This window comes from Salinicola sp. V024 (genome assembly GCF_052645315.1).
Genome location: NZ_JBQXYB010000003.1, coordinates 171,905 through 284,721, shown reverse-complemented (window position 1 = coordinate 284,721; position 112,817 = coordinate 171,905). Strand labels below are relative to the sequence as shown.

Below are 112,817 nucleotides of genomic sequence, written 5' to 3'. Positions count from 1 at the left end.
GCCGATAGAAGCCAACGGTTTCTATCTGATCGACCGACGGTCGCAACAGCCCGTCGATCCGATTGTCTACGACCGCCTCCAGCAGCGGCCGTTGGCGCCAGGGGACGTGCGTATGGCGCCGGGACCCGACGCGACACCGGCGGTTCACGCGCGAGTCGAGCGCATGCGCGAAGCGTTCGAGCGCAGGACTTCTTCCGACTCGACGGTGGAGGCGGCGTCCGACTGGTGCCAGACTCGCACTGCGAGTGATTCGATCAATGACTGAAAGGACATCGTCATGCGACGTATCGTAGTGACAGGTATGGGAATCCTCTCGCCGCTGGGATGCGGTATCGAGACGGTATGGCAGCGTCTGCTGTCTGGCGCCTCCGGGCTACGCCAATTGCCGGCCGAGACCGTCGAAGGCCTGGCCGTCGGCGTGGGTGGCCCGGTGCCGGCCATCGCGGACGACAGCGCCGGTTTCGATCCCGACGCGACTATGGATCCCAAGGAGCGGCGCAAGATGGACCGCTTCATCCAGATGGCGGTGGCGGCGGCGGAAGAAGCGCTGGCCCAGGCCAACTGGTTCCCGCAGACCGAAGCCGAGAAGGAGCGCACGGCGACCCTGATCGGCTCGGGCATCGGCGGCTTCCCCGCCATTGCCGATGCGGTGCGCACGGTCGATAGCCGCGGGCCGCGCCGGCTGTCGCCGTTCACCATTCCCTCGTTTTTGGCCAATCTCGCCTGTGGCCAGGTGTCGATCCGCCATGGCTTCAAGGGCCCGCTCGGCGCGCCGGTCACCGCGTGTGCCGCCGGCCTGCAGGCGATCGGCGACGCCGCGCGCATGATTCACGCCGGTGAAGCCGACGTGGCACTCTGCGGTGGCAGCGAAGCCTGTATCGATCGCGTCAGCCTGGGAGGCTTCGCGGCCGCCAAGGCGCTCTCCAGTCACTTCAACGACACCCCGGAACAGGCCTCGCGACCGTTCGATCAGGGTCGAGATGGCTTCGTGATGGGCGAGGGCGCCGGGCTGATCGTGATCGAGACGCTCGAACACGCCCTGGCACGCGGCGCGACGCCGATCGCCGAGCTGGTCGGCTACGGTACGACTTCAGACGCCTATCACATGACAGCAGGCCCCGAGGATGGCTCCGGCGCGGCGCGCGCGATGGAGATTGCGCTGCGTCAGGCCGGGCTGGACGCGGGCGAGATTCAGCATCTCAATGCGCACGCGACCTCGACGCCGGTCGGCGACCGGGGCGAACTCGCCGCCATTCATCGGCTGTTCGGCGACCATTCGCCGGCAATCAGTGCGACCAAGGCCACCACCGGTCACCTGCTGGGTGCCGCAGGCGGCGTCGAGGCGATCTTCACGTTGATGGCGCTGCGCGATCAGATCGCGCCGCTCACCCGCAACTACACCGACCCCGACCCGCTGGCAGCGGACCTGGACGTGGTCCACGGCGAGTCGCGCAAGATGCCGATGGAGCACGCCATCTGCAATGCCTTCGGGTTTGGCGGTGTGAATGCCAGCGCGATCTTCAAGCGCTACGAGGGCTGAAACGGGCTGCGCTCGGCAATACGACACGAGCTACGACTGCGCCGGCTTCGGGGCGCTAAACAGCAGCTACGAGCTACGAGCTACGAGCTACGAGCTACGAGCTACGAGCTACGAGCTACGAGCTACGAGCTACGAGCTACGAGCTACGAGCTACGAGCTACGAGCTACGAGCTACGAGCTACGAGCTACGAAAAGGGCCAGCGACTGACGTCGCTGGCCCTTTTCTCGCAATAAGCCCGTGTTGGCTTTCGCGGCTCGCGATTTCAGGCCATCGTGTCGACGATCCCACCTTCGACCCGCATCGCCGCGCCGGTGGTGGCGCTGGCCTGGGGTGAAGCCAAGTAGACGCTGAGGTTGGCGACTTCCTCGACCTCGGCGACTCGCTGGATGATCGACGACGGCCGGTTCTCCTTGACGAAGTTGGCTTCCGCCTCGGCCTCGCTGATGCCTTGCTGCTGGGCGATGTCGGCAATCATCTTGCCCACGCCTTCGGACTTGGTCGGCCCGGGAAGCACAGCGTTGACCGTGACCTGGGTGCCTGCCAGAACCTTGGCCAGTCCGCGCGAGATCGACTGCACGGCGCTCTTGGTCATGCCGTAGTGAACCATCTCCGCCGGAATGTTGAGCGCGGACTCGCTCGACAGAAACTGGATTCGACCCCAGTCGCGCTGCTTCATTCCCTGGGCATAGTGGCGCGACAGCCGCACCGCGCTCATCACGTTGACGTCGAAGAACTGCTGCCACTCTTCATCGGGAATCTCGAAGAAGTCCTTGGGCCCGAAGATTCCGACGTTGTTGATCAGAATATCGCAGTCCGGCTTCTGCTCGATCAACGCCTGGCAACCCTCGGCCGTGCCCAGATCGGCGGCCACGCCGTCGAGGGTGGCGGCCGGGAGCGCCTGCTTGAGGGTGGCGATGGCGTCGTCGACGCGCGCCTGGGTCCGGCCGGTGACGGTCACGGCGGCACCGGCGCCGGCCAGGCCCTTGGCGATGGCCAGCCCGATGCCGGCGGTGGACCCGGTGACGATGGCGGTCTTGCCTGTCAGATCGATTTTCATCAGATGTCTTCCTTAGCGGTTTGGGCTTAGCAGTTTTAACTTAGCTGTTGCGGCTTTGCTGTTTTGCCTGCGCCTCGCCGGCCGTGGGTCTGCGGCGATGGTTATCGGCGAGGGGATGGCTCCCACGAAAGTGGCAGAGGTACACTCCGACATCGGGGCAGTCGTCGCGAACACAACCCGTGCGATGACGCTCGACGACTTTTCAGACAAACCCAAAAGCTTTTATCGGGTAGCCGGTCAGTGGCAGCCAGTCAGTGGCAGCTAGTCAGTGGCGGCACTTCAACGACAGGCGCCAATGACGGCCCTCGTGGCAACGGGGCGCTTTTCGCAATTCGCCGTCCCATCGCTGAAAGCCGCGAGGCCGTCGCCTCCTTATACTCATTCGACATACTTATTCGACACCCCCTAACCTCCAGGGAGAAAGACATGGCCGCGAGCCCGACACGTGACGATTTCGACAGCTACATGACCCCCAACTATTCGCCGCAGCAGGCGATTCCGGTGCGCGGCGAAGGCAGCCGACTGTGGGATCAGGCGGAGAAGGAGTACATCGATTTCGCCGGTGGCATCGCGGTCAATGCGCTGGGGCACTGCCATCCGGCCTTGGTCAATGCGCTGACCACCCAGGCCAACAAGCTGTGGCATCTCTCCAACGTCTATACCAACGAGCCGGCGCTGGCGCTGGCCAAGCAGATGGTCGAGCGGACCTTCGCCGACAAGGCGTACTTCTGCTCTTCCGGCGGCGAAGCCAACGAAGCGGCCTTCAAGCTGGCGCGTCGCTGGGCGTTCGACAACTTCGGCGAGAAGAAGCACAAGATCATCTCGTTCAAGCAGGCGTTTCACGGCCGCACCCTGTTCACCGTCAGCGTCGGCGGTCAGCCGAAGTATTCCGAAGGTTTCGGCCCGATCCCGGGCGGCATCGTCCACGCCGAGTTCAACGATCTCGACAGCGTGCGCGCGCTGATCGACGACGAGACCTGCGCCATCGTGGTCGAGCCGATCCAGGGCGAAGGCGGCGTGACACCGGCAACGCCGGAATTCATGCAGGGCCTGCGCGAGCTGTGCGATCAGCATCAGGCGCTGCTGGTAGTCGACGAAGTGCAATCCGGCGTCGGCCGTACCGGTAAGCTCTATGCCTACATGCACTATGACGTGACGCCGGACATCCTGACCACGGCCAAGGCCCTGGGCGGCGGCTTCCCGATCGGCGCGATGCTGACCACCGATCGGGTCGCGCCGTCGCTGGCGGTGGGGACGCACGGTTCCACCTACGGCGGCAACGCGCTGGCCTGTGCCGTGGGTCTGGCGGCGCTGACCACCATCGACACGCCTGAGGTTCTGGAAGGCGTCGAACGTCGTCACGCGCTGTTCCGCGAGCATCTCGAGGTGATCAATCGCAAGTACGGCGTGTTCAAGGAGATCCGCGGCATGGGCCTGCTGATCGGCGCCGAGATGAGCGACGACTTCCACGGCAAGGCACGGGATATTCTGCCGCTGGCCCTCGAACAGGGGCTGATGATTCTGGTCGCCGGTCCCAACGTGCTGCGTATGGCGCCGTCGCTGGTGATTCCGGAAGCGGATCTTCAGGAGGGCATGGCGCGGCTCGAGATCGCCATCGGGCAGCTCGTCAACCCATCATGATCGCCTCCGATATCGTCTCTAGTGGCATGGATGATCCCGCGGCGCGAAGCGTGGGCAACCTGCTGGTTCGCCCGGCGCAGTCGGGCGATCTGGCCGCAATCGAGCGGCTTGCCGGTGGCGCCACGCCCCGGCTGACCAATCTTCCCGCGCATCGTGACCGGCTCGAGGAGCGGATTGCCCGCTCCGCGCGTGCGCTGGCCCACAACGTCGACTTCCCTGGCGACGAACTCTACACCTTCGTGCTCGAGGATCGGGACCTGGGCGAGATCGTCGGCACCGCCAGCATCCGGGCGCAGGCGGGGGCGCAGGACGCCTACTACACCTATCGTCAGGAAACCCTGATCCACGCCTCGCAGCAGCTCAATCTGCGCCACGAGGTGCAGACGCTGTCGCTCTCCCACGAGATGTCGGAAGTCTCGCTGCTGTGCGCGCTGTCGCTGGATTCGCGCTATCGCGGCACCAGCGCGGCCACGTTGCTGCGCCGCGCCCGGCTGATGTTCATCGCCCAGTATCCCGAGCGCTTCGCGCAGACGCTGGGCGTCGCCTTTCCGGGCTATCTCGACGAGGAGGGCAGGTCGGCTTTCTGGGACAGTGTCGGCCATCACTTCTTCGAGCAGGGCTATCACGAGATCAACCTGCTAGCGGGTGTACGCTCGAAGAGCTTCATCGCCGAGGTGATGCCGCAGTTTCCGCTCTATCTGCCGCTGCTGACGCCCCAGGCCCGCGCGGCGATCGGACGTGAACATCCGGATCATGAACAGGCGCTGCAGGAAATGCTCGCCGAGGGTTTCGTGCGCTCGCGCCACGTCGATATCTTCGACGCCGGACCGGTGGTGAGAGGCGAGCGACAACGCCTGCGCACGTTGACCCACTGCGGCTGGCATCCGGTACGGATTCGCCCGGCGGCCTCGTTGCCGGATGCCGAACCGGCGATGGTCGCCAATCAGCAACTGGCCGATTTCCGCTGCACCGTCGCGCGCTATGCGCTTACGCCGACCGGTCAACTGATGCTGTCGGAAGAGCAGGCGGCGCTACTCGGCGTCGAAGAGGGTCGTGCCGTACTGGTCGCGCCGCTGGCGCTACCCAATGTCGAAGACGCGTTGGACGAGGGAGAACTGTAATGCGCCTGCGACCCATTGGGCATCACGATATCGACGAACTGCAGGCGTTGGCGCAGGAGACCGGTGTCGGTTTCACCTCGCTTCCCAACAGCCGCGAATTTCTGAGCGCCAAGATCGACAACGCGGTGGCGGCCTTCGAAGGCCGCGTCCCCGAGCAGGAGCGGCTCTATTTCTTCGTGCTCGAGGACGAGCAGAGCGGTGAACTGGCGGGCTGCTGCGCAATCGAGGCCGAGGTCGGCCGCGAGACGCCGTTCTACCACTACCGCGTCGGCAAACTGGCTCACTCGTCGGTCCAGCTCGATCTGCACCGCACCATCGATACGCTGTTTCTGAGCTCGGATCATACCGGCGATGCCGAAGTCGCCTCGCTGTTTCTGCGTCCGGCCTACCGCCGCGATCGCAACGGCACGCTGCTCTCCAAGGCGCGCTGGCTGTTCATGGCGGAGTTCCGCGACTGTTTTCCGGCCAAGGTGCTGGCGGAGATGCGCGGCGTGTTCAGCCCCGACGGCGTCAGCCCGTTCTGGGACAGTCTCGGCAGCCACTTCTTTCCGATGGAATTCAAGCAGGCCGACCAGCTCACAGGGCTGGGTCAGAAGAGTTTCATCGGCGAGCTGATGCCGAAATACCCGATCTATACGCCGTTTCTGCCGCAGGCGGCGCGGGAGTGTATCGGCCAGGTCCACGAGCACACCCGGCCCGCGCTGGAGATGCTGAAGAAGGAAGGGCTGCGCTGGGAAGGCTATATCGACATCTTCGATGGCGGGCCCACGGTCGAGGCCTATATCGACGACGTTCGCGCGATCCGCCACTCATCCTGCGTCACGGTCGAAGTCAGTAGCGAGCGGCTGGAACAGTCCGAACGCCCCGGCTGGATGGCCGCGACCACCGGAATGAGTGATTTCCGCTGTAGCTGGATCGGCCGCGGCCCCAGCGAGGGCGGTGTGATCACGCTGACCACGGCGGAAGCCGAGCGGTTGAACGTGAACAGTGGCGATGCCTTGCGGGTGCTCGAGTCCTGAGTGCCGACGAACGGCCGACGCAATTTCCAGAACAACCAGGAGTGATGTATGCACGCCAAGCAACAACTGCTGATCGACGGTCATTGGATCGATGGCGCCGCTGCGCGGTTCGACAAGCGCGACCCCATCACGGGCGACACGTTATGGCAGGCCGCAGCGGCCTCCCCCGAGCAGGTCGACGAAGCGATCGCAGCGGCACGGCGTGCGTTCCCTGGCTGGGGGCGGCGGCCGTTCGCCGAGCGTCAGGCCGTGGCCGAGCGTTTCCGCGACGAGCTGGAAGCCAATCGCGAACCGCTCGCTCTTAGTATCGCCCATGAGACCGGCAAACCGATCTGGGAAGCGCGCACGGAAGTGGGCGCGATGATCGCCAAGGTGGCGATCTCGCTCACCGCCTATCACGAGCGTACCGGCGAGCGCGCTCGCGATGCCGGCGGCACACGAGCGGTATTACGACACCGCCCGCATGGCGTGCTGGCGGTTTTCGGCCCCTACAACTTCCCGGGGCATCTGCCCAACGGCCATATCGTGCCGTCGCTGCTGGCGGGAAACTGCGTGGTGTTCAAGCCCAGCGAGCAGACCCCGATGACCGCTGACCTGACCCTGCAGTGCTGGGAGCGGGCGGGCCTGCCTGCCGGTGTGATCAACCTGGTTCAGGGCGCGGCGGAAGTGGGGCAGGCTTTGGCCGGCAACGCCGATATCGACGGCCTGCTGTTCACCGGCAGCGCCAAGGTCGGCGGGCTGCTGCATCGTCAGTTCGGCGGGCAGGTCGGCAAGATCCTGGCGCTGGAACTGGGCGGCAACAACCCGCTGGTGGTCAAGGACGTGCGCGATCTCGATGCCGCGGTGCTGACCATCATCCAGTCGGCGTTTCTTTCCGGCGGTCAGCGCTGTACCTGTGCACGTCGTCTGATCGTGCCGCAGGGAGAATCCGGCGATCAGCTGATCGAGAAGCTGGCGCGGACACTGGCCGAACTGCATGTGGCCGAGCCCTTCAGCGAACCGGCGCCGTTCTATGCCGGACTGGTCAGCCCGCAGGCGGCGGAAGGTCTGCTCGAGGCCCAGCGCGACCTCGAAGCCCGCGGTGGCAGGGTGCTGGTGCGGATGCAGTCGCTACAGGCCGGCACGAGTCTGCTGTCGCCGGGGCTGGTCGATGTCACCGGCTGCGACGTGCCCGATGAAGAGCACTTCGGCCCGCTGCTCAAGGTCGATCGTTACCGGAGCTGGGACGAGGCGATCGAGCTGGCCAACGCTACCCGCTACGGGCTCTCCGCCGGTTTGATCGGCGGGGACCAGCCGGATTGGGACGACTTCCTGCTGCGGATTCGGGCCGGCATCGTCAACTGGAATCGTCAGACCACCGGTGCCTCCAGCGATGCGCCGTTTGGCGGGATCGGCGACAGCGGCAACCATCGCCCGAGCGCCTATTATGCGGCGGACTACTGCGCCTATCCGGTCGCCTCGATGGAGGCCGATACGCTGACCCTGCCCGCGGAGCTGCCGCCCGGCATTCGGCTATGAGCGATTCCGTCAGCCATGCCGCCATTAGCCAAGACATCAGCTACGCCACCAGTCAGGCCACAAGTGGAGTCACGCGATGAGCGACACGACGAACGCTTCCGCGCCGGACGTGCGTGAAGTCAATTTCGACGGCCTGGTCGGCCCGACGCACAATTACGCCGGGCTGGCCCACGGCAACGTGGCCTCGATGCGCCACGGCGGATTGGCCTCCAACCCGCGCGAGGCGGCGCTGCAGGGCCTGGCCAAGATGAAGTCGCTGATGGACTCAGGCTACGCCCAGGGCGTATTGCCGCCGCAACAGCGCCCGGATCTGGGTGCGCTGCGTGCCCTGGGGTTTGGCGGCAGCAACACCGAGATACTCGCGCGAGCCGCGCAGGAAGCGCCGCAGCTTCTGCGCGCGGTGTGTTCGGCCTCCTCGATGTGGACCGCCAACGCGGCCACCATCACGCCGGGTTTTGATGCTCCGGACGGTCGCGTGCACTTCACGCCGGCCAATCTGCAGTCGAGTTTCCATCGCTATCTCGAACCGGAAACCACCGGCCGCGTGCTGGCGTCGATTTTCCGTGACGAGCGCCACTTCGCCCACCACAGCGTGCTGCCGGCGACGCCGGCGTTTTCCGACGAGGGTGCGGCCAATCACACCCGCCTGTGTGGCGAGTACGACGAGGCCGGCGTGCATCTGTTCGTCTACGGTCGACAGGCCTTCGGCGGTGAGCGCGCCCCCCAGCGCTATCCGGCGCGACAGACGCTGGAAGCGAGCCAGGCGATCGCGCGTCAGCACGGGCTCGACGATTCACAGGTCGTCTTTGCCCAGCAGCATCCGGATGCCATCGACGCGGGCGTCTTCCACAACGACGTGATCGCGGTGGGCAACGGGCCGGTGCTGCTCTATCACGAGATGGCGTTTCTCGACGAGGAGAAGACGCTGGAGGCGCTGCGCGCCCGAATGACTTCGCCGCTGATCCCGGTACGGGTGCCCAGCGAGGCGATCAGCCTCGAGGACGCGGTCTCGACCTACCTGTTCAACTCGCAGCTGTTGTCGAATCCGGATGGCAGCATGACGCTGGTGGTGCCGGGAGAGTGTCAGGAGAACGAGGCTGTTTGGCGAACGATTCAGGATCTGCTGCTGGCGGGCTACAACCCGATCAGCGAAGTGACGGTCAAGGACGTCAAGCAGAGCATGCGCAACGGCGGCGGTCCGGCTTGCCTGCGTCTGCGGGTGGTGCTCTCGGCGGCCGAGCGCCAGGCGCTGAGCGGACGGGTGCTGCTGAACGATGCGCTATATGCCGACCTGGTGGGCTGGGTCGAGCGTCACTACCGTGACAGCCTGACCCCGGACGAGCTGGCCGACCCCCGGCTCGCCGACGAGACGCTAACCGCGCTCGACGAACTGACCCGGCTGCTGGGCATCGGCAACGTCTATCCGTTTCAGATGGGGTCGTAGACCGGCCGGTCAGCCCTGGCCGGCGGCGCCGCCGACCATGCCGCTGCGCAGGTCGGCGCCACTCTGGCGGTTTTTGACATGCTGGCCCACGACATCTTCCGGTGAACCGGCCATTTCCCGGAACATCCCCATGCTGCCCAACAGGGCGGAAGACTCGTAAGGCACGAACACGCGCTCGCCATCCTTAGCCATGGTCGGTAGCGCCTTGATGTAGCTCTGGCCCAGCAGATAACCCACCACGGTTCGCTTGTTCTCTTCCGTCTCGCCGATGGCATTGAGCACCAGCTTGATCGATTCCTGCTCGCCCTGGGCGCGTAGGATGGCGGACTGCTTGTCGCCTTCGGCATTGAGAATCGACGATTCGCGCTGACCCTGCGCCATGGCGATGGCAGCGGATTTCTCGCCCTCGGCTTCGGTCACCGTCGCGCGGCGTTTACGCTCGGCGGCCATCTGCAGGCGCATGGCGCTCTCGACCTCTTCCGGCATGGCGATGTCCTGCACCTCGACCCGTGAGATCTTCACGCCCCACTTGGACGCCGGCTCTTCCATGGCGGACTGGATCGCGTTGTTGACCTCGGCGCGGGATTCGAACAGCTTGTCGAGCTCCATCTTGCCCACCACCGAACGCAGCGTGGTCTTGGCCAGCACCTCGACGGCCTGACTCATGTTGGCGACCTCATAGACCGCCCGCTTGGGATCGATGATCTGGTAATAAAGCGCGCCGTTGATGGTGACCGTCACGTTGTCGGTGGTGACCACCGGCTGTCCGGGGAAATCCATGACCGTCTCGCGGCGGTCGATACGGATCTCGTCGGTGGCGATCGGGTAGTACTCTTCGCCCTGCTTGCGATAGCGAATCATGCTGATGGCGCGGGGCTGTTCGATGAACGGGATGATGAAGTTGATCCCGCTTTCGAGCAGCCGGTTGAAAGAGCCCAGACGCTCCACGACCATCACCTCCGACTGGCGAACGATCACCAGCCCCTTGACGATGAGCAGCACGCCGATAGCGACGATGATCAGGCTGAGAATCAGCCCCGGGCTGGCGAAAAGATCCATATGCATTACTCCGGTGGGCGTTTCAGCGTCACGATGGCTTCGGTGCCATCGAAGCGCTGAAAGATGACCGCGCTGCCCACGGGCAGTTCGGTCGTGTCGGTGTCGGCGACTCTCAGTCGATAGAAATCGCCGTTGATCTTGAGGCCGGTGGCGCCGTCGAAGTCGCGCTCGAGCGTGCGGTACTCATGGCCTTCCTCGACGCCGGTGCCCGTCGTGCCGTAATCGACGCCCGGTGGTGAAAACCACGGCCGGATCACCTTGATGACCACGGGCAGGAGCACGCCGGCGACGATCCCCAGACCCAGCAGTTGCCAGGTCATCGACGCCCCCAGCCAGGCCAGCAGCGCCGCCACGGCGGCCGCGATCGCCAGCGCCAGCAGCACCAGCGCGCCGGAGGCCAGCTCCGCCAGGCCCAGCAGCAGCGCAACACCCAGCCACACATAAGCCACGTTCCAGTCCATATCGGTCCTCGGTGATCGATTCAGGGCGAAAGTCTCTCGAGGTCAGCGCTCGACGCCGGCCGGCACCCGTCAGCCTCGCTGCAAAGCGGTCCAGAAGGTTGCCCGCGTCGGACAGAACAGCGTATCAGAGATCGTTACGACAAAGAGGATAGCGATCACCGTCGATGCGCATGCGAGAAGTGATGTGACGACCATGACGTGACTGGCTGGGCGGGTCAGTCGTCGCCCAGCTTGACCATTCTGGGCCGGCCGAACAGTGCCAGACCTACCAGCGAACAGAGCCCGACGATCAGCAGACTGTGATGGGTCAGCCGCGACGCCAGGCGGGCGACGATGTAGCTGCCCGGAATGCTGGTGAGGTTGATCAGCGACAGCATGATCCCGGCGGTCGCCACCGGAACACCGGCCTGGATCGCCACCGCCGGCACCCATGTCTGCAGCGTATAGAAGCTCAGTGACTGAGCGCCCATGAACAGGGTGAGCGTCCATGCCACTGGACTTCGGAACAGTCGCGACATCGGCGGTCGATGCGTAGCGGCCGCTTCGGCGGGGGCCAGAGAGAGCGCCACGCGCCACCACACGATGGCGGAGCCGATGCCGAAGGCGGCCCACAGCCAGATCGGCGTGGACCAGCTCCCCGACAGGTTCATCAGCGGAATCGCGCTACCGGCACTGATCGTGGCGCCAACGCCCATCATCACCGTGTACAGGCCCATGGTGCGGCCCAGGCGGTCACCGCGGTCGCGTTTGACCAGGCTCGGCATGAACACGTTGCCGAAGGCGATGCCCATCCCCGCACACAGGGTGCCGAGCAGCATGACCGTCAGACTCTCGATACCGCGCAGCACGCCGCCGATGGCGATCAGCGTGATCGCGCAGGCGATGGCCCGGTCGAGGCCGACCCGGTCGGCGAAACCCGGCGCCAGCGGCGAGAGCAATCCGAAACAGAGAATCATACCGGTGGTGAAGAGGCTTGCCGTTCCCGCGCCGATGGAGAGCGTCGACATGATCGGATCGAGCACCGGCCCGATGACCACGATCGGCGCCCGCAGATTGATCGCCGCCAGGCCGAAAGCGACGAGCCACAGCCAGGCCGGTAGCGGGGGACGAGAGAGCGAGGCTGAAGGCACGAGCAATCACCGAGGAATGAGCGGGCCGGCATTCTAGCATTCGGAAGGCGAGAGACAGACTCGACCATTGATCGAAGGGCCAGGACGCCCGACGGCCTGACCTCTCGTTGGGAAATTCTTGGGATTAGATCAGCGATGTAAAGTGATCGTTTTACATGCGCGTTATTACGGTCTAGTCTTGAAACAGACAAGCGAGACAGGGGATGGATATGAACACCGGCATCGACATTCGCACACGGCTTCTCGAGACCGCCGAGCAGCTCTTTGACCGGCATGGCTTCACCGCCACCGGCATGGATCGGCTCACGAGCGGTGCCGGCATCTCCAGTCGTACGCTTTACAAGCACATCGGTAGCAAGAATCGGCTGGCGGCGGCGGTGTTGAACGAACGTGATCGTCGTTTCATGCGTTCGCTGCACGTCGATAGCGTCGACGCGCTGTTCGACGCGCTGGAACGCTGGTTTGCCACGGAAGGGGCGCGGGGGTGTCTTTTCCTGCGCACCTGGGGCGAGACCGGTGGTGACGTGGCCGAAGTCGCCGAGGCCATGGCGCGACATAAGCAGCGCCTCTCGTCGCGGATCGACGAGATCGTTGTGGCGGAAATCGGTCGACGTGACGATGAACTCGCCGAGCAGATCCTGATTCTGTTCGAGGGCGCGACCCATGCCACGGCGTATCGCGGCGAAACGGCGATTCCCGCAGCCCGGCGTGCCGCAAGGCTATTGATCGCTGGCGCACGCGCCTAGCGGGCGCCGTTCAGACGCGGCGAACCAGCGGTCTGACGCCTGACAATCTGACAGCGACAGAGCTCTGTTCTCTAGTTCCGTTCTCTGGCTCTGTTCTCCGATTCAAGGCCGGCGAATTTGTCATGGTTGTAGGGAAAACGATCACTTTACATCAAGGCCATGAGATGCGGCGTTTGCCGCGCCAGGCCGAGGAGGCATCATATGATCCGCAAAGAACTTCGACTCATCGTCGCCGGCACCCTGCTGATCGGCGTGAGCTACGGTCTGGCCCGCTTCGCCTACGGTCTGTTTCTGCCCAGCATGCGCGAGGATGTCGGACTGAGTTCGGCCATGGCCGGGGCGATCGGCAGTGGCGCCTATGTCGGCTACTGCCTCGCGATCGTGGCCAGTGCAATGCTGGTGGAGCGTTTCGGCGCTCGGCTGATGGCCGTCGCCGCCGCCCTGATTGCGGCAGCCGGCATGGCGGTCGTTTCGATCAGCGAGAGCCCGCTGTTGCTGGCCGGCGCCATTCTGCTGGCGGGAACGAGTACCGGATTGGCTTCGCCACCGATGGCCCAGGCCGTCTCGCGCGCGATCCCGGAAGCCCGTCAGAGCCGGGCCAACACCATCATCAACGCCGGGACCAGTCTCGGCGTCGCGGTCTCCGGCCCGGTGGCATTTCTCGCCACCGGTCAATGGCGAGTCGCCTACGCCGCGTTCGCGATCACCGCATTGGTGAACGCCGTGCTATTGCTCCTAAGCGTACCGCGACCCCCGGCCACCGAGACGCGTGTCAACGCCGCGCCCAAGGCAGGCAAGGATTCTTCCCAGCAAGAAGGTCGTCAGAATCGAGGCGGTTTATGGCGGGCGCCGGCGTGGCGAGTGATGTTGGCCGCGGCGGGCACGGGAATCGCCAGTGCCGCCTACTGGACGTTCTCGAGCGAAGCGGTCGTCACGCAGGGGAATTTCGATCAGACGGTGGCCAATATCGTCTGGATTCTGATCGGTGTTGCAGGTCTGGTCGGAGGGCTGGCGGGGGATCTCGTCAAACGTTTCGGCCTCGACGCCGCTAATCGCGGGTCGCTCGGCGCACTGGCGCTCTCGCTCTGCCTGCTGGCACTGATGCCTGCTAGCCTCCCAGCGGTGCTCGTTTCGGCGGCGCTTTTCGGCGGCGCTTACATCATGCTCACTGGCGTCTATCTGGTCTGGGGGATCCGGCTCTACGCGGACCGGCCCGCCATTGGTCTTGGCCTGCCGTTTCTGATGATCGCCGTGGGCCAGATCGTCGGCTCGCCGCTGGCCGGCTATCTGATCGGCAGCCGGGGATACGCCTTCTGCTTTATCGTCTTTGCGCTGATTGCCGTGGCGACGATGCTGGTTGGATACCGGGCGGACGGACCGCGGAGCGACGCGGCAACGGATCGAGGCGATTGTGCTCGGCGAAAGGAGCCACGAGCCCAGCAGCCTTCGATCCCTCGCTTTTACATGCCGGCCATGCCGCCGCTGGGGTTGATCGAAAAGATCGGTCGGAGGTTCAGCGGCGGGCTCGGCTCCGGTACCGACAGACCTTGAAGCCGTCGAGGGGCGGCTCTGAGCGGATCAGTCTCCCAACATCGCTTCCACGACACTCGCGTGTTGCAACAGCGCGGCATCGTCGCCCTGGGGGCGCGACAGCATCAGGCCGATCGGCAGGTCGGCACCGGCCGGGAAGTAGGGCAACGAGATCGAAGCCGCGTCGAGATAGTTGAAGACGCTGGTATTACGCAGCGCCAGCCGGTTCGCCCTCTGGAACGCGGTGGCATCGTTTTCGAGCTCGGCTCGCTTTGGCGGCAACGTCGCTACCGTCGGCAGCAGCACGGCGTCGAAGCCGCTCATCTCGGCCGCAAAGCGCCGCTGCCAGCCGGCTCTCGGCCATAGACGCTGGAGGTAATCCGCGGCGCTGATATCCCGACCGCCGTTCAGACGCTCGGCGATCAGCGGATCGTAGTCCGCCTCGGCTTGCGCGAGCTGATCACGATGCAGTGCCGCCGCTTCGGGCACCACCAGGCCGCCTTGCTGATTGATCGCCAGCGCGCCGTCGACGGCCTCGAAGCTCAGGCGTTCGATGTCACATCCCTTGGCTTGGAGCGCGGCCACGGCCGCTTCGAAGCCGTCGCGGACGGCGTCGTCCAGTTCGCTCAGCAGCCCGCCATCGGCGATCGCCAGGCGTAGCGGCCGCGGGGCGGAATTCAGCGCCGGCATCGGCCGATCGGCCAGCACCGACCACAGCCGCGCGCAGCAGTCGACACTGGGCGCAATCGGGCCGACGCAGTCCAGGCTTGGCGCGAGCGGGTAGGCACCTTCGCCGGGCACGGTTTGCTGGCTGGGCTTGAAGCCGGTCAGCCCGCAGAACGCGGCCGGTATCCGCAGCGAGCCGCCGGTGTCGCTACCCAGCGTCGCCGCCGCCAGGCCAAAGGCGACCGAAGCCGCGCCGCCGGAGGTCGAGCCGCCGGTGATACGCTCGGCGTCGAACGGGTTGGGCGGGGTGCCGAAATTTTGATTGAGCCCGAGCCCAGAAAACGCGAACTCGCTCATGGAGGTGCGTCCGGTCAACAGCGCGCCGGCGCGCCGGAGGCGGGCTACCGAGGGCGCATCCGCCGCGGCGGGTGCGCTATTACCCAGCACCCGGGAAGCCGCCTGGGTCACCTCGCCGTGGACATCGAACAGATCCTTGATGCTGATCGGAATGCCGCCCAACGACTCGTTCGGATCGATCCGCGTTAGCCGGTCACGCAGCTTGTCGGCATCGAATTCGATGAAGGCCGTGGCAATGACGTCGGGCATCGTCTTCGCCCGTTCGATCAACGCCTCGAGTGCGTCTGCCGGCGTGAAGTCGCCGGCGTCTAACGCTGCCTGCCAGTCCGCCAGCCGCCGTCGACGCGGCGGCCGAGCCCAGAACGCTGTCGCGGCATCCTGCGGCGTCTCTGATGAGCTCATTGCGCCACCTCGAGTTCGATGACGGTATAGACATGACTGAGGCGGCGATCCAGCACCGGGTCGTTGAGCGTCATCGAGAAGCAGGCGCTGGGGCGGATGCCGCCGATCGCCGGCACCGTTCCGCACAGCAGCAGCGTGTTGGGCGCGAGGAATTCGCCCTGCTTGAGGGCGGTGGGCAGTTTGGCCAGCAGCGTATCGACGTCGAGCAGCTCGGCGAGCGTGCCTTGTTGATAGGTGGCGGTGTGACCGTTCTCCTCGATCTCGCTCGAAAGCTCCAGCGAGTCCCAGTGCTCGCGGATCTCTTCCAGCGCCCACGCCTGCGTGGCGACCGGCTTGGCACAGAGCTGCTTGGACTCGGCCACGCCCACGGCTTCCAGCTTGCGGTCGGTGTGATCGGAGGCCAGCGTCACCCACAGCCGACCTTCGCTATCGCTGACCAGACAGACCTCGGCTTCGCCGGAGCCTTCGCCGCCGAGCATCTCGACGTCCGGCGCCTGGGTCAGCAGCTGGGCGCTGGCACGATAGAACAGCGGCACGCTAGACGGCGGCTTGACGCCGAGCTCGGCCAGCTCCTCGATATGGTGCTGCACGCCGGCCTGATCGCGGCCGGCCCAGCCGGCGATGGCCAGGCGCTGAGGTGAGAGAGTGAAAGTGCCCTGCGGGGTTTCGAAAGTCAGCATGAGATCGTTTTCCTGTTCAAGGGTGCGTCATTGAGCGCGTCAGTCAGGGCGTCAATGAATGAGAGTCACAGCGAGTCGGGTAGCCACAGCGCGATGCTCGGGAATATCACCAGCAGCGCGGCCATCAATAGCATGGCGACGATGAACGGCAGGGTGCCGACGATCACGTCCGAGAATGGCTTGCCGCGCCGGGCGGCCTGCACGATGTAGAGATTGAGGCCCACCGGCGGGGTGATCAGTGCCATTTCGACGAACAGGATCATGATGATGCCGAACCACACCTTGTCGAAGCCGGCGGCCGCGATCAGCGGCGTGACGATGGGAATGGTGATCACCATCAGCGACAGCGTCTCGATGAAGAAACCCAGCACGATGAACAGCGCGATGACCGCCAGCAGCAGGCCGTAGGGCGAGAGATCGTAGGTGTTCAGCAGCGTGGTCAGTTTCTGGACCAGCCCTGACGAGGTCAGCGCGAAGTTCAGAAACGAGGCGGCCAGAATGATGAACAGCAGCATCGAGGTCGTCTTGACCGTACCGTCTAGCGCGGCCATCAGCATCGGGCGATCCAGGCGCCGATTGGCGGCGGCCAGCCCCAACGAGACGATGACGCCGACGGCGGCCGCTTCGGTGGGAGTCGCCCAGCCGAGATAGATCGAGCCGACGATTACCGCGAACAGGATCAGCAGCGGCGCGAGAAACGCCAGGCTCCGGAAACGCGCGTTCCAGCTGGCGACGTTACGCGGGCCGCCGAGGCTCGGCTTCCACCAGCACAGTACCAGCGCCACGGCCATGAACAGCAGCGACAGGCCCAGGCCGGGGATAAGCCCCGCCATGAACAGCTTGGGAATCGACGTTTCGGTCAGGAAGCCGTAGACGATCAGGTTGATCGATGGCGGAATCAGAATCCCCAGCGTACCGCCGGCCGCGATGCTGCCGCAGAACAGGCGAGGATCGTAGTTGAGCCTGTCGCCCTGAGGCAGCGCCACGGTGGAGATCGTCGCGGCGGTGGCGACCGACGAGCCCGAGGTCGCCGAGAACAGCGCCGCGGTGGTGATGTTGGCGTGAATCAGGCCGCCCGGCAGCCATGAGAGCCAGTGATCCATGGCGCGGTAGGCCTTCTCGGCGATACCGGCGCGCACGATGATCTCGCCCATCAGCACGAACAGCGGAATCGCGATCAGCAGGAACGAGTCCGCCGCCGACCACAGGTTCTGCCCCAGCGCCTTGGTCAGCGGAAAGAACGAGAAGAACTGGTCGATGCCGAAAGCGAGCAGAAACAGCGTGACCGCCACCGGGATGCCGGCCAGCAGTAACACCATGATGCCGACAGAGAGAAATCCGAGCATCAGCGTGACTCCTTCGTCAGCGGCGCTTCGGCCAGTTCGCCGTTATCCATGCCGATCAGCGCATCGAGAGTGGGCGCGTCCCGCTGGCACAGCGCGGCCAGCACCCTCAAGCCGATGACGCTGGTGGTGAAGGCGAACCAGCAGTAGCCGGCGGCCCACAGCAGTTGGGGAATCCACAGCGGCGTGGCCAGCGGTGTGTTGGCGGTCGAGCCGTTGGCGAGCGATTTGGCCAGTACCGGATAGGCGTTCAGCGCGATCGTCCACGCCACCAGATTGAGCGCCAGCAGCGACACGATATTCAGCGCGTGCTGCGACAGTGGCGGCAGGCGGCCATGGACGACGTCGATACGGATATGCGCCCGTTCGAGCAGGGTGTGGGAAATCCCCCAGGCCGATAGCACGGCGAGCACGTAGCCCGAGTATTCGTGGACACCGGAAAGCGAGTGACCGGCCAGCTTGCGCAGCAGGATCTCGACGCCAATGAAGATGACGACGGCCAGCAGGGCGAGTCCGATCACGCGCGCGGCGAGCCGGGACAGGCCGCGGGTGAAGCGCACCAGCCCGTCCAGGCTCTGGATCAATGGTGACATGAGAGGGTCCTGTCCATCGGTGATGGGAACCGCGCGTGCCGGCCGTGGCCGACACGCGCGCGCTAACGGTGGTCAGGGCGCCTTGGCCTGCAGGTCGACGATCTTGCCGACGCCGGCGTTCCACTGCTCGAGGGTGTCGGCATCGACGCGGCCGGCCCAGGCGGGCAGCACCACGTCTTCGAGGGCCTTGTGAGCGCGATCGACATCGGCCTGGGTCGGCTTGACCAGCGTCATGCCGGCCGGCTTGCCGGCCGGGCAATCACCCTTGCCCGTCAGGCAGGCGATGCCGCGCTGGGTTTCGGTCTTGGCGTTCGTCCACACCGGTGCGGTGAACTGCTTGTCGACCTGTGCCTGAATCAGTTGCTGCTCGTTGGCGCTCAGGCTGCTCCACTTATCTTGGTTGATGGCTGTAATCACGTAGTCCCAACCGCCGATGGGCAGCGGCAGCATGTGGCTCGATACGTCGTACCAGCCGGCGCTGTAACCGGACATCGATCCCGTGACGGCGCAGTCGATCACGCCGCGCTCGAGGGATCCAGGGACCTCGTTGAAGGCGATGTTGAGACTCTGGGCGCCGAGGGCCTCGAGGAACTCGCCGGTCGAGCGGCCGCTGCCACGAACCTTCTTGCCCTCGAGATCGGCAAGACCCGAGATTGGCGTGTTGCAGAACAGCACCTGGGCGGGGTAGGGAACGATCGCCAGCACATGGCTGTTGAAGCGCTCATTCATGGCTTTTTCGGCGATCGGGCGGAAGGCGTCCGCCACCGCGCGGGCCTTGTCGGTATCGGTCGTCATCATCGGCAGATCGAGACCTTCGAGCTCCGGGGCATCGCTGACGGTGTAGTCGCCCACCGTCATGCCGACGTCGAACAGACCGTCGCCGAGATAGCGAAAGACGTCGCCGCTGGCGATCCCCATCTGATCGAAGCTGGTGACCTGGGTAGTGATATCGCCATCGCTGGCTTTCGGTAATGTCTCGCCCCAGAACGGCTGCTCGAATTTCTGGTGCAGTTCGAGACTGCCCCAGCTGCCGACGACGTTGAGGGATGTCTCGGCCGATGCCGTGGTCGTGACGCCGGCACCGAGTGCGGTGGCGATCAGCGCTGCCGCGATACGGGTTTGACGGGTGGATTTTGCGTGTTTGCAGATCATGGTGGTAAGCCTCGTTGTTGGCGTTCGTTATTGATGTTGTGTCGCGCTATCGATGTCGAGTCGCTCTCACGGCGTTGCGTCGAGGATCGCCCGCTTGGCTCGGGCTATAGCCGTGCTTCTGGTTCCAGCCAATACTTCTGGTTCCAGCCAGTACTTCCAGTTCTAGCCGAACTTCAGTCGATGATTGGAAATATCGGTGATGAGCATGTGCCCCGGACTGTGAGTGATCGCCAAGGGCAGGCCTGCGGCTTCCAGGGCGGCCTGGGGTGTCACGCCGCAGGCCCAGAAAACTGCCAGCTCGTCGTCGTGGATGACCGGCGCGTCGCCGAAATCCGGCCGGGCCAGATCGGCGATCCCCAGCGATGCCGGCAGACCGATATGCACCGGCGCGCCGTGAACCCGGGGCATGTCGGTGGTGATCTGGATGGCGCGAATGGCGTCGGCCGGCTTGAACGGGCGCATCGAGACGACCAGGTTGCCGCCGAACGGGCCGCTGGGTTCGAGCGGAACCCGAGTGCGGTACATCGGCACGTTGCGACCGAGCTGGATGTGACGGACTTCGAGGCCGTCGGCGATCAGGGCGTCCTCGAACGAGAACGAGCAGCCGATCGAGAAGGTGACGAAATCGTCCTGCCACAGCTCGGCGATATCCGTGGGCTCCGCGCTCGAGATGCCGTTCCGGTAGACAAGGTATCGCGGCACGTCATGGCGCAGATCGATATCGGTACCCAGCGAGCGCGGATGCGGATCGCCGGGATCGGTCACGTCCAGCAACGGGCAGGCGCGGGGATTGCGCTGACAGAAACGCAGGAAGTCTTCGGCGTAGCGGGCGGGGAGAATGACCAGGTTAGCCTGAGCAAAGCCCGGCGCGAGTCCGCTGGTGTGTCGCTGCCATTGGCCATGACGGATGGCCTGCCGGGCGGCGAGCGGTCGTGAGAGATCGGTCAGGGCGTCGGCGGTCATGTCGATGACTCGGTTGTGATTATCCTTCGACAATAAAAAGCCGCTGCTGATAAGGCAAATCGATTTTTTTGATCTTGATCGATCGGAATAATCTTTCAGTCGCTGTAGGCTGCTCCTTCCACAGCCGGCGTGTTGTGCTGCTGATCGAGTCGGGCGATCTCGATCGCCAGCTCGGTGACGCCCTCGGCCAGCGACTTGTCCAGATGCTGAGGCCAGGAAGCGGTGAACTCGAGCTCGGGCAGTTCGATGGGCAATGCGATCAGCTTGCCCTCGGCCAGCTCGTCCTGCACCAGGCGTGGAGGAATGGCGCCGAGCCCCAGGCCATCCAGCGTCATCCGCACGATCGTCCACAGCGAACTGGAGCAGTGCAGCTTGAGGTGTTCGAGTTTGTGCTGATGAAGCAGCGAGCCGAGCTCGCGGTAGGGGCGGCTGTCCCGGGCAAAAGTGATCAGTGGCAGACCGCGCAGCCGGTGCAGCGAGAAATGCGCCGGGTCGAGCCCGAGTCGGGGGCTTGCGATCAGCCCCATGGTGTAGTGGCAGAGAAATCGATTGAACACTTCCTGAACGTTGACCGGCCCCATCAGAAACGCCATGTCGATATCGTGGTTGTGCAATTTGGTGGCCAGGCCGGGTGAGCTATCCACCTCGAGTTCCAGCGTCATTTCCGGAAAGCGGCGCGACAGCTCGGCCAGGAACTGGGGCAGCCAGCTATGGGCGATCGACTCGACGACGCCCAGACGCAACGTGCCCTGGAAGGGCGTTGCCAGCTCCAGCATGGCCATGGCTTCCTCGCGGGCCTCCATCAGCCGCAGTGCGTGACGGTAGAACTGACGGCCTTTCGGGGTCGGCTTGATCGGCCGCTGAGTCCGTTCCAGCAAGGATTCGCCGACGATCGATTCGAGCCTGGCGATACGGTCGGACACCGACGGCTGCGTCAGGTGCAGATGGCGCGCAGCAAGGCGGAACGATCCCAGCCGCACGATCCAGACGAAGGCTTCGATTTCCTTGAAGTCGAACATGGCAGGCTCGCTCGGGTCGCGGTGGGAGTGAAGGCTAGGCCGGATCAGGCGCCCGCCAGTATTGCATATTCGGGTTGGCTGACGGCGAGGCGCGTTTTCCGCCATGGTCGGATGTCCGCACGCGCTCCGGGCGGCTACAATGGGCCACCCTTTTTCTGCGCGGGGCGTGGTTGAGCCACCTCGAAAGAGTCGCTTTACGCTTCACAAGAGCCCTTACGACCGTGCATTGTCATCTGACCGTGGCACCCATGATGCATGCCGACCGTCATCTTTTGCCGCATCACCCAGCCGGCATGTATCGCTCAAATTTTGCCCGTTGAGGCAGCCAGTTGCCCGCGAGGCGAACAGACGAAAAACAGGAGCGCTCGATGAGCCAGGATTTTCCGGACGACAATTTTCCTGCCAATACGGATCACCGCCGTCGCCATTCCGCCAAGGTGGTCGATGGTCCCGGCAAGGCCGCCAGTCGCGCGATGTTGCGCGCCGTCGGCTTCACCGACGGGGATTTCAAGAAGCCGCAGGTGGGCATCGCTTCGACCTGGAGTCGGGTGACACCCTGCAATAGCCATATCAACGTGCTGGCGGAAGCGGCCAGTGAGGGCGCCGACGCCGCTGGTGGCAAGGGCGTGATCTTCAACACCATCACCATCTCCGACGGGATCGCCAACGGCACCGAGGGCATGAAGTATTCGATGGCCTCGCGCGAGATCATCGCCGACTCCATCGAGGCCGTCTCCGGCTGCGAGGGCTTCGACGGCGTGGTCGCCATCGGCGGCTGCGACAAGAACATGCCGGGCTGCATGATCGGCCTGGCGCGCCTCGATCGTCCCAGCATCTTCGTCTACGGCGGCACCATCCAGCCCGGCGCCGGCCATACCGATATCGTTTCGGTGTTCGAGGCGATGGGGGCTTATTCCCAGGGCAACAAGTCGCTGATCGAGGTCAAGCAGATCGAGGAAACCGCGATTCCCGGGCCGGGTTCCTGCGGCGGCATGTACACCGCCAACACCATGGCCTCGGCGATCGAGGCCATGGGCATGAGTCTGCCCAACTCCTCGGCCCAGGAAGCGGTCTCGCAGACCAAGAACGACGACAGCCGCGCCGCCGGCGAAGCCGTACTCAAACTGCTGGAGCTGGACCTCAAGCCCTCCGACATCATGACCCGCAAGGCGTTCGAGAACGCCATCACCGTGGTCATCGCCCTCGGCGGCTCCACCAACGCGGTGCTGCATCTGCTGGCCATCGCCAACACCATCGGCGTGGACTTGACGCTCGACGATTTCACCGAGATCGGCAAGCGCGTGCCGGTACTGGCGGACGTGCGTCCCAGCGGCCACTACATGATGAGCGAGCTGGTCGCGATCGGCGGTATCCAGCCGATGATGAAGATCCTGCTCGACGCAGGCCTGCTCCACGGCGATTGCATCACCGTGACCGGCAAGACGCTGGCCGAGAATCTGGCTGGCGTGAAGCCGTACCCGATGGATCAGGCGATCATCAAGCCGCTGGACAATCCGATCAAGACGAGCAGCCACCTGCGTATTCTCTACGGCAACCTGGCACCGGAAGGCGCGGTGGCCAAGATCACCGGCAAGGAAGGTACGCGCTTTACCGGTCGCGCCCGGGTGTTCAACTCCGAGGAAGAAGCGCAGGCGCGGATCAATAATCTCACCGTGGTCGCCGGCGACGTCGTCGTCATCCGCTACGAAGGGCCCAAGGGCGGCCCCGGCATGCGCGAGATGCTGACGCCGACCTCCGCGATTACCGGACGCGGCCTGGGCGACAAGGTGGCGCTGATCACCGACGGGCGCTTCTCAGGCGGTAGCCACGGCTTCGTGGTCGGCCACATCACGCCGGAAGCCTTCGTCGGCGGCCCTATCGGTCTGATCGAGGATGGTGACGAGATCACCATCGACGCCGAGAACGACGTGATGACGCTGCATATCGACGACGCGGAAATGGATCGTCGCCGTGCGGCCTGGAAGCGCCCGGCGCCGCGCTATACCCGCGGTACCCTGGCCAAGTACGCCAAGACGGTCAGCTCCGCTTCTCTGGGCGCGGTTACCGACCTGCCCGAAGCGCTGGAAGACTGATTCGACGATCGAGGAGTGATCGACTGGTGATCGACGCCGAATGATCGAATCGTCGGTCGCTGTCAGTTACGGCGATTGAGCCCAGCGAACGCCTCGAGGCCAACACCTCGGGGCGTTTTTTATGGCATGCAGATCTCCTTCGCGGCAAACCTGAGCTCGATTCATGATCAAGCTGCATAACTTTCATGGGCTATCGGCGCCGGAGGGGGAATGCCTTGGGTATCCTTGGCGGCATCGTTTTCCGCTGCTTCGCTGAAGCCGGATCGGACCATTGCGCCGGCAAACGCGCTGGCGAACGCACCAATCACCGCCCATTTGATTACCGAGGGAACACCATGAAGACCAGTCGCGATCGCATCATCACCACCCACACCGGCAGCCTGCCGCGAACCCTCGAGCTGTCGAAAATGCTGGTCATGCGTGAGCAGGGCAAGACGGTCGACACCGCGGTATTCGATCGCGAGGTCGCCGACTGTCTGAATGGCGTCATCGCCGCGCAGCTGGATGCCGGGCTCGACAGCATCAACAACGGCGAAGCGCCGCGGGTGGGGTTCTCGACCTACGTCACCGAGCGCATGACCGGCTTCGGTGGCGAAGGACGGCGCAAGCCGACGCTGGATATTCAGCGTTTTCCCGGCTATGCCGCACACATGGCGCGCCAGATCGGTGTTTCCGAGGATCTGGCCAAGGTCTGGAACACGCCGCTGGCCCAGCGTGCGCTGCAGTACGATCCGACGCTTTCAGGGGTGAAGGCCGAGCTCGCATCCTTTTCCACGGCGCTCGCCCAGGGACGGGCACCGCTTGAGACCTTCATGACGGCGGCTTCTCCCGGCGTCGTGACCACCACCATGCTGCGTGCCGAGAACAATCCCGATTACCCGACCGACCGCGACTACGTGCTGGCCGTGGCGCGGGAGATGAAGCAGGAGTACGAAGCGATCGTGGCGGCCGGGCATATCCTCCAGCTCGACGCGCCGGATCTGGCCATGGAGCGGGTCATCATGTTCGGCGACGCCGACCTTGGCACGTTTCTCGAACGGGTCGAGCTGCATGTCGAGGCGATCAATCTGGCACTCGAGAACATTCCCGCCGAAAAGGTGCGTCTGCACGTCTGCTGGGGCAACTGGCAGGGCCCGCATCAGGACGACGTGCCCGTGGCCGATCTGCTGCCGATCCTCTACCGCGCCAAGGTCGGTGCGTTGAGCATTCCTCTGGGCAATCCGCGTCACGAGCACGAGACCGTCTCATTCAAGACGCATCCGTTGCCGGATAACATGCTGCTGATACCCGGCGTGATCGACGTCACCACCAACTATCTGGAACACCCCGAAGTCGTCGCCAACCGAATCTGCGCCTCGGTCGATGCCATCGGCGATCGCGAGCGTGTCATCGCGGGCACCGACTGTGGCTTCGGCACCTTCGCCAGCTACGAGTTCGTCGCCCAGGACGTCGCCTGGGCCAAGCTCAAGGCGCTGAGTGATGGTGCGGCCATTGCCAGCCGTCGGCTGTGGGGCTGAGCGTTACGCCAAAGCGATTTTCGTGCAGCGATCCAGCCCTCTCCTATACTGCGAGGGCAAATGGCACAACAGGGAGAGGTGCAAATGTCGTCTAAATGGATAATGAATGCCGGTATGGGCTTGGCACTGAGCGTGATGCTGGCCTCAGGCGGAGCGATGGCTCAGGACAAGACGAGTGATGAACCGACCTTGGACAAGCAGTCGGGCGATCAGACCAACGCGCAGGAAAATGCCCACGAGACAGACGTTCAGTCGAAGGGCGCTCCCAAACTGGCCAGAGAGTGCCGGGATCTCGCTGTGCAGAAGGATGACGACGGCAAGGAGTTCGACGGCAATTCCATCTATGACTCCAACGCCAAGGATTACAAGGCCAGCGAATTGGAGAAGGGCGATACCTTCGAGTTGCTGGTCGATCTGCTCGGCGAGGGTAACGCCAAGTACAATCTGACCTGCCACGTCGATGCTCAGGGCAACTTGAGCTACGAGAGCATGGAAAAAACCTCCAAGGTCAAATCCAACCCGGGCGGCGCCTGAAGCCGAGTCTTGCATAAAGAAGACGCCCCTGTGAAAACGGCCCCAGTGGGGCCGTTTTCCGTTGGGTTCGCGCCATCGACAGCCGGAAACGGTTCGGGAGCGTGCATGACATGACGGCACTTACGGAAACGTTCGAGATCGACGCCCCCGTCGGCGTCATCTCGGACACTCACGGCCTGCTGCGCGACGAGGCACTGACGCTGCTGACGGGCTGCCCTCTGCTGATTCATCTCGGCGACGTCGGCGATCCCGCTATTCTCGAGCGTCTTTCTGAACTCGCTCCGGTGCTCGCCGTCAGAGGCAACATCGATCGCGAGGGCGAATGCGCGGCCTTGCCTTCGCATCGCCGGCTCGTGATCAATGGCAGAGCGTTGCAGCTGGTACACGATGTCTCGGATATCGATGCCGGGATGAACTGTGAGGCCATTCTCCATGGGCATTCACACAAGCCGCGCAACGAGTGGCGCGAAACCGATGCCGGTCGGCAGCTGTGGTTCAATCCTGGCGCGGCGGGCAAGCGGCGCTTTCGCTTGCCGATCACGCTGGGCAAGCTATGGATCGATGCCGACGGTATCCAGAGCGCCGTCATTCATCTGCCGCTTTGAGCCGGGATCCTTCGCTTCACCTCACTCGTTCTCGGGTGTGATCCGGATCAGCGCACCGTCACGGGAATCGGTCAGCACCCACAGCGCGCCGTCGGCACTCTCCGCCACGTCGCGGACCCGACCGAGAGACGATGCCAGGCGCTGCTCGCCGGTCACCCGTTCACCGTCGAGCGTCAGCCGGACCAGACCGCCGGGAGATAGCGAGGCGATGATCAGATTGCCTTGCCAGTCGGGAAAGCGCTCTCCCCGATAAAAGGTCATGTCGCCCGGGGCGATGACCGGATCCCAGTAGTAGATCGGTTGCTCCATCCCTTCCTTGGCGGTCAGCCCATCGCCGATCGGTGCGCCGCTGTAATCCTCGCCGTAGGTAATCACCGGCCAGCCGTAGTTCTTGCCGGCCTGAGGGACGTTGAGTTCGTCGCCTCCCTTGGGGCCATGTTCGATCGTCCACAGTTTGCCGCTGTTCGATTCCCACGCCGCCCCCTGAACGTTGCGATGACCGTAGGACCAGATCTCGGCCAGCCCGTCTCTTTCGGCACCTGCATCGTGGCCACCGGCAAACGGGTTGTCATCGGGCGTTGAACCGTCCGCATCGATCCGCACCACCTTGCCCAGATGCGTATTCAGATCCTGGGCCAGTTGACGCGGTTCCGGCAAAGAGCGTTCTCCCAGCGTCACGTAGAGCCGGCCTTGGTCGTCCCATGCCAGGGCAGAGCCAAAATGCTTGGTGGAGTCCCACGCCGGGGTCTGACGAAAGATCACTTCGACATCGGTCAGCCGGCTGTGGTCCTGGCTGAGGACGCCGCGAGCGACGCTGGTGCCATTTTCGCCGTCGCCTCTGGGTTCGGCGTAGCTGAAGTAGATTCGACGGTTGCTGGCAAAGTCGGGGTCGAGGCTCACGTCGAACAGACCGCCCTGTCCGCGGGTGTCGATCTTCGGCAGGCCCTCGATGGGCGGAGAAAGCGTACCGGCCTGCAGGTCGACGGCGCGCAGGCGCCCGGCTCGTTCGGTCACCAGCGCCATGTCATTGTCGACAAAGGCCAGCCCCCAAGGATGTTCGAGGCCCCTGGCGATCGTCTTCATCGACAGGTCGATATCGTCCTCGAGTGCGGGAGCGCGAGTCTGTCCGTCGAACGCCGGAGTTTGATCCGGTGCATTGGGCAGGCCGCTCTGGACCGGCGCCTGGGCGAACGATTCGCCACTCAGCGATAACAGCAAGGCAGCACTGGATGAGGTCAGGAGGTTACGTAGCATGTCGGTCTCCACGGGGTGGGGATGGCATCGCGTTGCTCTCTGACTGTAGCAGCCTTCCACGGTAGCGACGTAAAGGGGGGCTGATCTTCGACGAGCCGGTATCGATAGCCCAATAATGGATGCAAGGATTGTCGACAAACGCTGCCCGAAATCGTTCGAACTTGATACCATTAGCCTTTTACCGGAGTTCGACCTTGCCCGCTGATTCTCCCGCGCCTCGCTCGCATCCACCTCGCCTGTCTCCTCCGACGTGGGTCCGTTGGCTATTGCTCGTCGTCGGGTGTGTCATCGCCAACCGCCTGCTCAACGCGGTACACATGCCGGCTGGCGGATTCATCGGCCCCATGGCGGTGTCGATCACCTATGGCGTAATGATCGGCGGCCTGAAACTGCCGCGCATTGGCTTCAAGCTCAGCCAGGGCGTGATCGGCGTATTGATCGCGCAGACGCTGACGATGTCGGTGCTGTTCAAGATTCTCGATTCATGGCCGGTGATGCTGATCGCGACCGCCATCACGCTGCTGCTGAGCCTGATCGTGGGTATCGGACTGGTGCGCTACGGTGGGCTGCCGGGCTCGACCGCTGCCTGGGGCACGACGCCTGGCGCGGCTGCCGCAATGGTGGCGATGGCGGAAGAGAGCGATGCGGATCCGCGGATCGTGGCGGCGATGCAGTACGTGCGGGTGGTCTGCGTCGTGCTGGTGGGAGCGCTGGTCAGCCACTATCTCGGGGTGACGGATAACAGTGGTGGCGGCCATGCGGCCAATCTGCCGGCCAGCCTGGGGGCGCTGGGAAGCTTTGCGGCGACGCTCGGGGTCGTTGTCATCGGCGTGTGGATCTTCGACCGGCGACTGCCGGCCGGTGCGTTGCTGGGCCCCGTCGTGTTGGGGAGCGTCCTCCACCTGACCGGTGTGATCACCATCGTACTGCCGCAGCCGCTACTCGAGGTGGCGTATGGCATCATCGGCACCTACGTCGGCTTGCGCTTCGATCGGGAGACCGTACACAACATCGCGCGCGCCCTCGGCAAGATGATCTTCGCCTCGCTGGTGCTGATCGCGCTGTGCGCGCTGTCAGCCTGGCTGATGACGCTATTGATGCACACCCAGTTCATTACCGCCTACCTGGGTACCAGCCCCGGCGGTCTCGACTCGATGACGATCATTGCCATCGATACCCATGCCGACGTGGGCTTGGTGGTGGCGTTGCAGACCCTAAGGTTATTTACCGTCGTTCTGGTGGGACCGGCCATGGCCAGGCTGGTGGCCCGTTTTGCGCGGCCATCACCGGCTTAGATCTGACGCCAGACTCGTTTCGATGACAGGCGCCGACGTTGGCTCGAAGTCATCTCTTGAACGGTGGCTTCCGTTAAGGCTCTTCGATTCCGGCCGCGGACCGATGGTGCTGCAGGTGCCACTTCGCGGTGCCGCAGCTGCCACTGCCAGCGCTTCTGGGCAGGGGGTGTCGGGGCATGGCTGCGGACTCGGCTGACCCAGGCCCGTCGGGCTTCCCAGCGGATCAGATAGACGGTCTCGCCGTCGCGCAGGGGAGGGTTGGCCGGATCGATCAAGACGGCTTCGAACCAGCGCGAAAGATGGAATATCTGAAGTTTGCCACTGACCGGATGCGCGGCTACCTGAACGGCAACCTCCGCGCCGCGGCCGCCGGGCGGCATCGAGGTGGCGAGCCAGGCCGGCAGACGCTGCTCGAGCACCATGGTAAAGACGGCCAATAGCGTGGCGAGCGTGACCACCAGAGCAATGACCGCCGTGGTGACACCCGTCGCGGTAGACGGCCACTCGATCCACTGCGTCGACCAGATGATGAGGGTAGCGAGCACTATGGTGCGGGAAAGATACCGATAGACCATGGCGAGCGAACACAGGCCCAGGCCCAGCGCTATCGCTTCCGGTGTTGGATTGAGCCACTGTTCCATGAGTCCCCCTGCGACGTGACGCGATAGCCTCTACGGGCAATTCGTCTTTTTATACGATGCCTTGAAAAGAGCCTTCTATTGCCGACCGGCTGAGCGTTGCCTGCAGAATACGGATCGCCAGATCGGCTCTCCACCTCAGAACGGTAAACAATTGCTGTCTTACGTAGCGGTCGACAGAGACGGGTAGTGCGAATTCTCGGCTCGTTCTGCGGTGTCTTAATCGCCGCCGTTCACGTCGCGCTGTTCTTCGCTCTCGGGCCCGTCGGCATCAGGAAATGCTCGCGAGCCGCGCGGTTGGTGCCGACATCGCCCTCTTCGAGGACGCGTTTGCCACAACGTCGAAGACCTGTAGCGGCCCTGAAACGCAAAACCCCGATACGGGGATCGGGGTTTCGAGACTTCAGAATCGTCAAATATCGGAGCTGTAAAACTTTGAAACTCCGAAGCCTCCAGGGCGAATGAAAGCGAACCCTGGAGGCGGTTACTGCCGGGTCTTGAAGCGCTTGCTCTCAAACCGGCAGCATTTACTGCTGGGTCTTGAAGTACTTGTCGTAGATCTTGTCGTAGGTGCCGTTGTCCTTCAGCGTAGCCAGAGCATCGTCGAAACGCTGGGCGAGCTCCTTGTCGCGCGGACGGAAAGCCATCCCGAAACCTTCGCCGAAATATTTCTCCGGCTCGCTGATCATGTCGCCGACGCTTACGTAGTCGCCGTCCTTGCTGTCCAGCAGCGTGGATTTGCCGACCGGGAAGTCGAGGAAGGCGATATCGACGCGTCCGGCGTCCATGTCCAGCACCAGGTCATCGGCAGTGGTGTAGCGACTGATGTTGGCATCGTCGCCGTACATGTCGGTCACGTAGTTGTCCTGCAGCGTGCCGCGCTGGACGCCGATGGTCTTGCCTTTCAACGTTTCGGGGTAGACCGAATCGATACCGCTGTCGGCGGCGGCGAACCATGCGGAGGGCGGCTTGATGTACGGATCGGAGAACAGCACCGTCTGGCGACGCTCGTCGTTGATCGTCATCGAGGACATGATGGCGTCGTACTTGCGCGCCAGCAGCCCCGGGATGATGCCGTCCCACGCCTGCACGACCCACTCGCAATCGGCCTTGATCTGTTTGCACATGGCGTTGCCGAGTTCGATATCGAAACCGGTCAGCTCGCCATCCGGGGTGCGATATTCCATCGGCTCGTAGGGGACATCGACACCGATACGCAGCTGTTCGGTATCCTGAGCCTGGGCGACACCCGCGATCAACGCGGCGCCGAGCAGGCTGGTAGTCAGCAGTTTTTTCATGGATCGCTTCTCTGTTGGGATGCGTGTGTTGTTGTGGATTGCGACTTGGCCCCCGGTTCGTTCGCGGCTATCCCGATGGAGGAAGGCCCGCGATATCCAGTGGACGACAACCGCAGCATAACGAAAGCTTACACGGTTGAATATCATACCAGTCAACGTCTGATTCACGGCGCCAGCAGGTAGCCGCTGCGGTGACTCTGATGGCCGGCGATATCGGCGACGATCATCCCGGCGGTGGCCATGCGACGCTGGCTGCGCGCGTAGAACATGCCGGCCTGCGGCGCGTGGACCGGCTCGACGTGATCGCTGATCGGATCGATGATCTCGGCGATCAGCTGCCCGGCCTCGACGGCGGCGCCCGGCTTGGCATGAAACACCAGCAGGCCACCGATCGGGGCGTGCAGGAAATCCATCGCCGCCAGTTCGGTGGCGGGATAGGCCAGTTCGGGCAACGCCGGTGCCTCGCCGGCCACCAGGCCCAGATGTCGCAGCCAATCGATGATTGCCTGGGCATCGTGATCGGCAAGCTGATGATCGACGTCGCGCTGGCCGCGCAGTTCCAGCGTCACCGACTGGCAGCCGTAATCGATCGGGAAACGCTCGCCGAAGGTCTGCTGCAACTGTTCCCATACCAGCGTGAAGCACTCGTCGAACGACTGTCCGCCGGAATCGGTGGCGAGCATGCTGGCCTTGGAGCCGAAGTAGCGTGCCAGCGGTTCGAACACCGGCCACGCTGCCGGGGTGGTGTAAAGATGCTCCACGGCGTCGAAATCGCAGTGCAGATCGAGCACGAAATCGGCGCGACAGGCCAGGCGCTGCAGAGTCAGTCGCATCGACTCCAGCGTGGTGAGCGATCCGGTTTCGGTGAGCGCCGCGCCCAGTGCGGCGTCGAAGCGGTCACGAATCACGTCACGATTGTGGGCGATGTCGCCGTTCAGCGCCGCGTCCAGCCCCTCGGCGATCTCGGCGGCGACGTTGACGTAGCGGCGATTGAAGTTGGTGAGACTCTCGAAATCGTAGCGGCCGAGCGGTGTATCCATCAGCTGCTGATCCAGCCCCACCGGATTGGCGACCGGCACGATGGTCACGCGGCAGGCCAGTTGGCCCAGGGTTTCGAGTTCGGCCAGACGCTGCTTCAGGTTCCAGGCGACCAGCATGCCGGGCAGTTCGTCGGCATGCAGCGCGCCCTGCACATAGATGTGCCGTTCGGCATCCGCAGGGCCGAAATGAAAGCTGTCGATATGGCGCTCGGTGCCGGGCACCGGGCTGATCAAGGCATGCTTCTGATGTTCCACGACGCTTCCTCGGCTCGAAGATCGAAAGCCCGGCCGCTGGCATGACGGCCTGCGTGCCGGGCGGATGATGACGATTTACTTGGCGCAGTCCTTCTCGCTCGGACGCACCGACAGGTCGTAGTCGAAGTACTGTTCCATCAGCTTGTCGAAAGTGCCGTCGGCATAGACTTCGCAGATCGCCTTGTCGAACTTCGCCGCGAGATCCTTATCGCGCTGGCGAAACGCCATGGCGGCGCCTTTGCCGAAGATCGACGTCGGCGTCTTGATGCTGTCGCCGAGCTGCTTGTAGGGGCTGTCGTCTTTACGGAAATCGATGGCGTCGTTGGCGATCGGGAAGTCTTCGAAGGTCAGATCGAGGCGGCCGGACTTGAGGTCGTTGACCACGTCCTGCGAGGAGCCATAACGGTGGATGTCGAGCACGTCGCCATACTCCTGGGTGACGTAGACGTCGCGGATGGTGCCGCGCTGCACGCCGACGGAGAGACCCTTGAGGGAGTCCTTGTCGTCGATGTCGATATCGCGATCGCGAGCGGTGATCCAGACGCTGGGCGTGTTGTAGTAGGGCAGCGAGAACATCACCTGGCGTTCGCGCTCCGGCGTGATCGCCATCGACGACAGAATGGCGTCGTACTTGCGCGCCAGCAGGCCGGGGATGATGCCGTCCCAGCTCTGCTCGACCCAGCTGCAGTCGAGGTTGGCGCGGGCGCAGAGCTCGTTGCCGAGATCGATTTCGAAGCCTTCGAGCTGGCCGTCGGCATCGCGCATGACGAAGGGCTCGTAAGGCACGTCGATACCCAGACGAATGGCGTCATGCTTATCGCCGTCCTGAGCAACGGCTTGGCTCGAGACCTGGCCGGCGAGAAGGCCGCCGACGATCAGCGCGCTGGTGATCCACTTGTTCATGAGGAATTCTCTCTTGTGATTGGTGACTTTTGATCAGTAACTTTTGATCAGTAACTTGGGATGAATGGCAGAGCGTCGGGCGGTGACTCCTTTGAAGATCAGTCGTGGGCGGTCAGCCCCCAAGCGGGCGCAGATGCGCCAGCAGTCTTTTCTCCAGCCTGCGGAACACGAACATGATACTGAAGGTCAGGCAGAGATAGATCAGCGCGACGAAGATGAAAGCCTGAAATGGCGCGTAGAAGCGAGCGTAGACATAGTAGGCCGCGCCGGTCAGGTCCATGATCGTGACCACGCTTGCCACCGCGCTGGCATGCAGCATGAAGATCACCTCGTTGCCGTAGGCCGGCAGGGCGCGCCGGAAGGCGCTGGGCAGGATGATGCGTCGCATCATCAGCTTACGCGACATGCCGTAGGCGCGGGCCGCCTCGATCTCGCCCTTGGCGGTATTCTTGATCGCGCCGTGAAAGATCTCGGTGGTGTAGGCCGCCGTGTTGAGGGTGAACGCGATCAGCGCCGGGAAGAACGCCTGCTTGAACACCACCCAGAAGATGCTGTCCTGGATGCCGTCGAAGAAGACGACGCCGTAGTACACCAGGTAGAGCTGGATCAGCAGCGGCGTGCCTCGAAAGACATAGGTGTAGGCGTAGATCGGCAACTTGATCCAGCGGCGTTTCGAACCCCGGCCGATGGCCAGCGGTACCGCCAGGATGAGGCCCAGCAGCAGGCACAGAAAGACCAGCTGCACGGTGGTGACCAGGCCGTCCCAGTAGAAGCTCAGCGTATTGGCCGTGAAGATCAGGTTGCCGGATAGCAGTTCGGTGAACCAGCCGCTCAATTGTTCCATTCGCTGGACTCCCCGAAGCCTGTGTTGTAGCGCTTGGTCAACCTGGCGAAGCCCCACTCGGAAAGCGTGGCGATCAGCAGATAGACCATCGCGACCGGAATCATGAACATGAACGGTTCGTGGGTCGCTTTGGTCGCTTCGGCAGCGACACGGACCATGTCGGTCAGGCCGATGATCGAGACCAGCGCGGTGGTCTTGAGCAATACCATCCAGTTATTGCCGATCCCCGGCAGCGCATGGCGCATCATCAGCGGGAAACGTACGTGCCGAAAAGCGAGCAGGGGGCTCATGCCGTAGGCGCGTGCGGCTTCCATCTGCCCCTCTTCGACCGCCTGAAAGGCACCGCGGAAGGTCTCGCCCATGTAGGCCCCGAAGATCAGGCCGATGGTGATGACGCCCGCCACGAAGGCGTTGACGTTGATGAAGATGTCGATGTCGAAGGCGTAGTAGAGCTGGTCGGTGAGCATGTTGATGCCGATCTGGCCGCCGTAGAACAGCAGCATCATTAGCACCAGATCCGGCACGCCACGCACCAGCGTGGTGTAGAGCGTACCGAGCGCGTGGATCAGTCGATTGCGCGACAGCTTGGCGCTGGCGGTCAACAGCCCCAGGATGACTGCCAGTATCAGCGATAGCACCGCCAGTTCGACGGTGACCAGCGCCCCCTCGAGCAAGCGCGGACCGTAGCCTTGCAGGTCGATCATGATGGTTTCCGCCTCAGTGCTTGGGCGCCAGGAACTGGCGCAGGCGCTCGGAGCGCGGGTTGTCGAGGACATCGGCCGGCGTGCCGGTCTCTTCCACCACGCCCTGATGCAGGTAGATCACCTGACTGGAAACGTCGCGGGCGAAGGCGATCTCGTGGGTGACCAGAATCATGGTGCGGCCCTCGTCGGCGAGATCGCGCATGACCTTGAGCACATCGCCGACCAGCTCCGGGTCGAGTGCGGAGGTCGGTTCGTCGAACAGCATGACTTCTGGATCCATCGCCAGCGCCCGGGCGATCGCGCCGCGCTGCTGCTGGCCGCCGGACATCTGGGTCGGAAAGTAGTCGGCGCGATCGAGCAGGCCGACGCGATCGAGCAGGGCACGGGCCTCTTCGATCGCCTGTTTCCTGGGCTTGCCGAGCACGTGGACGGGCGCTTCGATAACGTTCTCGAGCAGCGTCATGTGCGACCAGAGATTGAAGTTCTGGAAAACCATCGAGAGCTTGGCGCGGATTCGTTCTACCTGCTTCCAGTCCGTCGGTTCCCGGCCCTTCTTGGTGGTACGAAAGTTGATTTTTTCGTTGTGGACGATCAATTCACCTTCATCGGGCTGCTCCAGCAGATTCATGCAGCGAAGAAAGGTGCTCTTTCCGGAGCCGGACGCGCCGATCATCGTGATGACGTCGCCCTTGTGAGCCTGGAGAGAGATCCCCTTGAGTACCTCGACGTCGCCGAAGCGCTTCTTGATGCCCTGTGCTTCCAGGGGGATGGGGGTCGCGGCCATGATGTTGTCCACCGAGTGGGTTGGCTGGCGGGAAGCGGCGCGGCGTCTGATGGCCCGTCTTGCTGTCGAGGGTGCCATCTTTCGATGATGCTGGCGACGCCGACTCCCCGGCGAAAAATCCGGCGATTCTAGCAGTTTCGCCGTTAGGTTCCAGACAACGCCGGATTCGAGCGGCAGCGTGGCGCGATGGATGCGCGGTAATCGGACGGTAACTTATTGTTCATGCTGAGAAACTCCTGAGCGTGTTGTCATTGTTGGGAATGTCGTGAATCGCTAGTGCGAGTCTGGCAGCGGGCATGGCCGGACCAGCAATGCCGCCCGCGCATTCAGCTCGACGTTTGCATTGGGGAAGACCACCGAGAGCGGTGCGTCCTGCACGATGAAGGGCCCACTCTCCTCGTCGTCGGCGAGCGTTTCGCCGACGGCAAACTCGGTGAAGTTGGCGACGTCGTCGTCAAACGCGAGGCGGAAGGTGTCGTTCGTGCGCATCAATTCGTGAGCGACCCGGAAGAAACGAAGATCATCCAGCTTCCCCCCTGTGGACGGGCGCCCTTCGGCGAGGGCGGCGAGCCACGTCCGCATGCCACTCAAGGCGTCGAGATCGTTGGCACCGAAAGGCCGCACCTTGCCCAGCTCGAGAGTATAGGCCTCGGCCGCATGGTAATGGCGCGAATAGTGGGAGAAGGTCCAGCTGTGTTGATGCTGGAACAATACGGCCTGCATACCCGCGGCCGCTAGCGATTGCCAACTCGACGAAGGCTGTATCTCTGACCGCGTCTGGGGCGGTTTCTCGACACGGGGCACCGTTTCCGTAAAGGGAACGACGGCAAAGCGCGGATAACGGCTGTCACGAATGGCGGTGTGCATGTCGAGATGCAGGCGGTGATCGGGATGTCTTGCAAAGAAATCGTCGACCGCCCGCATCAGCTCGCGCGCTCGTTCCGGCTCATCGCCTGTCTGATCGCCCGTTTGATCACAATCCTGCCGGAACAGACGGTTGAGGTTGGTGGTGACGAAACGGCTCTGCGCGCGGATCGAAGGGATGTTGCCGAGGATGATCAGCAGCGGCGCGCCCAGCTTGAGACGCCCGGTCTCGAGCGCCGCGAGCAGCTCGCCGACCAGCTCGATGGGGGCGGTCTCGTTGCCATGGATGCCGGCGGAGATCACCACGCTACGCGCGTCTGCGGCAACGACGTCCGGCGTCAGTTCGAGGATGCCCTCGCCGTGGATCCGATAACGGCCGCCGGATAGACGACCCTCGTCCGAATTCTCCCGAAAGGAGGGGCTCGATGGGTCATCGCTTGAGACCGATGCGTCGTCCAGTGTCGCCGTGAGCCACTTATCCAGCATGGTGCGCTCGCAGCGTCGGAAACGCTCGAATGACGAACGGGGACAAGGAGAACGGTGAGTTCGACACGGTAGACTCTCGCCAGTTTTCGGCTGCTATCAAGGAGCAGCCAGCTTACCCCGTTAGCAGTCTCCGGCAAGCTGCCTCGTCGATACGCTGAAAAAAAGCGGTCCGATCTTGAAACCCAGGTGATGAAACCCAGGTGATGAAACCCCGGCTCTCGACATTGTCGGCCGTGAAGTCTTCGTTCCTGTCTTCTGCTACGGCGAGCGTCTCGAGGAGCGTGATCCGACAGGCCCGCCCGTCTCGCGGGCTTGCCAGGGTCATGCACGACTCGCTCAGGTGTCCGTCAGGCTTCAAGCAAGCCCGCGAGTTCCGGTATAGAGGGTGTAGATCGAACGGCTGGCGGTCATCAGCAGCCGGTTGCGATGCTCGCCGACGAAACACAGATTGGCGCACACCTCCGGCAGCAGGATGCGGCCAATGCGGTCGCCACTGGGGGCAAAGATCGAGACGCCGTCATGACCCTCGCCGCCGGAGACTGCCGCCCACAGGTTGTCGTCCTGATCCAGAGTGATGCCGTCGTAGGTTTCGCTGTCCTGGCTCGACACCACGGTTTCGCGGTTGCTGAGCGACTGGCCGTCCTGGGAGAGCGCCCAGCGTGACACCGTGGCCGGCCGATCCGGAAAATGGGAAGGCGCGGTATCGCTGACGTAGAGCTGACGCTTGTCGCCGGACAGTGCAATGCCGTTGGGCTTGCCCAGCTCGTCGGACAGCAGCTTCGGCGCTTCCAGCGTGTCGTCGGCGTAGTAGATCGCCGGTTTGACCTCCAGCGGGCGCTTCTCGCCTTCATAATCGACATGGGCGCCATAGCCGGGGTCGGTGAAGATCACGCCGTCGTTGGGCAGGATCACCAGGTCGTTGGGGGCATTCAATGGTTTGCCCTGAAAGCGACTGGCGAGAACGGTGGTGGTGCCATCCCACTCGTAGCGTACGACGCGCGCCGGGGAATGCTCGCAGGCGACCAGACGGCCATGATGGTCGAAGGCGTTGCCGTTGGAGTGACCGACGCCTTCGCGCAGCAGGCTGACCTGACCGGTCATCTCGTCCCAGCGCATTTGCCGGGCGCGGGGAATATCGCTGAACACGGCGTAGCGCCCGACGGCGTTCCAGGCAGGTCCCTCCAGCCACAGCCCTTCCGACCAGTGGCGCTCGAGCGGCGTATTGAAGACATAATAGGGTTTGAAGCGATCATCCAGCACCTGCCACGCCTCGTCCGGATAGCGAGCGGGAGGCTCGGTTGCCGTCTGGGCCAGCAGGCTGGGCGAAAAGGCGACGGATGCGCCGATCAAGGCAGAGTTGCGCAGTAGCTGTCGACGATCGAGAGTCATTGGGCGGCTCCAGGCTCAGGGTGCTATTTGCACTATAGAACGCCTGTCAGGGAGTGCGAGATAGGAGCCTTGAACGTCGACCAAAGCATGAGCATCGGGTCCGCAAAGACATTCTTTGCGGCTATCGACTTCAGGTTCGGCCGGACACCTCTCCAAGATTACCGGATCGCTGGCAATCGTCCGGATCCTGGGAGACCTGAACCAGTTCATCGACCGGGAACTCGAGTTCGCGGGCCTGGGAGATCAGAGCCGCATACGTGGGTTCGTCCAACGTCGGATCGCGTGACAGTATCCACAGGTAGTCTCGATCCGGCCCCGCGACGAGCGCATGCCGATAACTGTCATCCAGCGACAGCACGCTGTAGCCGGCGTAGAAAGGACCGAAGAAGCTCACCTTGAGATGGCCGACATTAGGGTCTCCGGCGAAGCTGGCGCGGCCTTCTGCGCTTTCCCAGCGCTGTTCGACCGGATCGTAACCACGGTTGATCACGCGAATGTCGCCGTCGTCACGGCGGCTGTACTCCGCCGTGACGCACTCGAGCCCTTCCTCGAAACCGTGGTCGAGACGGGCGATCTCGTACCATTGGCCCAGATACTGATCGATCTGGAAGTCGTCGACGGGCTGCGTTCCCTCGGGAACGCCGGTGCAGCCGGCCAATAACGTGAACGGCGCGAGCCAGGTCAGACGGGGGTAACGCGGGGCTTTGGTCGGCAACAGCATGAATATCTTTCCTTTTACGGCTGTTGCTGAGAGTTCCGCGATGAGAAAAAGTTGCATTCTCTACCCATTCGGCAACTTCTCAGGTGTCCGTGTCGTCATGCATCGTCACGCGGCGGTGTCGGCCGAATCAGGATCTCGTTGACATCGACCCGTTCCGGTTGGCTCAAGGCGTAGATCACGGCGTTGGCAATATCCTGCTCTTCGAGCGCCTGTTCGGGCGGCGAATCGAAAAACGGCGTGTCTACCATGCCGGGTTCGATCAGCGTGACGCGAATCCCCGAGCCGCGCAGCTCTTCTCTAAGATTGTGGCCGATACCGGTGACCGCCCATTTGGTGGCGCTGTACATCGAGCCCGCGATGGTGGTACGCCCGGCGGCCGAGCCTGTCAGCAGCACGTGGCCGTGGCTCTCGCGCAGCGCCGGCAGCGCGGCCTGGATCGAGAGACCGACGCCGTAGACGTTAGTCAGGATCATCGATTTCCACACCTCGGCATCGGCGCCGCTGAAACCGCCGGGCGTTCCGCCCATGCCGGCGTTGGCAAAAAGCCCGTCGAGACGCCCGAAACGGGAGAGAGTCTGCGCCACGACCCGGTGCTGATCCTCGGCGGAGGTCACGTCGCAACTGAGCGCCAGCGCGCGTTCTTCGCCGAGTGAAGCCACCAAGGCGTCGAGCTTGTCCGTGTTGCGAGCGGCCAGGGCAACGCGGTAGCCCGCCTCGACCGCGAGCTTCGCGGTTGCCGCGCCAATGCCGCTCGAAGCGCCCGTGATCAAAATGACCTTGTCATGGGACATCGTCGATTCCTTTCGTCGTGAGCAATAACGACCGCCCCGAGAGGGGCGGTAAGTTCATCAACTGGCTTCCCGAGCTTCCATCTCGTGCCGATAGGTCTTGGCCAGGGAGACTTTTTCCGAGTCGCTCAGGGCGCGTCCTGCCAGCTGGAAGACTTCCTGCTCTTCTTCATCGAGGTGATGATTGACCAGATCTTGAAGCTTCTTGGCACTGGCCAGCCAGCCGGGAGAGTCGTACTCGGTCTCTTCCAGCGTCTCGATCAGCTCGTCGATCTCGTGATGCTCGGCAACGCTGTGACGCGCCTTCTCCTGCGTCATATCGTGCTCCATCATCGGGATGTACAGCGCACGCTCTTCCGCGACGGCGTGATTTTCGAGTTCGGCGCGCACACGCTTGAACAGCTCGTCGCGGCCTTCGCTGTCGCCGTGGGTCTTGACCAGAAGGTCCAGCAGGCGGCGCTGCTTGTCGTGACTTTCACGCAGGTCTTCAAAAAGCGTCATCTTCTTCATCCTTGTCTCGCGGTCCTGGCGGGTGTCGGCAACGGGTCAGGGCCGCTGCCACAGATAAGGTTAGGTGATATGAACAGCGGCTGCTAAATCCTTCACGATTATCCTCGTGCGAGGGCAGTTACGGCTTAAGTCGGATGTCCATGATGTCTCAACTGTGGTTACTTGTGTCAATAATATTATCAATAATTATGACGACGAGGATGCCATGGCAGACGACGCCAGTAACGAGCGGCACGACGGGCAGAAAGACATCCCGGCCGACGAGCGGCAGACCGGGCTCAATCAGGGCCTGGTGAACTACGGCGACGCCGGGTTTTCGCTGTTTCTACGCAAGGCCTTCATCAAGGGGGCGGGTTACAGCGACGATGCGCTCAATCGCACCATTGTCGGTATCGTCAATACCGGCAGCGGCTACAACCCCTGTCACGGCAATGCGCCGCAACTGATCGAGGCGGTCAAGCGTGGGGTGATGCTGGAGGGCGGGTTGCCGATCGAATTCCCCACCATCTCGATCGCCGAGAGTTTCTCCACGCCCACGAGCATGTACCTGCGTAACCTGATGTCGATGGATACCGAGGAGATGATCCGCGCCCAGCCGATGGATTCGGTGGTGCTCATCGGCGGATGCGACAAGACGGTGCCCGCCCAGTTGATGGGCGCCGCTTCCGCCAATGTGCCCATGCTCGAGCTGGTGACCGGCGCGATGCTGACCAGCGGCCACCGCGGCGTCCGTGTGGGCGCGTGTACCGACTGTCGTCGATACTGGGGCATGTATCGCGGCCAGGAGATCGACGATCAGGAGATCGAAGAGGTCAACGCCAAACTGGTCGGCAGTGTCGGTACCTGCTCGGTCATGGGCACGGCCAGCACCATGGCGTGTATCAGCGAAGCGCTGGGCATCGCGTTGCCGGGCAGCGCCTCGCCGCCAGCGGTGACCGCGGATCGCATGCGCGTCGCCGAGGCGACCGGAAGACAAGCCGTGATCAACGCCAGGACGCGCGTGACGCCGGACAGGATCCTGACCGAGAAGGCGTTCGAGAATGCGCTGCGGGTGCTGCTGGCGATCGGTGGTTCCACCAACGGGATCATTCACCTGACGGCCATCGCCGGACGCATGGGCATCGATATCGACCTGGCGGCTTTCGATCGGATGAGCCGCGAGACGCCAGTGCTGGTCGATCTCAAGCCGTCGGGTCAGCACTACATGGAGGATCTGCATCGTGCCGGCGGGCTGCCGACCGTGCTGCGCGAACTGAAACCGCTGTTGCACCTGGACGCCATGACCGTGACCGGGCGCACGCTGGGAGAAGAGATCGATGCCGTGCCGGCTTTCGAACAGCAGGTGGTGCATCGCTTCGACTCGCCGCTCTATCCGGCCGGCGGGATCGCCTTCGTTCGCGGCAACCTGGCGCCCGATGGCGCGATCATCAAGCAGTCGGCGGCCGATGCCGGACTGATGGAGCACGAGGGCCGGGCGGTGGTGTTCGAAGACGCCGAGGACATGGCGGCGCGAATCGACGACCCGGAGCTGGACGTCACAGCGGAGGACGTTCTCGTGCTCAAACGGATCGGGCCCGTTGGGGCACCGGGGATGCCCGAAGCAGGTTATCTGCCGATCCCGCGCAAGCTGGCCCGCCAAGGCGTGCGCGACATGCTGCGAATCTCCGATGGTCGGATGAGTGGCACGGCGGCGGGGTCGATCGTGCTGCACGTGACGCCCGAAGCCGCCCTGGGCGGGCCGCTGGCGCTGGTCGAAAACGGTGACAGGATTCGCCTGAGCGTGAGCGAAAGACGACTGGAGCTGCTGGTGGATGACGCGGAACTCGCCCGGCGCCGGGAAGGCTGGCGACCGATTGCCCTGACCGCCGAGCGAGGGTATCGCAAGCTGTTTCTCGAGCAGATCACCCAGGCGAATCAGGGTTGCGATTTCACCTTTCTGCGCCCGCCGAACATCCAGCGTCGGGTGCCGAAGTGATGGCGGGCCTCGAGGCCGATCACTCGTATCAGCCGCCTTCCCGGAGCCGGTAGAGATGCAGATAACGCTCTTTCGAGGGCTGGAGATGCTGGTAGCAGAGGCGGTGTAGCTCGGCACGATCCTGCTGCTTGAGCGCGTCGATCATGGCGAGGTGCTCATCGCGCGCCAGCAGGATCGCCTGGCGATCGGTGGTGCCGATGAAACGAATGGCGTGGGCCTTCTGCGCGAACTCGTTGATCGTGTCCGCGAGATAGTCGTTGCCGCAGGCCGCGAACAGCGTGCGATGGAAGGCGATGTTGTGATGGAACACCGCACGCAGATCCCCGCTCTCCACCGCCGCACCGTGCTGCGACTGGATGGCGGTCAGCGCATCGATCAACGCGGGCGGGGCCGGCATCGGGATGCGATCCGCGGCGGCCTCTTCCAGCAGCTCACGCATGACATAGATCCCTTCCACCTCTTCGGGTGTGTAGGATTTGACGAAGGCGCCACGATTCTTGATCCGTTCCACCAGACCGGCGTTCTCGAGCTGAAATAGCGCCTGGCGCACCACGTGGCGCTTGCCGGCGAAGCGCTGCATCAGGTCCTCTTCGACCAGTCTCTCTTTCGGGTGCACCCGATTCAGCACGATGTCCTCTTCGATGGCCGAGACGATATCGGCGACGCTGACCGCTTCGGCAGTCGCCTCTGCACGCTCGTCGGCGAGCCGCTGACCGCTAGCGGGGATGGTCGATTTAGCGATGTCTCGCTTTGGCATGAGCGTTTCCCGTCATGATGAAGTTCCCGTCGATCTGTCGGCCATTGTCTGCAGCCGATCGGAGTGGGGCAAGTGGCGCTTCGGCACGACTCCCACCAAGAATCATGATCGAAACGTGCAGAATCGATTCTGCTGCGTCAACCTCTCGGATGATGCCAGTTTTTCAGCTTTTAGCGCCGTTTTGTAGGACGTTAGTGCTTTAGTCTCTATTGGCGTCAATATTATTGACAATATGATCGATAAATTAATACGTTCTTTCAGTCACGGCAAGAACAGGCATGACAAGGACAGGTACGACAAGGACAGGTACGACAAGGACAGGTACGACAAGGACAGGTACGACAACGAATAAGCACGATAACGATAACCAGACTCCGTCAGAGAGGAATCGATCATGCACGCCAAAGCCCTTCGCCACTGGCTGACGATCACCGCCATGGCCATCAGTCTGTCTCCCCTGGCGCAAGCCGCCGATTACGTGGGAGGCGATGAAGTCACCGTACTGCAGGGATTCAAACCGGGGGGCGGCAGTGACGCCCTGGCGCAACTGGTCCAGCCGCGCCTGAGCGAGATCCTCGGCGTCGATTTCGTCAACGAATACATGCCCGGCGCCACCGGTGCCATTGCCTGGACGCGTCTGGCCAAGCAGTCGCCCAAGGATGGCGGCACCATCAGCATCACCAATACGCCGATGCTGATGACCAACTACATCATGAACGATGCCATTACCTACAGCACCGACGAGTTGACCCCGATCGCCAATGTGGTCACCGACCCGGGCATCGTCGTGGTCAATGCCGACAGTCCTTACCAGACCATCGAGGACCTGCTCGAGGACGCCGAGAAGAACCCGGGCACGGTTACCATTGGCAATTCCGGCGTGGGGGGAGACGATTTCTTCACCACCATTTTGCTCGAGCAGGCCAAGGGTCTGTCGTTCAAGAAGGTTCCGTTTCAGGGTGACGGCCCCTCCGCGACGGCGGCCATGGGCGGCAAAATCGATGCCAGCTTCAACAACGTGGGCAACGTCTACGGCCAGATCGAGTCCGGCAATCTCAGGGCACTGGCGGTGTTTGCCGAGAAGCGGCTGACCAGCCTGCCGGACGTGCCGACGATGAAGGAAAAGGACGTCGATGTGGTGGCCGGTTCCTCGCGCGGTTACAGCGCACCGGCGGGTATCCCCGACGAGGCTCGTCAGCAGCTGATCGAAGCGTTCCAGACCCTGGCCAAGGATCCCGATTTCCAGGCCCAGGCGGAAAAACGGGCCATGAATCTCGACGTCGTTACCGGCGATGACTACCGCGCCATGATCGACAAGATGGAGAGCGACTACCGCGACATTTGGGAATCGGTCAAGGACGAGGTCGGCCGCTGAGCGGCTGACGAACCATCGAGGAGGAGGGCGTCATGAATGTCAGTCGTTTGCTGCTGGGTCTGTTCGGCATCGTCGTGGCCGGCGTCTTCTTCTTCGATGCCAGCCAATATCCTCGAGCCGCCGCCCAGATGCCGATGATCTATTCGGTGGCCGTGGCGCTGCTGTCGTTGGCGATGGTCGCCAGCGAGCTGCGTCTGCAGCGCCGTGCCTCGGCTTTTCGCGAGACAGAAGGCACTAAAGCGTATCAATCCGTAGCGACGGACGAAGCGAACGAAGTGCCGCCGGCGCCCAAGCGCTGGACCGCAGTCGCTGCCATTTTTCTGCTGGCGGTGGGGTACGTCGCGGTGATGACGACACTCGGCTACGTGCTGGCCACGGCGCTGTTCATGGCCTTGGCGCTGGCGATTCTGCGCACGGTGAAGTGGACCTTCGCGTTGATCGCGGGCGCGGTGCTGATCGCGATGATCTGTCTGGTGTTCGTGCAGTTCCTGGGCTTGCCGATTCCACTGCTGCCAAGCTTTTTATAAGCGCTCATCAAAGACAGCTTGTAAGCACTCGTCACAACCGGCGGCCCACCTTGCTCAAATCGAGCGCAGGAGAGTAGACGCGCATGGATTCCTCTTTGGTGATGATCGGGCTGACCAACGTGCTCAGCTTCAACAACATAGCCTGCATCCTTGGCGGGACGCTGCTGGGATTGTTCGTCGGGGCGATGCCGGGGCTGTCGGCAACGATGGCGTTGGCCTTGCTACTGCCGCTGACATTCAGCTTCGACCCCGCGACCGGGCTGAGCATGCTGGCTTCGCTTTATGTGGGGGCGTCCTATGGCGGTTCCATCGCCGCGATTCTATTGCGCACGCCCGGTACACCGTCGGCGGCTGCCACCGTTCTCGACGGCTTTCCGCTCTCGCAGCAGGGCCGTGCCGGCGAAGCGCTGGGGGTGTCGCTGTTCGCCTCCTTCTTCGGCGGGTTGCTGAGTGGCATCGCGCTGCTGACGGCGGCGCCGCTCCTCGGCACGCTGGTGCTCGAGTTCGGTCCGGTCGAGCTGTTCGCGATCGCCGTACTGGGCATCACCATCATCGGCTCGCTGGCCCAGGGCTCGGTCATCAGCGGACTGCTCTCCGGCGGGTTGGGTCTGCTGCTCAGTACCGTCGGGATGGATCTGACGACGGGCACGCCACGGATGACCTTCGATCAGATCAATCTGTTCGGCGGGATCGATTTTACGGTGGCGCTGATCGGCTTGTTCTCGGTGCCCCAGGCGCTGACCCTGATCGAGAATTCGCACCAGGGTGGCAAGGTGGCGAGCCGCATCACCGATCGCTTGATGCCGCGGTGGAGCACCATCAAGCAGCTGATGCCCAATATCCTGCGCTCCAGCGGCATCGGTATCATCGTGGGGCTGATTCCAGGTACCGGTGGCGATACGGCCAGCTGGTTTGCCTATAACGAGGCCAAGCGCTTCGCCAAGGACAAGAGCCGGTTCGGCAAGGGAGAGATCGCCGGGGTCGCCGCGCCGGAGGCCGCCAACAATGCCGTGGTCGGTGGCGCATTGATTCCCACTATCGCACTCGGAATCCCGGGGAGCTCTTCCACTGCGATTCTGCTGGGGGCGTTGATGGTGCAGGGCATTCTGCCGGGCCCCAATCTGCTGACCGATTACGGCGATGTCACCTACACCCTGATCTGGGCGGTGATTCTCGCCAACATCGCGCTGCTGGTGGTGGGGTTGGCGTTCACCAAGATGAGCGTGTCGGTGACCAAGATCCCCGATGGCTTCATCGCCTGCGCGATTCTCACGCTGTGCATCATCGGCGCCTTCGCCATCAACAACAGCCTGTTCGATGTCGGACTCATGCTCGGCTTCGGTCTGTTCGGTTACTGGATGAGCAAGGCCGGAGTATCTCCTGCGCCGATGGTGATCGGTCTGATCCTGGGTCCGGTGATGGAGACCAGCTTCCAGCAATCGATGCTGATCGGCAACGACAGCTTCGGCGTGTTTCTGGAGAGCCCGATCGCCACCGTGCTGCTGATCCTCGCGCTGCTGTCGATCTTGCAGGCGACACCGTTCTTTCGCTGGCTGCGCGTGCCGTTCAAGCGTCGCCTGAAACACGACTGATGCCTCGGCATGCCAACCACCCGGAGAGATGACCGATGACTCGAATTACCGATGTACAGGCGCGTACGGTCAATGTCGCGCTGGACAACCCGACCAGCTTTTCCAATCGTCAGGTATTCAAGCGCGATTACGCGCTGGTCAAGGTGACCGGCGACGACGGCGTCAGCGGTATCGGCTTCTGCTATGGAGGCAATAACGCCGGCCATCTGGTGACGCAGGCGGTGCGCGATCTGCTCAAGCCGGTTCTGATGGGGCAGGACACCCATCGCGTCGAAGGCCTGTGGCAGGAGATGTATCAGGAAAGCTTGCTCCATGGGCGCACCGGCTCGGTGATGCGGGCGCTAAGCATCCTCGACGTGGCGCTGTGGGACCGCAATGCTCGCGCTGCCAACCTGCCGCTTTACAAGTTCCTCGGCGCCAGCGACGAAGAGAGTGTGGCGGCTTACGCAAGCGGCGGCTATTACCTCGACGGCAAGACACCGGCCAAGCTGGCGGAGGAAATGACTGGCTATGTCGACAAGGGCTTCAAGGCGGTCAAAATGAAAGTGGGGCGCGAAGATCTGGCCGGCGAAGAGGCGCGCCTGGCGGCCGTTCGTGAGGCGATCGGCCCTGACGTGCTGTTGATGATGGATGCCAACAACGCCTGGCACGATCTGCCTTCGGCCCTGGCCTTCGCGCGGATGGCCGAGCCCTATTCGCCCTACTGGATCGAGGAGCCGTTCAGCCCGGACGACATCGACAACCATCGCCGTCTGGCCGAGCGCACGCCGATCCCGGTGGCGACGGGCGAGATCGAAGCCGGTCGCTGGCGCTTCAAGGAGCTGCTGGACAAGGAGGCGGCGATGATCCTGCAGACAGATGCGGCGGTCTGTGGCGGGATCACCGAATTCCGGCGTATCGCGGCCACGGCAGCGAGTTACGGCGTGGAAATCTGTCCGCACTGGTTCCATGATCTTCACGTGCATCTGGTCGGTTCGACGCCGAATGCGCCTTTCGTCGAATTCTTTGCCGACGATCAAGTGCTTAACTTCCGTAGACTGATCGATACGCAGCTGACCTTCAGCGACGGACGACTGCAGCTGCCGCAGACGCCGGGGCTGGGGTTCAATTTCGACGAGGAAGCGCTGGCGCGCTATGCCGCCGAGCCGTGGTCCTGAATCAATCGATAACCTGAGTCGATCGATAACCTGAGTCGGCCGCCAACTTGCGGCGATCGATAGTGACAACGGCGGGCCTTGGCCCGCCGTTCTGACTACCTGCCACATGTCTATTTCATTTGCCCAACTTGAGGTCTGCGCCCATGTCGCCGAATGCGCCCTGCGGTACCGTATTGTCACCGGTCATCACGCCGTTTCGCGATGATCTCTCCCCGGATGCCGCGCGCTTCGTGGATCATTGCCGCTGGCTGATGGCCAACGATGTCGGTCTGGCAATCTTCGGCACCAACTCCGAGGCCAACTCGCTGTCGGTGCCGGAGCGCCGCGAGCTGCTCGATCACCTGGTCGCGGCGGGGCTCGACACGAGCCGTTTGATGCCGGGGACCGGCTGCTGCTCGATACCCGACAGCGTGGCGCTGACAAGTCATGCCGTGGCGCAGGGCGTCGGTGGTGTGCTGATGCTGCCGCCGTTCTATTACAAGGGCGTCTCGGAGGAGGGGCTGTTCCGGTTCTACTGCGAGGTGATCGAGCGGGTCGGCGACGAGCGGCTGCGGCTCTATCTCTACCATATCCCGCCGGTGGCGCAGGTGCCGATCGGCCTGGGTCTTATCGAGCGCTTGCTGAAGCGCTATCCCGAGGTCGTGGCGGGAATCAAGGACAGCTCGGGCGACTGGGCCAATACTCAGGCCGTCATCGATGCCTTCGGATCACAAGGCTTCAAGGTCTATGCCGGTAGCGAACGCTTCCTGCTGCCGACGTTGCGGGCCGGTGGCGCCGGTTGCATCAGCGCGACGGCCAACGTCAATCCCCGCGCGATCTCGGCGTTGGGCGCCAGTTGGCAGGATGAAGACGCCGATGCGCGGCAGCAGGCACTCAATGAGATTCGCGATATCTTCGAAAGCGTGCCGATGATCCCGGCGCTCAAGGCCGCCACCGCGCATTTCAGCGGTGATTCCATCTGGGACCGCTTGCGGCCGCCGCTGGTCTCGCTCGATGACAGCCAGCGCGACAAATTGCTGGCCGCGTTGGCGCAGCGCGGTTTCGCGATGCCAGGAGTCGCAGGGTAATCGTCGCTTTCGTATCCTCGATGTCTCTCTCCTGCGATAAGGATCACCCGTGACGCGCCAACAACGCCGCTTGTCTCGCATACGTAATTTCCTGGATCTCGAGCGCGCCGGTAAGCGCCATCTTCCGCGGCCGATTCACGGATACGTCGCCAACGCAGCGGAAGATGGTAAGAGCTTGGCTGCCAATCGTGCGGCCTTCGACGACTACAGTTTCCTGCCGCGGGCGCTGACCGATGTCTCCCGCATTTCGCTCGACACCGAACTGCTGGGCAAACGCTATGCTGCCCCGTTCGGTATTGCTCCCATGGGCATCAGTGCACTGTCCGCCTATCGGGGGGATCTGGCGCTGGCGCAAGCAGCGGCTCGGGCCAATGTGCCAATGATCATGAGCGGCTCGTCGCTGATCCCGATGGAAGAGGTGGCCGGAACCGATGGCACTGACTGGTTCCAGGCCTATCTGCCGGGAGACAGGCCGGGCATCGAAGCGTTGATCACCCGTGTCGAGCGAGCCGGCTTCCGCAACCTCGTCATCACCGTCGACTATCCCGTTCCCCCCAACCCCGACAACAATCGGCGCAGCGGATTTTCATCGCCGATTCGTCCCAGTCTTCGCCTGGCGCTGGATGGCCTGGTCAAGCCGCGCTGGCTCTATGGCACGTTCTACAGAACGCTTCGTCACCATGGCATTCCGCATTTCGAGAATAATCACGCGACTCGGGGTATCCCGGTCATCTCTCGTCACGTCAATCGCGACTTCTCCGGCCGTACGCACCTCGACTGGGATTATCTCGCGCTGGTGCGGGAACGCTGGCCGGGTAACCTGATCGTCAAAGGCATTTTGCATCCAGAGGATGCCAGACGGGCCAAGGCGCAAGGTGCCGATGCGATCATCGTCTCCAACCATGGTGGCAGGCAGCTGGACGGTACGGTTGCTCCATTACGAATGCTTCCGGAGGTGATCGATGCGGTCGGCGATTTCCCCGTCATGATCGATAGCGGCTTCCGACGCGGCACCGATGTACTGAAGGCCCTCGCGCTGGGCGCTCGCTTCGTCTTCTTCGGCCGCCCCTTCAATTACGCGGCCGCCTACGCTGGCGAGGCCGGCGTCAGCCACGCGATTCGCTTGATGCAGGATGAGATCACGCGGGACATGGCCCTTCTCGGGATCACGGAAGTCCGGCAAATGGATATGAGTCGGCTTCGGAGAGCGCGTGACTGATGCGTTTCGCGACACGCTGCCTCCTCGACTGTCGCCAAAAGGCATCAATGACTAATATGACTAGTGGGCGAACTGCAACGACATGAGTATGCTGTGAAATCAGCGGCCTAAAGATATCGGGTGAGCTCTGGATTGCGGGACCCAGGCAGGGTAGTAAATGGAAAAGTAGCGGTCGGGAAAAGATGTGTTGCTGGAGGTTAACGCTTGCAGTTTGCGCAGCGAGATAATAGCCGTTGCTGCCTCCATTCCTGACCCGGTCGGCGTCCCGATCTGCCACCTTGCGCGATGAATTGAAGCGTCGTCGTTCGGTGTTTTCTGGGTTGAATCGATTTCGGATCGGGGTTTGTCTTTGACAATGGCAATGACAAAAGCACGCGGGTCAGGGAGTCATGACGCATGCGGCGGATGCTGACCGGTGGACTGCTGCTGCTCGCGCTTTTTTCGTTCAGCAGTCGTGGAGACGAGCTGGCGGTCATCGTCATTGCCAATCGCACCGTGCAGCAGTCGTCTCTCCCCCTGGAAACGCTCAGGGCAATCTTCGCGATGCGTCAGAGGACGCTGCCGGATGGACAGGCGGTACACGTCTTTGTCCTGCCCGATGATCATCCGGTTCATGAAGAATTTTCGAAGAAGATTCTCGGAGTTTATCCGCATCAACTACGATTAGCCTGGGATCGCGCGGTATTTTCCGGAACGGGTCAGGCACCCAATGAGGTGGAGGACGAGGCGGAGATGCTTGAATCCGTGGCGTCCACACCAGGCAGTATCGGGTATATCAAACAATCAAGCCTGAATGATCAGGTTCGGGTGCTCGACATTGAATAGATCGAATCCTTTACTCATCGTCGCTCACACGGCGGTATCCATACTGTGGGCTGCTAATGCCTACCCCATTGAAAGGTCGGATACCTTTCAGGTTCATGGGTTCTTGAGCCAGGCACTCATCGTGACTGACGACAATAATTTTTTCGGCTCTAGCAGTGACGATAATGGTAGCCTCGAGTATACCGAGCTGGGTTTGAATGCGTCGCTCCGCCCTTACAATCATTTGCTGGTCGCGGGACAGATACTCAGCCGAAAGGCGGGAAACTACAGTGACGGCTGGCAGCCCAAGCTCGATTACGGTGTCGTCGATTACCAGCTGATCGCGGATGAAAGAAGGGTGCTTGGAGTACAGCTGGGGCGATTCAAGAACCCGTTCGGATTTTATAACCAGACGCGTGATGCACCATCCACCCGGCCCGGCATCCTGCTTCCTCAGTCCATTTATTTCGATAGAAGCCGTTCTCTAGGGCTCGCGTCCGATGGGCTAAGTCTCTATGACGAGGAACGACTTTCCAACGGCACCATCTATTTACAGGGTGGCGTGGGAATACCTCAGATCAATAGCGATGCCGAGATTTCACTTTCCCCCAGTAATCCGTCACTAGAGGGTAAGCTTTCTACCATCGGGCAGATTCTCTATTCTCACGATGGCGGTCGAATCAACGCAGCGCTGAGCATGGCCCAGGTGAGATCCGACTACCAGTCCAGACAGAATCATCAGGTGAAAGGGGAATTTGTCTTTCAGCCAATCATATTGTCTCTCCAATATAATGCCGAAAACTGGACCTTGACGACGGAATATGAATATCAAAAAAGAGAGCTGAAAGATTTCCAGGTATCCCCCTATAACGGAAAGGCAAATGGAGAGAGCCTATATGTCCAGTATCAATATCGGTTCTCCAGTCGCTGGCAAGGACTGCTGAGGTATGACTATACCGTCACCGATAGAAGTGATCCAAACGGAAGACGCTACGCGGCTGCCGGCCAAGGAGAGGATTATTCACGATTTGCCAAGGATATGACGGTGGGTGTGCAATGGAAGGCAACGCCAAACTGGAGATTCCAGGCCGAGCTCCACAATGTCAATGGCACCGCCTGGTTACCGAGACAGGATAATGAAGCTAAAGATACAGACCAGTATTGGAACATGCTGCTGTTACAGACCTCATTTAGCTTCTGATGAAAAAATCCAGCCCTCGTCCTTACCGTCTCAGCCTGAAATGGCGCGCATTTGCCTTGACCAGTTTGGTGCTGCTGGGCTTGGCTGTGCTGATTACCTGGATTAGCTACAAGAGTCTGATGGATCAGTTTCAGAATGATCAGCAGGCTAGTCAGAGGGATCAGCGTCATCAAATAGAAACTTCCTTGCAGAGTGCCTCTAACGGGTTGAAGGAACTGGCGGCTGTAGCCGCTGCCTCGGGGTCGCTCAACTTGGCTTTGTCATCGCTGGACCCGGATCAAATAGCAAAGTCGCTTCAGAATCAGTGGCCGACGCTGCAGCTGGACGCCGGTATCAACGAATTGGCTATTTTTGATCTGCAAGGTAAACCTTTGGCTTTTTACGGCGAAAGAATGAAGGGTGCCGATAGAACACCTCCTATCAGTTGGTTATTACAAGTCGTCGAGTCTGAAAAGCCGAACGATCTCCTGCTGTGTGCAACCTCCTGTCTGCAATTTGCCGCGGTTCCTATCCTGGTGCAGGGGGAAAATGCCGGAATCCTGATGGTATCTCGATCGCTAGTGGATGTGATGAGCTATTTTCAGCGGAGTTCCGGAGGGGATATCGCGCTGCTCACCCGGCGCAAAGGATCTGAGGAGCGCAACGACTCGGAACGCGAAATACATGCCTGGAACTCCTACTCTCTGGCATTGACGCACCAGAATGTCGTATTGCCTGTGATCAAGAAAATTTCTCAAAAGGTCTCGGTTGATGAATTGGCTGTCAATCCGGAGAACGTCGAATACCAGGGGCGCCAATACGAGGCAAGCATCATTCCGTTGAAGACGGGGCGTGAGAATCAAGCCAGTAGCTCGGGCTATTTCCTGTCGATTGAGGATGTGACCCAACAACTGGAAGATATTCAATCAATGACCAGGGTGGTTTTTTTGGTGGCCTTGCTGGGTTGGTTGTGTTCGGAAGTTTTCCTTCTTTTCATTCTCTGGAAACCCATTTTCCGGATTCGATTGTTAAGTCAGCACTTGCCTGGACTGGCTCGAGGTGAGTTCGAGGAGCTGAGGGCTCAGGTAGCGCGTCACTCGGAGAGCCGGGCTCAAGACGAAATCGATGTGTTGGCGGATACCGCTATTGAGCTTTCCTATCAATTGGAACGTCTGGAGAATGAAGTAAGCGCGCGTGGGCAGATGCTGAGAAAGCAGGTAGGCGAACTCGAGCGGGAAAGAGACCTGGTTAGTGGGCTGATGAATACGGCTCAGGTTCTTGTCGTCGTGCATGGTGGTGAAGACGAAATATTGATGACGAATCACTACGCCATGGAGCTGCTCGACGCCTCCGAGTCGAAGCTGTTGGGTGGTGCTTTTACGGGCCACTTCCTGCCCTTTGCAAGAGAGTTCACTGACGGTCAGCAGGAGAGCGACCTGATGACTCCGAATGGGGAACGTCGAACGATTGCCTGGCATCACACGCCACTGAGTACCTGGGCTCATGGCAAGACGGCAACGATATCGGTTGGCCTGGACATTACTGATCGGAAAATCGCGGAAGTGAGGCTGGCGTGGCTGGCAAATAGGGATCCGCTGACGGCGCTATATAATCGGCGATATTTTGAAGAAGTACTAACTCATGCGGTCGTCTCTGATATGCACGGTGCCATGCTTTACATGGATCTGGATCGTTTCAAAGAGGTCAACGAGTTGGGTGGTCACCAGGCCGGGGATCAATTATTGGTCATGATTTCCGAACTGTTTCAGAAGCAGTTGACCCATTCCGGTACGATCGCCAGATTGGGTGGCGATGAATTTGCCATTTTGATGGAAAATGCCTCTCCCGAACAAGCCGTCTTTCTGGCTAAAACCATTACCCAGAGTCTGGAGAAAATCAGCCTGAATGTGGATGGACAGCGACATAGAGCCATTGCGAGTATAGGGATAGCCCTTTATCCGGATCATGGCGCCACCCCCAAGGAGCTGATGGCCAGTGCTGATTTTGCCATGTATCGCGCCAAAGAGGATCCGGTGCAGCGTTGGCATCTATTGTCATCACAAACCGATAAAGGCGCATTACAGGAACGGGTCTACTGGGAAGAGCGCATCCGACATGCGCTGGAGCACAATGGCTTTGAACTGTGGGGTCAGCCCATTGCGAACGTTGAAGGGCTTGAAGTGACGCATCATGAAGTTCTGCTACGAATGCGGCCCTCCGAGGGGGAAGGGATCGTTTCGCCAGGCTCATTCATACCGGTTGCCGAACGAAGCGGTCAAATCGTTACTATCGACCGCTGGGTTATTTCGGAAAGTCTGAAAATGATGAAATCCTGGGGCAGTACGGATCGGCGACTGGCGATTAATGTGTCAGGCCAGTCATTGCATGATGAAACGCTGACGGATTTCTTGAAAGCCTCGCTCGAGGCGAATGATGTCGCCGCTCAACGGCTCATCATCGAGGTGACGGAAACGACCGCGGTTACCGATTTTTCCACGGCACGCTGCATCCTTCAGGATATCCGAGATATGGGATGTGCGATTGCTCTGGACGATTTCGGCGTTGGTTTCAGCAGCTTTTACTACCTCGATCAATTGCCGGTGGATTACATCAAGATTGATGGCTCCTTTATTCAGGATCTGCCAGAAAACAGGCGCAGCCAGATGATCGTGAGGGCTATCGTCGAAATCGCGAAAGGCTTTGGCAAGCAGACGGTGGCCGAGTTTGTCGACCGCGAAGCAGTTTATGTTATCTTGAAAGAGTATGGTGTGAATTATATTCAAGGTTACTGGTTGGGAAAGCCGCAACCTTTTTAAACAATTTCATAATAATTGATTGTGCTGTTTTAATCATGGGGCGATTGGATGAGTCTGTACGAGCAGTTTCATCAGCAGTTCGAATTTGTGTTGGCAACGACCGAGGCTGACAAGCAGTCCGTGTATCGCCTTCGCTACCAGGTCTATACATTGGAGTTCGGCCATGCCATGCCGGGAGAGCCGGTGCGGCAACTGGAATATGACGAGTTCGATCGATCTTCACTTCATTGTTTCATTCGTCATCGAAAGTCACAGGAGGCCGTCGCCTGTATCCGAGTGGTTTACCCCGGTCGTGATCTGGGTGAGTTGCCTATCGAATCGAATTCCCGTGATGAGTTCTGTCATCAGGAGCTCACGCCCGATGTGCTGCCTCGGGAATTGATCTGCGAAGTATCACGCGCTGCCATTCTAGGCCGCTACCGGAAGCGGCATGCCGGGCCGGAAAGTGAAGAACTGATTTATCCGATCACGGACCATGATTACAAGGTCTCCTCGCTATTAGGCGTTTCCGTCTATTTGGCCTCGACCGTCATGATTGCATTGATACAACGCCGCCACGCGTTGGCGCTCATGGAGCCGCGGCTGGCACGTTTGCTCGGGCGGTTCGGGCTGACGTTTCTGCGTGTCGGGAATATTCAGCAGTTCAATGGAGTTCGAGCAGCCTATTATATCGATCAGCATCGAGCAGAAGAGGCGCTCAAGCCGGAGCTGAAATCGTTCTACCGCGACATTATCCGATCGCTCTCCTCGCAGTTCGAGGAATCCGTCAAGGAGGCGGTTCCGCCTTGCGCGTTGGCGACCGAGTATGCAGATTCCTGAGCCTGTATCGAGAGCCTGAGCCTCTATCGAGAACCTGATCTTTGACAGCGAAAGCATGATTCCCGCGCCCAGACATTGTAGGCCTGGTCACCCGAGACAGGCGTGAGATAGCAGGCGGCGGCGATCCAGATCGCCGCCGCCGTTCCGTCAACCGATCGCTCTGGCAATCTGCTCGCCCAGACTCCGGGTCGTGCCTTTTCCCTTCAGATCCGGCGTCAGCGCGGACTTGTCATCGCTTGCCAGCACTTCCTCGATCGCGCTGACCATCGCGTCACCGGCTTCCTTGAAGCCAAGATGCTCGAGCATCATCGCGCCGCACCAGATCTGGCCGATGGGATTGGCGATACCCTTGCCGGCAATGTCCGGGGCGCTGCCGTGAACCGGCTCGAACAGGCTGGGGAACTTGCCTTCCGGGTTGATGTTGGCCGAAGGGGCCACGCCAATGGTGCCGGTACAGGCGGGGCCGAGGTCGGAGAGAATGTCGCCGAACAGATTGCTGGCGACGACGACGTCGAACCAGTCCGGATGCAGCACGAGGTTGGCGGTCAGGATATCGATATGGAACTGGTCGACGCTGACGTCCGGGTAGTTCTTGGCCATCGCTTTTACCCGTTCATCCCAGTACGGCATGGTGATCGAGATGCCGTTGGATTTGGTCGCGGAGGTCAACTTCCGGCGCGGCCGGCTCTGGGCCAGCTCGAAGGCGTATTTCAGTACCCGATCGACGCCGGTTCGGGTCATCACGGTCTCCTGCATCACCGTTTCCCGTTCGGTGCCCTCGAAGATCTTGCCGCCGATGCTCGAGTATTCCCCTTCGGTATTTTCGCGGACCACGTAGAAATCGATGTCGCCCGGCTCACGGCCCGCCAGCGGGCTCTTGATGCCCGGCATCAGACGGCAGGGTCGCAGGTTGACGTACTGGTCGAAGTGGCGCCGGAACTGCAGCAGCGAGCCCCACAGCGAGATATGGTCCGGCACCTTGTCCGGCCAGCCCACCGCGCCGTAGAAGATGGCATCGAAGCGCGAGAGGATCTCGAACCAGTCATCCGGCAGCATCTTGCCGTGTTCGAGATAGTAGTCGCAGCTGCCGAACTCGAAATGCTCGAACTCCAGCTCGATATCGAAGCGCCTGGCGGCCGCCTCCAGCGCGCGCAGACCTTCCGGAACCACCTCGATACCGATGCCGTCGCCGGCGATGACGGCAATCTTGTGGGCCTTTTTCTGGGCTTTCTGTTGAGCCATGATCAAGTTACCTCATGAAGTCGATGAGCTGTTGGAAGACCGCATCCGGCGCTTCCTCGGGAAGATAGTGGCCGCAGGGCAGGGCACCGCCCTCGACGCTGTCACTGGAGACTGCCCGCCACTCGGCGAGCGCGTCGAAGCAGCGTTCGATGGTGCCGAATTCACCCCACCGTACGTCCAGTGGGACCGTCAGATGCCGGCCGGCATCGCGATCGGCGCGGTCGTGTTCCAGATCGATGGTGCGGGAGGCGCGATAGTCTTCACACAGGCCATGGGCCGCACCGGGAAGCGCCAGGCAACGCTGGTACTCGGCGATCGCTCTCGGATCGAACGGCGCCAGGCCGGCATGACGGCCGCCCATGATCCGGGTGACATAATCGGCGGGCGCCGCTTCGATCCAGGATTCCGGTAGCGGCGCGGGCTGAATCAGAAAGAACCAGTGCCAGTAGGCAGTGGCGAAAGTCAGATCGGTGGCCTCGTACATTGCCAGCGTCGGCGCGATATCCAGCACCATTAGTTTGATTACCCGATCGGCGTGATCCAGCGCCAGCCGATGCGCGACCCGACCGCCGCGATCGTGGCCGCAGAGGAAGAAACGCTCGAACCCCAACGCCTGCATGACCGCGACCTGATCCAGCGCCATCCGACGCTTGCTGTAGTTGGAATGATGTTCTTCACCCGCTGGCTTACCAGAATCACCATAGCCGCGCAGATCGGTCGCGATCACGGTGTAGTGTTCGGCGAGCCTGAGGGCGAGAAGATGCCAGATGACATGGGTCTGCGGGTGACCGTGGAGCAGCAATAGCGGCGGGCCTTCGCCGCCGATCACGCCATGAATGGCGACGTTGTCTTCCACCTCGATATCGAATTCGCGAAATCCCTCGAACATCGGCTTGGCCTCGGCTTGGGTTTCTTTCTGCGCTGACTGCAGTGTAGCTACTGAACGGCTCGGGATAATCGGGCTAGAATCGAAGCGACTGTTTCGCTCAAGTGGAGAATCTTATGTCGCCGGTCGATGATCTGGCCTTCTTTCAGCGGGTCGCCCAGGCAGGCAGTTTGACCGGTGCGGCCCGGGAGCTGGGTCTCTCCCTGTCCGCCGTCAGCAAGCGTTTGCAGCAGCTGGAGTCGCGGCTGGGCGTATCGCTGGCCGCGAGGACGACGCGGCGCCTGGCGCTGACGGCGGAAGGGGAGCGCTACCTCAAACGCGGCGCAATGATTCTCGATGACCTCGGCGATCTGGAAAACTCGTTGAGAGATCAGAGCGCAGCGTTGTCGGGTCGGCTAAGAATCAACGCCACGTTCGGCTTCGGCCGGCGCCACGTGGCCCCGCTGATCTCGCGTTTTGCCGCGCTTCATCCCCAACTGGAGCTGCTGCTGGAGTTGACCAGCTTCCCCGCGGGGCTCGACGAGCAGGGATTCGATATCAACATCCGTGTCGGGGAACCGCCGGAATCGCGCTGGATAGCCAGACGTCTGCTCGCCAATCGCCGGATACTGTGCGCTGCGCCCGGCTATCTGGCGCAGGCGCCGAAGCTTGAGCGGCTGGAGGATCTGGCACGGCATCGCTGCCTGATCGTGCGCGAAATCGATAGTGACTATTCGTTGTGGCGGTTCGAGGCCACCGACGAGGCTTGCACCCCGCGCGCCGTTCGCGTTCAAGGCCGGCTTGCCAGCAACGATGCCGAAGCCATGACCCGGATGGCGCTGGACGGCCACGGCGTGTTGCTGCGGTCTTGGTGGGACGTTCACGAGCATCTGGCGCGGGGCGAGCTGGTGGCATTGCTGCCCCAATGGCAGGGGATTCGCGCCGACTTCCACCTGCTCTACGCCGAACGCGCAAGGGACAGCGCCCGAATCCGGCAGTTCGTCGATTTCATGGTGAACGAAATGACAGGGCGCGTGCCGCCACTGCCTTGATGGCCGAGGGCCAGCAGCGCGGAATGCCAGACCACCGGACAAAAACTTCCGGGAGAAATTTTTGAGACGTCGCGCCAGCGACGGCCCGAAGGGTGACCGCCAGGGATACGCCAGGGATAGTAGGGCACAAAAAAATGCCTACCAGGGGATGGTAGGCAAGTAAGGGATCATTCAAGGGAACACTGACTCAGAGTGCGGCCTGCTCCCTTTAGTTCCACGAGGTTCCAAAAAAATCGCCATCAATTTGTAACGGTTTTTTGCTGTCACCGTTGACGCTTCGGGCGTCGATCCTTCCGCCTCGACGTTACAGCGAGAACGCCGATTTCACCGCCGGCCATGCGGGCTGGCCATCCTGCGTCTTCACACCCTTCATCATGGCTTCGATGCGATCCGGATGGTCTTCGATCCAGGTCTTGGCGACCTCCTCCATCGATTTTTCTTCCTGGCCGTACTGCTTGATCATCCAGCTCTGTTCTTCGGCAGAGAACGAGAACTGATTGAAGAAGGTCACCAGATTCGGATTGGCACCGGCGTAGTCGCTGGCCATCAGCGTGCGCACGTCGCTGGCGCCGTTGCCCTCGCCGAACAGATTCTTGGAGTCGCTGAGATACTGCATCGGCAGTTCGAGGTTCATCCAGTGCGGCGTCCAGCCGACCCAGACGATGGGCTCCTCGTTGGCGATGTGGCTCTTGGCCGCGCTCAGCATGCCGACCGTGCTGGTATCGATCAGCGTCCAGTCGCCCAAGCCCCAGGTATCCTCATCGATCGCCTTGTTGAGAATCTCGCTGGCAGCAGAGCCGGCGCCGAAGCTATAGATTTCGCCGTTGAACTCGTCGCGATGCGCATCGAGATCGGCGAACGACTTGATGCCGCTGTCGTAGACGTAGTCGGGCACGGCCAGCGTCATCTGCGCCCCGGTCACGTTGGTCGCCAGTCGGGTGATGCTGCCGTCGTCTTCCAGCGGTTCCAGCATCGGATTCTGCGCCGGCAGCCATGCGCCCAGAAAGACATCGACATCGCCCGTGTCGAGACCCTGGTAGATCACCTGCAGGCCGATGTCCTGGGCCTTGCTCTGGTAGCCCAGCGGCGCCAGCAGCTGATGGGCAATTTCAGTCTTCACGGTAATGCCGGGCCACGCCGGCACACCGAAGTTGATCTGCTTGTCAGCCGCCATCGCCGAGCTGGCGGTGGTCAGTGCGAAGCCGGTTCCAAGCAGCAGTCCGGTGGTCAGCGTCAGGGCGGAAATCGTCGTCGGTCGTTTCATTTATTGTCTCCTGTCGTTCCCTCAATTGGCGTATCCCATCGAGAGCGCCTGCTTTCCAGCCAACGAGCGCTGTCCGGCCGCGACGCGCGGGGGGATACACGCAGAAAAGCCGCCCGGCCATGAATTCATGGCGTGGGCGGCTTGTATCAACGCCGTGCTGATCGTCGGCTCACCGAGACAGCACCCGTAGATGTGATTGCAGCATGTCCAGGTCCAGATAGGTACCCTGGAGATGACGCTTGCCGGTATTGGGGTCGAAGGCGTTGCGACCGTGCAGTACGCGGCGATTGTCGAAGGCGATCATCTGGCCCGGCTCGAGCGTCAGTTCGACCCGGCGTTCGGGGCGGCGCAGGATCTGCCAGAAGGCTCGATAGGCGTCATACCACGCTTCGATCCGATCCGCCGGCAGGCTCAGCGTGTCGCGAATCCAGTTGTTGAACCGGATCTCGCGCGGGCGGCCGTCGCCGTCCAGGTCGATTACCGGTTCGCGCACGGCGATATCATGACCATCGTCCTGGAAGCGGAAGTCGATCGGCGTTTCCGACAGCACCCGGAAGGCCTCGGGGTTTTCCTCGCGCAGAATCTCGGCGACCGCGAAACCGTCGGCAAAGCTGGACTGGCCGCCTTCGGCATCGTTCTCCAGGCAGTAGAGCAGCTGGATGTCCGGCGGCTGGCGCCAGTTGGGCAGGTCGGTATGCAGCTCGAGACCGATCGCCGTATAGGCGGCGTTGTTGGGGTTGGGAACCGAGCGCACGTCGAAGCGGCCGCCGAAGTTGGTCGAACGCATCGGCCCGATGCTTTCGGCGATGCGCGATACCTCTTCCAGCTCGCAGGGGCCCTGATCGAGCATGACCAGGCCGTCGCGCAGCAGGGCGCTGGCCCAGCGGCTGCGGCCGTCGCCGTTACCGACGAAATCGGCATGGTTGATATGCGCTGGCGTGAACGCCTCGACCCATGGCGTCGCCGTGGGTAGCAAGGTCGTCAGCTCGTGACCCGGGCAGCGTTGATGCAGCCAGCCGGCGTCGAAGCGCGACACGTGGCCATCCTGCCAGGTCAGCGTCAGCGAGCGGTCATCGAACTCAAAGGATGCCAGCGCCTCGTCAGTGGCGAAGCGCTCCCAGAGAGGGTCGTCGAGTAGCTTGTAGAGACGCTCACGGGTCAGCGGGTGGCGGCACTGGTCGCAGGCGCAGTGGTCGCGGAGCCACATCAACGGGAACTGACCGGTGCGGCCATCGGACCAGGCCAGCGTCAGACGTCGAGCTTCCTGGACGGCGCTGTCGAGCGCAGCGTCCGTGGCGCCGTTGCCCTGGCGGTAGCGGCGCAGTTCCGCCATGTCGATGGCCGTCTTGCCATGATGATCGGTCAAAGCGTCGTTGAAGGCGTTAGCGGATGACAAAAGGGCACTTCCTCGATGGCGGGAATTACCATCTCTGTTAGTAACGTGTGTTATTGCGTGTCACTAGGATGCGGATTGCGTCGGAACATGACAAACGATTAATCTGGCTGCTAAGACCAAGCTTGGCTAATGAGCGGCTTTGCCTCTTGGACCAACGGATGATTTTGGGAGCGTCATGTCGGACTTACCGCCGGTGCTATGGCTGCAGGCGTTCGAAGCCGCGGCGCGAACCTTGAGCTTCACCGAGGCCGGGCGCGAGCTCGGCGTCACCCAGTCGGCGATCAGCCAGAGGATCCGGCTACTCGAGGATCGCGTCGGCCAGTCGCTGTTCGTGCGCTACCCGCGCAGCCTGGCGCTGACGCCGGCCGGGCAGGCGTGGTTGCCCAGCGTTCAGGGCGCGTTCACCCGTCTTGCCGAGGGCACCTCGGAAGTCTTCGGCCCCAGCCCCGGCGCCCCAGTGACGTTACGCGCCACGCCGGCGATGCAGCAGACCTGGCTGGCGCCGAGGCTGATTCATTTCCAGCAGATGCACCCCGACATTACGCTAAGGCTGGTCAGCGCGATCTGGGCGGACGATTTCGGCGCCGAGGGTGCCGACCTGGAAATTCGCTATGGCCATGGTGATTGGAACGACGTGACGGCGGAATGCCTGGGCGAAGAGCGACTGCTGCCGGTCTGTTCCCGAGCGCTGGCGGCGGAGCTCCACACGCCCGAGGATCTTGCCGGCAAGACGCTGCTGCATGCCGCCGGATTCGCTGCGGGCTGGCCCCGCTGGCTGGTGGAAGCGGGATTCGCCGGACTCGAGCATCGTTGCCAGGCGATGATCTGCGATACGCACGTGACCACACTGGCACTGGCTTCCTACGGTGGCGGCGTCGCGCTGTCGCATCGGCGCCTGCTCGAGGCCAGCCGCGATCTGGTCGCGCCGTTCGATCTGGATATGGCGACGGATGAAGCGTTCTGGCTGGTCCGCCCCAGCCGGCGCCAGTTGCGGCCAGCGGCGACGGCACTGTGGGACTGGCTATCCCAGACCAGTGAATCCCCGCCGTAAGTCTCTCGAATCCCTCGCTTTTAGCCTGATTCAAGCCCTGACTCTAGCGCGCGCCAGGCGCTGCGCTACGCTGAGATGAGATATCGCCACCGGAGGTGGACCATGCAAACACGCTCTACGCGCGCCCGGCGCGGCAACCGGCTGGCAACGACCCGCTTCGCGCTGATACTGGCCGGTTCGGTGCTGACCGGTGCGACGCTGATCAGTTTTCCCGCCGTGGCGGATGGCGTCTCGGTCGTCGATCCCCAGACGGGTCATCGCATCAGGCTGCCGGATAACGACCGCGATGGCCGCGCCTACTACGTGCCCAAGCGGTTGGATGTCCATGTCGTTCCCGGTTTGAGCTACCCGCGGGAAACGCGGCAACAGCGGCCCAGCGGTGGCGGCTCGATCTGCCATGGCAGCGATGGCGGCTCGACCGTCTCCACCGCACGACGTGTCTGCGATCCCGGGGCAACTGCCGGGGATGGCGGCGCCGAGCGAGCACCCGGTACTTCCTCGAACTCGCGCTCGACGCCGACTCGTCCCAGCACGTCCTCTTCGACTCGGGTTGATTGAGTCTGGCCGTCAGCGCTGGAAATACTCGGCGATGACAGTGACGACATGGTCGATATCGTCCATCGAGACATCGCGATGGGTGACGAAGCGCGGGGCGTAGAGCGCACCGACCAGGATGTCGCGCGTCTTCAGCCAGGCATGGAGATGGTCGGGATCGAGTTCCGGCCGGGTGAATTCGACGAACACCATGTTGGTCGCCTGCGCCGTCACCGTGATGCCGTCGATACCGGCGAGCCCCGCCGCCAGGCGCTCCGCCTTGGCGTGATCCTCGACCAGCGGCGCCAGCTGATGCTCCAGCGCGTACTCGCACGCCGCCGCCAGCATGCCGACCTGACGCATGCCGCCACCTACCACCTTGCGCCAGCGCCGCGCCGTCTCGATGAAATCCGCCGCCCCAACCAGCACCGAACCCGCCGGCGCGCCCAATCCTTTCGAACAGCAGATCGAGATGGTATCGAACGGCTTGCACAGCGCCTTGAGGCTGGCGCCGGTCGCGGCCGCCGCATTGCCGATCCGCGCGCCATCCAGGTGGGTGGCTAACCCGAAGCGCCGCGCCAGCGTCGTGGCCTCTTCGACATAACCGGCATCCAGCACCTGGCCGTGGAAGGTGTTTTCCAGCGTCAGCAGTCGCGTGCGCGCAAAGTGCGGATCGATCGGTTTGACCGCCGCCTTGATCTTGTTCAGCGGCAGCGTGCCGTCCGCCTCGTTCTCGATCGGCTGCGGCTGAATGCCGCCCAGCACCGCCGCGCCGCCGCCCTCCATTCGATAAGTGTGTGCCTGTTGGCCGACGATGTACTCGTCGCCGCGCTGGCAATGGCTCAACAGCGCCACCAGATTGCTCTGGGTGCCGGACGGGAAGAATAGCGCCGCCGCCTTGCCGGTACGCTCGGCGATATAGGCTTCCAGATGTGCAACGCTAGGGTCGTCGCCCCAGACGTCATCGCCCAGCGGCGCATCGAACATCACCTGGCGCATCGCCTCGCTCGGGCGGGTGACGGTGTCGCTGCGAAGATCGATCATGGTGATAGCCTTGTGAGGGTTATATGGTAGGCGTCGATGTATGCTTCGATGACTAGCCCCTAGTGTGGTGTTTTACAAGTTAGACTCATTAATCAGCATGTCTTTCTACCGATTCAGTGAGGCAGCCGCCCTGCCAACAGAGGCGATAATGTCATCCGCCGTTTTTCGCCACTGGAACGGTTTGGGATCGTCGTTGTAAATCGTCAGATAATGCCGGATCGATTTTTCCAAATCGCTTACGCTAGTGTGCGCTTGCCGCTTGATCCATTTCTCGCTGATCGTCGAGAAAAAGCGCTCCACCAGATTCAGCCATGAAGCCGATGTGGGGGTGAAATGGACATGATAATGCGGCCTCTCCGACAACCAGGTTTTCACCTTGTCCGTCTTATGGGTCCCATAATTGTCCATGATGAGGTGGACATCCAGGCCCGCTGGCACGTCCCTGTCGATGGCATTGAGAAACGTTATGAACTCCGCGCTACGATGGCGACGCTTGAGACGTCCAATGACCTCACCCGTCGCCACGTCCAGGGCAGCGAACAGCGACGTCGTCCCATGACGCTGGTAGTCATGGGTGCGCGTTGCAGGTTTGCCGACAGTCAGTGGGAGTCCGGGCTGGGTGCGGTTCAGCGCTTGAATCTGGCTTTTTTCATCAACCGATAACACCAGTGCCCGATCCGGCGGGTTCATGTACAAGCCAACGATGTCGTGCACCTTGTCGACGAAGGCCGGATCCGTCGATAGCTTGAACGTCTTCTCCCGATGCGGCTCCAATCCAAAGGCGTGCCAAATGCGCTGCACGCTGGCCGGAGAGATGCCCACCGCCTTGCTCATGCTTCGCGTGCTCCAATGGCTGGCATCCTCAGGCCGGGTTTGGGTGGTTCGGTCAATGACTTCCTGAACCTGTTCGTCACGGATGCTTCGCGGCCGCCCTGAGCGGGAGGTATCATTCAAGCCATCGAGCCGCCATTGACCAAAGCGGACTCGCCAGCGAGAGACCGTATGGACGCCGATATCGAGACGTTGAGCGATAGCGGTTCCCGGCTCACCACTGGCACAGGCCAGTATGATCTCGGCTCGAATACGAGAATCGAACGGTCCCTTGCGCTGATTGGCGCGACGGGCCAGTTCGGTGCGTTCTGCTTTCGTAAGCACAATCGGTGTCGCGGGGCGGCCTGTTCTCATGTCTGCCTCTTTAGTTGGCATGCATGATCAAGCATAGACTAAAATTTATGACCTTAATTTCTGAATCGCCACACTAGGGTTTGTACGAAAAGTCGGCGAGCGTAGGCAGTTTTCGTACAGAGCCTAGTATCCATCATTTACGGATTCTGTTGTCCAACTCGTCAAGCCACCGCTGGATATGCGCTGCGACTTCCGCCGACGCTTCCAGCGGCAGCAAGTGGCCGATACCTGCCAGTTCCTGTACTTCCGGGGTCGGTAGAAAGGGCACGAGCCGGTCGGCGAGCACGGCTGGAGGATCCACTCGGTCGCACTCACCGGTCAACAGCAGCGTCGGCACATTGATGCGTTGTGTCGTCTCGCTGATGTCTTCGAGCATGGCCACGGCCGGCCAGGCGGCCTTGGCAGCCGGATCGCCGGCCAAACTATCGGCAATGGCGCGTTCGCGCATCACCCCGGCGACGGGCGTCGCGGTGAGGACATGATCGAGCGTCTCTTCGACACTCGCGCGGCTGTCATAGGCCAATTGCATGGCAAGACGCTGAGGCTCCGGAACATCCATTGGCAGGGCCGGGGACGATGCCACCAGCACCAGCTCCTTCAGCCAGGCCGGCCGCTGGCCCGCGAGATACTGGGCAATCTTGCCACCCATGGAATGACCGACCAGTACGACATCACGGAGCTGACGTGCTTCGATCATCCCGCCAACCGCCTCGGCCAGATCCGCAATCCGATATCCACTGCGCGACGGGCCGGATTGACCCCAGCCTGGCAGATCCGGCATGAGGCATAGGTTCCGCTTCCCAAGTGCCGCCGTTACTTCCATCCATGTGCGGCCAGAACCGCCCCAGTAGTGAAGAAACACGAGCGTGCGCTGCCCAGCACCATGCTCCGCAACGTGAAGAACGGCGTTGTCTGTTTCGATCGTCATGGCTTGTACTCCGAATAGGTAAGCGGAGCCAGCATCATGAGTGCGATCGCCAGATGATAGAATGAGATAAATATGAGTTGGCGTCGATCATTAAGCGATGGAATAAAAGGCATGGATCGTTTTCGACAAATCGAAGTCTTCATTGCGGCGGTCGAGCACGGCAGTATTGCTGCGGCCGGCAGAGCACTGGAGTTGTCGCCGGCCATGGCCGGCAAATACCTGAGCGCGCTCGAATCGGCACTGGGAACACGACTCTTGCACCGCAGCACCCGCGCGTTGTCGCTAACCGAGGCCGGCCAGCAATACCTGGTGGCGTCAGAGCGCATTATCGATGCGCTGGCCGAGGCAGACGCCGAAGCACGCCAGGGCCGCAGTCAGCTTGCCGGGGAGATTCGTCTCGGCGTGCCGCGCGCCTTCGGTACGTTGACGCTGGCGCCGATGCTGGCTGCGTTCTGCAGCGCTCACCCAAGGATCACGCTGAACCTGCACACGGATGAGCGCTATGTCGATCTGGTCGATGGTCGGCTGGACCTTGCCGTGCGCATCGGTCAACTCCCCGATTCTGCTTTGCATACCCGCCCGCTCGGCAGTATCCGCATGGGCCTTGGCTGTGCCCCCAGCTTGTTGGCGCCTGGCGCGCGGCAAGAGGTTTCGCACATCTGCCGGCTACCACGACTGGTGTTCACGGCGGCCCGCTCGCCCGGCGACTGGACGGTAAGTGATGGTAAGAATGGTGCGCACGTGATCGACGGCCCTGCCGTCATGCGCTCGGATGACATCACCTTGTTGGTTCGTGCGGCGATCGAAGGTCTCGGCATCGTGTACGCGCCCATGTTCGTGCTCGACGAGCCGCTGGACGACGGCCGCCTGGTACGGGTGTTGGCCGATCACCAAACGACACGACTCGACCTGCAAATCGTCTACGCCGATCGCCACCACCAGCCCGCACGAGTTCGCGCCCTGATCGACCATCTGGCCACTTGCTTCCAAGAGACACGGACTTGATGCAGCAATACGCCTGGTTTATCTCTGTAAAGAGCGAGAGCGGGCACTCAAGTCTGTCGATTTAGATATGTACAAGAACTTTCCCTATGACTTTATGAAGCTCCAGTGTCTCGTGAGCATCGATGATGCTTTCTAGAGGTAAGTTCAACCCGATTTTGGGAAAATACCTCCCCGCTAAAAGACAGGAATTGATGTCCTTGATTGCATTCTGTTTTGCCTCATCAGGCACGTTGTAGATGTAGACGAAGCGGAAGACACATCCATGGATCATGGATTGCAATAACGGAATGGATAATTCGTCCATCGCGCTATCGGTGGCATAGGCGCTAATAACTCCGCCTTGAGACAAGCAGACCAGGTTGATGTCAAGATTGGACTTCAAAGCGACATCGACAATGTGATCGACGCCGAGTCCATTGGTTGCTTTTAGAACGAGATTCGCAACATCTCCCGATGCTCGGTCGAGCACCAGGTCCGCACCATTTGCCTTTGCTACAGTGGCCTGATCAGCATTCGTCACCGTTGTTGAAACCCACGCGCCAGCCCATTTTGCCAACAGAGTTGCTGCTGTTCCGACCACTCCGGCACCACCATGTATCAATACTCGCCGACCTTCGAGACTGCCATCGGAAAACAGGCAGCGGTGAGCGGTTAACGCTGGAATGCCAAGCGAAGCACCCACTTCGAACGATACCGCGTCAGGCAAATGAACGGCTTGGCTCGATGGTAGTACAACGTATTCTGCTGCCGTTCCCATGGCTCGGCCAAACTGCGCTTCATAAACCCAAACCCGCTCACCACGTCTTTCGGGTGATACATTGGCGCCGACAGCATCAATAACGCCTGCGCCATCCTGGTGAGGAATGATTCGCGGGTAGGGCATTTCCGCTGAGAAGCCGCTTCTCGCCTTGATATCAGTCGGATTCAATCCGGAAACCTGAATGCGCACCCGGACCTCATCCGGACCGGGTTCCGGAGTCGGCAACTCGTCGACAACCAATACCTCCCGGGCGCTTCCCTGGGCCTCATAGTAGGCTGCTTTCATCAGTATTCTCTCCACGCCCTATATCAGAAATGTACGCGACAAAGCTGTTAGCCGCTGCGGGGATGGATTCTGGAGTCTTTCATGCACGCTGAAAAGTAGGTACATTGTTTATACATAGGTATAAAATTTATACTAATGGCGATTTTCGAACGATGAAAAATCAAGATATGCACGAATACCGATGCACTGTGGAAGCAACCGTTGCCGTAGCCGGCGGTAAATGGAAGCCGCTTATCATTTACTATTTATTGAGTGGGACGAAACGGTTTGGGGAGCTTCGTAAACTTATCGGGGGTGTGACTCAACGGTCTTTGACGTTGCAACTTCGAGAGCTTGAAGCACATGGCATCATCTCCCGCGAAGTGTTTGCGGAAGTTCCTCCTCGCGTAGAGTACTCACTCACGGAGCTTGGGTTGACTCTTTCCCCTGTGCTTGATGCCATGAAAGAGTGGGGAGACAAATACTTATCGTGGCAACAGATCGGCGAATAATAAGTGCGCAGATTGATGTCTCGGACAGAAGGCCTCTTCGGAAAATGTAAAGCCAAGTTCGATCGTATGACGCCGGATATCTGAGGAGTCATTTCGAGCTTTGCCGACAATGGGCGTCCCAGTAAAAAACCTCAAGATATTCCGATATCAGTGACCTCTCGCGCCGGGGACGGCGCGAGAGGTACTCGGGGTAATTTTTCAATCAGCCAGGACTTCGATCGCGAGTTCCAGGAAAGCGCGCAGTCTGGCGAGCCGACGCAGGTCCGCGTGATAGCCGATCCACAGATCGCGACCCGGTGGTTCTTCGGACAGCGTGATTCGGCGCAACTCAGGTGACTTCTCTCCGATGGATAGCGGAAGCAAGACGAGTCCCTCACCTTCGGCGGCCAACCGTGCTTGTGCCGTACGATTGTTCGAGCGGAATGCCACCCGCGCATTGGGGAAACGGGATCGTAACCAGTCGGGATTCGGGTAGGTCGGCGTCGCGAGGTCCTCGAAAATCGTCACGCCTTCACCGTTACCTTCCTCGGGGGCAGGGAGGCTGGGAGCCGAATAGACCCCAAATCTGACCGTCGTTAGCCGACGCTGAACGATATCCGGCTGATCGAAAGGCACGACACGGAAAGCCACATCGGCTTCCCGATGGGCCAGATCGGCGAGCCGGCTACCCGTCAGGAGGTCGACCGTCACCGCCGGATGTTCCCGCGTATAGCGTGCAATGAGCGCCGGCAGCGCCCAGGCGCCGAACCAGTCGGATGACGCAATCCGCAAATGTCCGCTGATCTCTCCTGTTGACCCCGAGAGGCGTCGCGAGACGGCTAGCGCGCTCTCTTCCATCTGCTCGGCGAGCGCGAGGACCGACTCACCTTCCTCGGTCAACACCAAACCCTCCGGGCTTCGTTGAAAGAGCTTCTGGCCCACGGCCTGTTCCAATGCCTGGAGTCGACGACCGACGGTCGGATGACTCACGCCAAGCGAACGCGCCGCCTCACCCAGCGTGTAAGAGCGGGCAATGCTCAAGAAGACACGCAGATCGTCCCAATTCATTGAGCTGAACAATTTTGTACGCCCGCCGTAAATTCCTGTCTATGTAAAACATATTCGTTCGCTGTCAGCCTGTCGATCAAATATCGGGTGAGAGCGCGGCCGGTAGTCGATTCGCTGCCTTTACGCGCGCTTTCCAGCAAAAGGACATCCCATGAAGATTGCCATCCTCGATGATTATCAGGGCGTTGCCAGAACCCATGCTGACTGGTCCGAGGTCGATCGACGCGCGGAGGTGGTGACATTCGACGATCATCTCGCCGATTTCGAAGCGCTGGTTGAAAGACTGAGGCCGTTCGATGCCATCCATATCATGCGTGAGCGCACGCCAATCGACGCGGCACTGCTCGAGCGGTTGCCTCATCTCAAGTACATCGGCTCCAACGCGCCGCATAACGCCGGGATAGATCTCCCAGCAGCCCGCAGCCGTGAGATCACTGTGACGTACACGGACGGCGTCGGTAACGGCGCTCCTGAAATGACATGGGCGTTGATATTCGCTGCCGCACGCCATATTCCCGCAGAAGTCGCCGACGTTCGGTCAGGCGGTTGGCAGGTCAGCGTCGGCCGTGATCTGGAGGGTTCGACACTCGGGATCATGGGGCTCGGCAAGATCGGCCAGCGCGTCGCAGCGGTCGGCAATGCACTTGGCATGCGCGTAATCGCATGGAGCCAGAATCTGACGTCGGAAAACGCAAAGGCCGCAGGGGGCAGGCGAGTGGACAAATCGACACTCATCGAAGAGGCGGACTGGCTGTCGCTGCATCTGATCTTGTCGGATCGCAGCAGAGGCGTCATCGGTGCCGAGGAATTGCAGCGAATGAAACGCTCGGCATGGCTCGTGAACACGTCGCGTGGACCGCTGGTCGACGAGGCGGCCCTGATCGAAGCCCTTGAAGCGCGCCGCATTGCCGGCGCTGCACTGGATGTCTTCGATCAAGAACCGCTGCCGCAGAATCACCCATTTCGTACCTTCGGCAATGTCATCAGCACGCCGCACATCGGCTACGTGACACACGACACGTATCGCTTGTTCTACCGGCAAGCCGTCGAGAATCTCGTGGCGTGGCTGAACGACGCCCCGATCCGCCAGATGTCTTGAGCCAACCCAAATGCATAGTCGCGGCGGCGCTTTACGCCGTCCATCAAATGGCCGTGGCCCATTGGTAATGATGATGAATCTAACGTTCAGAATACCACGGATCGGTCGAAGATCTCGCGCGGCGTCAGCGACTTGTCGCGGCGATCAATCATCGCAATGCGAGCGCGACAGTCCGATATCAACGCATTCACAAACGCCGCAACGAGGGCTGGTTTTCTTGATGGCAATGGCGACCGGTCTTGCGGTGGCCAGCCAGTACTACAATCAGCCGCTACTCGGGCTGATCGCCCGGGATTTTGATGTCGACGTCGGCGTGAGCCTGGTGGCCACCGCGACACAGATCGGCTATGCCATCGGCTTGATACTTCTCGTCCCCCTGGGCGATCGGCTGGATCGACGATGGCTGATTCTGCTCCAGAGTATTGGCCTGACGCTCGCGATGATGGCCATGGCGATCACCCAAAGTCTCATCAGCCTGGCTCTCGTCTCCATCACGGTCGGCGTGTTTGCGACCATGGCACAACAGATCATTCCGTTTGCCGCCGAACTGGCATCGCCGTCGTCCAGAGAACGGGTGCTGTCGATCATCACCAGCGGGCTACTGGTAGGCGTCTTGCTATCGCGCACGATCAGCGGCGTGGTCGGGGAATCTTTCGGCTGGCGCGCCATGTTCATGCTGGGCGCCATCATGGCGGCGGGGATGACGGTGGTTCTGGCGGCCCGGCTCCCCTCCAGCGTACCGGAGACGCAAGAGAGCTACGGGCAACTGCTCTTATCGTTGTCGCACTCGTTCAGAACCAGCCCGGCGTTGCGTCGAGCGACCATCATACAAAGCCTGCTTTTCCTCGGGTTCAGCGCGTTCTGGACCATATTGGCCTTGTTCCTCCAGACCCCGAGATTCCAACTCGGCGCCAGTGTCGCTGGTGCTTACGGCATTCTCGCGTTGGTCGGCGTACCGCTCGCGCCGTACGGCATCAGAATTTTTGGCCGACACCATCTCGGCAACGCGGTAAGAGTGGGCGTCTTGCTCATCACCGCCAGTTTTTTCGTGATGGCGTTCGTCGCGAATCTGGCAGGCCTTGCCGTCGGTGTCGTCCTGATGATTACCGGTCTTCAGATCGCGCTCATTGCCAATCAAACCCTCGTGTTCAACGCCGCCGGATCGGCCCGAGGTCGTTTCAATACCGTGTTCATGGCGGGCCAGTTCACTCTCGGCGCCGTGGGCTCGGCGGCCGCCAGTTGGGCATGGAGCGTCGGCGGCTGGTCGGCGGTCATGGCGCTCGCCGCCATCTGCGCAGTCATGGCGCTGATTTATCAATGGATCGCGCCCATCGATCGGCGTGATTAAAGCTTGTCCCGCAAGACCCGCACTGACATTGAATCTCAGAAGGAGAGTTGGATGACGACTGCAATTCACATTGGACGTTTCAAGATGACATGGCTACTGGGCGGCGTTTTTCCGTTCACCGCCGACTTCATGCCGGCGGTCGCCTCGGCACAGGGCCAGCGCAATTTCGCCGCCGCCGGGTTGCCGATAGAAGGTCCATCCTTCGAGCCGTTCCACGCCTTTGCCATCGAATGGGATGACCATCTTTGGTTGCTGGACGCCGGTCCAGGCCTTGAAGAAGGCCCTGATCGCGGAGAAGTCCTGAACGAGCTCCGCGCCCTGGGGCATGCACCCGAAGACGTCGATGCGATTGTCATCACCCACTTGCACAAGGACCATACGGGCGGGCTGCTGACAGCCGAGGGCAAGGCGATCTATCCGAACGCCACGATCTATGTCGGTGAAACAGAGATGGCATTCTGGACCAACCCTGACCATGTGCCCGCCGCCAACCCGCGTGATCATGAAGTTGCGCTTCTGATGCAGGCGCAGTACCAAGGCCGAATCGAGGTCCTTGCCGACGACGCGGTTATCCGGCCGGGTATCAGTTTCGTGCCTCTGCCCGGCCACTCGCCGGGGCACAACGGTGTGCTGCTCGAAGATGGCGATGCACGTCTGCTCATGTGGAGTGACCTCATGCATTCGGCGGCCCAGCAATTCAACAACCCCGAATGGAGTGTCGTCGTCGACCTGGATCCCGAGCGTGCGATCGAAACTCGACTCGCATTACTCGAGCGGCTTGCGGAAGAAGAGACGCTGGTCGCTGGGTCTCATACACAAGGTGTCGGAAAAGTCCGGCGTCACGCCTCTGCCTACAAGCTCGTCCCCGCAGAAGGAGGCGTGTTCGAGCGCTCACAATGACGGTTCGTCAGCTCGACCACAGTTGATTGGCGAAGGGTGAGATATCCATGCTCAGGACAAGTGCGCTTCGTGCTCACGGGCTTTACCAGCGCTTGGCGCGCCGGCATGACTTTTGAATATGCCGAAGCGGCTGCAATCTCGCCCAGCCTTGTCTTCAATGCCGGTTTGTCTCGTCAGGAGGGCTGACGCATGATACGAGTCATCTTCAAAACGCATGAATGATAGGAGAGGCGCATGAACGACAGGAGAAGCGCATGAAACAGTACGCCGTGGTGGCTTACGACTACACCGACGACGACGCGCTCGAGCGCCGGCTGGCCAAGCGCGATGCGCATCTGGCAGGCGTACGGGAGCTAGCCAAAAAGGGGAAGTTCCTCAGCGGCGGCGCGATTCTCAACGATGACGGCAACATGATCGGTTCCAATACCCACTTCTGCTTCAGCGACCGGCAGGAGCTGGACGCCTGGCTCGAGACCGAGCCCTACATGACCGGGCGGGTCTGGGAGCATGTCGACATTCGTGAAGTGAAGCTCTTCGATCCGAACGCCTGAGGCCTGCATGGAAGACAACTTTTCATTGCCCGCAAAGGTTCGTCAGCTTCTCGAAACAGCGCCTCGCGAGACGTTGCCAATGACCTACCAACAACTCGCCGAAGCGTTGGGATTGCAGCCGCCGCGTACCATTCAGCGTGTGGCTCAGGCATTGGAGAGTCTGATGCACCAGGATGCCCAACAGAACCGACCCTTCGTTGCCGCGCTGGTCGTCAGTCGCCGTGGGGAAGGGCTGCCGGCGCAGGGTTTCTTCGATCTGGCGGTAGAACTGGGGCGATTTCCCGCTGACACGGCGCGATATGCCGAGACCTGGCGGCAGGAGTTCGAGCGCGTGCTGGCGGCGAAGGCATAGGCGCACCCTGCCAACTGCCGGTTCAAACTGAAGCGCGGATCATGCGCCTTTCGAGTTGGTCGCCGGCAGTTCCATCAACAGTGGCCCACCGGCCAGCGCCTGCCGTAGGCGAGTGGCGAGGATGTCCAGGATGGCATCGTTCTCGCCTACCAGTCGGGTCGTCACGACGTTTAGGCCGGGGGCGCGAGACATCGCCTGGGTGCAGATCTCGGCAATATCGCCGCCTTCACCGGCGTGACGGCCCGGGGAAAGAAACAGCATGGACAAAATCACGTCGCCTTCGGCCAGCTCGGGTGAGGCCAGCAACGTCTCCAGCAGTGGCTCGTTGAAGCGGTAGGCGTCGCCGTCACGGCGCTCCATGGAGGCAAAGGTCACACACTCGGCCTCATCGGCCAGCAGCGCACTCAGTTGCCCGGCGAGATAGTTGCGCACCGCCGTGACCTCCGGGATCGGGCTGCCGTGGTCGACCAGCACGACCTTGGGCCGCGACAGGTTGGCCATGCGCTCGCGCACGTTCTCCGCCAGCAGCCGGGCCAGACGCAGATCCGGCGCCAGCAGCGTATCGACCAGCGGCGGGGCGACCTTCACCGAGAGCTGCGGGTAGCTGGCCTGCACCTCGGCCAGACGCTCCGGCAGGTAGCGGGTCAGCGCCTGGCTGGGCCCGGAGAAGAAGGGCAGGATCAGCAGTTCGGTCACGCCCTCGGCCGCATATCGTTCGGCCAGCGGCCCCAGGGAATCCGCCTTGCGACCACCGAGCTGCTCGGGCGGAATCTTGAACGAGTGCAGCAGCGATGCAGCCTCGGCCGTCTCGCCCGTGGCCTGGCTCAAGGCATCGGCAAGACGACGCAGGTTGAGCGTCGCGGCAGGACGTAGGGAGCCGTTGTCGACAAGCAGTATCTTTCGCATGGGGCCTCAAAGCTGGCGCAGATGGGTGTCAAATCAAGCCTTTCGCGGCAAAACGAGCCGACACGAAACCAGCATAACCGGGTTTTCCCGATAGGGAAAAATAGCAAAGCGGTGGGCCGATGGCGCTCCGATTTTCCCTATCGGGAAAGTGGGTAGCCTTCTGAACGGTCTGATCAGGTGAGATGGCTAATTGGTCCGCTTTCGGCCTAAGCGGCCATTGAGATCTTCCTGATGTATAACGTCGCTAACACGCGCAGCTTTGTAGTGAAGGCGAAGCCGCAAGGAAAAAGCTGTCGCCGTGATTAGCATTGTTAGATGATCTTTTTTAGTTTTTACATGTCACTAATAAACTCACCTCTGGAAAAGCCTATCCTATACCTATCCATATATGGCTCGTAGTAATCCTTGTGATCTAGGTGGAAGTGATCACTTAGTTGCATGCATGATACATACTTCATGTCCCAATTAGTGATATACCACATACCTACGGCATCGGAATAAAGACCCATCCCATCCTGTAAGTACTCGTTTATCTCGCGCGGAGAAAGGACGGAACCCACTTTGTTATGAGGGTACAAATAATCGGCAAAGACAGTGAAGTTCTCATGCTTGTTATCAAAATATACTGCTCTGGGCCTTATAATATGCTGATTCCAATCACTGCCTTCGGGTAACTTTATAGCTTCTAACCGCCGGATTATTTCCTCAACATCCTTTAATGCCGGAAAAGTATTTGCGGTTCTAGAACTAAGATATAAAAAGTAATCTTTGTAATTCGCTGCCCAAAATGACGGCGTATGAGTATTGTAAATTTTCCACTTAAAGCTTTCGGAGCTCTTGGGAAAAAACAGGCTAATGAGAGGAAAAGTAGAAGGAGTATTAAGCCGCGTCTCGATCTCCACCCCATCCCAATATTTGGTTAGCACCTTCCCATTTCTATGAATCTCATCTAATCTTCTCACAACTGTTGAAGATGGCTGGGTAGAGCAAGCTAGGATAAAGCCTTCAGCGTCAACAGCCGCACAAGCATCTCTTATGTCTGTAATGTCTTGCAGTCCAACTGACTTTCCAGAGTTTGCATAATGCTTGCAGCTCACCAACCATTTCCTCTGGAATGGAGCTAGGCTACCTTTGGCTTGCTCCGTGACAACTAGATCCCTACCGGCATCAGGCCCTACACCAGTCCAGTGAACTTCGAATCCACTTCGAATGAACAGCTCTCTAACAAGTTGCTCAAACATAGTCCCATCTGAGGGAAGCTCTGTAAAATCAATCATATTTTCCCTCTAGTGGTTTCATCTATCGACAAGCTAAACGGCAGCCGTTGCGCAGCAGTAGCTGTCCAGTGCAGGCCACGCAGGGGCCGGAACGAGTTTAAGCGTCTTGTTATCCAACGCCACCATCAGATCCTCGGCGGTTCTCCGGCGAGGCTGGACGGACGAACTAGGTCTGCGCTAAGCCCGTGTTTCGTACAAGCATCAAGAATAACAGTCATCATTTCCTGCTTGGCAAGGGGCGACACGTAAATCGCCTCTATTACATTATGCAAGTTGATAGGAACCTCAATGCCTTGGGGATACATTGTCTTGGCAATCGCCGAATGAGAGTGTCCATCATGATTCCCGTTCATGCGTTCCCGGTTCAGAACCTCCATTTCCCGAGCACTATCGGCCAACGCAAAAATACGGACCTCCTTCTCGTACTGAAATGCATTGCGTTTGCAAAGCAAAGAGGACCAGACGTAAGCGTTAGGTACTACTTCTGTATCGTAGTCGAGGTATCTGATCCTTCCGATATCTAAGTGCTGCACCACCTGAAGTCGACCCGTTTCATCAAACTTCACATCGCCTTGGCCAGAACTGATTGCATCATCATTAAGGCAAGGGAGCGCAGATCGCAGTCGTCTGTAGCTACTACGTATAGCGACCGCACCCACGTCACCGTAGATCTTCCATAAGGCCATGGATTCATGCGGAGCCTCGTGCCAGCAACTCACGTAACATTGGTATATTCGAGACTCGAAGTGCTGCTGAAGCATGGTTCTAGTCATCAGTGGAAAGTTAGATGTCCTCATCGCATTTATCGTACCTAAAGATAGCGAGCCCTCGAATCTGTCCTCGAACAGGTCCGCCCGACGTAGGTAGAGCGATTTGCTCAACAGCAACAACATGAACTTGGTTAGATCCATGTAACGCCATAGGACAAAGTCCTCAGTGCGATCAATTCCCAAGTGGTTATCTCGATTCTTCATAGTAAGTGATCATAGTTGGATAACAGGTATTAGACGGAATGCTCTGATAGTGGATGAACGCGCCGATACGTTCAACACTCTTGAACGTGCCTACTGCTTTGCGCCATGTCCGCTCTGGGTCGCAAGCCGCCTTAATCTTCTTATGCCAATACCCTAGCCGCGTTTTCTAGCCGCACCGCCTGATTAGTATCTGCACCAATGTAAACCAATGTTTTCTCCGAGTAACGCCTCTGAGACCAATTCTCTAGTCAGGGTTGGCTTGGGCGTCATGGTCAGTAGGGCGAGGTGGTGAGTGATACGTGCCGAACGGTATCGCGAAGCGTGAAGGATCAATCCTACGGCTGATCGATTTCCGCCGGATAGTTTCGCTCAAACCGCACCAATGGCTCCTGGCGGAAGTACCGCTTCAGCAGGTCATAAAGCTCGGGGTAGACATCGACCAGTTGATCCGGGGCGGTGAAGAAGAGTTCGCAGCAGACGGCGAAACATTCGCCGGGGTGGGTGGCGGCGTAGTCGTCGATGGGCGTGTCTTCACCACGTTCGAGATGCGCTTGCAGGTCGTCCCAGACGGCGGTGAAGACGCGATGCCATTCTTTCGATGTGACGTCGCTCGCGGCGGCAAGCGGCGGGAAGCCGTCGACATCCTGCGAGTTACCCAGATCGAGCTTGTGGGCGAATTCGTGAATGATGACGTTGTAGCCGGTGTAGTCGCCGCTGTCGGCGACGTCGGGAATCGCCAGCACCACCGGGCCGCGCCAGGAGGTTTCCCCGGCGCGTTCATCCATGTATTCGTGCATCACACCGAAGTCGTCCATCTCCTCGACGTGGCGATGGAAGCTATCCGGTAGCAGGATGATCTCGGTGACGTTGTCGAAGGCGGCGCTGGCGTCGCGGTCCGACCAGCCGAGCGTCAGCAGCTCGGCTTGGGCGGCAATCGCCAGCATGGCGGGTTGATCTAGCTCGACGTCGTCACCAGCCACCCAGCGCTTGCGCTGAAGCAGTTGCCAGGCCCGCGGGCCGAGGCGTTCGGCATCGGCGTCATCGAGATCGGCCAGCAGCGGCAAGCCGTAACGGATCTTCCGCCACGCCTCGGGATCGAACGGCGGGCGCGAGCGTTGCCGGGCCTCGCGCCGACTATCCTTCCAATCCTGTCGCCGGGCTTTCCACCAGCCCCGCCACCCGCTCTTTTCCCCGTCTCTCCAGGCACTCATGTCACGCTCAGCTCTCTTCCTGCCGGCCCCCGGACTTCCACGACCAGTCGCGCAGGCGCAGGTCGAACAGGTCGAGACGACGGTCCTTGAGATTGGTCACCGCGCCCTCGGAACGGACCAGCTTGAGCTTGGTCAGGTCAAGATCCGAAAACATCACCATTTCGGTGTTGGGCGTGGTTTCCGACATGACCGCGTCGTGAGGAAAGGCGAAGTCCGACGGCGAGAACACCGAGGACTGGGCGTACTGGATGTCCAGGTTCTCGATCGAGGGTACGTTGCCCACGCTGCCGCAGGCCACGACGTAGCACTCGTTCTCGATGGCGCGGGCCTGGGCGCAGTGGCGCACGCGCAGGTAGCTGTTCTTGGTGTCGGTCCAGAACGGCACGATCAGAATGTCCATGTCCTGCTCGGCCAGCAGACGCGGGAGCTCGGGGAATTCGACGTCGTAGCAGATCAGCATGCCGACACGACCGGCATCGGTCTCGAACACCTGCAGCTCGTCGCCGCCTTCCACTACCCAGTCACGCCGCTCCTGCGGGGTGATGTGCAGCTTGGCCTGACGGTCGATCTCGCCATCGCGGTGGCACAGGTAAGCAACGTTATAAAGCTTACCGTCTTCCCCGATCTCGACCATCGAGCCGGCCACGATGTTGATGTTGTAGGAGATTGCCATCCGCGAGATTTCAGTCTTGAAGCGCTCGGTGAACCCGGCCAGGAAGTGAATCGCGGCGACCTGATCGGTCTGGTCGGTCAGCCCCATCAGCGGCGTGTTGAACAGCTCCGGGAAGACGGCGAAGTCGCTCTGGTAGTCGGAGATCGCGTCGACGTAGAACTCGACCTGCTGTAACACGGCTTCGACCGAGTCGAATTCGCGCATCTGCCACTGAACGGCGCCCACGCGAACCTGGGTACGGCGAGTCTCGATGATCCGGCTGGCCGGCTCGTAGAGGATGTTGTTCCACTCGAGCAGGGTGGCGTAGCCCATCGATTTCTCGTCTTCGGGCAGATACTTGGTCAGCAGACGCTTGACCAGGAAGTCGTTGGCCAGCTGGAACGACAGAATCGGGTCGTAGAACTCCTTGCGCGCCACCCGATCGATGTACTCGGCGGGCGACATCGCATCGGCGTGCTGGTGGTAGTTCGGGATCCGGCCGCCGGCGAGAATCGCGCGCAGGTTCATCGAGCGGCACAGGTCCTTGCGCGCTTCGTAGAGGCGCCGACCGAGACGGTAGCCGCGATAGGCCGGGTCGATCAGCACGTCGAGGCCGTAGAGCGCATCGCCGTTGGCGTCGTTGAGAATGATCTCGCGATGGCCGATCAGCTCGTCGTACTTGTGCGGGTTCGAAAAGCGGTCGTAGTCGACCAGCACGGTCAGCGCGACGCCGACGATCTTGCCGTCGTCCTCGATGATGATCTGGCCGTCGGAGAACTCGCCGATCAGCTTGTCGATCGTCAGCTTCGACCAGGCGCCGCCGATGTCGTCGTAGACGGCATCCATCAGTCGCTTGAGCTGCGGATAGTCCTCGGGGGTGAGGTTGCGCAGATTGAGGTGCAGTTCTTCCAATGACATTGAGCGCCTGACTCCATCCGATAAACAGGGAAGGTATATAGGGACAAAGTCTAACACGCCGCAGCGCTGCGCCCTTGGGTCAAAAAGGGTCTGAATAGCCGAACGGCGGTGGATCAGCCCTTCAGAAAGGGCGCGATCTGCCGACAATAGCCTTGGTTATCCTAATTTTCCTTTGCGACGGTGAAGTTTCCAGCGCTTCCGTCGGAGATGTGGCATGAAACGATTACTACCGGTCTGTCTGGGGCTGGCCATGGCAGCGCTAGCCTGCTCGGCCGAGGCCCGACCGCTGACCGACGACGGGCGGCTGACGTTCAGCGGGTTCGGCACGTTGGGGCTGATCCACAATAACCTCGACGAAGCCGATTTCACCCGCGATATCAGCCAGCCCAAGGGCGCCGGCGAAGGCTGGAGCGCGCGCACCGATTCGATGTTGGGCGCGCAGGTGGGTTACCGCTTCACCGACGAGCTGGACACGGTGGTGCAGGGCATCAGCCGCTACCACGACAGCGGCGATTTCAGCCCCGAAGTGAGCTGGGCGTATCTGCGCTATCGGCCCGATCCCGGCCTGCAGCTGCGCGTGGGCCGGCTGGGCTGGGACGTCTATCAGCTCTCCGATTCGCGCTACGTCGGCTATGCCTACCCTTGGGTGCGGCCGCCGGTGGACCATTTCGGCACGCTGCAGTTGACCTACATCGATGGTGTCGATGTCACCTTCAAGCAGCCGGTCGGCAGCGATCTGGTGCTGCTCAAACTCTATACCGGCCGCTCCGACGGCGATGTCTTCATCGGCGAGGGCATCGAGGCCCATTTCGATGTCGACAAGGTCTATGGCGGCCATCTCGATTACGAGACGGGACCCTGGCGATTCCGGGTGGGGTACACCGAAGTCGAGTCCGATATCTCTTTCTCGGGAGAGGTGCCGGATCAGCTCGACCAGATGCTCTCGTTCAATCCCTATATCAGTCTGACCGCCGACGATGTGCTGGGCGACGCCTTCGGCTTCGACCGGCTCAGGCTCTACTCGCTAGGGGCGGTCTATGATCAGGGTCCGCTGCAGATTCAGGCGATGTGGAATCGCAGTAAGACCAGCGCGGACGGTGCGGTCGATTCCGGCTTCGTCTCGACGGGCTATCGGATCGGTCGCGTCACGCCCTATCTGGTTTATTCGCAGGTCGAGACGACCTCTGATGGCGAGGGTGGTAGTGAAGGGGATTTCAAGCAACAGACCTATTCGGTGGGCGCGCGCTATGACGTCACGGCCAACATGGCTTTGAAGGCGCAGTTGGATCGCGTTCATATTCAGCGCCCCGGATTTCTGTGGCGAGACATCGATAGTGACTGGAACGGGGGCTGGGGATCGATCTTCAGCCTCGGTCTGGACTTCATTTTCTAGGAAAGCGTCCATGAACCGAGTCCAAAGGCTTCTCACTGCCTCTACCTTGTCTATCACCCTGCTTCTCACGTCATCGGCCAGCGCCGACATCGCGGTCGTGGTCAATGCCAGTAGCGGCATCGATCATCTGACCCGAAGCGATGCGGTCAATATCTTCATGGGACGCTATCGTAAGCTGCCCACCGGTAATGTGGCGCTGCCGGTCGATTCGGCCTCGCTCAAGGCGCGGTTCTATCGCGCGCTGGTCAACAAGGACCTGGCGGAGATCAACTCCTACTGGGCCAGGCTGGTGTTCTCGGGTGAAGCCTCGCCGCCCCAGCAGATCGCTTCGGGCGATGACGTGCATCAGCTCGTGATCCAGAATATGAACGCCTTGAGCTATGTCGACAGCGCCCACGTGCCCGACGATATGCATGTCGTGCTGATGTTGGGCGAGTGAGCCATGCCTCGTCTACTGCTGCTTCTGCATACACGACTGGCGCTACGGACGACGGCGATCATCCTGCTCATCGTCACGTTGCTGGGCGTGGTCTTTCTCGCGCTGGCGGTTTACCTGCGCGCCGAAAGTGTTCAGCAGGAGCAGCAGTCACGCATTCAGGAGCTGTTGACGACGGTCGAGCGCACCGCGCAGATCGGCTGTTTTCTGGGCGACCGTCATCTGGCCCAGGAGGTCACCGACGGCCTGCTCAGCAACAATATCGTCAGCGCCGCGAGGATCGAGGCCGCCGATGGCACGACGCTCGCCAGCGGTCGAACGAATCAGAGTGACTCTGACGCCACCACCGTCACGCGGGACGTTTTCTCGCCGTTCGAGCCGGGCACCTCGGTATGTGAGATCACGGTCGAGCCCGATCAGGCCTATATCGACGAGCTGGTGGCGCAGGCCTCGAATTTCATCGGCGGCGCGTTGTTGCTGCAACTGGTGGGCATCGGCCTGTGCGTGGTGTTGGTCGTGGTGAGATTCGTCACCCGGCCAATTACCGGGCTATCGCATCGCTTGAGCGAGCTGGAAGCGGAAACCGGCCAGCAACTGCAGGCGCCAAAGGGCAACCGCGATGACGAGATCGGCCAGCTGGTGATCAGCGTCAATGCGATGATCGACAACCTCGTCCAGAGTCTGAGCGAGGAGCGCCGGCTGCGACTCGAGCGGGAAGTCGAAGAGCGCCGTTACCGGGCGATCTTCGACAACGTCGAGGCCGGTATCTTCGAACTCGACGGCGGCGGGTTCATCCGCTCCGCTAACCCGGCATTTCGACGGCTTTTCGGCATGCCCGGCGAGACCAATCTGGAGCGGCATCCGATCGCCTTCGCTGCGCTGGTCAGCGACGGTGACAGTGATGCGCAATCCTTCGTCACCGGCGATGATCAGGGCGGGCATGAACGCCAGTGGGAAGTGGCGCTGGAGGACGGCGACCGACAGCGCTGGGTCAGCCTGATTCTGAGCCCGCTCGAGACGGGGCGCCTGCAAGGCGTGGCGCACGATATCACCGAGCGCAAGGAAGCAGCGGATGCCGCCGAGCGGATGGCGATGACCGATCCGTTGACCGGGCTCGGCAACCGCCGCGGTTTCGATCATCGGCTGGCGGTGATGGCGCGCCATCATCGGCTGTATCCCGAACGCTGCCACGCGTTGATCACGCTGGATTTCGATCACTTCAAGCGGATCAACGACACCTACGGCCATCAGGTCGGGGATCGTGCCTTGAACCATGTCGGTGCCATTCTGGCGGATCTGGTGCGGCAGCGCGATTACGTGGCCCGTCTCGGCGGCGACGAGTTCGTCGTGCTGCTCGAGGGTTGCCACGAGCGTGACGAGGTCGAATCGATTTTGACGCGCTTTCTGGAACGTCTCCGCACTCCGCTTCAGGCAGATGGAGGCGTCGAAGTGACCGTCGGTGTCAGTATCGGTATCGCGCTGCTGGGGCTGGACTCTGACGACCCCCAGCAGACGGTACAGTTCTCGGATATGGCGATGTATGCGGCCAAGCGGGCCGGCCGCAATACCTGGCGGTTCTACAGCGACGCCAGCGTCGCTCACGCCGACTGACACGGGCCCGGCGCGCTGGTTTATCACCAACCCAGCTCTTGGCGAGATACCGCTACCCGGGGCGGAACATCTTGAAGTTCTGATCCGGGCTGATCTCGAAATAGTCGGCAGGCCCGCCACCGCGCAAGATCGGGCGGGCGGCAGCGGTCTGGTAGACGCCGTCGCTCAGCAGCGTCGAGTCGATATGCACGCCGACCACTTCACCCAGTACCAGCCAGTTGTCGATCTTCTCGCCGTCGGCCGATTCGAGGCGAATCGACTGCGTCAGCCGGCACTCGAACACGACCTGCGCTTCGCCGACGTGCGGTACGTCGATGACCCGTGATTGACGGGGCGTCAGACCTGCCAGTTCGAACTCGTTCACCTCCGGTTCCACCGACGCCGAACTTTGATTCATGGCCTCGGCGAGCGCATGTGTGGAGAGCTGCCAGCAGAACTCGCCGGTCGCTTCGATATTGCGCACGCTGTCTTTGTAGCCCGCGCTCGAGAAACCGATGATCGGTGGCGTGTCGGCGAAAGCATTGAAAAAACTGTAGGGCGCCAGATTCAGCCGGCCTTCGCGATCTTGCGATGAGATCCAGCCGATCGGTCGTGGGCCGACGATCGCCTTGAAGGGGTTATGGGGTAGCCCGTGACCAAGGCTCGGCTCATAGAAATGCGCATTGTTGGGCATGCGGGAGATCCTGGAATACGTGTCGGATAAGTAGAGCGCTGTGGCGTAGGAGTGTATTACCTGGCGCTTTGTGATGCAGGCTATGTCATGCAGAGCATGAAAATTCGTCGTGCGGGGCTGTATCGCCTAGGGCTTTGTCGCGTAAGGCTTTGTCGCCTAAGGCTGTGTCGGACTTCGCTCGCAGGTAGAGGATATCGGCGAGTGACGAGGGATATGTCCACTGACCGACGACGGCAGCGAGCTTTGACGAGTCAGGGGCCAAGCCGGAATTCAGGAATCGGAGCAGAAATGCGTCAGACTCGACGGCTTGAGCCGTCGAGTCTGAGAGCGCGGCGATCGTTACTTGCGAACGACGCGATAGATCACCAGCAGTACGATCGCGCCGAGAACTGCGATCACGAAGCTGCCGATGTTGAAGCCGGAGACATCGCCGAAGCCTAGCGCCGTGCCGATCCAGCCGCCGATGACGGCGCCGAGGATACCGATGATGATGGTGACGATGATGCCACCCGGATCTTTACCCGGCATGACCAGCTTGGCAACGGCGCCGGCGATCAAGCCAAAGATGATCCACGCAATAATTCCCATGGCGTCTGTCCCTATGTAATTCATGGTTTGAGCATGCCTTCCTGACACGCCCTAGGGAAGTTAGTCGTAGATGGCGCAAACGACAAGTGCCGAATTGGCGCTATCATCGTCTTCCGAGCCTGACACCGCTACCTGGCAATAGTGCGCCCCGGTATATCAAACGAAGGCTGAAGGAGGAGTTCATGTCATCTAGTGATGCCGACAATACGATCGCCGGACGCGTATTGACCTCGAACCGGCTGTCGATTGGATTGGCGTTGCCGATGATGCCGAGCGATCAGGCGGTGATCGACATCGCCGAGCAGAGACGCCTGGCAAGACTCGCCGACGATAGCGGGTTCCGCGCCTTGTGGATTCGTGATGTGCCGCTCAACAGCAGCCATTACCCCGATCCGGTCGGGCATCTCGACCCCTGGAGCTGGCTGGGTGCGCTGGCGGCGGAAACGCGGCAGATCGCGCTGATCAGCGGCGCCATCGTGCTGACACTGCGGCATCCGCTGCATATCGCCAAGGCGGCGGCATCGGTCGCCACGCTGTCGGACGGTCGCTTCATTCTCGGCCTGGGCTCCGGCGATCGCCCGCCCGAATTCGCCGCCTTCGGTGAGGATGTCGCCGAGCGGCGGCGCCTGTTCGCGGATCATTGGCAGGTCGTGGCAAAGGCGCTGAGTGCGCCACAGGAGGTCGTTCCGGATCGGCGTGATACCGATTCGCCGGATTTCCAGCTGCGGCCGGTGCCGCTGGCTCCAGTGCCACTATTGGCGGTCGGGTCGGGCGGTCAGAGCGTTAACTGGATCGCCCGCAATGCCATCGGCTGGATGACCTATCATCGCGAGCCGGCGCAGCAGCTCGATCGCTATCGGATGTGGCGCGCCGCCGTCGAACAGAGCGCGCCCGGCGGGTTCCGCGGGTTCGGCGAGGCGATGCGCCTCGATCTGGCCGCCGATGCTGGCGCACCGGCGACGCCGATCGATCTAGGTTACCGGACTGGCCGTGATGCGCTCATCCAAAAACTCGAAGCACTTAGAGAGATGGGCGTTCACCACGTCTCTCTGAATCTACGTCTCGAGGAGCGGCCAGCCGATGCCATCATCGAGGAACTGGCCGCCCACGTTCTGCCGCACTTTCACGGTTCCTGAACCCTTGCGGACTCGCGCTGAAACGATGTCATCCGCGCCGTAAAGGTCTTACTGGGCGTGGCTGGCCAGGAACGCCAGCGTGCGGCCGTGTGCCAGTGCCGAGGCGTGCTGGTTGTAGCTTGCCCGTGCCCAGCAGTTGAAGCCGTGTTCCGCACCGTCGTAGAGGTGGACTTCGATATCGTCGTTGCCGGCGAAGGCCTGACGGGTCTGCTCGACGTGCTCGAGCGGAATGTGGTCGTCTTCGGCGCCGAAGTGGAACTGTGCCGGCACCTTGAGTTCATCGGCGCGCGGCAGATATTCGGTGATACCACCGGCGTAGTAGCAGATCGCCGCGTCGACGCCGGCGTCCAGACCGCAGAGATAGGAGAGCACGCCACCCATGCAATAGCCCACGGACGCTACCGGGCCATCGCAGACGGGGCTTGCGCGTAGCGCCTTGGTCGTCGCACGCAGATCGCTGATCGCCGTGGGGTAGTCCAGCGCCTGCTTGTGAGCCACGGCTTCTTTCCAGTCGTCACCGTCGTAGCCGAGCTCCACGCCCGGCTCATCGCGCCAGAACATGTCGGGCACGATGACGCTGTAGCCATCCATCGCGTACTGCTCGGCGACGCCACGCATGTGGCCGTTGACGCCGAAGATCTCTTGGATCAGCACGATACCGGGGCCTTTGCCCTTGTGCGGCAGCGCCTGATACGCCTTGAACGTCTTGCCGTCTTCGGCGGTGATCTCGATCCATTCGGTCTTGATGTGGGTCTGGGAATCGCTATGAGACATGATTTCTCCTTGTGGGCGGTCAACGGAACTTTGAGATGTGGAAATGAAGCCCGAGACAGGAGTTTAGCAGGCAATGTAAAAGACGAGGGCGATGCCTTTCATCGATACAGCGTCAGGCGGCTTTGCTGGCGGCTGACGAAGGCTCGGTCCCTGGGGCGGCAGTCATGAGCCCGGCCCTCGAGAGCCTTCAGCGACATGTCGAGAGCCTTCAGCGGCGTGTCGAGAGCCGTCAGCGGCGTGTCGAGAGCCGTCAGCGGCGTGTCGAGAGCCGTCAGCCGAGATCATGAACGTCGCCATGAGATCGGCGGTCTCCTCCGGGCGTTCCACCGGAAAGGCATGGCCCGCGCCTTCTATCAGCGCCGTGCGGCCGGCCTCGGGTAGACGTTCGGCGATGGCCTCACGTGCCGCTGCCGGCACCAGGGCGTCACTGTCGCCGAAAAGATGCAACTGCGGGATCTTCAGCGCCTCCAACAGCTCGCGGAGATCGAGCGCCGACAACACGCTCAGCCCGGCCAGCGCTTGGTCCAGTGGCGTCGTGGCCAGGGCTTCCATCAATTGGCGACCCAACCGATGAGTATCCCGACCGCCCTGAGCGCTCAACTGGGCAAACCGCCGGAACGTGCGGGTAGGCGATGCTCGCAGGCCGCGCTGGAACTCTCCCACGGATTCCGCCGTCATCGCCTGCGGCCAGCCCGAACGCGTGACGAAACTCGCGTTGGACCCCAGCGTGATCAAGCCTCGCGCATGCCGGCCGCGCCACTGCGCCAGCAACGTGGCCAGCATGCCGCCGAGAGACCAGCCGGCCAGCCAGGCGTCTTGAGGTAATTGATGATCCAGCGCCGCGACCCAACTTTCGGGCCGGTGGCTGGTCAGGGCGGGATAGCGCACACACTCGACGTGATAGTCCGGTAACCGCTGGCGCAAGGCGTCTGCCAGCGGTTCCAGCGGTGCGGGCCCGATAGCCCAGCCGGGTAACAGCAGCAGTCTTTGGGGGCTCATGCCAATATTCTCCTGGCGGACGATAGCCGACGCGCGGTCTTGAACAGCGCTCTCAACAGCCGGTCGATCTCTTCATGAGTATGGGCCTGCGAGAGCGTGAAGCGCAGTCTCGAGGTCGCGGCGGGGGCGCTGGGCGGGCATATGGCGCTACATCAGAGCCTGGCGCCTTAGAGCGCGGCGGAAAGTGTGAGCGCCGCGGCTTCCTTGCCGCCCTGCCGACTCTTCAGCCGACCGGCCTGTCTCGCGCGCCAACTCGGCCCGATCGCCAGCACGGTATCCAGCGAATCGGCGGATACTGTGCTCATGCCCGCGCCGTCGCGTCCGAGACCATGGCATCGATCCGAGCCCGGGTCACGCGCTGCTGGAGGGCGACTTCGTGGGCGTCGTCGTCGACGTCTTCACGGGTCTCGGGGTGAAGGCCGAGACGCTCGAAAAGTCGTCGATCGTGCGTTGCCTGCGGGTTCTGCGCGGTCAACAGTCTTTCGCCGTAGAAGATCGAATTGGCCCCGGCGAAGAACGCCAGCGCCTGGGTTTCGTCGCTCATCAGTTCGCGTCCGGCGGCCAGACGCACGTGAGAATGTGGCATCAGAATTCGAGCGACGGCGATGGTGCGGATGAATTCGATCGGGTCGAGATCCTCGACGTGTTCGAGCGGCGTGCCCTGGATTCGGATCAGCATGTTGATCGGCACGCTCTCGGGATGCACTCGCAGATTGGCGAGCTGCTGCAGCAAACCGGCGCGATCGTTGACGCTTTCGCCCATGCCGAGAATGCCGCCGCTGCAGATCTTCATGCCGGACCGACGCACGTGGTCGAGGGTTTCCAGGCGGTCGGCGTAGGTGCGCGTGGTGATGATCTCGCCGTAGTACTCCGGCGAGGTATCCAGATTGTGGTTGTAGTAATCGAGCCCGGCCTCTCCCAGCTGTTCGGCCTGGTCACGACTCAGCATCCCCAGCGTCATGCAGGTCTCGAGCCCCATGGCTCGCACACCACGCACCATTTCCAGCACCAGCGGCATGTCTTTCGCGCTCGGGTGTTTCCATGCCGCGCCCATGCAGAAACGGCTGGCACCGACGGCCTTGGCCTTGCGCGCTTCTTCGAGTACGGCTTCGAGCTGCAACAGCTTCTCGCGCTGAAGGCCGGTGTTGTAGTGGCCAGACTGCGGACAGTACTTGCAGTCCTCCGGGCAGGCGCCGGTCTTGATCGAGAGCAGCGTGGAGATCTGCACCGCATTGGGATCAAAATGCTGGCGATGAACGCCTTGCGCTTCGAATAGCAGCTCGTTGAACGGACGTTCCAGCAGCGTCTGGACCTCGTCTCGCTGCCAGTCGTGACGCGGCGAAGCGCTAAAGGTTCGAGAAGGTCTCATATCGTTAGTCAACTTTAGTTTTAATCTTGGTTGACTGGATGTTGTCACGATGGCCTGTGAACTTCAAATAAGCTGTCCGTTGACAGGTCCATCGTGACCGAGACGACATCGAAATAATGGAACGGCTTGAGATCGTCCCGCGCTCGTTCCGGGCTCGTTCCGGGCTCGGAATAGGCGCTGGCAGTTCATGGCATTTGTAAAACGACATGATGCGGAGGCATTGTTCACGGCCCTAATCGTCTAAGCTTGGGGACTTTCGCGCCAATCCTGGCTGGACATGAGGAGCCGCATGGACGCTTACAGCCCGACCTGGATCGCCGCTCAACTGGGTGGGTTCGTCGCTCTCGGTTTCATCATCGCGGCATTTGCCAGCCGTCAGGACGACCGGCTGCTGCTTTATCTGATATTCGCCAATGTGGCCTTCGCGGTGCATTTCCTGCTGTTCGGCGAGGCGGTCGCGGCCGGCATGTCGGGCCTGGTGGTCGTCCGGATCTGGCTGGCGCGGCGCTTTCCGCGGCGCCAGGGGATCATGTGGCTGGTGCTGGCGGCAACGGCGGCGGTCGCCATCGCGACCTGGCAGTCCTGGTACGATATTTTCCCGCTGCTTGCCGCTGTGTTCGGCACGCTGGCGATGTTTCTGTTACGGGGCCTGCCGATGCGGGCGCTACTGGCGGGCGTCGCGCTAAGCTGGCTCGCCAACGCGCTGATCATCGGTTCGATCGGCGGCGCCATTGCCGAACTCATCGCGCTCGGCACCAATCTAATCACGATGTGGCGTATTTACCGCGCGAAGCGCCAGCTTCAGACTAGCTGACGGCGATTCTCGAATCATCTGCCTCGATGATTCTCCCTGCCGACACAAGGTAATGTATCCATGTCCACTGTTGCCCGCCGCCGTTGGGTCGGCGTATTCGCTCTGATTGTCGTAGTGCTATTGCTGGTCTTTCTCGCCGGGCCATGGGCGCTCACGAAGTGGGCGGAAAATCGTTTCACCGACTCGCTGGGGACGCCCGTCAAGATCGAGCGCGTGACTTTCAACCCGTTCACGACCACTGCTCGATTCTCGACGCTGCGGGTCGGCGACGGCGAGATGCCCATGATCGAGATAGCCTCCGGTGAGGTCGCGTTCGAATGGACAACGTTGTGGCAATCCGGCATTCATATCTCGGAGGTACACCTCGACTCGCCAAACCTGCATCTGGTATCGACGCAATCCGGGCCGCTCAATCTGGCCACACTGGGCGCGGACTCGTCCTCGGGCGACGCTTCGTCCGATGACGGTTCATCGCTAACCATCGAGCGTATCGACGTGAGCGACGGCCAGATCGACTGGCAGGATCGGGGGACTGGCGAGGACGCTTCCATCGCCGCGACTGGCGTGAGCTTGACGCTGCACGATTATCAGCGCGATGGCGACTCGCCGATGAAGGGGCAAGCCTCTGGCACGGTCGGCGGTGGGAAGATCGATCTCGAGGGGCGTTTCGGGGTGATGCCGTTGACCGGCGATCTCGCGATCACGACGCAGAAGGTAGCGGCCTCCGCCATTGACCCCTGGTTGACCGCGGGGATGCCGGCGCGAATTGATCAAGGTCGGATCGATCTCGACGGTCAGCTGCGCTTCGGTACCGCGGCGAACGCCTTGATCGCCTATCAAGGGAAGGTGTCACTCGACGATCTGGCAACGGTCGACTCACAGGATCAGCCGTTGCTTTCTCTGGATCGTGGCGTGTTCGAGGGCGTCGATTTTGCCCTCGACGACCACCTGGAGATCGATTCGTCGGTGCTCACCGCACCCAGATTGACGGCCCTGATCGATGACGACGGACAGTTCAATCTCACGACCGCCTTTGCCTCTCGAGAGGAGGGCAATGATTTGAAAGATGCCAACCGAAACGGCGCCTCTCAAAACCGCAACGACGACGCCGGCATGGCGCTCGCTTTGAAGCGTCTCGAGGTCAAGCAAGGAACGTTCGATTTCGAGGATCGGCACATGTCGCCGACCGTTGCGCTCGACGTCGATGGGCTGAACGGTCAGCTTTCCCAGTTGGATACGCGCAGCGATCAACCCGCGCACTATCGCTTCGATGGCATGGAGAGCGAAGGCACACCGGTGATGGTCGAGGGGAATATCAATCTCGGCGAGCCGCTCGACGCGCGCATGCGGCTGACGACCAAACAACTCGAGCTGTCCCAGTTCGCGCCCTATATCCGGCGCTTCGGCGGCTACCGCATCGACCATGGCACCGCCGATCTCGAGCTCAACTATCATTTGCAAGGCAGCCGCCTGACCGCGCAGAACCACATCATTCTCAAGCATTTGAAGCTGGGCAAGGAGATTGACCAGGACGCGACGTCGCTGCCGTTGAAAAACCTGATCGGACTGCTGCAGGCCAAGTCAGGGGTGATCAATCTGGATATTCCCATCGAGACGACCGTCGAGGGGAACACCCAGGTGGATATGAGCGAGGTGGTGTGGCAGGCGGTCACGGAGTCATTAGGCAATATCCTGACATCGCCGGTCGACTCCCTCCAGGCCCTGATGGGCGATCACGATGGAAGCGGTGATGGGGCTAGCCGTTGATGGGGGCTAGCCGTTGATGGGGGCTAGCCGGCGATGGCTGCTCGAAGGCGTCTTCGCCGGCGGTCGTCCCCGAGCAGAATCTACGCGCGGCGATCCTCGATGACCCGCCGGCCCCTGATGCAGTCGGCTTCATGCGGCTCGTCGACCCACGGCTCGGCGACGCCCTGTTCAACCCATTCGGTCACCGCCGGGTGGGCGAGCAGGCGCTCGGCGTAGGCCATGGCATCGGGGCCGAGCTCGATGCCGTAGCCGCGCATACGCACCGCCACCGGGGCGAACATGGCATCCACGGCGGTGAACGCCTCGCCGGCGAGCCAGGGCCCACCGAAAGCCTCCAATCCTTCCTGCCACAACGCTTCGAGCCGGGTCAGATCCTTCTCGAGCGCTTCGCTCGGCGTGTCCAGGTCTATGGTCAACGAGCAGTTCATCGAGCACTCGTCGCGTATCGCCGCAAAGCCCGAGTGCATCTCGGCGCTGGCGCAGCGCGCCCAGGCGCGGGCGGCACGATCACCGGGCCACGCGGCCGGGTGATCCTCGGCAACATATTCCAGAATCGCTAGTGAGTCCCACACCACCTGATCGCCATCGTGCAGGCAGGGCACCTTGGCCGTGGGCGAAAAACGCGTGAACGCCTGCTGCTTGCCGGCGCTTTCGAACGGCGTCAGCACCTCCTCGAACGGGATCTCCAGCGCGCGCAGCAGTACCCAGGGTCGCATCGACCAGGAAGAGTAGTTCTTGTTGGCGATGAAAAGTCGATAGGCCATGGTTGCCTCCGCGTCAGGAAAAATCCGAGTATGCGATGTTGGGGCGACTCCGCAAAGTTTCGCTCGGCCGAGAGAACAACGGCTGATCGTTCGATGGAATAAGCACAGCGCCGATCGGACTTTTTGATTCTTTCAACTCGCCCCAACACTCAGCGGTTAACCGACTAGGCTTTAGCCAATCGATTTCGATAGTGCGTGGGTTTCGAGAGCGCGTCGATTTCGAGAGCGCGCTTTGCGCCGTTTCGTTCAACTACGTTCAATCACCGGTTTATCGGTTACCGGATGTGCCGAGAGGTCATGGATGGCTCCCAACTCGCTGACCGACACCAACAGCCCCCTGAGTGCCGATCAGGCCAGGCGTGTGCAGCAGGCGCTGGCGGATCTGGATGCCTCCCAGTGTCAGTGGCTCAGCGGTTATCTGGCCGGGCTCAACGCCCAGGCCGCCGGATCGCCGCAGATCGGGGATGCGCCGGCGCCAGCGGCATCTGCCGCGTTGACCGTGCTCTACGGCAGTCAGACCGGCAATGCCGAAGGAGTGGCCGAGCTGGCCGCCGAGCGTGCCCGCGCCCAGGGCTTCGACGTCACGCTGGCGAGCATGGCCGATGCCGGCAAGAAGACGCTGAAAGAGGTCGAGCGATTGCTGGTCGTCGTCAGCACCCAGGGCGACGGCGATCCGCCCGACCCGGCACTCGAATTCCACGAGCTGATGATGGGGCGCAAGGCGCCGAAACTCGCGGGGCTAAGCTTCGCCGTGTTGGGCCTGGGCGATGCCAGCTACGAGCACTTCTGCGAGACCGGCAAGCAGTTCGACGCCCGGCTGGCGGAGCTCGGTGGCGAAGCGATCCACGAGCGGACGGACTGCGACGTAGACTATGAAGAGACGGCCGAAGCCTGGATCGAAGAGGTGCTCGAGTCGTTGTCCGGCGATCTCGCCACGCCGCCACCGACTCAGGTCGCCGCAACCGACGCTTCGCAAGGCGGTCAGCCGCGCTACTCCAAGAAGCAGCCGTTCCTGGCCGAGGTGCTGACCAGTCAGCCGCTCAACGGGCGCGATTCGGACAAGCAGACCCTGCATCTCGAGCTGTCGCTGGAAGATTCCGGGCTCGACTATCTGCCGGGCGATGCCGTCGGCGTCGTGCCGCAGAACGACCCTGGCCACGTCGATGAGCTGATCGAGATGCTCAAGTTCGATGCCGAATCGCCGCTGGAGGAGGGGCGCGTGCTGCGCGACGCGCTGCTGACGGATTTCGAGGTGACCACGCTGACGCGGCCGTTTTTGAAACAGTGGGCGGAGTGGTCTCGAGCGCCGGAGCTCCAGCGTCTGCTGGGTGAAGAAGCCCGGGACGAGCTGCGCGACTGGTTGCAGGGACGCCATATCGTCGACGTGGTCGAGCAGTTTCCGGTCGAGGGGATCGATGCCGCTCAGTTTTCGGCGGCGCTGCGCAAGCTGCCGCCACGGCTCTACTCGATCGCCTCGAGCCAGTCCGCGGCGACCGACGAAGTGCATCTCACCGTCGCCGTGGTGCGTTACGAAACCCACGGCCGGGCTCGCAACGGCGTGACCACGAGTTACCTGGCGGACCGCATCGAGCCCGGCGACCGCGTGCCGATCTACATCGACCGCAACAAGCAGTTCAAGCTGCCGGACGATGACGAGGCGCCGCTGATCATGATCGGCCCCGGCACCGGCGTCGCCCCGTTTCGCGCTTTCCTGCAGGAGCGCGAGGAGCGAGGCGCCGGCGGCGACAACTGGCTATTCTTTGGCGATCGCCGTTTTCGCAGCGATTTCCTGTATCAGACGGAGTGGCTCAAGTGGCGTCAGCGGGGCTTGCTCACGCGACTCGACGTCGCGTTCTCCCGCGATCAGGCCGACAAGGTCTACGTTCAGGACCGGCTGCGCGAACAGGCCGAAACGCTTTACGCCTGGCTGGAAGCGGGCGCCTATGTCTACGTCTGTGGCGATGCCGAATTCATGGCGCCGGACGTGCATCAGGCCTTGCGCGACGTTATCCGTGAACAGGGCGGGCACGGTGAAGCCGGCGCCGACGATTATCTGCGCCAGATGCAGCAGGATAAGCGGTATCAGCGCGACATCTATTAGGAGCCGACATGGACATCATCGCCAAACTGCGTGACGTACCCCTGGATGAGCTGCATCCCAACGAGCGGCTCAAGGTGGAGAGCGACTATCTGCGGGGGTCGCTGGAAGCGGGTCTGGCCGACCGCGCCACCGGCGCCGTCGCCGAGGACGATACCCAGCTGACCAAGTTTCACGGCTTCTATCAGCAGGACGACCGCGACCTGCGCGACGAGCGTCGGCATCAGAAGCTCGAACCGCTATACAGCTTCATGGTGCGCCTTCGCCTGCCCGGCGGTCTGGTCACGCCGGCCCAGTGGCAGACCCTCGATGACGTCTCCTCGCGTTACGCCAACGGCACGCTGCGCATCACCACACGGCAGACTTTCCAGTATCACGGCGTGCTCAAGGAAAACCTGCGACCGCACCTGCAGACGATCCACCAGGCGATGGTGGATACCATCGCTGCCTGCGGCGACGTCAATCGCAACGTGATCTGCACCGCCAACCCGCATCGCTCCGCTGTTCATCGTCAGGTCTACGAACTGAGTCATCAAATCAGCACCCGGTTGCTGCCCAGCACCCGCGCCTATCACGAAATCTTTCTGGGTGAGGAGCGTGTCGCCGGGGGCGCCGAGGAACGCACGGGTGCGCCGGCGGAAAGTGATTCGCCGGCACTCGATCCACATGAGCCGCTTTACACGCGCCATTATCTACCGCGCAAGTTCAAGGTGGCGCTGGCGATTCCGCCGGAGAACGATGTCGATCTGTTTGCCCACGACGTCGGTTTCATTGCCGATGTTCAGCAGGGGGAAAATGGCGAGCCCGGCGAGCTTCGCGGCCTCACCGTCTGCATCGGCGGCGGCATGGGCATGACCCACGGCGAACCGACGACCTTCCCGCGCCTTTCCGATCCTATCGGCTACTGCACGCCGGAAGCCGTGCCCGCCGTGGCGGAAGCGATCATGCTGGTGCAGCGCGACAACGGCAATCGTCGCGACCGCAAGCAGGCACGACTGAAATATACCGTCGAGGAGATGGGGCTCGACGCGTTCAAGGCCGAGGTCGAAGGGCATCTCGGCGAAGCGCTGGCACCGGCGCGCGATTATCACTTCGACAACAACGGCGATCGGCTGGGCTGGATTCAGGGCGACGACGGCCTTTGGCACTATGGGCTGTTCGTCCAGAACGGACGTATCGCTGACTTTCCGGATGGCCCGCAGTTACGCAGCGGTCTGCGCGAGATCGCCGAGCAGCACGACGGCGATCTGGTTCTGACCACCAATCAGAACGTGATCATTACCCAGGTCGACGAGTCCCGGCGCGAGGCCATCGACGCGTTGCTGGACCGTCATCGGCTGGTCGCGGAAACCTCTCCGCTACGGCGCAACGCCATGGCCTGCGTGGCATTCCCGACCTGCGGGTTGGCGATGGCGGAAAGCGAGCGCTATCTGCCGTCGCTGATCGACAAGCTCGACGCCGTGATGCGCGAGGCTGGGCTCGCCGACGACGCCATCATCGTGCGCATGACCGGCTGCCCCAACGGCTGCGCGCGGCCGTACCTGGCCGAGATCGGCTTCGTCGGCAAGGCGCCGGGGCATTACAACCTCTATCTCGGCGGCGGCTTCAGCGGCCAACGGCTGAACAAGCTCCACCGCGAGAACATCGATGAAGCGACAATCCTCGAGACACTAACGCCGCTGATCCAGCGCTATGCGACCGAGCGTGAAGCCGACGAACCCTTCGGCGACTTCGTCATTCGCATCGGCGTGATCAACGCGACCACGGCAGGGCGCGTATTTCACGAAGTCTGAGCGGGCCGCGATCGAGCGGGGAAATTACTCCCGGTCCGGCACCGGGCGCTTGGCCGGACCGCCATAGGGCCACAGCCAGCCCTTGGGCATTGGGCCCTTGTTGCGTCCGCCCTGACACTGCTGCTCCCAGGCGTGGGCGAGGATGCCCACCGAGCGCGACAGGCAGAACAGCCCGCGGGCGAGCGGGGCGGGGAAGCCCAGTTCGGCGTAGATGACGGCGGTGGCGCCGTCGATGTTGAGCGGAATCGGTTTGCCCTTCATGGCGATCAACTGACGTTCGACCTCACGGGCGATGGCGACGAAATTGCCATCCACCTCGCCACGAGCGGCGGCCTCCTCGACCAGCTGCAGGAGCCTCGGCGCGCGCGGATCGACAGGATGGAAGCGGTGACCGAAGCCGGGAATGATTTTGGTTCGCTCGCGCTGCCAGGTGGCGATGCCTTCCTCGACGGCGGCTTCCAGTTTGCGTCCGCCAATCTGGTTTTCGAGTATCGACTGGTACAGCTCGACGGCCTGTTCGCCGGCGCCGCCGTGAACGTCATCGAGCACGTTGACGGCGGAGGCCATGGCGTTGTTGAGACTGCTGCCGCAGGTGACCGCCATCCGCGCGATAGCGATGCTGGGGGCCTGCGGGCCGTGATCGACGGCGCTCATCAATGCCGCTTCCAGCAGCGCGGCCTGCGCTCGGCCGGGTAGTTCACCGCGGGTCATCAACCACACCATGTCGGTGAAACCGACGTTGCCGATCAACTCCTCGATCGGGTAGCCGCGATAGCGAATCTCGCCGGGGCGCATATCGATGATGTCGGTTTTCCACCACTGCTGGGCCTGGTATTCGGGCGTGTGAGCGTCGGTCATGAGATATCTCCGGTTCTATTCGTCGTTGGCGGCGTGAGCGGGAAGCAGGGTGGCGTTGTCCTGGCCTAGCCGAGGCGGCGGCGACGCCACCCGCGGTGGCTGGTCATCGAAGCGATAACCGCCGCTGACCACCTCCAGCGGTCGGCCGATCGAGGTGTCGTCGAATCGCTCGATCAGCCCGCGGTCGCGAACCTGGGGGTGGGCCAGCGCTTCGGCGACGCTGTAGACGGGCCCGGCGGGCACGCCGGCTTCGACCAGGCGTGGCCACCAGTACTCGGTCGTTTGCTGTTTCAGCACCACCTCGATGCAGTCGCTCAGCGCCTGGCGGTTATCCAGTCGTGACTGGCGATGGGCAAAGCGCGTATCCGTCAACCATTCGGGGCGTTCCAGCAAATGGCAGATCGCCTCGAACTGCTCCTGCTTGTTGGCGGCGATGTTGATCAGGCCGTCAGCGGTGGCGAACGTGCCGGAAGGGCTGGCCGTGACGTTGTCGTTGCCCATCGGCTGGGGTGGCTTGCCGGCGATCAGCAGGTTGGAAACGGCCCAGCCCATGGTGGCGAGCACGGATTCGAGCATCGAGATGTCGATGAAATGCGCCTTGCGGGGGCGCTCGGCCAGCGCTGCATTGATCGCCATTGCCGCCGTCAGACCGCCAACGGTATCCGCCAGCGGATAGCCGACCCGGTAGGGTGCGTTCTCCGGCGTGCCGGTAATGCTCATCACGCCCGCCATGCCCTGGATGATCTGGTCGTAGGCCGGGTAGTTGGCCAGAGGACCTTCCTGGCCGAAGCCGGAAATCGCGCAGTAAACCAGCTCGGAGTTGGTCTGACGCAGGGTTTCGTAGCCCAGGCCGAGGCGTTGCATGACGCCGGGACGGAAATTCTCGACCACGACATCGGCGCTCGCCACCAGCTCGAGGAAGGCTTCGCGATCGTCAGCCTGCTTGAAATCCAGTGTCACCGAACGCTTGCCGGCATTCTGGGCGAGAAAAGAGACGCCCATTAGATCGCGGTTGAGCGCCGGATCCGCGCCGAGCTGGCGGGCGAGATCTCCACCCTGGGGTCGCTCGACCTTGATCACCTCGGCACCGAGATGGGCCAGCTGATGACAGCAGAACGGGCCGGCCAGCACATTGGTCAGATCGAGTACCCGGTAACCGGTTAACGGCGATGACATCATTCCTCCTGATGAAACGAATTCTTTCAGAGAGAATATGGTTGCGAGGAGTTGGTTGCAATAGCGTTTTGCCTGTCGCAACATTCGCCATTAGTCCAAGTCAGAATTTGCATGATCGGAATGTCCATTATCGAAAGGAGCGTCATATGGCCCAACGGCGCGTCGAGGCCGTCGAGCGAGCACTGACTCTGCTCGAGGCGTTCTCCCAGGAGCGGCGAGAGTTTTCACTGACCGAGCTGGCCAATGCCACCGGGTTTTACAAGAGCACCATCCTGCGACTGATGTCGTCGCTGGAACACTTCGGCTATGTCACTCGTGACGAGCGCGGCATCTATCGGGTCGGTCCGGCGGTGTCGCGCCTGGCCCCGCTGGCGGGGGACGGGCCACAGCTCGAGAACCTGGTGCGGCCGATTCTGGAATCGTTGCGTGATGCCAGCGAGGAGACCGCCTCCTTCTATGTGCGTGACGGCGATCACCGCATCTGTCGGCTGCGCGAAAACGGTCGGCTGGAGGTGCGCCACCATCTCGAGGAAGGCGTAAGACTGCCGCTGGGGCGCGGCGCGGCAGGTCGGGTGCTCAATTACGAGACCCCGCGGGGCCAGGTCGCGGTATCGAGCGGCGAGCGCCAGGCCGGCCTGTCGGCGGCGGCGATCGGTATCTACAACGGCGAGGGCGAGTTGATGGGCGCCTTGGCGCTATCCGGTCCCAGCGAGCGGTTCACGACGGCGGTCAAGGATCGTCATACGCCTTTGCTGATCCAGTACGCACCCCGTCTCGAGCGGCAATGGCCTCGTGCACTACGTGCCAGCTGACGCTCGCTGCATCGCCAGTCCGTAAGAAAAGCCTACAAGACTCGACAGGAGCCGGCGGTGGTTCGAGAGAGCGCCAGAACAACGGCCGGCTCGCTGGCGAGCCGGCCGTTTTCGATTGCTGACCTTACTGGATCAGGCCGACCTCTCTGGAGATCGTTTCGATATCGGCGATCTGCTGGTGGACATAATCCTTGAAGGCATCACCACTGCGATCGAACGGAATCAACCCGTTCTGCTTCATGACATCCTTCCATTCCTGACTTTCATAGACCTTGTGCAGGGCATCTTCCCACCAGGCAACGTCTTCGTCGGAGAGCTTCGGTGGCAGGTAGAATCCGCGCCAGTTGATGCCCTCGACATCCACGCCCTGTTCCTTGGCAGTGGGGAATTCGCTGAGGGCGCCGGGCAGGCGGCCATCGGCGAGAACCGCCAGGACGCGTAGATCGCCGGATTCGACGAAGCCGAGAATTTCCGAGGCGTCGCCGGAGAAGGCGTTGATATGGCCGCCGACGACCTGCGTCATCGCCTCGCCGCCGCCGTCGAACGGCAGATACTTGATCTTGTTCAACGGTTTGATGCCGTCGGCGCGAGCCATCATCAAAACCTTGAGATGGTCCCATCCGCCGCTGGCGCTGCCGCCGGCGAAACTGACGCTGGAAGGCTTCTTCTCCATCGCGTCCAGCAGGTCCTCGAGGGTCTGGTAGGGTGAGTCCTTGCTTACCGCGATCACGCCGTAGTCGGCGCCGACGGTGCCGGCCCAGTTGACCATGTCGGCGTTCATGCCGGGGAACTGATGCTGGGCCAGGCGAGTGGTGGTCGAGGTAGACGCCGAAACGATGACGTCGTTCTGGCCGGCGCGCTTGGTCACCACGTGGGAGAACGCGACCCCACCGCTGGCCCCCGGCATGTTGGTGGTCTGGACGCTGCCGTCGATGGCGCCGATTTCACTCAGCACCTGCCCCACGCTGCGACAGGTGAAATCCCAGCCACCGCCGGGATTGGCGGGTGCGATACAGTCGATCTTCCCGCTCGGACCGGCCGCCTGGGCCGACAGGGACAGCGTTGCCAACGCGAGCGCGGCGCAGAGTGCGGATGGCTTCAAGGACAGCAATTTCATGGCGTCTCCATTATTCTCTTTTGTAGAACCTGTTTCGACAGTGAAAATTATTCCGGCGCGGGAACGGGGTCAATCTCGAAGCCCTCAATTGCGACTAAAGAATACTGTCAGAAGCTATAATGTTCTTTCAGGTAGAACTTTCTGGCTCAAGAGGCGTCCGTCGGTCACGGAGACGGCGAAGCGGGACAGGCGATAGTCGACGGCGAAAAAGGCGAGCCCAGGTTTTATCTCCGCGAAGGAAGCGTCAAACTAGCCCGGCGTGTAGCCGTGGTCGGAAGAGCTGGCGCTCGCTCGGTGTTTTGATGAGAACGCTGGGTCATCCTTTTTCAGCGAGACGGTGTTTTATGGCGTTACGACAATCGACCCGTATCAACAAGTACATCAGCGAAAGCGGGATGTGCTCTCGTCGGGAAGCCGATCGCTTCGTGGAGCAAGGCAACGTGTGGATCAACGGTCGCCGAGCGACGACCGGTGACCAGGTAGTGGCGGGGGATCGGGTCAAGGTCAACGGCCAGGATATCGAGCCTCAGGAAGAGGAGGATCTGATCCTGATCGCGCTGAACAAGCCGGTGGGCATCGTCAGCACCACCGAGTCCAGCGAGAAGGACAATATCGTCGAGTTCGTCAAGCACGGCGCGCGTATCTTCCCCATCGGCCGGCTCGACAAGGACTCCCAGGGGCTGATCTTCCTGACCAACAACGGCGATCTGGTCAACAAGATCCTGCGCGCCAACAATCATCACGAGAAAGAGTATCAGGTGACGGTCAACAAGCCGGTCACCGATGAGTTCGTCGACGGCATGCAACGTGGCGTGCCGATTCTGGGCAAGGTGACGAAGCGTTGTCAGGTACAGAAAGAATCGACGTTCGTGTTCACCATTACGCTGGTCCAGGGTCTCAACCGCCAGATACGCAGGATGTGTGAATACTTCGGCTACGAAGTCACTCAGCTGGTGCGTACCCGAATCATGAATGTCTCGCTCAAGGGCTTGGCGCTAGGGGACTGGCGGGATCTCACCCCGAAAGAGATCGACACCATTGTTGCGTTGACGGAAAGCTCCGAAACCGGGGCGGAGACAAAGAGACCTGCCAAGCCAAATCAGCGCTCCCGCTCGGGGGCAGGGAAGGCCCGAACCGGGGCCGGGGCTGGAACCAAATCCGGGGGCGGGGCTGGAACCAAGCCCGGGGCCAAGTCCGGAAACAGGCCCGGGTCCAAGTCCGGAGACAAGTCCACTACAGCCAAGCCACTGCCCAAGGGCAAGACGGCCGCGGGTGGCAAGGCGCGTTCCGGTCCCAAAGGCGGTGTGGCCGGAAAGCCTCACCCGAAGGCCAAGGCCTCCGGCGGCGGCAAGCCTGGTACAAAGCAAAAGGCAGGCGGCAAGCCCGTTGGTAAAGGTCGAGCGGGCAAGCCGGGCGGCCATGCCAAGGGTGCCCGGCCCAAAAAGCGTTAGCTGACAGCGTTGACGCCAGCCTTGGCGACCTGGACGTCCTGATCCGGCTTGACCCCTGAAACGCCGACGCTGCCGATCACGTGTCCCTCGTGAATCACCGGCACCCCACCAGCCAACAGTGCCGTCATCGGGGCGGTCACGAAGGCGGTACGGCCGTTGTTGATCATATCCTCGAAGACCTGGGTTTCCTTGCGCCCGGTCGCCGCGTTACGTGCCTTTTCGGTCGCCACGCCAGCGCTGAACGGCGCGGCGCCATTCATGCGGCGCAGGCCGAGCAGATGGCCGCCGTCATCGGCGACGGCGATGGTGACCGCCCAGCCCTGAGCTTCGGCTTCGGTCTGCGCGGCATCCAGAATGGCATTGACGTCGTTGAGTTCGAGTGCGGATTTAGTGAGCATCGGTCGTCCTTTCGAGAGAGTGCGTAGAGAGAGTACGTAGAGAGCGTACGCGTTGCGGGCTACCGAAAGCCGGTCGCCCTTGAGTCAGCTTGGCTTTGAATTAGTCCGCCCATGAATCAGTCCGTCCTTGAATCACTGGTCTCCAGGCATTCATCCACCAGTTCGATCCAGTGACGGACCGGTGTCCGACCGGCGCCGTTGAGATGGCTCTGGCAGCCGATATTGGCGGTGACGATGGTATCCGGCGCTTGCGCTTCCAGCGCGTCCAGCTTGTTGTCGCGCAGCCGCTTGGCCAACGTCGGTTGGGTGATCGAATAGGTCCCGGCGGAACCGCAGCAGAGATGACCATCCTGCACCGGCGCCAGCGCGAATCCCAGCCGTGTGAGTACGGTTTCGACGGCACCGCCCAGTTTCTGCGCATGCTGAAGCGTGCACGGGCAGTGAAACGCCAGCCGCGCTGCCGGATGCTGTTCTCCCAGCGCTTCCAGATCCTCTTCCCGCAGGATCTCGACCAGATCCTTGGCCAGCTCGCTGACACGTCTTGCCTTGGTGGCGTACTCGGGGTCGTCGGCCAGCATTTCCCCATACTCCTTGACGAAGGCGCCACAGCCGCTGGCGGTCTGGACGATCGCTTCCACGCTGGCGGTACCCGCTTCACCCGTGCTCTGGATCAGCGGCCACCAGGCATCGATATTGGCGCGCATGCGCTCGCGTCCGGCGTCCTGGGCATTGAGATGAAAATCGATGGCGCCACAGCAGCCGGCTTCCCGGGCCGGCTTGACGCCGATACCCAGTCGGTCGAGCACCCGTGCCGTGGCGTCGTTGGTGTTCGGCGCCAGTCCAGGCTGCACGCAGCCTTCCAGGATCAGCATCTGGCGGGCGTGGCGGGCAGGGTCGGGGCGTTGGTGGCGAAGAGGTTGCCGCGGCGGCTGGCGGGCCGGAATCTTGTCGCGCAGATCGTGCGGCGCCAGCGGGCGAAACGTCTGGCCCAGGGCCAGCAGGGCCTGGAAGCGTTTGGGTTCGACCAGCGCCGTGCGAAGGCCCAGGCGCAGGGCGCGCTCGCCGGGCCGGCGGCCGACCCGGCGGTCGATTTCGGCCCGGCCGATATCCAGCAGCTTGTGATATTCGACGCCGGAGGGACAGGTTGTCTCGCAGCTGCGACAGCTCAGGCAACGGTCCAGGTGCAACTGCGTCTCCTGGGTGACCTGTTCGTCGCCGTCTTCGCTTTCCAGCAGCTCCTTGATCAGGTAAATGCGCCCGCGCGGGCCGTCGCGCTCGTCACCCAGCAGTTGATAGGTCGGGCAGGTCGCGTTGCAGAAGCCACAGTGCACGCAGGTGCGCAGAATGCGATCGGCCTCGACGATATGCGGCTTCGCGCGGGCGGCTTCGGAGAAATGGGTCTGCATGGGGTAAAGGTCTCCTCACCACTCGGCGTAAAGCCGACCGGGGTTGAAAATCGTCTGGGGGTCGAGTCGGTCCTTGAGCTGGCGGTGATATTTGGCCAGGACCGGTGCCAGCGGCGTGAAAGGCGAATCGCCGCTGGCGCCGGGCGTGAATCGTGTGGCGTGACCGCCGGCGGCAATGGCGGCCTCGTGGATGTGGACGTCGGTGCGCGGGTCGTCCTCGAAACCGCTTCCCTCGGCACTTTTCAGCCAGCGCTGCGCGCCGCCCCAATCGACGAGCCAGTCGCCCTCGAGCGAAGGCGTACGGGCCAGCGCCGGCAGCGACAGACGCCACAGGGTCCGCTCGGCAACGGTATCGGCAGCGTCATCGACAGCGCCATCGAGAGCGTCATCGAAGAAGGGCAGCCGCTGCTCGCGTAGCTGCTCCCAGAACAGCGGCTCTTCCGGTTCACCGCCAAGGCGTTGACGCATGGCCGATACCGACCCTTCGCCGCCTTCAAGGCGTATATGCAGCGCTTCCCCATCGTGGGCGGCGCCGGTGATCGGCAAGGGTTCTCGACCCCAGGCCGTCAAACGCTCGAGCGCTTCGGCCAGCGGCAGTTCGAGTCGCAGACAGGCGTGCGCCTGGGGAATGGGAAGCACTTTGAACGAGACTTCGGTCAGCACGCCGAGCGTGCCCTGGGCGCCGACCATCAACCGCGAGAGATCGTAGCCGGCAACGTTCTTCATCACCTCGCCGCCGAATCGCAGCAGCTTGCCATCAAAGGTAATGACGCGAACGCCGAGCACGAAATCGCGTACGGCACCGACCCACGGGCGACGGGGGCCGGAAAGCCCGGCCGCGACCATGCCACCCACCGTGGCGTTGTCACCGAAGTGCGGCGGTTCGAAGGCAAGACGCTGGCCGTTGTCGGCGAGCACCCGTTCGAGATCGCGAAGCCGAGTGCCGGCGCGCACGGTCGCTACCAGCTCCACCGGATCGTAATGCACGATGCCGTGGTGGCCGGTGGTGGAGAGCGACTGCGCGGCATCGACCTGGCGACCGTAGAACGCCTTGGTGTCACCGCCGACGATTCGCAGCGTGGCTCGCTCGGCCTGGGCGCGCGCGACCTGCTCGCAGAGCGCCTCGCTATCGTCATTGCCCGCCAGCGCATCCGGCCCGGGTTCGTCCGCCGAGGTGTATTCCGGCCGCTGATCCTGCAGATGAGTCATGGGCGTGGTTCCTGTTTCTGAAGCGGCGTGGCGCTATGCCTCGTATCAGCGCTTAAAATCTGGGCAGCTCGGGATGCGGCAGCTCACCGTGATGCACGTGCATGGCACCGAATTCGGCGCAGCGGGCCAGCGTCGGAATGTTCTTGCCGGGATTGAGCAGCCGGCGCTCGTCGAAGGCGGACTTCACCGCATGAAACAGGGTGATCTCGTCGGCGGCGAACTGGGTGCACATCTGGTTGAGCTTTTCGCGGCCGACGCCGTGCTCGCCGGTAATGGTGCCGCCCGCCTCGACGCACAGCTCGAGAATCCTGCCGCCGAGTGCTTCCGTGGCTTCGAGCTCGCCCGGCTGATTGGCGTCGAACAGGATCAGCGGATGAAGATTGCCATCGCCGGCGTGGAAAACGTTGGCGACCCGCAGTCCGTAATGCGCGGAAAGTTCGTTGATGCCCTTGAGCACGCGCGGCAGTTCGCGCCGGGGAATGGTGCCGTCGATGCAGTAATAGTCCGGCGACATCCGGCCCACGGCGGGGAAGGCGGCCTTGCGTCCGGCCCAGAACAGCTGGCGTTCGGCATCGTCGCGGGCGAGCTGGATCTGGGTCGCGCCGGCAGCGTTGAGCAGCTCGCGAACCCGCTCGCAGTCGGCCTGCACGTCGACCTCGACGCCGTCCAGTTCGCACAGCAGGATCGCCTGAGCCTCGACCGGGTAGCCGGCGTGAACGAAATCCTCGGCGGCGCGAATCGCCAGGTTGTCCATCATCTCGAGTCCACCGGGAATGCAGCCGGCGGCGATGATGTCCCCGACTGCTCTGGCGGCCAGCTCGACGTCGTCGAAGCAGGCCATCAGCACCTTGGCCACTTCCGGCTTGGGCAATAGTCGCACCGTGACCTCGGTGATCACCCCGAGCATCCCCTCCGAGCCCATGAACAGCGCCAGCAGGTCGTAGCCGGGGGTGTCCAGCGACTCCCCGCCGAGGGTCATGCGCTCGCCCTCGATGGTGACGATCTCCACGCTCAACACGTTATGGACGGTGAGGCCGTACTTCAGGCAGTGCACGCCGCCGGCGTTCTCGGCGACGTTGCCGCCGATCGAACAGGCGATCTGCGACGACGGATCAGGCGCGTAGTAAAGCCCGTAGGGGGCGGCCGCCTCGCTGATCGCCAGGTTGCGCACGCCGGGCTGAACGCGGGCGATGCGGGCATCGGCATCGACGCTCAGGATCTTGTTGAAGCGAGACATCACCAGCAGCACGCCTTTTTCCAGCGGCAGCGCACCGCCGGAGAGGCCGGTACCGGCACCGCGTGTCACCACCGGCACGTGATGTTCGTAGCAGACCCGCATCAACGCCTCGACCTCGGCCAGCGTCGTGGGCATGGCCACCAGCATGGGCAGCACTCGATAGGCCGACAGCCCGTCGCATTCGAACGGGCGCAGATCTTCCTCGCGACCGAGCAGTGTCAACTGGGGGGCGACTGCCAGGATGGCCGCCATCAGCGCCGACTTGTCGACGTCGGCGATATCGCCATCGATGCGTTCGTCGTAAAGCAGTTCCATGACTTCTCCTGGAGCCGGTCGGCGGCAGGTACGGTTCGAAAGAATGGCGTTTGTGGAAGGGCTTTCCACATTGGCGATGCGATCATTCTGTGGAAGGCCGTCGTCGGGGGCTATTAGCCAAAAGCCCAACGAACGGATAAAGGGTCAGATCACGGGGCGATAAAGGTGTCGCGACGAGAGAGCGACTCCCGGCGGTGCCGGGAGTCGTGGGGAGCGGCGAGTCGGTGGCGATTCGCCGCCTTGTTCATTTTGGTTCTATCTGTACGCGGTCAGCCGCCCATGAGGGGGTCTTCAAAGCCGAACACGTAGAACGCCAGCAGCCCGATGGTCCCCGCGAACAGGCAGTAGTAGATCGTCGGCAGGATCGTCTTGCGCAGCGTCGTACCCTCGCGACCCAGCAGCCCGACGGTGGCCGAGGCCGCCACCACGTTGTGGATCGCGATCATGTTGCCGGCGGCGGCGCCCACCGCCTGCAGCGAGATCATCATCGCGGTGGAGACGCCGAGCACTTCGGCGACATTGAACTGGAACGCCGCCAGCATCAGATTGGAGACGGTGTTGGAGCCGGCAATGAACGCACCAAGCGCGCCGACTGCCGGGGCGAACAGCGGGTAGATCTGGCCCACGCCATCGGCGACCAGCTGGGCCATGGCGACAGGCATCGAGACCAGGTCGGACTCGTTGACACCGGAGTTGATCAGGATCCGCACCATCGGAATCGTGAACAGCAGCACGAAACCGGCGCCGAAGATGGTCTTGGAGGACTCGGCAAAAGCGGCCTTGACCTGCGGGGCGCGCATGCGATGGAGGAAGATCGTGCAGATGACGGCGATCAGGATGATGCCGCCGGGCAGATACAGCCACTCGACGCTACCGGAGACGCCCTGTTCGCCCAGAATGTTGCTCCAGCCGGTACTGATCGACGACAGCCCCGCCTTGACCGAGGGGATGGTGCGCGAGATCACCAGCAGGATGGCGACGATGACGTAGGGCATCCAGCCGCGAAGAGTCGACATCGGCGCGCGCCCGGCGACGTCGTCGACCTTGATCTCGATGGTGCCGATCCACTCTGCAGGCCATTTCGAGCGCTCCGGGAAGTCCCAGGTGTCCTTGGGCAGCAGGAAGCCCTTGCGCGCCGCCGGGACCACGATTGCGAGCCCGATCAGGCCGCCCAGCAGCGACGGGAATTCAGGCCCCAGAAATACGCCGACCAGCATCGAGGGCACCACGAAGCTGACGCCGACGAACAGCGCGAACGGCGTGATCGACAAGCCTTCGGTCCAGGAACGATTCTCGCCGAAGAAACGCACCATTACGATGACCAGAATCAGCGGCATGAACACCCCGATGATGCCGTGAGTAATGACGACTTCAGAGGTGATCAGGCGGAAATAGGTTTCCCAGGTCGAGCCGTTGGTGGTGAGCTGATCGGCAATCGCTACCTGATTCACGCCACCGGTGACACCGACCACGATCGGGGTGCCGACGGCGCCGAACGACACCGGCGTCGACTGCAGCATCATGCCGACGACCACGGCAGCCAGCGCCGGAAAGCCCAGCGCCACCATCAGCGGGGCGGCCACGGCGGCCGGCGTACCGAAGCCGGAAGCGCCCTCGATGAAGCAGCCGAACAGCCAGGCAACGATCAGCGCCTGGACGCGTCGATCAGGGCTGATCCCGGAGAAACCGTTGCGGATCGCCATGATGCCGCCCGAGTGTTTCAGCGTGTTGAGCAGCAGGATCGCGCCGAAGATGATCCACAGCAGCGATACGGTCATGATCAGCCCCTGCAGCGTCGAGGCCAGCACGCGAGTCCCGGTCATGTCCCAGGCCAGCAGGGCGATCAGTACCGCGACGACGAACACGATCGGCATCGCCGTACGCGCCGCCATGCGGAAGCCGATCAGCAGAACCCCCGCCAGCACCAGCGGCAGGAAGGCGAGCAGAGAGAGCAGCGTTTGATCCATATCGAAAGCCCCTGTGTCGTTATTATCAGCTTCGTTTATCGCCAGGATGGCATCGCCGAGCAGCGACGAAACGCTCGATCCGCTCCGGTAGCCGGCGCAGCGATTGACTCGGAAGATAACCACAGGCGGTCTCGCTGCCAATCGTGGTCATCGGGTCTGACCTTTAGGCGGAGAGACCCGCAAGCGCTTTCCAAGTCATTGATCGGTAAAGGGTTGGAAACCTGTTGCAGGGGTGGAAACGGGAGCGGTTGGCGTTGGCGTTGCGACTAATGGACATCGCCGCCTCACCGGGAGGGTGAGGCGGCGATGATGTCGAGGCAAGAAAGGGCTGGCGACGGGTTCCGGGGAAACAGCCCGGCGCCAGAGCCGTCAGCCGGTGGCGAGCACACCGGTCTCGGCTTCGACCTGCTCGGTGGACATCAACTCGAGCGTCACCGGAATCGACTTGCCGGCGATGGTGTTGCTCTGCCGATCCCGATTGGCCAGCGGAATCAGATCGTTGACTTCAGGATAGTAGGCGCCGAGACAGTTCTCCGGCAGGTCGTAGGCGATGATCTTGAAGCCCGAGACCTGACGTTCAATGCCGTCGTGGCTCACCGCTCTCAAGGTGACCCGGTTGCCGGCTTCGAAACCGTGCTTCTCGATGTCGGCGGGGTTCATCATCAGCACCATGCGGGTGCCGTAGATATCCCGATAGCGGTCGTCATAGGAGTAGACCGTGGTATTGAACTGATCGTGCCCGCGGATCGACAGCAGCTGAAAATGGGCCGCGCCCGGTTCGGACGCATCTTCGGTGAGATGGTCGTCGGGAAACAGGAAGTTGGCCTTGCCGGAGTCGGTGTTCCAGATCCGATCGCGGGCGGCGATATCAAGATGAAATACACCCTTCGCTGCCAGACGTTGATTGAAATCGTAAAAGGTGTCCGGCTGCGTCGCCTCGATCTTGTCGCGGATGCGCGCGTAATCCTCGGCAAGCCACTCCCAGTCGACCTTGGCGTTGGGCGCCAAGGTCGCCTTGCCGAGCCCGGCGACGATGGCGATCTCCGAGCGCAGATGCTCTGACGCCGGCTCCAGCGCGCCCTTGGAGCCCTGCACGTTGCACATGCCGTCTTCGATGGTGATGGTCTGCTCGACACCGGCCTGAACGTCCTTCTCGGTACGCGCCAGTGCCGGCAGCAGATAGGCCGCCTTGCCGTGAATCAGATGGCTGCGATTGAGCTTGGTGGCGATCTGGACGGTGAGCGGTATGTCGCCGACATGGGCGGCGACGCGGGCCTGATCGGCGATCGCGCGGAAGAAGTTGCCGCCCATGCCGAGAAACGCATCGACTTCGTCACGCAGGATCGCCTCGCAGCAGAGCGACACGTCGTGACCGTGCTCGCGCAGACATTCGATCCCGAACACCTCGTCCATCTTCGACAGGAACGCCTCGCCGGACTTGTGGAAGATCCCCACGGTGCGATCGCCCTGGACGTTGGAGTGGCCGCGAACCGGGCAGGCGCCGGCGCCACGCCGACCGATATGACCGCCCATCAGCAGCAGATTGAGAATCTGGTGGACGTTATCGCCGCCGCGAATGTGCTGGGTGATGCCCATGCCCCAGCAGCAGATCACGCGCCCGGCCCGCATCCAGGCGCGGGCGGCTTCCTCGATCGCCGCCCGTTCGAGACCGCTGTGACGCTCGATGCGCTCCCAGGGCAGGCTACGGCAATGGTCGGCAAACGCGCTGAAGCCGTCGGTATGCATCGCGATGAAGTCGTGATCGATGACACCCTTGGCGCCGCTGGCCAGCGCCTCTTCGTCAACCTCGACGATGTGCTTGCACATACCCTGGATCGCGGCGATATCGCCGCCGATGCGCACCTGATGATACTGGGAGCTGATCGGCACGCCGTGGTTGGTCAGCATGTCCTTGGGCGTCTGCGGATTGGCGAACTTGACCAGCGCCCGTTCGCGCAGCGGGTTGAAGGTGATGACCTCGGCGCCGCGCAGTCGTGCCTCGTGCAGCAGCCCCATCATTCGCGGGCTGTTGGTGCCGGCATTCTGGCCGAACAGGAAGATGCAGTCGGTATGTTCGAAATCGTCCAGTACCGTGGTCGCCTTGCCGACCCCGATGCTCTGGGGCAGCGCCACCGTGGTGGTCTCGTGGCACATGTTGGAGCAATCGGGAAAGTTGTGCGTGCCGAGCATGCGACCGTACAGCTGCCATAGGAACGCCGCCTCGTTGGAGGTGCGACCCGAGGTGTAGAGTTCGACGCGTTTGGGGTCGAAGGACTTCACCCGCTCGCCGATCTCGCGAAAGGCGGTCTCCCAGTCGATCGGATCGTACTTGTCGGTCGCCGGGTTGTAGCGCAGCGGATGCGTCAGCCGGCCCTGTTTCTCCAGGGCGTGATCCGACCAGCCGTGCAGCTCGGAAACGGTGTGCTTGGCGAAGAATTCCGGCGTGGTCCGCGCGGCCGTTGCCTCCCAGGCGACCGCCTTGGCGCCGTTTTCGCAGAACTCCGCCGGGCCGGGTTTTTCCGGATTGGGCCAGGCGCAGCTGGGGCATTCGAAGCCACCCTCGGGGTGGTTGATCTTGAACATCAGCCCGTTGCCCTTGAACGGCACCTTCTCGCGCAGGAAATGCGATTCGGTGGCCTGAATCGACTGCCAGCCGCCGCCCGGCGCATCGTGTTTGCCCTGCTTGCCATGCAACTCGTCGTCCTTGAGTCGGCGTACCATGATCTACTCCTTCGTGACCGATCTGAGGTGGTAAACCCGCCGTGCTCCTGTCTGAAAAGTCCTGCCTGAAAAGGTGACTCGCAGGCTCACGGTATGACTGCTATCCGTAACAGTATGGCAACGATTTCCGATCTTCGCCGACGCGATGTGGATCGTCAGCGCGTGTTCCGGGTTTGACGGCTTACTCTCCCTTGGACATGCTGCGACCACTGCAGCGTGATAACTGTATCTGACGAGGAGTGTGACATGGGCCGCAAGATGTTCGATCTGTGCGGGCGCGACGAGCGTCTGCGATTCTCTCCCTACTGCTGGCGGGTCAAGTATGCGCTGGCCCATAAAGGGCTCGATTGCGAGTTCGTCCCGTGGAAGTTCACCGACAAGGAGACGATCGCCTTCTCCGATCAGTCGAAGGTGCCGGTACTGGTCGATGGCGACGAGACCGTCGTCGACAGCTACGAGATCTTCCGCTATCTCGATCGGGCCTATCCCGACAAGCCGCTGCTGGGAGGCGAGACGGCCGAGGCTCGGGCAAGATTCTTCAAGTTCTACGCCGAGCGCTCGCTGGCGCCGGGCGTGATGCGCACCATTCTGATGGACGTATTCAACGCCGTGCATCCCGACGACCGCGACTATTTCCGCACCACTCGTGAGAAGGCATTCGGGCGCACGCTCGAGGAGATGCATTCGCCGAGTCAGGGACTGTCGATGCTCGACAAGGCGCTGGAGCCGATGCGCGGACGGCTGGATGAATCGCCGTTCCTGGAAGGCGACGAAGCCGGCGCGTCGGATTATCTGGTGGTGGGCGCGTTCATGTGGGCACGCGTCTGTTCGGCGGCGGATCTGGTCTCCAACGCTGACCCGGTCTATGCCTGGTTCCAGCGCATGCTGGATCTGCACGGTGGCGTCGGCCGCAACGCCACACGGATCGTCGATCTCGAGGGTGCGTACGCCAACTGAACGCAGGCTTCTAGCGGGTTTTCATCGGGGCCAGATGACTGGGGGCGACGTCAATGAGAGACGTCGCCTCGCGTAAGGCCTATCCTGACAGCATCCGGCTTACCGCCGGGCGTCACGACAGGAGCCTGTGATGATCGACCTCTATTATTGGACGACCCCCAACGGTCACAAGATCACGCTTTTCCTCGAGGAAGCGGGGCTCGACTATCGTATCCACCCGATCAATATCGGCAAGGGCGAGCAGTTCGCGGCCGAGTTTCTCGAAATCGCTCCCAACAACCGCATTCCCGCTATCGTCGATCGTGCACCGGCCGACGGTGGTCAGCCGCTATCGCTGTTCGAGTCCGGCGCGATACTCGAATATCTGGCCGACAAGAGCGGCAAGTTTCTGCCCAAGAGCGGGCGCCAGCGTTATCGCGTGCTGCAGTGGCTCAACTGGCAGATGGGCGGGCTGGGGCCGATGGCGGGCCAGAACCATCACTTCCGTCACTATGCGCCGAAGAAGATCGATTACGCCATCGAGCGGTACATGAATGAGACCTCGCGGCTCTACCGCGTCCTCGACAAGCAGCTCGACGCCAACGATTACGTCGCCGGCGACGACTACTCCATCGCCGATATGGCGATCTGGCCGTGGATCAAGCCGTTCGAGAAGCAGGGTCAGGATCTGGAGGATTACCCCAGCCTGCAGCGCTGGTTCGAGCAGGTCGGCAACCGCGAGGCCGTCAGAACCGCCTACGCCAAGGCGGAAGAGATCAACCCGCAGAACAATGTGGAAATGACCGACGAGGCGCGCAAACACCTGTTCGGGCGCCAGTAGCGCCGACGCCAGATTTGGCAACGTCGACGACAACCCCGGCCTTGGCCGGGGTTGTCGTTTTGCGGTCTAGCCGGCAAAAAATTCCCGGACCTGGCGAAACGCGGTCGAGAAATAGAGCTCGTAGGTGTCCTTCTCGACGAAGCCGATATGCGGTGTGGCCAGCACGCGGGGGTGGGCCTGGTAAGCGTTGGCACCGTCGGGTTCATTCTCGTAGACATCCAGCGCTGCCGCTCCCGGGCGGCCGGCGTCGAGGGCATCGAGCAGCGCACCGGGTCGGATCAGCTCGGCCCGGCTGGTATTGACCAGCAGCGCGTCGGCGCGCATGGCGGCAAGGTCCGCCGGCGTGATCATGCCGCGAGTGTCATCGCTGAGCTTGAGATGCAGGGTGATCACATCGCAGCGGGCGAGGAAGGCGTGTCGATCGGGCTCGAATTCGATCCCTAGTTCGAAGGCGCGCCCGGCGCTGCTTTCCCGACCATGCGCGACGACGTTCATGCCGAAAGCCTGGGCGTAACCGGCGATCAGACTGCCGATCTTGCCCAGGCCCCAGATACCCAGCATGCGCCCAT

General features: G+C 61.9%; 103 protein-coding genes (2 of these 103 running past the window's edge). 47 read left to right on the top strand and 56 right to left on the bottom strand.

What is annotated here, in order from left to right; translation table 11 throughout:
- On the top strand, positions 1–265 hold the 3' portion of the coding sequence (locus ACUN9V_RS07185; protein ID WP_445510889.1) for a winged helix-turn-helix transcriptional regulator. Its footprint begins 311 nt before the window's first position; the window shows 265 of its 576 coding nt (coding positions 312–576); the start codon falls outside the window, past its left edge; it ends in the stop codon at positions 263–265.
- Between the two features lie 12 nt (positions 266–277).
- Positions 278–1,540: a beta-ketoacyl-ACP synthase II gene (fabF, locus tag ACUN9V_RS07180; RefSeq protein WP_110691594.1), complete on the top strand. Its 1,263-nt coding sequence runs from the start codon at positions 278–280 to the stop codon at positions 1,538–1,540.
- A 263-nt stretch (positions 1,541–1,803) separates the two neighbouring features.
- Here the strand turns inward: fabF and ACUN9V_RS07175 are convergent, their stop codons facing one another.
- On the bottom strand, positions 1,804–2,598 hold the full coding sequence (locus tag ACUN9V_RS07175) for an SDR family NAD(P)-dependent oxidoreductase (RefSeq protein WP_445510888.1): 795 nt from the start codon (positions 2,596–2,598) through the stop codon (positions 1,804–1,806).
- Between the two features lie 426 nt (positions 2,599–3,024).
- Here ACUN9V_RS07175 and ACUN9V_RS07170 point away from each other — a divergent pair, with 426 nt between their 5' ends.
- From ACUN9V_RS07170 to astB, 5 genes are all read left to right on the top strand, one after another.
- Positions 3,025–4,239 carry an aspartate aminotransferase family protein gene (locus tag ACUN9V_RS07170; RefSeq protein WP_110692411.1) on the top strand — a complete coding sequence of 405 codons (1,215 nt, stop codon included), beginning with the start codon at positions 3,025–3,027 and terminating at the stop codon, positions 4,237–4,239.
- 26 nt (positions 4,240–4,265) lie between these two features.
- A complete protein-coding gene (locus tag ACUN9V_RS07165; RefSeq protein ID WP_445510975.1) occupies positions 4,266–5,360 on the top strand; it encodes an arginine N-succinyltransferase in 1,095 nt (364 codons plus the stop codon).
- Positions 5,360–6,379 carry an arginine N-succinyltransferase gene (gene astA, locus ACUN9V_RS07160; RefSeq protein WP_445510887.1) on the top strand — a complete coding sequence of 340 codons (1,020 nt, stop codon included), beginning with the start codon at positions 5,360–5,362 and terminating at the stop codon, positions 6,377–6,379. The genes ACUN9V_RS07165 and astA overlap by 1 nt, the downstream gene beginning before the upstream one ends.
- 48 nt (positions 6,380–6,427) lie before the next feature.
- Positions 6,428–7,897 (top strand): succinylglutamate-semialdehyde dehydrogenase, encoded by a 1,470-nt coding sequence (gene astD / locus ACUN9V_RS07155; RefSeq protein ID WP_445510886.1) that lies wholly within the window; start codon positions 6,428–6,430, stop codon positions 7,895–7,897.
- A 76-nt stretch (positions 7,898–7,973) separates the two neighbouring features.
- A complete protein-coding gene (gene astB / locus ACUN9V_RS07150) occupies positions 7,974–9,341 on the top strand; it encodes an N-succinylarginine dihydrolase (RefSeq protein WP_445510885.1) in 1,368 nt (455 codons plus the stop codon).
- Between the two features lie 9 nt (positions 9,342–9,350).
- Here the strand turns inward: astB and ACUN9V_RS07145 are convergent, their stop codons facing one another.
- The 3 genes from ACUN9V_RS07145 to ACUN9V_RS07135 form a co-directional block, all read right to left on the bottom strand.
- A complete protein-coding gene (locus ACUN9V_RS07145) occupies positions 9,351–10,400 on the bottom strand; it encodes an SPFH domain-containing protein (protein WP_439285621.1) in 1,050 nt (349 codons plus the stop codon).
- A 5-nt stretch (positions 10,401–10,405) separates the two neighbouring features.
- Entirely contained in the window at positions 10,406–10,861 is a 456-nt protein-coding gene (locus ACUN9V_RS07140) for a nodulation efficiency, NfeD-like protein (protein ID WP_445510884.1), read from the bottom strand.
- Between the two features lie 215 nt (positions 10,862–11,076).
- Entirely contained in the window at positions 11,077–11,991 is a 915-nt protein-coding gene (locus ACUN9V_RS07135; protein ID WP_445510883.1) for an MFS transporter, read from the bottom strand.
- 203 nt (positions 11,992–12,194) lie between these two features.
- Between ACUN9V_RS07135 and ACUN9V_RS07130 the strand changes: the two genes are divergently transcribed.
- Positions 12,195–12,737 (top strand): TetR/AcrR family transcriptional regulator, encoded by a 543-nt coding sequence (locus ACUN9V_RS07130; RefSeq protein ID WP_445510882.1) that lies wholly within the window; start codon positions 12,195–12,197, stop codon positions 12,735–12,737.
- A gap of 201 nt (positions 12,738–12,938) precedes the next feature.
- Positions 12,939–14,288, top strand: a complete 1,350-nt coding sequence (locus ACUN9V_RS07125; protein WP_445510881.1) for an MFS transporter — start codon at positions 12,939–12,941, stop codon at positions 14,286–14,288.
- A 27-nt stretch (positions 14,289–14,315) separates the two neighbouring features.
- Here the strand turns inward: ACUN9V_RS07125 and ACUN9V_RS07120 are convergent, their stop codons facing one another.
- The 7 genes from ACUN9V_RS07120 to ACUN9V_RS07090 form a co-directional block, all read right to left on the bottom strand.
- Positions 14,316–15,692: an amidase gene (locus tag ACUN9V_RS07120; protein ID WP_445510880.1), complete on the bottom strand. Its 1,377-nt coding sequence runs from the start codon at positions 15,690–15,692 to the stop codon at positions 14,316–14,318.
- Positions 15,689–16,372, bottom strand: a complete 684-nt coding sequence (locus tag ACUN9V_RS07115; RefSeq protein ID WP_445510879.1) for a DUF2848 domain-containing protein — start codon at positions 16,370–16,372, stop codon at positions 15,689–15,691. Before ACUN9V_RS07115 ends, ACUN9V_RS07120 begins: the two co-directional genes overlap by 4 nt.
- A gap of 65 nt (positions 16,373–16,437) precedes the next feature.
- Positions 16,438–17,718 carry a TRAP transporter large permease gene (locus ACUN9V_RS07110; RefSeq protein WP_110692422.1) on the bottom strand — a complete coding sequence of 427 codons (1,281 nt, stop codon included), beginning with the start codon at positions 17,716–17,718 and terminating at the stop codon, positions 16,438–16,440.
- Complete coding sequence (locus ACUN9V_RS07105) at positions 17,718–18,308, bottom strand: TRAP transporter small permease subunit (protein ID WP_439285636.1); 591 nt, start codon at positions 18,306–18,308, stop codon at positions 17,718–17,720. The genes ACUN9V_RS07110 and ACUN9V_RS07105 overlap by 1 nt, the downstream gene beginning before the upstream one ends.
- Positions 18,309–18,380: 72 nt before the next feature.
- Complete coding sequence (locus ACUN9V_RS07100; RefSeq protein WP_445510878.1) at positions 18,381–19,460, bottom strand: TRAP transporter substrate-binding protein; 1,080 nt, start codon at positions 19,458–19,460, stop codon at positions 18,381–18,383.
- Between the two features lie 162 nt (positions 19,461–19,622).
- Positions 19,623–20,423: a putative hydro-lyase gene (locus tag ACUN9V_RS07095; protein ID WP_445510877.1), complete on the bottom strand. Its 801-nt coding sequence runs from the start codon at positions 20,421–20,423 to the stop codon at positions 19,623–19,625.
- A gap of 95 nt (positions 20,424–20,518) precedes the next feature.
- Positions 20,519–21,442: a LysR family transcriptional regulator gene (locus ACUN9V_RS07090; RefSeq protein WP_445510876.1), complete on the bottom strand. Its 924-nt coding sequence runs from the start codon at positions 21,440–21,442 to the stop codon at positions 20,519–20,521.
- Between the two features lie 368 nt (positions 21,443–21,810).
- On the opposite strand from ACUN9V_RS07090, the gene ilvD reads away from it, so the two are divergent.
- From ilvD to ACUN9V_RS07070, 4 genes are all read left to right on the top strand, one after another.
- A complete protein-coding gene (gene ilvD / locus ACUN9V_RS07085) occupies positions 21,811–23,535 on the top strand; it encodes a dihydroxy-acid dehydratase (RefSeq protein ID WP_445510875.1) in 1,725 nt (574 codons plus the stop codon).
- Positions 23,536–23,870: 335 nt separating this feature from the next.
- On the top strand, positions 23,871–25,052 hold the full coding sequence (locus tag ACUN9V_RS07080; protein ID WP_445510874.1) for a hypothetical protein: 1,182 nt from the start codon (positions 23,871–23,873) through the stop codon (positions 25,050–25,052).
- 84 nt (positions 25,053–25,136) lie between these two features.
- The gene (locus ACUN9V_RS07075) at positions 25,137–25,586 is read left to right on the top strand and encodes a hypothetical protein (RefSeq protein ID WP_445510873.1); all 450 of its coding nucleotides are present in this window, start codon (positions 25,137–25,139) and stop codon (positions 25,584–25,586) included.
- Positions 25,587–25,696: 110 nt separating this feature from the next.
- A complete protein-coding gene (locus tag ACUN9V_RS07070; protein ID WP_445510872.1) occupies positions 25,697–26,191 on the top strand; it encodes a metallophosphoesterase family protein in 495 nt (164 codons plus the stop codon).
- Between the two features lie 21 nt (positions 26,192–26,212).
- On the opposite strand, the gene ACUN9V_RS07065 is transcribed toward ACUN9V_RS07070, so the two are convergent.
- Positions 26,213–27,445, bottom strand: a complete 1,233-nt coding sequence (locus ACUN9V_RS07065) for a PQQ-dependent sugar dehydrogenase (protein ID WP_445510871.1) — start codon at positions 27,443–27,445, stop codon at positions 26,213–26,215.
- A gap of 194 nt (positions 27,446–27,639) precedes the next feature.
- Between ACUN9V_RS07065 and ACUN9V_RS07060 the strand changes: the two genes are divergently transcribed.
- Positions 27,640–28,740 (top strand): AbrB family transcriptional regulator, encoded by a 1,101-nt coding sequence (locus ACUN9V_RS07060; RefSeq protein ID WP_445510870.1) that lies wholly within the window; start codon positions 27,640–27,642, stop codon positions 28,738–28,740.
- On the opposite strand, the gene ACUN9V_RS07055 is transcribed toward ACUN9V_RS07060, so the two are convergent.
- The 12 genes from ACUN9V_RS07055 to ACUN9V_RS07000 all read right to left on the bottom strand — a co-directional run bounded on the left by ACUN9V_RS07055 (position 28,737) and on the right by ACUN9V_RS07000 (position 39,955).
- On the bottom strand, positions 28,737–29,381 hold the full coding sequence (locus ACUN9V_RS07055; protein ID WP_445510869.1) for a hypothetical protein: 645 nt from the start codon (positions 29,379–29,381) through the stop codon (positions 28,737–28,739). The two genes, ACUN9V_RS07060 and ACUN9V_RS07055, sit on opposite strands and share 4 nt — an antisense overlap.
- Positions 29,382–29,905: 524 nt before the next feature.
- Positions 29,906–30,676, bottom strand: coding sequence for a transporter substrate-binding domain-containing protein (locus ACUN9V_RS07050; protein WP_075560985.1), 771 nt, complete (start codon positions 30,674–30,676; stop codon positions 29,906–29,908).
- Positions 30,677–30,840: 164 nt separating this feature from the next.
- A complete protein-coding gene (locus tag ACUN9V_RS07045; protein ID WP_445510868.1) occupies positions 30,841–31,971 on the bottom strand; it encodes a succinylglutamate desuccinylase/aspartoacylase family protein in 1,131 nt (376 codons plus the stop codon).
- A gap of 75 nt (positions 31,972–32,046) precedes the next feature.
- The gene (locus tag ACUN9V_RS07040) at positions 32,047–32,874 is read right to left on the bottom strand and encodes a transporter substrate-binding domain-containing protein (RefSeq protein WP_445510867.1); all 828 of its coding nucleotides are present in this window, start codon (positions 32,872–32,874) and stop codon (positions 32,047–32,049) included.
- A 112-nt stretch (positions 32,875–32,986) separates the two neighbouring features.
- The gene (locus ACUN9V_RS07035) at positions 32,987–33,718 is read right to left on the bottom strand and encodes an ABC transporter permease (protein WP_445510866.1); all 732 of its coding nucleotides are present in this window, start codon (positions 33,716–33,718) and stop codon (positions 32,987–32,989) included.
- The gene (locus ACUN9V_RS07030; protein WP_075560989.1) at positions 33,706–34,422 is read right to left on the bottom strand and encodes an ABC transporter permease; all 717 of its coding nucleotides are present in this window, start codon (positions 34,420–34,422) and stop codon (positions 33,706–33,708) included. The genes ACUN9V_RS07035 and ACUN9V_RS07030 overlap by 13 nt, the downstream gene beginning before the upstream one ends.
- Positions 34,423–34,435: 13 nt before the next feature.
- Positions 34,436–35,206, bottom strand: a complete 771-nt coding sequence (locus ACUN9V_RS07025) for an ABC transporter ATP-binding protein (RefSeq protein WP_075560990.1) — start codon at positions 35,204–35,206, stop codon at positions 34,436–34,438.
- A gap of 273 nt (positions 35,207–35,479) precedes the next feature.
- On the bottom strand, positions 35,480–36,556 hold the full coding sequence (locus ACUN9V_RS07020; RefSeq protein WP_445510865.1) for a succinylglutamate desuccinylase: 1,077 nt from the start codon (positions 36,554–36,556) through the stop codon (positions 35,480–35,482).
- Between the two features lie 354 nt (positions 36,557–36,910).
- On the bottom strand, positions 36,911–37,945 hold the full coding sequence (locus ACUN9V_RS07015; protein WP_445510864.1) for an SMP-30/gluconolactonase/LRE family protein: 1,035 nt from the start codon (positions 37,943–37,945) through the stop codon (positions 36,911–36,913).
- Between the two features lie 130 nt (positions 37,946–38,075).
- Positions 38,076–38,666, bottom strand: a complete 591-nt coding sequence (locus ACUN9V_RS07010) for a lipocalin family protein (protein ID WP_445510863.1) — start codon at positions 38,664–38,666, stop codon at positions 38,076–38,078.
- Positions 38,667–38,761: 95 nt separating this feature from the next.
- Positions 38,762–39,457, bottom strand: a complete 696-nt coding sequence (locus ACUN9V_RS07005; RefSeq protein ID WP_110692437.1) for an SDR family oxidoreductase — start codon at positions 39,455–39,457, stop codon at positions 38,762–38,764.
- A 57-nt stretch (positions 39,458–39,514) separates the two neighbouring features.
- Positions 39,515–39,955: a hemerythrin domain-containing protein gene (locus ACUN9V_RS07000; RefSeq protein WP_445510862.1), complete on the bottom strand. Its 441-nt coding sequence runs from the start codon at positions 39,953–39,955 to the stop codon at positions 39,515–39,517.
- Positions 39,956–40,169: 214 nt separating this feature from the next.
- Here ACUN9V_RS07000 and ACUN9V_RS06995 point away from each other — a divergent pair, with 214 nt between their 5' ends.
- Complete coding sequence (locus tag ACUN9V_RS06995) at positions 40,170–41,939, top strand: IlvD/Edd family dehydratase (protein WP_445510861.1); 1,770 nt, start codon at positions 40,170–40,172, stop codon at positions 41,937–41,939.
- A gap of 28 nt (positions 41,940–41,967) precedes the next feature.
- Here ACUN9V_RS06995 and ACUN9V_RS06990 read toward each other — a convergent pair whose 3' ends face one another.
- Complete coding sequence (locus ACUN9V_RS06990; protein WP_083941383.1) at positions 41,968–42,696, bottom strand: GntR family transcriptional regulator; 729 nt, start codon at positions 42,694–42,696, stop codon at positions 41,968–41,970.
- 394 nt (positions 42,697–43,090) lie between these two features.
- Here ACUN9V_RS06990 and ACUN9V_RS06985 point away from each other — a divergent pair, with 394 nt between their 5' ends.
- From ACUN9V_RS06985 to ACUN9V_RS06940, 10 genes are all read left to right on the top strand, one after another.
- Positions 43,091–44,071 (top strand): tripartite tricarboxylate transporter substrate binding protein, encoded by a 981-nt coding sequence (locus ACUN9V_RS06985; protein WP_445510860.1) that lies wholly within the window; start codon positions 43,091–43,093, stop codon positions 44,069–44,071.
- Between the two features lie 32 nt (positions 44,072–44,103).
- The gene (locus tag ACUN9V_RS06980; protein WP_110692441.1) at positions 44,104–44,598 is read left to right on the top strand and encodes a tripartite tricarboxylate transporter TctB family protein; all 495 of its coding nucleotides are present in this window, start codon (positions 44,104–44,106) and stop codon (positions 44,596–44,598) included.
- A gap of 83 nt (positions 44,599–44,681) precedes the next feature.
- Positions 44,682–46,190: a tripartite tricarboxylate transporter permease gene (locus tag ACUN9V_RS06975; protein WP_445510859.1), complete on the top strand. Its 1,509-nt coding sequence runs from the start codon at positions 44,682–44,684 to the stop codon at positions 46,188–46,190.
- A 35-nt stretch (positions 46,191–46,225) separates the two neighbouring features.
- Positions 46,226–47,347, top strand: a complete 1,122-nt coding sequence (locus tag ACUN9V_RS06970) for a mandelate racemase/muconate lactonizing enzyme family protein (protein ID WP_075560999.1) — start codon at positions 46,226–46,228, stop codon at positions 47,345–47,347.
- Positions 47,348–47,490: 143 nt separating this feature from the next.
- Positions 47,491–48,414: a dihydrodipicolinate synthase family protein gene (locus ACUN9V_RS06965; protein WP_445510858.1), complete on the top strand. Its 924-nt coding sequence runs from the start codon at positions 47,491–47,493 to the stop codon at positions 48,412–48,414.
- A gap of 49 nt (positions 48,415–48,463) precedes the next feature.
- Positions 48,464–49,633 carry an alpha-hydroxy acid oxidase gene (locus ACUN9V_RS06960; protein ID WP_445510857.1) on the top strand — a complete coding sequence of 390 codons (1,170 nt, stop codon included), beginning with the start codon at positions 48,464–48,466 and terminating at the stop codon, positions 49,631–49,633.
- A gap of 396 nt (positions 49,634–50,029) precedes the next feature.
- Positions 50,030–50,458 (top strand): hypothetical protein, encoded by a 429-nt coding sequence (locus ACUN9V_RS06955; protein ID WP_075561002.1) that lies wholly within the window; start codon positions 50,030–50,032, stop codon positions 50,456–50,458.
- A 121-nt stretch (positions 50,459–50,579) separates the two neighbouring features.
- On the top strand, positions 50,580–51,638 hold the full coding sequence (locus ACUN9V_RS06950) for a hypothetical protein (protein WP_445510856.1): 1,059 nt from the start codon (positions 50,580–50,582) through the stop codon (positions 51,636–51,638).
- Positions 51,638–54,433, top strand: a complete 2,796-nt coding sequence (locus ACUN9V_RS06945) for an EAL domain-containing protein (RefSeq protein WP_445510855.1) — start codon at positions 51,638–51,640, stop codon at positions 54,431–54,433. Before ACUN9V_RS06950 ends, ACUN9V_RS06945 begins: the two co-directional genes overlap by 1 nt.
- 48 nt (positions 54,434–54,481) lie before the next feature.
- Positions 54,482–55,252, top strand: coding sequence for a PEP-CTERM/exosortase system-associated acyltransferase (locus ACUN9V_RS06940; protein WP_445510854.1), 771 nt, complete (start codon positions 54,482–54,484; stop codon positions 55,250–55,252).
- Positions 55,253–55,399: 147 nt separating this feature from the next.
- On the opposite strand, the gene ACUN9V_RS06935 is transcribed toward ACUN9V_RS06940, so the two are convergent.
- Both ACUN9V_RS06935 and ACUN9V_RS06930 read right to left on the bottom strand, forming a co-directional pair.
- Positions 55,400–56,494: a tartrate dehydrogenase gene (locus tag ACUN9V_RS06935; protein ID WP_445510853.1), complete on the bottom strand. Its 1,095-nt coding sequence runs from the start codon at positions 56,492–56,494 to the stop codon at positions 55,400–55,402.
- Positions 56,495–56,501: 7 nt separating this feature from the next.
- Positions 56,502–57,383 carry an alpha/beta fold hydrolase gene (locus ACUN9V_RS06930; protein ID WP_445510852.1) on the bottom strand — a complete coding sequence of 294 codons (882 nt, stop codon included), beginning with the start codon at positions 57,381–57,383 and terminating at the stop codon, positions 56,502–56,504.
- Positions 57,384–57,496: 113 nt separating this feature from the next.
- Here ACUN9V_RS06930 and ACUN9V_RS06925 point away from each other — a divergent pair, with 113 nt between their 5' ends.
- On the top strand, positions 57,497–58,411 hold the full coding sequence (locus ACUN9V_RS06925) for a LysR family transcriptional regulator (RefSeq protein ID WP_445510851.1): 915 nt from the start codon (positions 57,497–57,499) through the stop codon (positions 58,409–58,411).
- Between the two features lie 304 nt (positions 58,412–58,715).
- On the opposite strand, the gene ACUN9V_RS06920 is transcribed toward ACUN9V_RS06925, so the two are convergent.
- Together ACUN9V_RS06920 and ACUN9V_RS06915 are read right to left on the bottom strand one after the other, a co-directional pair.
- Positions 58,716–59,675, bottom strand: a complete 960-nt coding sequence (locus ACUN9V_RS06920; RefSeq protein WP_445510850.1) for an ABC transporter substrate-binding protein — start codon at positions 59,673–59,675, stop codon at positions 58,716–58,718.
- 169 nt (positions 59,676–59,844) lie between these two features.
- The gene (locus ACUN9V_RS06915; protein ID WP_445510849.1) at positions 59,845–61,071 is read right to left on the bottom strand and encodes a TauD/TfdA family dioxygenase; all 1,227 of its coding nucleotides are present in this window, start codon (positions 61,069–61,071) and stop codon (positions 59,845–59,847) included.
- 175 nt (positions 61,072–61,246) lie between these two features.
- On the opposite strand from ACUN9V_RS06915, the gene ACUN9V_RS06910 reads away from it, so the two are divergent.
- Both ACUN9V_RS06910 and ACUN9V_RS06905 read left to right on the top strand, forming a co-directional pair.
- Positions 61,247–62,122, top strand: a complete 876-nt coding sequence (locus ACUN9V_RS06910; RefSeq protein ID WP_110692448.1) for a LysR substrate-binding domain-containing protein — start codon at positions 61,247–61,249, stop codon at positions 62,120–62,122.
- 102 nt (positions 62,123–62,224) lie between these two features.
- The gene (locus tag ACUN9V_RS06905) at positions 62,225–62,680 is read left to right on the top strand and encodes a hypothetical protein (RefSeq protein WP_445510848.1); all 456 of its coding nucleotides are present in this window, start codon (positions 62,225–62,227) and stop codon (positions 62,678–62,680) included.
- Between the two features lie 9 nt (positions 62,681–62,689).
- Here ACUN9V_RS06905 and ltaE read toward each other — a convergent pair whose 3' ends face one another.
- The 3 genes from ltaE to ACUN9V_RS06890 form a co-directional block, all read right to left on the bottom strand.
- Positions 62,690–63,700, bottom strand: a complete 1,011-nt coding sequence (gene ltaE / locus ACUN9V_RS06900) for a low-specificity L-threonine aldolase (RefSeq protein WP_445510847.1) — start codon at positions 63,698–63,700, stop codon at positions 62,690–62,692.
- Between the two features lie 105 nt (positions 63,701–63,805).
- Complete coding sequence (locus tag ACUN9V_RS06895) at positions 63,806–64,885, bottom strand: IS630 family transposase (RefSeq protein WP_445510846.1); 1,080 nt, start codon at positions 64,883–64,885, stop codon at positions 63,806–63,808.
- Positions 64,886–65,018: 133 nt separating this feature from the next.
- Positions 65,019–65,813 (bottom strand): alpha/beta fold hydrolase, encoded by a 795-nt coding sequence (locus tag ACUN9V_RS06890; RefSeq protein ID WP_445510845.1) that lies wholly within the window; start codon positions 65,811–65,813, stop codon positions 65,019–65,021.
- Between the two features lie 111 nt (positions 65,814–65,924).
- Between ACUN9V_RS06890 and ACUN9V_RS06885 the strand changes: the two genes are divergently transcribed.
- Entirely contained in the window at positions 65,925–66,818 is an 894-nt protein-coding gene (locus tag ACUN9V_RS06885) for a LysR family transcriptional regulator (protein ID WP_445510844.1), read from the top strand.
- A gap of 61 nt (positions 66,819–66,879) precedes the next feature.
- On the opposite strand, the gene ACUN9V_RS06880 is transcribed toward ACUN9V_RS06885, so the two are convergent.
- The gene (locus ACUN9V_RS06880; protein WP_445510843.1) at positions 66,880–67,863 is read right to left on the bottom strand and encodes an NADPH:quinone reductase; all 984 of its coding nucleotides are present in this window, start codon (positions 67,861–67,863) and stop codon (positions 66,880–66,882) included.
- A gap of 152 nt (positions 67,864–68,015) precedes the next feature.
- Between ACUN9V_RS06880 and ACUN9V_RS06875 the strand changes: the two genes are divergently transcribed.
- Positions 68,016–68,354 (top strand): winged helix-turn-helix transcriptional regulator, encoded by a 339-nt coding sequence (locus ACUN9V_RS06875; protein ID WP_445510842.1) that lies wholly within the window; start codon positions 68,016–68,018, stop codon positions 68,352–68,354.
- A gap of 198 nt (positions 68,355–68,552) precedes the next feature.
- On the opposite strand, the gene ACUN9V_RS06870 is transcribed toward ACUN9V_RS06875, so the two are convergent.
- The gene (locus ACUN9V_RS06870) at positions 68,553–69,401 is read right to left on the bottom strand and encodes a LysR family transcriptional regulator (protein ID WP_445510841.1); all 849 of its coding nucleotides are present in this window, start codon (positions 69,399–69,401) and stop codon (positions 68,553–68,555) included.
- A gap of 151 nt (positions 69,402–69,552) precedes the next feature.
- Between ACUN9V_RS06870 and ACUN9V_RS06865 the strand changes: the two genes are divergently transcribed.
- From ACUN9V_RS06865 to ACUN9V_RS06845, 5 genes are all read left to right on the top strand, one after another.
- The gene (locus ACUN9V_RS06865; protein WP_445510840.1) at positions 69,553–70,500 is read left to right on the top strand and encodes a D-2-hydroxyacid dehydrogenase family protein; all 948 of its coding nucleotides are present in this window, start codon (positions 69,553–69,555) and stop codon (positions 70,498–70,500) included.
- A gap of 10 nt (positions 70,501–70,510) precedes the next feature.
- Complete coding sequence (locus ACUN9V_RS06860) at positions 70,511–71,848, top strand: MFS transporter (RefSeq protein ID WP_445510839.1); 1,338 nt, start codon at positions 70,511–70,513, stop codon at positions 71,846–71,848.
- Positions 71,849–71,899: 51 nt separating this feature from the next.
- Positions 71,900–72,748, top strand: a complete 849-nt coding sequence (locus ACUN9V_RS06855; protein WP_445510838.1) for an MBL fold metallo-hydrolase — start codon at positions 71,900–71,902, stop codon at positions 72,746–72,748.
- 254 nt (positions 72,749–73,002) lie between these two features.
- The gene (locus tag ACUN9V_RS06850; protein WP_445510837.1) at positions 73,003–73,299 is read left to right on the top strand and encodes a YciI family protein; all 297 of its coding nucleotides are present in this window, start codon (positions 73,003–73,005) and stop codon (positions 73,297–73,299) included.
- A gap of 79 nt (positions 73,300–73,378) precedes the next feature.
- Positions 73,379–73,651 carry a hypothetical protein gene (locus ACUN9V_RS06845; protein WP_445510836.1) on the top strand — a complete coding sequence of 91 codons (273 nt, stop codon included), beginning with the start codon at positions 73,379–73,381 and terminating at the stop codon, positions 73,649–73,651.
- A gap of 39 nt (positions 73,652–73,690) precedes the next feature.
- Here the strand turns inward: ACUN9V_RS06845 and ACUN9V_RS06840 are convergent, their stop codons facing one another.
- The 5 genes from ACUN9V_RS06840 to ACUN9V_RS06820 form a co-directional block, all read right to left on the bottom strand.
- A complete protein-coding gene (locus tag ACUN9V_RS06840) occupies positions 73,691–74,557 on the bottom strand; it encodes a sirohydrochlorin chelatase (RefSeq protein WP_445510835.1) in 867 nt (288 codons plus the stop codon).
- A 332-nt stretch (positions 74,558–74,889) separates the two neighbouring features.
- Positions 74,890–75,834 carry a restriction endonuclease gene (locus ACUN9V_RS06835; RefSeq protein WP_445510834.1) on the bottom strand — a complete coding sequence of 315 codons (945 nt, stop codon included), beginning with the start codon at positions 75,832–75,834 and terminating at the stop codon, positions 74,890–74,892.
- A 125-nt stretch (positions 75,835–75,959) separates the two neighbouring features.
- Positions 75,960–76,520 carry a hypothetical protein gene (locus ACUN9V_RS06830; RefSeq protein ID WP_445510833.1) on the bottom strand — a complete coding sequence of 187 codons (561 nt, stop codon included), beginning with the start codon at positions 76,518–76,520 and terminating at the stop codon, positions 75,960–75,962.
- A 623-nt stretch (positions 76,521–77,143) separates the two neighbouring features.
- On the bottom strand, positions 77,144–78,019 hold the full coding sequence (locus ACUN9V_RS06825; RefSeq protein ID WP_445510832.1) for a M90 family metallopeptidase: 876 nt from the start codon (positions 78,017–78,019) through the stop codon (positions 77,144–77,146).
- A gap of 7 nt (positions 78,020–78,026) precedes the next feature.
- Positions 78,027–79,589 (bottom strand): GNAT family N-acetyltransferase, encoded by a 1,563-nt coding sequence (locus ACUN9V_RS06820; protein ID WP_445510831.1) that lies wholly within the window; start codon positions 79,587–79,589, stop codon positions 78,027–78,029.
- Between the two features lie 214 nt (positions 79,590–79,803).
- On the opposite strand from ACUN9V_RS06820, the gene ACUN9V_RS06815 reads away from it, so the two are divergent.
- From ACUN9V_RS06815 to ACUN9V_RS06805, 3 genes are read left to right on the top strand one after another with little or no spacing between them, the layout of a single operon-like run.
- Positions 79,804–80,982 carry a porin gene (locus ACUN9V_RS06815; RefSeq protein ID WP_445510830.1) on the top strand — a complete coding sequence of 393 codons (1,179 nt, stop codon included), beginning with the start codon at positions 79,804–79,806 and terminating at the stop codon, positions 80,980–80,982.
- A 10-nt stretch (positions 80,983–80,992) separates the two neighbouring features.
- Positions 80,993–81,421, top strand: coding sequence for a hypothetical protein (locus ACUN9V_RS06810; RefSeq protein WP_445510829.1), 429 nt, complete (start codon positions 80,993–80,995; stop codon positions 81,419–81,421).
- Positions 81,422–81,424: 3 nt separating this feature from the next.
- On the top strand, positions 81,425–83,029 hold the full coding sequence (locus ACUN9V_RS06805; protein ID WP_445510828.1) for a diguanylate cyclase domain-containing protein: 1,605 nt from the start codon (positions 81,425–81,427) through the stop codon (positions 83,027–83,029).
- Between the two features lie 52 nt (positions 83,030–83,081).
- Here ACUN9V_RS06805 and ACUN9V_RS06800 read toward each other — a convergent pair whose 3' ends face one another.
- On the bottom strand, positions 83,082–83,702 hold the full coding sequence (locus ACUN9V_RS06800; RefSeq protein ID WP_445510827.1) for a flavin reductase family protein: 621 nt from the start codon (positions 83,700–83,702) through the stop codon (positions 83,082–83,084).
- A gap of 339 nt (positions 83,703–84,041) precedes the next feature.
- Positions 84,042–84,290: a GlsB/YeaQ/YmgE family stress response membrane protein gene (locus ACUN9V_RS06795; RefSeq protein ID WP_445510826.1), complete on the bottom strand. Its 249-nt coding sequence runs from the start codon at positions 84,288–84,290 to the stop codon at positions 84,042–84,044.
- Positions 84,291–84,472: 182 nt separating this feature from the next.
- Between ACUN9V_RS06795 and ACUN9V_RS06790 the strand changes: the two genes are divergently transcribed.
- Positions 84,473–85,426: a TIGR03571 family LLM class oxidoreductase gene (locus ACUN9V_RS06790; protein WP_445510825.1), complete on the top strand. Its 954-nt coding sequence runs from the start codon at positions 84,473–84,475 to the stop codon at positions 85,424–85,426.
- Positions 85,427–85,474: 48 nt separating this feature from the next.
- Here the strand turns inward: ACUN9V_RS06790 and ACUN9V_RS06785 are convergent, their stop codons facing one another.
- The 4 genes from ACUN9V_RS06785 to bioB all read right to left on the bottom strand — a co-directional run bounded on the left by ACUN9V_RS06785 (position 85,475) and on the right by bioB (position 88,568).
- Positions 85,475–86,200 carry a dienelactone hydrolase family protein gene (locus ACUN9V_RS06785; RefSeq protein WP_445510824.1) on the bottom strand — a complete coding sequence of 242 codons (726 nt, stop codon included), beginning with the start codon at positions 86,198–86,200 and terminating at the stop codon, positions 85,475–85,477.
- A gap of 162 nt (positions 86,201–86,362) precedes the next feature.
- Positions 86,363–87,199, bottom strand: a complete 837-nt coding sequence (locus ACUN9V_RS06780) for an alpha/beta fold hydrolase (RefSeq protein ID WP_445510823.1) — start codon at positions 87,197–87,199, stop codon at positions 86,363–86,365.
- A 167-nt stretch (positions 87,200–87,366) separates the two neighbouring features.
- The gene (locus tag ACUN9V_RS06775) at positions 87,367–87,504 is read right to left on the bottom strand and encodes a hypothetical protein (RefSeq protein ID WP_445510822.1); all 138 of its coding nucleotides are present in this window, start codon (positions 87,502–87,504) and stop codon (positions 87,367–87,369) included.
- Positions 87,501–88,568, bottom strand: a complete 1,068-nt coding sequence (gene bioB, locus ACUN9V_RS06770; RefSeq protein WP_445510821.1) for a biotin synthase BioB — start codon at positions 88,566–88,568, stop codon at positions 87,501–87,503. The genes ACUN9V_RS06775 and bioB overlap by 4 nt, the downstream gene beginning before the upstream one ends.
- 289 nt (positions 88,569–88,857) lie before the next feature.
- Here bioB and ACUN9V_RS06765 point away from each other — a divergent pair, with 289 nt between their 5' ends.
- Together ACUN9V_RS06765 and ACUN9V_RS06760 are read left to right on the top strand one after the other, a co-directional pair.
- Positions 88,858–89,382 (top strand): YgjV family protein, encoded by a 525-nt coding sequence (locus tag ACUN9V_RS06765; protein ID WP_075561031.1) that lies wholly within the window; start codon positions 88,858–88,860, stop codon positions 89,380–89,382.
- 60 nt (positions 89,383–89,442) lie between these two features.
- Complete coding sequence (locus ACUN9V_RS06760) at positions 89,443–91,149, top strand: DUF748 domain-containing protein (protein WP_445510820.1); 1,707 nt, start codon at positions 89,443–89,445, stop codon at positions 91,147–91,149.
- An 80-nt stretch (positions 91,150–91,229) separates the two neighbouring features.
- On the opposite strand, the gene ACUN9V_RS06755 is transcribed toward ACUN9V_RS06760, so the two are convergent.
- Positions 91,230–91,913 (bottom strand): glutathione S-transferase family protein, encoded by a 684-nt coding sequence (locus ACUN9V_RS06755; protein ID WP_445510819.1) that lies wholly within the window; start codon positions 91,911–91,913, stop codon positions 91,230–91,232.
- Positions 91,914–92,214: 301 nt separating this feature from the next.
- On the opposite strand from ACUN9V_RS06755, the gene ACUN9V_RS06750 reads away from it, so the two are divergent.
- Positions 92,215–94,014: an assimilatory sulfite reductase (NADPH) flavoprotein subunit gene (locus tag ACUN9V_RS06750; protein WP_445510818.1), complete on the top strand. Its 1,800-nt coding sequence runs from the start codon at positions 92,215–92,217 to the stop codon at positions 94,012–94,014.
- Positions 94,015–94,022: 8 nt separating this feature from the next.
- A complete protein-coding gene (locus ACUN9V_RS06745) occupies positions 94,023–95,804 on the top strand; it encodes an NADPH-dependent assimilatory sulfite reductase hemoprotein subunit (RefSeq protein WP_445510817.1) in 1,782 nt (593 codons plus the stop codon).
- Between the two features lie 24 nt (positions 95,805–95,828).
- Here ACUN9V_RS06745 and ACUN9V_RS06740 read toward each other — a convergent pair whose 3' ends face one another.
- Both ACUN9V_RS06740 and ACUN9V_RS06735 read right to left on the bottom strand, forming a co-directional pair.
- The gene (locus ACUN9V_RS06740) at positions 95,829–96,662 is read right to left on the bottom strand and encodes a citryl-CoA lyase (protein ID WP_445510816.1); all 834 of its coding nucleotides are present in this window, start codon (positions 96,660–96,662) and stop codon (positions 95,829–95,831) included.
- Between the two features lie 15 nt (positions 96,663–96,677).
- Positions 96,678–97,838, bottom strand: a complete 1,161-nt coding sequence (locus tag ACUN9V_RS06735; RefSeq protein WP_445510815.1) for a CaiB/BaiF CoA transferase family protein — start codon at positions 97,836–97,838, stop codon at positions 96,678–96,680.
- A gap of 146 nt (positions 97,839–97,984) precedes the next feature.
- Between ACUN9V_RS06735 and ACUN9V_RS06730 the strand changes: the two genes are divergently transcribed.
- On the top strand, positions 97,985–98,650 hold the full coding sequence (locus ACUN9V_RS06730) for an IclR family transcriptional regulator (protein WP_075561041.1): 666 nt from the start codon (positions 97,985–97,987) through the stop codon (positions 98,648–98,650).
- Between the two features lie 124 nt (positions 98,651–98,774).
- Here the strand turns inward: ACUN9V_RS06730 and ACUN9V_RS06725 are convergent, their stop codons facing one another.
- A complete protein-coding gene (locus tag ACUN9V_RS06725) occupies positions 98,775–99,767 on the bottom strand; it encodes a Bug family tripartite tricarboxylate transporter substrate binding protein (RefSeq protein ID WP_445510814.1) in 993 nt (330 codons plus the stop codon).
- A gap of 344 nt (positions 99,768–100,111) precedes the next feature.
- Here ACUN9V_RS06725 and rluF point away from each other — a divergent pair, with 344 nt between their 5' ends.
- Positions 100,112–101,218, top strand: a complete 1,107-nt coding sequence (gene rluF / locus ACUN9V_RS06720; protein WP_445510813.1) for a 23S rRNA pseudouridine(2604) synthase RluF — start codon at positions 100,112–100,114, stop codon at positions 101,216–101,218.
- On the opposite strand, the gene ACUN9V_RS06715 is transcribed toward rluF, so the two are convergent.
- From ACUN9V_RS06715 to ACUN9V_RS06690, 6 genes are all read right to left on the bottom strand, one after another.
- Entirely contained in the window at positions 101,215–101,616 is a 402-nt protein-coding gene (locus ACUN9V_RS06715; RefSeq protein WP_445510812.1) for a GlcG/HbpS family heme-binding protein, read from the bottom strand. The two genes, rluF and ACUN9V_RS06715, sit on opposite strands and share 4 nt — an antisense overlap.
- Before the next feature lie 116 nt (positions 101,617–101,732).
- Positions 101,733–103,022 carry a glycolate oxidase subunit GlcF gene (glcF, locus tag ACUN9V_RS06710; RefSeq protein ID WP_445510811.1) on the bottom strand — a complete coding sequence of 430 codons (1,290 nt, stop codon included), beginning with the start codon at positions 103,020–103,022 and terminating at the stop codon, positions 101,733–101,735.
- 15 nt (positions 103,023–103,037) lie between these two features.
- Positions 103,038–104,231 carry a glycolate oxidase subunit GlcE gene (glcE, locus tag ACUN9V_RS06705; RefSeq protein WP_445510810.1) on the bottom strand — a complete coding sequence of 398 codons (1,194 nt, stop codon included), beginning with the start codon at positions 104,229–104,231 and terminating at the stop codon, positions 103,038–103,040.
- A 52-nt stretch (positions 104,232–104,283) separates the two neighbouring features.
- Positions 104,284–105,783 carry a glycolate oxidase subunit GlcD gene (gene glcD, locus ACUN9V_RS06700; protein WP_445510809.1) on the bottom strand — a complete coding sequence of 500 codons (1,500 nt, stop codon included), beginning with the start codon at positions 105,781–105,783 and terminating at the stop codon, positions 104,284–104,286.
- Between the two features lie 269 nt (positions 105,784–106,052).
- Positions 106,053–107,750, bottom strand: coding sequence for an L-lactate permease (locus ACUN9V_RS06695; RefSeq protein ID WP_075561151.1), 1,698 nt, complete (start codon positions 107,748–107,750; stop codon positions 106,053–106,055).
- Between the two features lie 369 nt (positions 107,751–108,119).
- Positions 108,120–110,471: an FdhF/YdeP family oxidoreductase gene (locus tag ACUN9V_RS06690; protein ID WP_445510808.1), complete on the bottom strand. Its 2,352-nt coding sequence runs from the start codon at positions 110,469–110,471 to the stop codon at positions 108,120–108,122.
- A 246-nt stretch (positions 110,472–110,717) separates the two neighbouring features.
- On the opposite strand from ACUN9V_RS06690, the gene ACUN9V_RS06685 reads away from it, so the two are divergent.
- Together ACUN9V_RS06685 and ACUN9V_RS06680 are read left to right on the top strand one after the other, a co-directional pair.
- Positions 110,718–111,428 (top strand): glutathione S-transferase N-terminal domain-containing protein, encoded by a 711-nt coding sequence (locus tag ACUN9V_RS06685; protein ID WP_445510807.1) that lies wholly within the window; start codon positions 110,718–110,720, stop codon positions 111,426–111,428.
- 130 nt (positions 111,429–111,558) lie between these two features.
- Positions 111,559–112,248 (top strand): glutathione binding-like protein, encoded by a 690-nt coding sequence (locus ACUN9V_RS06680; protein ID WP_445510806.1) that lies wholly within the window; start codon positions 111,559–111,561, stop codon positions 112,246–112,248.
- 66 nt (positions 112,249–112,314) lie between these two features.
- On the opposite strand, the gene ACUN9V_RS06675 is transcribed toward ACUN9V_RS06680, so the two are convergent.
- Positions 112,315–112,817: the 3' portion of a D-2-hydroxyacid dehydrogenase family protein gene (locus tag ACUN9V_RS06675; RefSeq protein ID WP_246837626.1), read on the bottom strand. 454 nt of this gene lie beyond the right edge of the window; only the last 503 of its 957 coding nucleotides appear in the window; its start codon lies off the right edge, out of view — the gene reads right to left on this strand; it ends in the stop codon at positions 112,315–112,317.

What these genes read in the sequence shown, in the direction of transcription:
- ACUN9V_RS06985 (WP_445510860.1), top strand. Translation starts at nt 43,091, where the DNA reads ATGCACGCCAAAGCCCTTCGCCACTGGCTGACGATCACCGCCATGGCC.
- ACUN9V_RS06845 (WP_445510836.1), top strand. Translation starts at nt 73,379, where the DNA reads ATGACCTACCAACAACTCGCCGAAGCGTTGGGATTGCAGCCGCCGCGT.
- ACUN9V_RS07030 (WP_075560989.1), bottom strand. Translation starts at nt 34,422, where the DNA reads ATGATCGACCTGCAAGGCTACGGTCCGCGCTTGCTCGAGGGGGCGCTG.
- ACUN9V_RS07130 (WP_445510882.1), top strand. Translation starts at nt 12,195, where the DNA reads ATGGATATGAACACCGGCATCGACATTCGCACACGGCTTCTCGAGACC.
- ACUN9V_RS07020 (WP_445510865.1), bottom strand. Translation starts at nt 36,556, where the DNA reads ATGCTGGATAAGTGGCTCACGGCGACACTGGACGACGCATCGGTCTCA.
- ACUN9V_RS07055 (WP_445510869.1), bottom strand. Translation starts at nt 29,381, where the DNA reads ATGGAACAGTGGCTCAATCCAACACCGGAAGCGATAGCGCTGGGCCTG.
- ACUN9V_RS07090 (WP_445510876.1), bottom strand. Translation starts at nt 21,442, where the DNA reads ATGTTCGACTTCAAGGAAATCGAAGCCTTCGTCTGGATCGTGCGGCTG.
- ACUN9V_RS06855 (WP_445510838.1), top strand. Translation starts at nt 71,900, where the DNA reads ATGACGACTGCAATTCACATTGGACGTTTCAAGATGACATGGCTACTG.
- ACUN9V_RS07050 (WP_075560985.1), bottom strand. Translation starts at nt 30,676, where the DNA reads ATGAAAAAACTGCTGACTACCAGCCTGCTCGGCGCCGCGTTGATCGCG.
- ACUN9V_RS06880 (WP_445510843.1), bottom strand. Translation starts at nt 67,863, where the DNA reads ATGAAAGCAGCCTACTATGAGGCCCAGGGAAGCGCCCGGGAGGTATTG.
- ACUN9V_RS07095 (WP_445510877.1), bottom strand. Translation starts at nt 20,423, where the DNA reads ATGACCGCCGACGCCCTGACCGATCTCTCACGACCGCTCGCCGCCCGG.
- ACUN9V_RS07075 (WP_445510873.1), top strand. Translation starts at nt 25,137, where the DNA reads ATGTCGTCTAAATGGATAATGAATGCCGGTATGGGCTTGGCACTGAGC.
- ACUN9V_RS06945 (WP_445510855.1), top strand. Translation starts at nt 51,638, where the DNA reads ATGAAAAAATCCAGCCCTCGTCCTTACCGTCTCAGCCTGAAATGGCGC.
- ACUN9V_RS06685 (WP_445510807.1), top strand. Translation starts at nt 110,718, where the DNA reads ATGGGCCGCAAGATGTTCGATCTGTGCGGGCGCGACGAGCGTCTGCGA.
- ACUN9V_RS06750 (WP_445510818.1), top strand. Translation starts at nt 92,215, where the DNA reads ATGGCTCCCAACTCGCTGACCGACACCAACAGCCCCCTGAGTGCCGAT.
- ACUN9V_RS07110 (WP_110692422.1), bottom strand. Translation starts at nt 17,718, where the DNA reads ATGCTCGGATTTCTCTCTGTCGGCATCATGGTGTTACTGCTGGCCGGC.
- ACUN9V_RS06830 (WP_445510833.1), bottom strand. Translation starts at nt 76,520, where the DNA reads ATGGCCTTATGGAAGATCTACGGTGACGTGGGTGCGGTCGCTATACGT.
- ACUN9V_RS06885 (WP_445510844.1), top strand. Translation starts at nt 65,925, where the DNA reads ATGGATCGTTTTCGACAAATCGAAGTCTTCATTGCGGCGGTCGAGCAC.
- ACUN9V_RS06725 (WP_445510814.1), bottom strand. Translation starts at nt 99,767, where the DNA reads ATGAAATTGCTGTCCTTGAAGCCATCCGCACTCTGCGCCGCGCTCGCG.
- ACUN9V_RS06795 (WP_445510826.1), bottom strand. Translation starts at nt 84,290, where the DNA reads ATGGGAATTATTGCGTGGATCATCTTTGGCTTGATCGCCGGCGCCGTT.
- ACUN9V_RS07175 (WP_445510888.1), bottom strand. Translation starts at nt 2,598, where the DNA reads ATGAAAATCGATCTGACAGGCAAGACCGCCATCGTCACCGGGTCCACC.
- ACUN9V_RS06970 (WP_075560999.1), top strand. Translation starts at nt 46,226, where the DNA reads ATGACTCGAATTACCGATGTACAGGCGCGTACGGTCAATGTCGCGCTG.
- ACUN9V_RS06730 (WP_075561041.1), top strand. Translation starts at nt 97,985, where the DNA reads ATGGCCCAACGGCGCGTCGAGGCCGTCGAGCGAGCACTGACTCTGCTC.
- ACUN9V_RS06735 (WP_445510815.1), bottom strand. Translation starts at nt 97,838, where the DNA reads ATGTCATCGCCGTTAACCGGTTACCGGGTACTCGATCTGACCAATGTG.
- ACUN9V_RS06850 (WP_445510837.1), top strand. Translation starts at nt 73,003, where the DNA reads ATGAAACAGTACGCCGTGGTGGCTTACGACTACACCGACGACGACGCG.
- ACUN9V_RS06955 (WP_075561002.1), top strand. Translation starts at nt 50,030, where the DNA reads ATGCGGCGGATGCTGACCGGTGGACTGCTGCTGCTCGCGCTTTTTTCG.
- ACUN9V_RS06760 (WP_445510820.1), top strand. Translation starts at nt 89,443, where the DNA reads ATGTCCACTGTTGCCCGCCGCCGTTGGGTCGGCGTATTCGCTCTGATT.
- ACUN9V_RS07080 (WP_445510874.1), top strand. Translation starts at nt 23,871, where the DNA reads ATGAAGACCAGTCGCGATCGCATCATCACCACCCACACCGGCAGCCTG.
- ACUN9V_RS06920 (WP_445510850.1), bottom strand. Translation starts at nt 59,675, where the DNA reads ATGAAACGACCGACGACGATTTCCGCCCTGACGCTGACCACCGGACTG.
- ACUN9V_RS06865 (WP_445510840.1), top strand. Translation starts at nt 69,553, where the DNA reads ATGAAGATTGCCATCCTCGATGATTATCAGGGCGTTGCCAGAACCCAT.
- ACUN9V_RS06785 (WP_445510824.1), bottom strand. Translation starts at nt 86,200, where the DNA reads ATGTCTCATAGCGATTCCCAGACCCACATCAAGACCGAATGGATCGAG.
- astD (WP_445510886.1), top strand. Translation starts at nt 6,428, where the DNA reads ATGCACGCCAAGCAACAACTGCTGATCGACGGTCATTGGATCGATGGC.
- ACUN9V_RS06940 (WP_445510854.1), top strand. Translation starts at nt 54,482, where the DNA reads ATGAGTCTGTACGAGCAGTTTCATCAGCAGTTCGAATTTGTGTTGGCA.
- glcF (WP_445510811.1), bottom strand. Translation starts at nt 103,022, where the DNA reads ATGCAGACCCATTTCTCCGAAGCCGCCCGCGCGAAGCCGCATATCGTC.
- ACUN9V_RS06765 (WP_075561031.1), top strand. Translation starts at nt 88,858, where the DNA reads ATGGACGCTTACAGCCCGACCTGGATCGCCGCTCAACTGGGTGGGTTC.
- ACUN9V_RS07025 (WP_075560990.1), bottom strand. Translation starts at nt 35,206, where the DNA reads ATGGCCGCGACCCCCATCCCCCTGGAAGCACAGGGCATCAAGAAGCGC.
- ACUN9V_RS07165 (WP_445510975.1), top strand. Translation starts at nt 4,266, where the DNA reads ATGGATGATCCCGCGGCGCGAAGCGTGGGCAACCTGCTGGTTCGCCCG.
- ACUN9V_RS07115 (WP_445510879.1), bottom strand. Translation starts at nt 16,372, where the DNA reads ATGCTGACTTTCGAAACCCCGCAGGGCACTTTCACTCTCTCACCTCAG.
- ACUN9V_RS07125 (WP_445510881.1), top strand. Translation starts at nt 12,939, where the DNA reads ATGATCCGCAAAGAACTTCGACTCATCGTCGCCGGCACCCTGCTGATC.
- ACUN9V_RS06995 (WP_445510861.1), top strand. Translation starts at nt 40,170, where the DNA reads ATGGCAGACGACGCCAGTAACGAGCGGCACGACGGGCAGAAAGACATC.
- ACUN9V_RS07010 (WP_445510863.1), bottom strand. Translation starts at nt 38,666, where the DNA reads ATGCTGTTGCCGACCAAAGCCCCGCGTTACCCCCGTCTGACCTGGCTC.
- ACUN9V_RS06810 (WP_445510829.1), top strand. Translation starts at nt 80,993, where the DNA reads ATGAACCGAGTCCAAAGGCTTCTCACTGCCTCTACCTTGTCTATCACC.
- ACUN9V_RS07170 (WP_110692411.1), top strand. Translation starts at nt 3,025, where the DNA reads ATGGCCGCGAGCCCGACACGTGACGATTTCGACAGCTACATGACCCCC.
- ACUN9V_RS06835 (WP_445510834.1), bottom strand. Translation starts at nt 75,834, where the DNA reads ATGATTGATTTTACAGAGCTTCCCTCAGATGGGACTATGTTTGAGCAA.
- ACUN9V_RS06990 (WP_083941383.1), bottom strand. Translation starts at nt 42,696, where the DNA reads ATGCCAAAGCGAGACATCGCTAAATCGACCATCCCCGCTAGCGGTCAG.
- ACUN9V_RS06695 (WP_075561151.1), bottom strand. Translation starts at nt 107,750, where the DNA reads ATGGATCAAACGCTGCTCTCTCTGCTCGCCTTCCTGCCGCTGGTGCTG.
- astA (WP_445510887.1), top strand. Translation starts at nt 5,360, where the DNA reads ATGCGCCTGCGACCCATTGGGCATCACGATATCGACGAACTGCAGGCG.
- ACUN9V_RS06780 (WP_445510823.1), bottom strand. Translation starts at nt 87,199, where the DNA reads ATGAGCCCCCAAAGACTGCTGCTGTTACCCGGCTGGGCTATCGGGCCC.
- ACUN9V_RS06775 (WP_445510822.1), bottom strand. Translation starts at nt 87,504, where the DNA reads ATGAGCACAGTATCCGCCGATTCGCTGGATACCGTGCTGGCGATCGGG.
- ACUN9V_RS06805 (WP_445510828.1), top strand. Translation starts at nt 81,425, where the DNA reads ATGCCTCGTCTACTGCTGCTTCTGCATACACGACTGGCGCTACGGACG.
- ilvD (WP_445510875.1), top strand. Translation starts at nt 21,811, where the DNA reads ATGAGCCAGGATTTTCCGGACGACAATTTTCCTGCCAATACGGATCAC.
- ACUN9V_RS06930 (WP_445510852.1), bottom strand. Translation starts at nt 57,383, where the DNA reads ATGTTCGAGGGATTTCGCGAATTCGATATCGAGGTGGAAGACAACGTC.
- ACUN9V_RS06815 (WP_445510830.1), top strand. Translation starts at nt 79,804, where the DNA reads ATGAAACGATTACTACCGGTCTGTCTGGGGCTGGCCATGGCAGCGCTA.
- bioB (WP_445510821.1), bottom strand. Translation starts at nt 88,568, where the DNA reads ATGAGACCTTCTCGAACCTTTAGCGCTTCGCCGCGTCACGACTGGCAG.
- ACUN9V_RS07015 (WP_445510864.1), bottom strand. Translation starts at nt 37,945, where the DNA reads ATGACTCTCGATCGTCGACAGCTACTGCGCAACTCTGCCTTGATCGGC.
- glcD (WP_445510809.1), bottom strand. Translation starts at nt 105,783, where the DNA reads ATGGAACTGCTTTACGACGAACGCATCGATGGCGATATCGCCGACGTC.
- ACUN9V_RS06925 (WP_445510851.1), top strand. Translation starts at nt 57,497, where the DNA reads ATGTCGCCGGTCGATGATCTGGCCTTCTTTCAGCGGGTCGCCCAGGCA.
- ACUN9V_RS06975 (WP_445510859.1), top strand. Translation starts at nt 44,682, where the DNA reads ATGGATTCCTCTTTGGTGATGATCGGGCTGACCAACGTGCTCAGCTTC.
- ACUN9V_RS06895 (WP_445510846.1), bottom strand. Translation starts at nt 64,885, where the DNA reads ATGAGAACAGGCCGCCCCGCGACACCGATTGTGCTTACGAAAGCAGAA.
- astB (WP_445510885.1), top strand. Translation starts at nt 7,974, where the DNA reads ATGAGCGACACGACGAACGCTTCCGCGCCGGACGTGCGTGAAGTCAAT.
- ACUN9V_RS06905 (WP_445510848.1), top strand. Translation starts at nt 62,225, where the DNA reads ATGCAAACACGCTCTACGCGCGCCCGGCGCGGCAACCGGCTGGCAACG.
- ACUN9V_RS07105 (WP_439285636.1), bottom strand. Translation starts at nt 18,308, where the DNA reads ATGTCACCATTGATCCAGAGCCTGGACGGGCTGGTGCGCTTCACCCGC.
- fabF (WP_110691594.1), top strand. Translation starts at nt 278, where the DNA reads ATGCGACGTATCGTAGTGACAGGTATGGGAATCCTCTCGCCGCTGGGA.
- ACUN9V_RS06965 (WP_445510858.1), top strand. Translation starts at nt 47,491, where the DNA reads ATGTCGCCGAATGCGCCCTGCGGTACCGTATTGTCACCGGTCATCACG.
- ACUN9V_RS06820 (WP_445510831.1), bottom strand. Translation starts at nt 79,589, where the DNA reads ATGTCATTGGAAGAACTGCACCTCAATCTGCGCAACCTCACCCCCGAG.
- ACUN9V_RS06980 (WP_110692441.1), top strand. Translation starts at nt 44,104, where the DNA reads ATGAATGTCAGTCGTTTGCTGCTGGGTCTGTTCGGCATCGTCGTGGCC.
- ACUN9V_RS06840 (WP_445510835.1), bottom strand. Translation starts at nt 74,557, where the DNA reads ATGCGAAAGATACTGCTTGTCGACAACGGCTCCCTACGTCCTGCCGCG.
- ACUN9V_RS07065 (WP_445510871.1), bottom strand. Translation starts at nt 27,445, where the DNA reads ATGCTACGTAACCTCCTGACCTCATCCAGTGCTGCCTTGCTGTTATCG.
- ACUN9V_RS07100 (WP_445510878.1), bottom strand. Translation starts at nt 19,460, where the DNA reads ATGATCTGCAAACACGCAAAATCCACCCGTCAAACCCGTATCGCGGCA.
- ACUN9V_RS06800 (WP_445510827.1), bottom strand. Translation starts at nt 83,702, where the DNA reads ATGCCCAACAATGCGCATTTCTATGAGCCGAGCCTTGGTCACGGGCTA.
- ACUN9V_RS06755 (WP_445510819.1), bottom strand. Translation starts at nt 91,913, where the DNA reads ATGGCCTATCGACTTTTCATCGCCAACAAGAACTACTCTTCCTGGTCG.
- ACUN9V_RS06690 (WP_445510808.1), bottom strand. Translation starts at nt 110,471, where the DNA reads ATGGTACGCCGACTCAAGGACGACGAGTTGCATGGCAAGCAGGGCAAA.
- ACUN9V_RS07140 (WP_445510884.1), bottom strand. Translation starts at nt 10,861, where the DNA reads ATGGACTGGAACGTGGCTTATGTGTGGCTGGGTGTTGCGCTGCTGCTG.
- ACUN9V_RS07070 (WP_445510872.1), top strand. Translation starts at nt 25,697, where the DNA reads ATGACGGCACTTACGGAAACGTTCGAGATCGACGCCCCCGTCGGCGTC.
- ACUN9V_RS07040 (WP_445510867.1), bottom strand. Translation starts at nt 32,874, where the DNA reads ATGAACAAGTGGATCACCAGCGCGCTGATCGTCGGCGGCCTTCTCGCC.
- rluF (WP_445510813.1), top strand. Translation starts at nt 100,112, where the DNA reads ATGGCGTTACGACAATCGACCCGTATCAACAAGTACATCAGCGAAAGC.
- ACUN9V_RS06860 (WP_445510839.1), top strand. Translation starts at nt 70,511, where the DNA reads ATGCATAGTCGCGGCGGCGCTTTACGCCGTCCATCAAATGGCCGTGGC.
- ACUN9V_RS07000 (WP_445510862.1), bottom strand. Translation starts at nt 39,955, where the DNA reads ATGACGCTTTTTGAAGACCTGCGTGAAAGTCACGACAAGCAGCGCCGC.
- ACUN9V_RS07120 (WP_445510880.1), bottom strand. Translation starts at nt 15,692, where the DNA reads ATGAGCTCATCAGAGACGCCGCAGGATGCCGCGACAGCGTTCTGGGCT.
- ACUN9V_RS06870 (WP_445510841.1), bottom strand. Translation starts at nt 69,401, where the DNA reads ATGAATTGGGACGATCTGCGTGTCTTCTTGAGCATTGCCCGCTCTTAC.
- ACUN9V_RS06740 (WP_445510816.1), bottom strand. Translation starts at nt 96,662, where the DNA reads ATGACCGACGCTCACACGCCCGAATACCAGGCCCAGCAGTGGTGGAAA.
- ACUN9V_RS07145 (WP_439285621.1), bottom strand. Translation starts at nt 10,400, where the DNA reads ATGGATCTTTTCGCCAGCCCGGGGCTGATTCTCAGCCTGATCATCGTC.
- ltaE (WP_445510847.1), bottom strand. Translation starts at nt 63,700, where the DNA reads ATGATCGATCTTCGCAGCGACACCGTCACCCGCCCGAGCGAGGCGATG.
- ACUN9V_RS06890 (WP_445510845.1), bottom strand. Translation starts at nt 65,813, where the DNA reads ATGACGATCGAAACAGACAACGCCGTTCTTCACGTTGCGGAGCATGGT.
- ACUN9V_RS06680 (WP_445510806.1), top strand. Translation starts at nt 111,559, where the DNA reads ATGATCGACCTCTATTATTGGACGACCCCCAACGGTCACAAGATCACG.
- ACUN9V_RS06715 (WP_445510812.1), bottom strand. Translation starts at nt 101,616, where the DNA reads ATGCTCACTAAATCCGCACTCGAACTCAACGACGTCAATGCCATTCTG.
- ACUN9V_RS06875 (WP_445510842.1), top strand. Translation starts at nt 68,016, where the DNA reads ATGAAAAATCAAGATATGCACGAATACCGATGCACTGTGGAAGCAACC.
- ACUN9V_RS06745 (WP_445510817.1), top strand. Translation starts at nt 94,023, where the DNA reads ATGGACATCATCGCCAAACTGCGTGACGTACCCCTGGATGAGCTGCAT.
- ACUN9V_RS07035 (WP_445510866.1), bottom strand. Translation starts at nt 33,718, where the DNA reads ATGGAACAATTGAGCGGCTGGTTCACCGAACTGCTATCCGGCAACCTG.
- ACUN9V_RS06935 (WP_445510853.1), bottom strand. Translation starts at nt 56,494, where the DNA reads ATGGCTCAACAGAAAGCCCAGAAAAAGGCCCACAAGATTGCCGTCATC.
- glcE (WP_445510810.1), bottom strand. Translation starts at nt 104,231, where the DNA reads ATGACTCATCTGCAGGATCAGCGGCCGGAATACACCTCGGCGGACGAA.
- ACUN9V_RS06910 (WP_110692448.1), top strand. Translation starts at nt 61,247, where the DNA reads ATGTCGGACTTACCGCCGGTGCTATGGCTGCAGGCGTTCGAAGCCGCG.
- ACUN9V_RS07005 (WP_110692437.1), bottom strand. Translation starts at nt 39,457, where the DNA reads ATGTCCCATGACAAGGTCATTTTGATCACGGGCGCTTCGAGCGGCATT.
- ACUN9V_RS06790 (WP_445510825.1), top strand. Translation starts at nt 84,473, where the DNA reads ATGTCATCTAGTGATGCCGACAATACGATCGCCGGACGCGTATTGACC.
- ACUN9V_RS06825 (WP_445510832.1), bottom strand. Translation starts at nt 78,019, where the DNA reads ATGAGTGCCTGGAGAGACGGGGAAAAGAGCGGGTGGCGGGGCTGGTGG.